Source organism: Pseudotabrizicola formosa (assembly GCF_002900965.1).
In the GTDB taxonomy this organism is placed as follows: domain Bacteria; phylum Pseudomonadota; class Alphaproteobacteria; order Rhodobacterales; family Rhodobacteraceae; genus Pseudotabrizicola; species Pseudotabrizicola formosa.
The window spans coordinates 230,465-342,057 of record NZ_PJOM01000003.1 but is presented as its reverse complement, the minus strand read 5'-3'; the positions used below and the strand labels follow the sequence as shown (position 1 = coordinate 342,057).

108 protein-coding genes, 2 tRNA genes and 1 riboswitch are annotated in these 111,593 nt (G+C 64.3%); of the genes, 55 read left to right on the top strand and 55 right to left on the bottom strand.

Going from position 1 to position 111,593, the window contains the following annotated elements:
• Positions 1-135: 135 nt before the first annotated feature.
• Positions 136-1,797, bottom strand: coding sequence for a SulP family inorganic anion transporter (locus CXR43_RS12860; protein ID WP_246831383.1), 1,662 nt, complete (start codon positions 1,795-1,797; stop codon positions 136-138).
• A 74-nt stretch (positions 1,798-1,871) separates the two neighbouring features.
• On the opposite strand from CXR43_RS12860, the gene CXR43_RS12855 reads away from it, so the two are divergent.
• A complete protein-coding gene (locus CXR43_RS12855) occupies positions 1,872-2,357 on the top strand; it encodes a HugZ family pyridoxamine 5'-phosphate oxidase (RefSeq protein ID WP_103334462.1) in 486 nt (161 codons plus the stop codon).
• Positions 2,358-2,393: 36 nt separating this feature from the next.
• On the opposite strand, the gene CXR43_RS12850 is transcribed toward CXR43_RS12855, so the two are convergent.
• The 4 genes from CXR43_RS12850 to CXR43_RS12835 form a co-directional block, all read right to left on the bottom strand.
• Positions 2,394-4,682, bottom strand: coding sequence for a glycosyl hydrolase family 28-related protein (locus CXR43_RS12850; RefSeq protein WP_103334699.1), 2,289 nt, complete (start codon positions 4,680-4,682; stop codon positions 2,394-2,396).
• A gap of 86 nt (positions 4,683-4,768) precedes the next feature.
• Entirely contained in the window at positions 4,769-5,920 is a 1,152-nt protein-coding gene (locus CXR43_RS12845; RefSeq protein WP_146036523.1) for a glycosyltransferase, read from the bottom strand.
• 135 nt (positions 5,921-6,055) lie between these two features.
• Positions 6,056-7,702, bottom strand: a complete 1,647-nt coding sequence (gene groL / locus CXR43_RS12840) for a chaperonin GroEL (protein WP_103334460.1) — start codon at positions 7,700-7,702, stop codon at positions 6,056-6,058.
• A 40-nt stretch (positions 7,703-7,742) separates the two neighbouring features.
• On the bottom strand, positions 7,743-8,030 hold the full coding sequence (locus CXR43_RS12835; RefSeq protein WP_103334459.1) for a co-chaperone GroES: 288 nt from the start codon (positions 8,028-8,030) through the stop codon (positions 7,743-7,745).
• Between the two features lie 186 nt (positions 8,031-8,216).
• On the opposite strand from CXR43_RS12835, the gene CXR43_RS12830 reads away from it, so the two are divergent.
• The gene (locus CXR43_RS12830) at positions 8,217-9,209 is read left to right on the top strand and encodes a TraB/GumN family protein (RefSeq protein ID WP_103334458.1); all 993 of its coding nucleotides are present in this window, start codon (positions 8,217-8,219) and stop codon (positions 9,207-9,209) included.
• A gap of 119 nt (positions 9,210-9,328) precedes the next feature.
• Here the strand turns inward: CXR43_RS12830 and CXR43_RS17760 are convergent, their stop codons facing one another.
• Positions 9,329-9,571: a hypothetical protein gene (locus CXR43_RS17760; protein ID WP_146036522.1), complete on the bottom strand. Its 243-nt coding sequence runs from the start codon at positions 9,569-9,571 to the stop codon at positions 9,329-9,331.
• Positions 9,572-9,732: 161 nt separating this feature from the next.
• Here CXR43_RS17760 and CXR43_RS12820 point away from each other — a divergent pair, with 161 nt between their 5' ends.
• The 6 genes from CXR43_RS12820 (at position 9,733) to CXR43_RS12795 (ending at position 14,642) form a co-directional block, all read left to right on the top strand.
• Complete coding sequence (locus tag CXR43_RS12820) at positions 9,733-10,653, top strand: manganese-dependent inorganic pyrophosphatase (protein ID WP_103334456.1); 921 nt, start codon at positions 9,733-9,735, stop codon at positions 10,651-10,653.
• Positions 10,654-10,762: 109 nt separating this feature from the next.
• Positions 10,763-11,638 (top strand): TIGR01459 family HAD-type hydrolase, encoded by an 876-nt coding sequence (locus CXR43_RS12815; protein WP_103334455.1) that lies wholly within the window; start codon positions 10,763-10,765, stop codon positions 11,636-11,638.
• Between the two features lie 126 nt (positions 11,639-11,764).
• The gene (locus tag CXR43_RS12810; RefSeq protein WP_103334454.1) at positions 11,765-12,208 is read left to right on the top strand and encodes a MaoC family dehydratase; all 444 of its coding nucleotides are present in this window, start codon (positions 11,765-11,767) and stop codon (positions 12,206-12,208) included.
• Between the two features lie 28 nt (positions 12,209-12,236).
• Positions 12,237-13,160 carry a bifunctional riboflavin kinase/FAD synthetase gene (locus CXR43_RS12805; protein WP_103334453.1) on the top strand — a complete coding sequence of 308 codons (924 nt, stop codon included), beginning with the start codon at positions 12,237-12,239 and terminating at the stop codon, positions 13,158-13,160.
• 22 nt (positions 13,161-13,182) lie between these two features.
• Positions 13,183-13,626, top strand: a complete 444-nt coding sequence (locus CXR43_RS12800; RefSeq protein WP_103334452.1) for a YcgN family cysteine cluster protein — start codon at positions 13,183-13,185, stop codon at positions 13,624-13,626.
• Entirely contained in the window at positions 13,626-14,642 is a 1,017-nt protein-coding gene (locus CXR43_RS12795; protein ID WP_103334451.1) for a threonine aldolase family protein, read from the top strand. Before CXR43_RS12800 ends, CXR43_RS12795 begins: the two co-directional genes overlap by 1 nt.
• Positions 14,643-14,646: 4 nt before the next feature.
• Here the strand turns inward: CXR43_RS12795 and CXR43_RS12790 are convergent, their stop codons facing one another.
• A complete protein-coding gene (locus tag CXR43_RS12790; protein ID WP_103334450.1) occupies positions 14,647-15,240 on the bottom strand; it encodes a 2-hydroxychromene-2-carboxylate isomerase in 594 nt (197 codons plus the stop codon).
• A 92-nt stretch (positions 15,241-15,332) separates the two neighbouring features.
• Between CXR43_RS12790 and CXR43_RS12785 the strand changes: the two genes are divergently transcribed.
• Both CXR43_RS12785 and CXR43_RS12780 read left to right on the top strand, forming a co-directional pair.
• Positions 15,333-16,352 (top strand): ribose-phosphate pyrophosphokinase, encoded by a 1,020-nt coding sequence (locus tag CXR43_RS12785; RefSeq protein ID WP_103334449.1) that lies wholly within the window; start codon positions 15,333-15,335, stop codon positions 16,350-16,352.
• A 139-nt stretch (positions 16,353-16,491) separates the two neighbouring features.
• The gene (locus CXR43_RS12780) at positions 16,492-17,850 is read left to right on the top strand and encodes a methyl-accepting chemotaxis protein (protein ID WP_210402092.1); all 1,359 of its coding nucleotides are present in this window, start codon (positions 16,492-16,494) and stop codon (positions 17,848-17,850) included.
• 9 nt (positions 17,851-17,859) lie between these two features.
• On the opposite strand, the gene CXR43_RS12775 is transcribed toward CXR43_RS12780, so the two are convergent.
• The 7 genes from CXR43_RS12775 to CXR43_RS12745 all read right to left on the bottom strand — a co-directional run bounded on the left by CXR43_RS12775 (position 17,860) and on the right by CXR43_RS12745 (position 24,266).
• Positions 17,860-18,210: an H-type lectin domain-containing protein gene (locus tag CXR43_RS12775; RefSeq protein WP_103334698.1), complete on the bottom strand. Its 351-nt coding sequence runs from the start codon at positions 18,208-18,210 to the stop codon at positions 17,860-17,862.
• Between the two features lie 108 nt (positions 18,211-18,318).
• The gene (locus tag CXR43_RS12770) at positions 18,319-18,705 is read right to left on the bottom strand and encodes a F0F1 ATP synthase subunit epsilon (protein ID WP_103334447.1); all 387 of its coding nucleotides are present in this window, start codon (positions 18,703-18,705) and stop codon (positions 18,319-18,321) included.
• A 10-nt stretch (positions 18,706-18,715) separates the two neighbouring features.
• Positions 18,716-20,158, bottom strand: coding sequence for a F0F1 ATP synthase subunit beta (gene atpD, locus CXR43_RS12765; RefSeq protein ID WP_103334446.1), 1,443 nt, complete (start codon positions 20,156-20,158; stop codon positions 18,716-18,718).
• 17 nt (positions 20,159-20,175) lie between these two features.
• Positions 20,176-21,042 carry a F0F1 ATP synthase subunit gamma gene (locus tag CXR43_RS12760; RefSeq protein ID WP_103334445.1) on the bottom strand — a complete coding sequence of 289 codons (867 nt, stop codon included), beginning with the start codon at positions 21,040-21,042 and terminating at the stop codon, positions 20,176-20,178.
• A gap of 20 nt (positions 21,043-21,062) precedes the next feature.
• Positions 21,063-22,601: a F0F1 ATP synthase subunit alpha gene (gene atpA, locus CXR43_RS12755; protein ID WP_103334444.1), complete on the bottom strand. Its 1,539-nt coding sequence runs from the start codon at positions 22,599-22,601 to the stop codon at positions 21,063-21,065.
• Positions 22,601-23,161: a F0F1 ATP synthase subunit delta gene (locus tag CXR43_RS12750; RefSeq protein ID WP_103334443.1), complete on the bottom strand. Its 561-nt coding sequence runs from the start codon at positions 23,159-23,161 to the stop codon at positions 22,601-22,603. The genes atpA and CXR43_RS12750 overlap by 1 nt, the downstream gene beginning before the upstream one ends.
• Positions 23,162-23,495: 334 nt before the next feature.
• Positions 23,496-24,266, bottom strand: coding sequence for a class I SAM-dependent methyltransferase (locus tag CXR43_RS12745; protein ID WP_103334697.1), 771 nt, complete (start codon positions 24,264-24,266; stop codon positions 23,496-23,498).
• Between the two features lie 64 nt (positions 24,267-24,330).
• Here CXR43_RS12745 and gloB point away from each other — a divergent pair, with 64 nt between their 5' ends.
• Both gloB and clpA read left to right on the top strand, forming a co-directional pair.
• Positions 24,331-25,098: a hydroxyacylglutathione hydrolase gene (gene gloB / locus CXR43_RS12740; RefSeq protein WP_103334442.1), complete on the top strand. Its 768-nt coding sequence runs from the start codon at positions 24,331-24,333 to the stop codon at positions 25,096-25,098.
• 187 nt (positions 25,099-25,285) lie between these two features.
• The gene (gene clpA, locus CXR43_RS12735; RefSeq protein WP_103334441.1) at positions 25,286-27,604 is read left to right on the top strand and encodes an ATP-dependent Clp protease ATP-binding subunit ClpA; all 2,319 of its coding nucleotides are present in this window, start codon (positions 25,286-25,288) and stop codon (positions 27,602-27,604) included.
• Positions 27,605-27,730: 126 nt separating this feature from the next.
• On the opposite strand, the gene gltX is transcribed toward clpA, so the two are convergent.
• A complete protein-coding gene (gene gltX / locus CXR43_RS12730; RefSeq protein ID WP_103334440.1) occupies positions 27,731-29,062 on the bottom strand; it encodes a glutamate--tRNA ligase in 1,332 nt (443 codons plus the stop codon).
• Positions 29,063-29,173: 111 nt separating this feature from the next.
• On the opposite strand from gltX, the gene CXR43_RS12725 reads away from it, so the two are divergent.
• Entirely contained in the window at positions 29,174-29,584 is a 411-nt protein-coding gene (locus CXR43_RS12725; protein ID WP_103334439.1) for a metallopeptidase family protein, read from the top strand.
• Positions 29,585-29,707: 123 nt separating this feature from the next.
• Positions 29,708-30,640: an MBL fold metallo-hydrolase gene (locus tag CXR43_RS12720; RefSeq protein WP_103334438.1), complete on the top strand. Its 933-nt coding sequence runs from the start codon at positions 29,708-29,710 to the stop codon at positions 30,638-30,640.
• A 71-nt stretch (positions 30,641-30,711) separates the two neighbouring features.
• Here CXR43_RS12720 and wrbA read toward each other — a convergent pair whose 3' ends face one another.
• Both wrbA and CXR43_RS12710 read right to left on the bottom strand, forming a co-directional pair.
• On the bottom strand, positions 30,712-31,305 hold the full coding sequence (wrbA, locus tag CXR43_RS12715) for an NAD(P)H:quinone oxidoreductase type IV (protein ID WP_103334437.1): 594 nt from the start codon (positions 31,303-31,305) through the stop codon (positions 30,712-30,714).
• A 139-nt stretch (positions 31,306-31,444) separates the two neighbouring features.
• Positions 31,445-33,109 (bottom strand): NAD+ synthase, encoded by a 1,665-nt coding sequence (locus tag CXR43_RS12710; RefSeq protein ID WP_103334696.1) that lies wholly within the window; start codon positions 33,107-33,109, stop codon positions 31,445-31,447.
• A gap of 161 nt (positions 33,110-33,270) precedes the next feature.
• Here CXR43_RS12710 and CXR43_RS12705 point away from each other — a divergent pair, with 161 nt between their 5' ends.
• Complete coding sequence (locus tag CXR43_RS12705) at positions 33,271-34,716, top strand: MORN repeat-containing protein (protein WP_103334436.1); 1,446 nt, start codon at positions 33,271-33,273, stop codon at positions 34,714-34,716.
• Positions 34,717-34,747: 31 nt separating this feature from the next.
• Here CXR43_RS12705 and CXR43_RS12700 read toward each other — a convergent pair whose 3' ends face one another.
• Positions 34,748-36,274 (bottom strand): cryptochrome/photolyase family protein, encoded by a 1,527-nt coding sequence (locus CXR43_RS12700; RefSeq protein WP_103334695.1) that lies wholly within the window; start codon positions 36,272-36,274, stop codon positions 34,748-34,750.
• Entirely contained in the window at positions 36,271-36,924 is a 654-nt protein-coding gene (locus CXR43_RS12695; RefSeq protein ID WP_103334435.1) for an SDR family NAD(P)-dependent oxidoreductase, read from the bottom strand. The genes CXR43_RS12700 and CXR43_RS12695 overlap by 4 nt, the downstream gene beginning before the upstream one ends.
• A 148-nt stretch (positions 36,925-37,072) precedes the next feature.
• Positions 37,073-37,184, top strand: a riboswitch (TPP riboswitch).
• Between CXR43_RS12695 and CXR43_RS12690 the strand changes: the two genes are divergently transcribed.
• The 14 genes from CXR43_RS12690 (at position 37,175) to CXR43_RS12625 (ending at position 52,615) form a co-directional block, all read left to right on the top strand.
• Entirely contained in the window at positions 37,175-37,783 is a 609-nt protein-coding gene (locus CXR43_RS12690; protein WP_103334694.1) for a YkoF family thiamine/hydroxymethylpyrimidine-binding protein, read from the top strand. Its footprint overlaps the riboswitch before it by 10 nt.
• Before the next feature lie 50 nt (positions 37,784-37,833).
• The gene (locus tag CXR43_RS12685) at positions 37,834-38,418 is read left to right on the top strand and encodes an ECF transporter S component (RefSeq protein WP_103334434.1); all 585 of its coding nucleotides are present in this window, start codon (positions 37,834-37,836) and stop codon (positions 38,416-38,418) included.
• Positions 38,411-39,988 (top strand): ABC transporter ATP-binding protein, encoded by a 1,578-nt coding sequence (locus CXR43_RS12680; protein ID WP_146036521.1) that lies wholly within the window; start codon positions 38,411-38,413, stop codon positions 39,986-39,988. The genes CXR43_RS12685 and CXR43_RS12680 overlap by 8 nt, the downstream gene beginning before the upstream one ends.
• Positions 39,982-40,710 (top strand): energy-coupling factor transporter transmembrane component T family protein, encoded by a 729-nt coding sequence (locus CXR43_RS12675; RefSeq protein ID WP_103334432.1) that lies wholly within the window; start codon positions 39,982-39,984, stop codon positions 40,708-40,710. The genes CXR43_RS12680 and CXR43_RS12675 overlap by 7 nt, the downstream gene beginning before the upstream one ends.
• Before the next feature lie 467 nt (positions 40,711-41,177).
• Positions 41,178-42,755, top strand: coding sequence for a 2-isopropylmalate synthase (locus tag CXR43_RS12670; protein ID WP_103334431.1), 1,578 nt, complete (start codon positions 41,178-41,180; stop codon positions 42,753-42,755).
• A gap of 131 nt (positions 42,756-42,886) precedes the next feature.
• Positions 42,887-43,612, top strand: a complete 726-nt coding sequence (locus CXR43_RS12665; protein WP_103334430.1) for an SGNH/GDSL hydrolase family protein — start codon at positions 42,887-42,889, stop codon at positions 43,610-43,612.
• 284 nt (positions 43,613-43,896) lie between these two features.
• Positions 43,897-44,934 (top strand): rod shape-determining protein, encoded by a 1,038-nt coding sequence (locus tag CXR43_RS12660; protein ID WP_103334429.1) that lies wholly within the window; start codon positions 43,897-43,899, stop codon positions 44,932-44,934.
• Between the two features lie 77 nt (positions 44,935-45,011).
• Positions 45,012-45,995: a rod shape-determining protein MreC gene (mreC, locus tag CXR43_RS12655; protein ID WP_103334428.1), complete on the top strand. Its 984-nt coding sequence runs from the start codon at positions 45,012-45,014 to the stop codon at positions 45,993-45,995.
• Positions 45,988-46,527, top strand: coding sequence for a rod shape-determining protein MreD (locus CXR43_RS12650; protein ID WP_103334693.1), 540 nt, complete (start codon positions 45,988-45,990; stop codon positions 46,525-46,527). Before mreC ends, CXR43_RS12650 begins: the two co-directional genes overlap by 8 nt.
• Positions 46,528-46,537: 10 nt before the next feature.
• Complete coding sequence (mrdA, locus tag CXR43_RS12645; protein WP_103334427.1) at positions 46,538-48,481, top strand: penicillin-binding protein 2; 1,944 nt, start codon at positions 46,538-46,540, stop codon at positions 48,479-48,481.
• 10 nt (positions 48,482-48,491) lie between these two features.
• The gene (gene rodA, locus CXR43_RS12640; RefSeq protein WP_103334692.1) at positions 48,492-49,631 is read left to right on the top strand and encodes a rod shape-determining protein RodA; all 1,140 of its coding nucleotides are present in this window, start codon (positions 48,492-48,494) and stop codon (positions 49,629-49,631) included.
• Positions 49,632-50,561, top strand: coding sequence for a 2-hydroxyacid dehydrogenase (locus tag CXR43_RS12635; RefSeq protein WP_435530802.1), 930 nt, complete (start codon positions 49,632-49,634; stop codon positions 50,559-50,561).
• A gap of 95 nt (positions 50,562-50,656) precedes the next feature.
• A complete protein-coding gene (locus tag CXR43_RS12630; protein WP_103334426.1) occupies positions 50,657-51,544 on the top strand; it encodes a DMT family transporter in 888 nt (295 codons plus the stop codon).
• 66 nt (positions 51,545-51,610) lie between these two features.
• Positions 51,611-52,615 (top strand): NAD-dependent epimerase/dehydratase family protein, encoded by a 1,005-nt coding sequence (locus tag CXR43_RS12625; RefSeq protein ID WP_103334425.1) that lies wholly within the window; start codon positions 51,611-51,613, stop codon positions 52,613-52,615.
• A gap of 25 nt (positions 52,616-52,640) precedes the next feature.
• Here the strand turns inward: CXR43_RS12625 and CXR43_RS12620 are convergent, their stop codons facing one another.
• Positions 52,641-53,627, bottom strand: coding sequence for a 2-hydroxyacid dehydrogenase (locus CXR43_RS12620; protein ID WP_103334424.1), 987 nt, complete (start codon positions 53,625-53,627; stop codon positions 52,641-52,643).
• 186 nt (positions 53,628-53,813) lie between these two features.
• Here CXR43_RS12620 and CXR43_RS12615 point away from each other — a divergent pair, with 186 nt between their 5' ends.
• From CXR43_RS12615 to CXR43_RS12585, 8 genes are all read left to right on the top strand, one after another.
• Positions 53,814-54,485, top strand: coding sequence for an SH3 domain-containing protein (locus CXR43_RS12615; RefSeq protein ID WP_103334690.1), 672 nt, complete (start codon positions 53,814-53,816; stop codon positions 54,483-54,485).
• Between the two features lie 164 nt (positions 54,486-54,649).
• Positions 54,650-55,564 (top strand): cation diffusion facilitator family transporter, encoded by a 915-nt coding sequence (locus tag CXR43_RS12610; RefSeq protein ID WP_103334689.1) that lies wholly within the window; start codon positions 54,650-54,652, stop codon positions 55,562-55,564.
• Positions 55,565-55,637: 73 nt separating this feature from the next.
• Positions 55,638-56,036: a TetR family transcriptional regulator C-terminal domain-containing protein gene (locus tag CXR43_RS12605; RefSeq protein WP_103334423.1), complete on the top strand. Its 399-nt coding sequence runs from the start codon at positions 55,638-55,640 to the stop codon at positions 56,034-56,036.
• On the top strand, positions 56,033-57,208 hold the full coding sequence (locus CXR43_RS12600; RefSeq protein WP_103334422.1) for a pyridoxal phosphate-dependent aminotransferase: 1,176 nt from the start codon (positions 56,033-56,035) through the stop codon (positions 57,206-57,208). The genes CXR43_RS12605 and CXR43_RS12600 overlap by 4 nt, the downstream gene beginning before the upstream one ends.
• Positions 57,209-57,427: 219 nt before the next feature.
• Positions 57,428-57,610, top strand: coding sequence for a thiamine pyrophosphate-dependent enzyme (locus CXR43_RS17755; RefSeq protein WP_146036520.1), 183 nt, complete (start codon positions 57,428-57,430; stop codon positions 57,608-57,610).
• 140 nt (positions 57,611-57,750) lie between these two features.
• The gene (locus tag CXR43_RS12595; RefSeq protein ID WP_103334421.1) at positions 57,751-58,332 is read left to right on the top strand and encodes a peptidoglycan-binding domain-containing protein; all 582 of its coding nucleotides are present in this window, start codon (positions 57,751-57,753) and stop codon (positions 58,330-58,332) included.
• A gap of 371 nt (positions 58,333-58,703) precedes the next feature.
• Positions 58,704-59,243 carry an RNA polymerase sigma factor gene (locus tag CXR43_RS12590; protein WP_103334688.1) on the top strand — a complete coding sequence of 180 codons (540 nt, stop codon included), beginning with the start codon at positions 58,704-58,706 and terminating at the stop codon, positions 59,241-59,243.
• Complete coding sequence (locus CXR43_RS12585; RefSeq protein WP_103334420.1) at positions 59,240-61,204, top strand: YfbK domain-containing protein; 1,965 nt, start codon at positions 59,240-59,242, stop codon at positions 61,202-61,204. Before CXR43_RS12590 ends, CXR43_RS12585 begins: the two co-directional genes overlap by 4 nt.
• A 57-nt stretch (positions 61,205-61,261) precedes the next feature.
• On the opposite strand, the gene CXR43_RS12580 is transcribed toward CXR43_RS12585, so the two are convergent.
• Positions 61,262-61,726 carry an Hsp20 family protein gene (locus tag CXR43_RS12580; RefSeq protein WP_103334419.1) on the bottom strand — a complete coding sequence of 155 codons (465 nt, stop codon included), beginning with the start codon at positions 61,724-61,726 and terminating at the stop codon, positions 61,262-61,264.
• Between the two features lie 159 nt (positions 61,727-61,885).
• The gene (locus tag CXR43_RS12575) at positions 61,886-62,746 is read right to left on the bottom strand and encodes a trypsin-like serine peptidase (protein ID WP_103334418.1); all 861 of its coding nucleotides are present in this window, start codon (positions 62,744-62,746) and stop codon (positions 61,886-61,888) included.
• Positions 62,747-62,946: 200 nt separating this feature from the next.
• Here CXR43_RS12575 and CXR43_RS12570 point away from each other — a divergent pair, with 200 nt between their 5' ends.
• Entirely contained in the window at positions 62,947-63,336 is a 390-nt protein-coding gene (locus CXR43_RS12570) for a hypothetical protein (protein ID WP_146036519.1), read from the top strand.
• Positions 63,337-63,364: 28 nt separating this feature from the next.
• Here CXR43_RS12570 and glcF read toward each other — a convergent pair whose 3' ends face one another.
• The 3 genes from glcF to CXR43_RS12555 form a co-directional block, all read right to left on the bottom strand.
• On the bottom strand, positions 63,365-64,663 hold the full coding sequence (glcF, locus tag CXR43_RS12565; protein WP_103334416.1) for a glycolate oxidase subunit GlcF: 1,299 nt from the start codon (positions 64,661-64,663) through the stop codon (positions 63,365-63,367).
• Between the two features lies 1 nt (position 64,664).
• The gene (locus CXR43_RS12560; RefSeq protein ID WP_103334687.1) at positions 64,665-65,750 is read right to left on the bottom strand and encodes an FAD-binding protein; all 1,086 of its coding nucleotides are present in this window, start codon (positions 65,748-65,750) and stop codon (positions 64,665-64,667) included.
• 106 nt (positions 65,751-65,856) lie between these two features.
• The gene (locus tag CXR43_RS12555) at positions 65,857-67,290 is read right to left on the bottom strand and encodes an FAD-linked oxidase C-terminal domain-containing protein (RefSeq protein WP_103334415.1); all 1,434 of its coding nucleotides are present in this window, start codon (positions 67,288-67,290) and stop codon (positions 65,857-65,859) included.
• A 110-nt stretch (positions 67,291-67,400) separates the two neighbouring features.
• On the opposite strand from CXR43_RS12555, the gene CXR43_RS12550 reads away from it, so the two are divergent.
• A complete protein-coding gene (locus CXR43_RS12550) occupies positions 67,401-68,090 on the top strand; it encodes a DUF599 domain-containing protein (RefSeq protein ID WP_103334414.1) in 690 nt (229 codons plus the stop codon).
• Here CXR43_RS12550 and CXR43_RS12545 read toward each other — a convergent pair whose 3' ends face one another.
• From CXR43_RS12545 to CXR43_RS12530, 4 genes are read right to left on the bottom strand one after another with little or no spacing between them, the layout of a single operon-like run.
• Positions 68,091-70,163 carry a hypothetical protein gene (locus CXR43_RS12545; protein ID WP_210402098.1) on the bottom strand — a complete coding sequence of 691 codons (2,073 nt, stop codon included), beginning with the start codon at positions 70,161-70,163 and terminating at the stop codon, positions 68,091-68,093.
• Entirely contained in the window at positions 70,163-72,922 is a 2,760-nt protein-coding gene (locus tag CXR43_RS12540; RefSeq protein ID WP_103334412.1) for a DUF4159 domain-containing protein, read from the bottom strand. The genes CXR43_RS12545 and CXR43_RS12540 overlap by 1 nt, the downstream gene beginning before the upstream one ends.
• Positions 72,922-73,734, bottom strand: a complete 813-nt coding sequence (locus CXR43_RS12535; protein ID WP_103334686.1) for a DUF58 domain-containing protein — start codon at positions 73,732-73,734, stop codon at positions 72,922-72,924. The genes CXR43_RS12540 and CXR43_RS12535 overlap by 1 nt, the downstream gene beginning before the upstream one ends.
• Positions 73,735-73,787: 53 nt before the next feature.
• On the bottom strand, positions 73,788-74,801 hold the full coding sequence (locus tag CXR43_RS12530) for an AAA family ATPase (protein ID WP_103334411.1): 1,014 nt from the start codon (positions 74,799-74,801) through the stop codon (positions 73,788-73,790).
• A gap of 598 nt (positions 74,802-75,399) precedes the next feature.
• Between CXR43_RS12530 and CXR43_RS12525 the strand changes: the two genes are divergently transcribed.
• Entirely contained in the window at positions 75,400-76,398 is a 999-nt protein-coding gene (locus CXR43_RS12525; RefSeq protein WP_103334410.1) for a LysR substrate-binding domain-containing protein, read from the top strand.
• Between the two features lie 52 nt (positions 76,399-76,450).
• On the opposite strand, the gene CXR43_RS12520 is transcribed toward CXR43_RS12525, so the two are convergent.
• The 9 genes from CXR43_RS12520 to CXR43_RS12480 form a co-directional block, all read right to left on the bottom strand.
• Complete coding sequence (locus CXR43_RS12520; protein WP_103334409.1) at positions 76,451-77,707, bottom strand: TRAP transporter large permease; 1,257 nt, start codon at positions 77,705-77,707, stop codon at positions 76,451-76,453.
• A gap of 13 nt (positions 77,708-77,720) precedes the next feature.
• Positions 77,721-78,227, bottom strand: a complete 507-nt coding sequence (locus tag CXR43_RS12515) for a TRAP transporter small permease (RefSeq protein ID WP_246831380.1) — start codon at positions 78,225-78,227, stop codon at positions 77,721-77,723.
• Positions 78,228-78,286: 59 nt separating this feature from the next.
• Positions 78,287-79,255: a TRAP transporter substrate-binding protein gene (locus CXR43_RS12510; protein WP_103334685.1), complete on the bottom strand. Its 969-nt coding sequence runs from the start codon at positions 79,253-79,255 to the stop codon at positions 78,287-78,289.
• Positions 79,256-79,313: 58 nt separating this feature from the next.
• The gene (locus CXR43_RS12505) at positions 79,314-80,066 is read right to left on the bottom strand and encodes an SDR family NAD(P)-dependent oxidoreductase (protein ID WP_103334407.1); all 753 of its coding nucleotides are present in this window, start codon (positions 80,064-80,066) and stop codon (positions 79,314-79,316) included.
• A gap of 42 nt (positions 80,067-80,108) precedes the next feature.
• Positions 80,109-81,143 carry a transketolase family protein gene (locus tag CXR43_RS12500; RefSeq protein ID WP_103334406.1) on the bottom strand — a complete coding sequence of 345 codons (1,035 nt, stop codon included), beginning with the start codon at positions 81,141-81,143 and terminating at the stop codon, positions 80,109-80,111.
• Positions 81,140-81,994 (bottom strand): transketolase, encoded by an 855-nt coding sequence (locus CXR43_RS12495; protein ID WP_103334405.1) that lies wholly within the window; start codon positions 81,992-81,994, stop codon positions 81,140-81,142. Before CXR43_RS12495 ends, CXR43_RS12500 begins: the two co-directional genes overlap by 4 nt.
• 462 nt (positions 81,995-82,456) lie before the next feature.
• Positions 82,457-82,531, bottom strand: a tRNA-Glu gene (locus CXR43_RS12490).
• A gap of 77 nt (positions 82,532-82,608) precedes the next feature.
• Positions 82,609-83,409 (bottom strand): lytic murein transglycosylase, encoded by an 801-nt coding sequence (locus tag CXR43_RS12485; protein ID WP_103334404.1) that lies wholly within the window; start codon positions 83,407-83,409, stop codon positions 82,609-82,611.
• A gap of 145 nt (positions 83,410-83,554) precedes the next feature.
• Positions 83,555-83,824, bottom strand: a complete 270-nt coding sequence (locus CXR43_RS12480; protein WP_103334684.1) for an accessory factor UbiK family protein — start codon at positions 83,822-83,824, stop codon at positions 83,555-83,557.
• Between the two features lie 201 nt (positions 83,825-84,025).
• Here CXR43_RS12480 and lgt point away from each other — a divergent pair, with 201 nt between their 5' ends.
• The 4 genes from lgt (at position 84,026) to CXR43_RS17925 (ending at position 87,129) form a co-directional block, all read left to right on the top strand.
• Positions 84,026-84,901 carry a prolipoprotein diacylglyceryl transferase gene (gene lgt, locus CXR43_RS12475; protein WP_103334403.1) on the top strand — a complete coding sequence of 292 codons (876 nt, stop codon included), beginning with the start codon at positions 84,026-84,028 and terminating at the stop codon, positions 84,899-84,901.
• Positions 84,898-85,968 carry a class I SAM-dependent methyltransferase gene (locus tag CXR43_RS12470; protein WP_103334402.1) on the top strand — a complete coding sequence of 357 codons (1,071 nt, stop codon included), beginning with the start codon at positions 84,898-84,900 and terminating at the stop codon, positions 85,966-85,968. The genes lgt and CXR43_RS12470 overlap by 4 nt, the downstream gene beginning before the upstream one ends.
• 4 nt (positions 85,969-85,972) lie before the next feature.
• A complete protein-coding gene (pgeF, locus tag CXR43_RS12465; RefSeq protein ID WP_103334401.1) occupies positions 85,973-86,725 on the top strand; it encodes a peptidoglycan editing factor PgeF in 753 nt (250 codons plus the stop codon).
• A gap of 257 nt (positions 86,726-86,982) precedes the next feature.
• On the top strand, positions 86,983-87,129 hold the full coding sequence (locus CXR43_RS17925) for a hypothetical protein (RefSeq protein WP_168219826.1): 147 nt from the start codon (positions 86,983-86,985) through the stop codon (positions 87,127-87,129).
• A 12-nt stretch (positions 87,130-87,141) separates the two neighbouring features.
• Here the strand turns inward: CXR43_RS17925 and CXR43_RS12460 are convergent, their stop codons facing one another.
• Entirely contained in the window at positions 87,142-87,390 is a 249-nt protein-coding gene (locus tag CXR43_RS12460) for a hypothetical protein (protein ID WP_146036518.1), read from the bottom strand.
• A 176-nt stretch (positions 87,391-87,566) separates the two neighbouring features.
• A complete protein-coding gene (locus CXR43_RS12455) occupies positions 87,567-88,067 on the bottom strand; it encodes an Lrp/AsnC family transcriptional regulator (protein ID WP_103334399.1) in 501 nt (166 codons plus the stop codon).
• A gap of 193 nt (positions 88,068-88,260) precedes the next feature.
• Between CXR43_RS12455 and trxB the strand changes: the two genes are divergently transcribed.
• The gene (gene trxB / locus CXR43_RS12450) at positions 88,261-89,223 is read left to right on the top strand and encodes a thioredoxin-disulfide reductase (RefSeq protein ID WP_103334683.1); all 963 of its coding nucleotides are present in this window, start codon (positions 88,261-88,263) and stop codon (positions 89,221-89,223) included.
• A gap of 8 nt (positions 89,224-89,231) precedes the next feature.
• Here the strand turns inward: trxB and CXR43_RS12445 are convergent, their stop codons facing one another.
• A complete protein-coding gene (locus tag CXR43_RS12445; protein WP_103334398.1) occupies positions 89,232-89,798 on the bottom strand; it encodes a hypothetical protein in 567 nt (188 codons plus the stop codon).
• Positions 89,799-90,088: 290 nt separating this feature from the next.
• Between CXR43_RS12445 and CXR43_RS12440 the strand changes: the two genes are divergently transcribed.
• Positions 90,089-91,795, top strand: coding sequence for a bifunctional sulfate adenylyltransferase/adenylylsulfate kinase (locus tag CXR43_RS12440; protein WP_103334397.1), 1,707 nt, complete (start codon positions 90,089-90,091; stop codon positions 91,793-91,795).
• 114 nt (positions 91,796-91,909) lie between these two features.
• On the top strand, positions 91,910-92,602 hold the full coding sequence (locus CXR43_RS12435) for a Hint domain-containing protein (RefSeq protein ID WP_168219825.1): 693 nt from the start codon (positions 91,910-91,912) through the stop codon (positions 92,600-92,602).
• Here the strand turns inward: CXR43_RS12435 and CXR43_RS12430 are convergent.
• Positions 92,599-92,826 carry a DUF1150 family protein gene (locus tag CXR43_RS12430; protein WP_103334682.1) on the bottom strand — a complete coding sequence of 76 codons (228 nt, stop codon included), beginning with the start codon at positions 92,824-92,826 and terminating at the stop codon, positions 92,599-92,601. The genes CXR43_RS12435 and CXR43_RS12430 overlap by 4 nt on opposite strands.
• A gap of 11 nt (positions 92,827-92,837) precedes the next feature.
• On the bottom strand, positions 92,838-93,251 hold the full coding sequence (locus CXR43_RS12425) for an Hsp20 family protein (RefSeq protein ID WP_103334395.1): 414 nt from the start codon (positions 93,249-93,251) through the stop codon (positions 92,838-92,840).
• Between the two features lie 271 nt (positions 93,252-93,522).
• On the opposite strand from CXR43_RS12425, the gene CXR43_RS12420 reads away from it, so the two are divergent.
• The 3 genes from CXR43_RS12420 (at position 93,523) to CXR43_RS12410 (ending at position 95,383) form a co-directional block, all read left to right on the top strand.
• Positions 93,523-93,741, top strand: coding sequence for a YdcH family protein (locus CXR43_RS12420; protein WP_103334394.1), 219 nt, complete (start codon positions 93,523-93,525; stop codon positions 93,739-93,741).
• A gap of 87 nt (positions 93,742-93,828) precedes the next feature.
• Positions 93,829-94,314 (top strand): 5-(carboxyamino)imidazole ribonucleotide mutase, encoded by a 486-nt coding sequence (gene purE / locus CXR43_RS12415; RefSeq protein ID WP_103334393.1) that lies wholly within the window; start codon positions 93,829-93,831, stop codon positions 94,312-94,314.
• Positions 94,307-95,383, top strand: coding sequence for a 5-(carboxyamino)imidazole ribonucleotide synthase (locus CXR43_RS12410; RefSeq protein ID WP_103334392.1), 1,077 nt, complete (start codon positions 94,307-94,309; stop codon positions 95,381-95,383). The genes purE and CXR43_RS12410 overlap by 8 nt, the downstream gene beginning before the upstream one ends.
• 175 nt (positions 95,384-95,558) lie before the next feature.
• Here the strand turns inward: CXR43_RS12410 and CXR43_RS12405 are convergent, their stop codons facing one another.
• Both CXR43_RS12405 and CXR43_RS12400 read right to left on the bottom strand, forming a co-directional pair.
• Complete coding sequence (locus CXR43_RS12405; protein WP_103334391.1) at positions 95,559-95,963, bottom strand: DUF4864 domain-containing protein; 405 nt, start codon at positions 95,961-95,963, stop codon at positions 95,559-95,561.
• Between the two features lie 106 nt (positions 95,964-96,069).
• Positions 96,070-97,653, bottom strand: coding sequence for a lysine--tRNA ligase (locus CXR43_RS12400; protein ID WP_103334390.1), 1,584 nt, complete (start codon positions 97,651-97,653; stop codon positions 96,070-96,072).
• Between the two features lie 111 nt (positions 97,654-97,764).
• Here CXR43_RS12400 and CXR43_RS12395 point away from each other — a divergent pair, with 111 nt between their 5' ends.
• Positions 97,765-98,187: a tellurite resistance TerB family protein gene (locus CXR43_RS12395; protein WP_103334389.1), complete on the top strand. Its 423-nt coding sequence runs from the start codon at positions 97,765-97,767 to the stop codon at positions 98,185-98,187.
• Between the two features lie 120 nt (positions 98,188-98,307).
• Here the strand turns inward: CXR43_RS12395 and dacB are convergent, their stop codons facing one another.
• Positions 98,308-99,792: a D-alanyl-D-alanine carboxypeptidase/D-alanyl-D-alanine endopeptidase gene (gene dacB, locus CXR43_RS12390; protein ID WP_103334681.1), complete on the bottom strand. Its 1,485-nt coding sequence runs from the start codon at positions 99,790-99,792 to the stop codon at positions 98,308-98,310.
• 64 nt (positions 99,793-99,856) lie between these two features.
• Positions 99,857-100,465 carry a nicotinate-nucleotide adenylyltransferase gene (locus tag CXR43_RS12385; RefSeq protein ID WP_103334388.1) on the bottom strand — a complete coding sequence of 203 codons (609 nt, stop codon included), beginning with the start codon at positions 100,463-100,465 and terminating at the stop codon, positions 99,857-99,859.
• A 127-nt stretch (positions 100,466-100,592) separates the two neighbouring features.
• On the opposite strand from CXR43_RS12385, the gene ettA reads away from it, so the two are divergent.
• Entirely contained in the window at positions 100,593-102,248 is a 1,656-nt protein-coding gene (gene ettA / locus CXR43_RS12380; protein WP_103334387.1) for an energy-dependent translational throttle protein EttA, read from the top strand.
• 229 nt (positions 102,249-102,477) lie between these two features.
• On the opposite strand, the gene CXR43_RS12375 is transcribed toward ettA, so the two are convergent.
• The 5 genes from CXR43_RS12375 to CXR43_RS12355 form a co-directional block, all read right to left on the bottom strand.
• Positions 102,478-103,038 (bottom strand): REP-associated tyrosine transposase, encoded by a 561-nt coding sequence (locus CXR43_RS12375; protein ID WP_103334386.1) that lies wholly within the window; start codon positions 103,036-103,038, stop codon positions 102,478-102,480.
• Positions 103,039-103,518: 480 nt separating this feature from the next.
• Positions 103,519-103,595, bottom strand: a tRNA-Arg gene (locus CXR43_RS12370).
• Between the two features lie 50 nt (positions 103,596-103,645).
• Positions 103,646-104,995, bottom strand: a complete 1,350-nt coding sequence (locus CXR43_RS12365; RefSeq protein WP_103334680.1) for a sensor histidine kinase — start codon at positions 104,993-104,995, stop codon at positions 103,646-103,648.
• A 98-nt stretch (positions 104,996-105,093) separates the two neighbouring features.
• Positions 105,094-106,512 (bottom strand): dihydrolipoyl dehydrogenase family protein, encoded by a 1,419-nt coding sequence (locus CXR43_RS12360; protein ID WP_103334385.1) that lies wholly within the window; start codon positions 106,510-106,512, stop codon positions 105,094-105,096.
• Position 106,513: 1 nt separating this feature from the next.
• Positions 106,514-107,239, bottom strand: a complete 726-nt coding sequence (locus tag CXR43_RS12355; RefSeq protein WP_103334384.1) for a TVP38/TMEM64 family protein — start codon at positions 107,237-107,239, stop codon at positions 106,514-106,516.
• A 281-nt stretch (positions 107,240-107,520) separates the two neighbouring features.
• On the opposite strand from CXR43_RS12355, the gene rpmH reads away from it, so the two are divergent.
• The 3 genes from rpmH to yidD are packed head-to-tail and all read left to right on the top strand — an operon-like array spanning position 107,521 to position 108,377.
• Positions 107,521-107,655, top strand: coding sequence for a 50S ribosomal protein L34 (gene rpmH / locus CXR43_RS12350; protein ID WP_100195973.1), 135 nt, complete (start codon positions 107,521-107,523; stop codon positions 107,653-107,655).
• Positions 107,656-107,697: 42 nt separating this feature from the next.
• Complete coding sequence (gene rnpA / locus CXR43_RS12345; RefSeq protein ID WP_103334679.1) at positions 107,698-108,111, top strand: ribonuclease P protein component; 414 nt, start codon at positions 107,698-107,700, stop codon at positions 108,109-108,111.
• The gene (gene yidD, locus CXR43_RS12340) at positions 108,108-108,377 is read left to right on the top strand and encodes a membrane protein insertion efficiency factor YidD (protein ID WP_103334383.1); all 270 of its coding nucleotides are present in this window, start codon (positions 108,108-108,110) and stop codon (positions 108,375-108,377) included. Before rnpA ends, yidD begins: the two co-directional genes overlap by 4 nt.
• On the opposite strand, the gene yihA is transcribed toward yidD, so the two are convergent.
• From yihA to yidC, 3 genes are read right to left on the bottom strand one after another with little or no spacing between them, the layout of a single operon-like run.
• Positions 108,348-109,001 (bottom strand): ribosome biogenesis GTP-binding protein YihA/YsxC, encoded by a 654-nt coding sequence (gene yihA, locus CXR43_RS12335; RefSeq protein WP_103334382.1) that lies wholly within the window; start codon positions 108,999-109,001, stop codon positions 108,348-108,350. The genes yidD and yihA overlap by 30 nt on opposite strands.
• Positions 108,998-109,741: an MOSC domain-containing protein gene (locus CXR43_RS12330; RefSeq protein ID WP_354001014.1), complete on the bottom strand. Its 744-nt coding sequence runs from the start codon at positions 109,739-109,741 to the stop codon at positions 108,998-109,000. The genes yihA and CXR43_RS12330 overlap by 4 nt, the downstream gene beginning before the upstream one ends.
• Complete coding sequence (gene yidC, locus CXR43_RS12325) at positions 109,741-111,591, bottom strand: membrane protein insertase YidC (protein ID WP_103334678.1); 1,851 nt, start codon at positions 111,589-111,591, stop codon at positions 109,741-109,743. The genes CXR43_RS12330 and yidC overlap by 1 nt, the downstream gene beginning before the upstream one ends.
• Positions 111,592-111,593: the final 2 nt, after the last annotated feature.

The following is a 111,593-nucleotide window of genomic DNA, read 5'->3' as shown; positions in this document are numbered from 1 at the left end:
AACCGCATGCCCGTTCACGGACCGGTGATCACAGCAGGCCGGATGACCCAAGGGAAAGCGGGGGCCGTCAACCCGGCTCCAAGGCAGATGTCACAGGGCCAGACTCACAGGAACCCGCCGCGAATCATGCTTGCGCTAACGTGCAGCCTCGGCCGCATCGACACCGTCCAGATCCGCGGCAAACCGCACCAAAGGGTCACGCGCCCCCTGTGCAAGCAGCGCCAGGCGCACCTCGGGCCGGGCACCGGTCAGGTACAGCTGCCCCCCCTTGCGCGCAATCTTGTGGGCCAGAAGCTCGAACGACCGGGCCCCGCTGGAATCGATGAAGGGCACATCGCTGAAATCAACCACAAAGGCGCGCGGGTGATCGGCGATCCGGTCCAGCACCGCCCCAAGCCGCGCCGCTGCCCCAAAGAAATAAGGCCCGTGCAGACGGTAGACCACCCTGTCCCGATCTGCGCCGCCACGCTCTGGCCGGTCGGGCACAACCGCCGCTTCCACCTGCGCCGCCTCCGACATCCGCCGGATGAACACCAGCCCACCCAGGGCAAAGCCGACCACGATGCCCTCGGTCAGGTCACGGAACACCACCAGCAGGAAGGTGACGATCACCACCATCGCATCGCCCTTGGACGATTTCACCAGCGCCCAGAATTCTTCCTTCTCGGCCATGTTCCAGGCCACCACCGCCAGCAAGCCGGCAAGGGCTGCCAGCGGGATGAACGCCGCCAGCGGGGCCGCCACCAGCATGAATCCCAGCACGAACAGCGCATGCAGCATGCCCGACACCGGGCCGCGGCTGCCGGCGCGCACATTGGTCGCCGTGCGCGCGATGGTGCCGGTCACACAGAACCCGCCAAACAGCGCCGACCCGAGATTGGCCACGCCTTGCGCCACCAGTTCAATATTGCTGCGGTGCTGCCGCCCGCTCATCCCGTCGGCCACCACCGCCGACAGCAGCGATTCAATCGCCCCCAGCAGCGTGAAACTGACCGCATAGGGCAAGGCCGCCAGCACGGCCTCGGCGCTCATCTGCGGCAAGGCCGGAAGGGGCGGCAAGCGCGGCAGATCGCCAAAGCGCGACCCGATGGTTTCCACCGGCAGGCCCAGCATGGCCACACCCGCTGCCGCTGCCACAATGGCAATCAACAGGTTGGGCCATCCTGGCCTCAGCCGCTTTATCCCCAGGATCATCCCGATGGTGGCCAGTGCCACCACCAGAGCCATCGGCGTCACCGTGCCGCGCGCCTCCCACAGTGCCCCCACCTTGTGCACAATCTCGGCAGGCTCTGGCCCGGCAAGCTGCAATCCGAACAGATCCTTCATCTGGCTGGCAAAGATGATCACCGCAATCCCGGCCGTGAACCCCACTGTCACCGGATAGGGGATGAACTTGATATAGGTGCCAAGGCGCAGCGCCCCCGCAACCATCAGCAAAAGGCCCGACAGGAAGGTGGCCAGAATCAGCCCCTCAATCCCGATCTGCATCACACAGGCCGAAACCAGCACAATGAAGGCCCCCGCCGGCCCGCCGATCTGAAACCGGCTGCCCCCCAGCGCCGAGACCAGAAAGCCGCCGATGATGGTGGTGTAAAGCCCACGCTCCGGCCCCACCCCGCTGGCAATGGCAATCGCCATCGACAAGGGCAAGGCCACGATCGCCACCGTCAGACCTGCCAGCACATCGGCGCGGAAATCGCGGCCCGTATAGCCTTCGCGCAGCACCGTCATCAGTTTTGGCATGAATTCGGCGGAAGTCCCCCCCGCCATCGCAGTCTCAGTCGCCTTGTCAGTCATTTTCTGGTCCGGTCCCTTGCGTGCCGCATGCAAGCGCCTCACAACCCACCCTGTCAATCGCGTTGGAGCTGAAAATGGCCACAAGACCCGATCCCGTCCTGCCAGCAGATGATGCGGCCCGCGCGCTGTCGCGCGATCTTCTGGCCGCCACCCATGCCGCCCTGTCCTATCTGGAGCCAGAGACGGCGCTGCCCGCCATCAGCCGCATCGCCTTTGGCCTAGACCCGGCTGGCGTGCCGATGACGCTGATCTCGGCCCTGGCCCCGCACAGCGCCGCCTTGCGCGCAAACCCCGCCTGCGCGCTCTTGCTGGGCGAACCGGGGCCGAAGGGTGACCCGCTGACCCACCCGCGCCTGATGCTTCAGGCCCGCGCGCAATTCATCGCGCCAGACGACCCGAACCGCCCCACACTGCGCGATCACTGGCTGGCGCATCACCCGAAATCAAAGCTCTACATCGACTTTGCCGATTTCTCCCTTGTCCGCCTGCATCCGGTCTCGGCCCTGCTGAACGGCGGCTTCGGCCGGGCCTTCCGGCTCTCCCCCGCCGATCTGACGTAACAGGGGCGGCCCGGCGGGCCACCCCCTTGAAACGACTCAGGTCGGCACATCACAGCGCAGCGTGGCCAGCACCTTGCCCTTCACCGCCACCGGCCAGCGCACATGCACCAGATTGCGGTCTGTCCCCTGCTCATTCTGCACAAAGGGCATCACATACTGCACCACGCCCGAGGCATTGGTGATCGCGCCGTCCGCCACCAGGCTTTGCGTGTTGCGCACCCTGGCCCCGAACGGCATGAACGGCCCGCCATCCACCACCCAGGTCGCAGCTTCGGTGTTCTGCGTGTGCAGAATCGGCAAAGGATTCATCGCAATCTGACTGACGCCATTGAAGGCATTCGACCCGAAATTCACATTGCGGAACCGGCTGTAATCTAGCGTGCCATGGGTTGTGTCCACCACGTCAACCCGGTCTATAGCCCCGTTGATCGCCCGGAACGTATTGTCCGATACGGTCAGCCCCTGCACGAAATGCCCCGATCCCTTGGGCGCAATCACGATCCAGCGGAACCAGGGCGCCACGCCGCTGGCATAGAAATGATTGGCCGCGATCGACAGATTGCCATAGCCCAGCCCGGTGGTGAAATTCGGGTCCGCATCATGTTCGTTCGACCATTCGATAAAGCAGTTGTCGACGTAATTCCCGGTGAATGTCAGCCGCGGATTGGTCTGGGTGATGATCAGCCCCGCGCGCCGGATGCCCGAAGGCGCGTTGTCGCCCTGAAAGAAATGGTTGCCGCTGATCAGATGGCCCCCGCCATTCGCCACCATGAAATGCGCAAAGCGCACCACCCGGTTCGACCGGATCTTGCAGTCATTGGCGTTCACATTCAGCGCAATCGTGGTCCGGTCCTGCGCCAGCAGGGCCTGCTCGTTCGACCAGAACTGGCAGCCCTCCACGATCAGCCCCTGACACCCGGTGCCAGTCGAGGTGATGCCGCGATCCTTGGGCCGGTTGAACACACAATCCCCGATCCGCAGGGTCAGCCCGACGCGGGGCAGCATCACCGCTGAACACAGCCCGTTGCAGTTCAGATCCAGCCGGTCCAGCTCGAACCGCGACAGATCCTCAAAGCCGGAAAAATCCAGCAGATACTTGTAGCGGGTAAAGGTCAGCACCCGCGTGCCCGCCCCGCCCCACAGCGGCTGGCTGAGCGTCAGCGTCCCGGTGCCGATGTTCCGCTCGGTCACATAGACCTCACGCCCGACGCCCGGGCCGCTCACGCGTGACCCCACCGGAATGGCGGCCACATTGGCCACCGCCGTCAGCGCATTCGGATTGGCCGGGCTGTAGGTCGCCCCAGATGTCACCTCCACCGTGTCCCATCCCGGCCCGGCCACCGCGTTCAGCTGCCCGTTGGTCAGGAACCGGCGCTGCGCAAAGGTGGTCAGCCCGGATATGGCCGCCACATCCAGCGGCTCCACCAGATCAATCCGGCGATCCGACAGATCCAGCGCCACATGATCGGTAAAATAGAACAGCGCCTGCAACGCCTTGCGAAAGCCCAGCAATTCATTGCCAAAGGCACTGGTATAGGTGTCCAGATCATAATTCCGTGTCAGTGCCAGCCGCACCGTATCGGGCTGGCTCAGCGTGCCCTGAAACCGGATCGGATTGTTGATCGTCAGGTTGCCGGCAATCCGGTACACCCCGGCAGGCACCGTGATCGTGCGGCCCTGCGCCGCCGCATCGGCGGCCGCAAAGGCTGCCGTGTCATCGGTTGCGGCATCCCCGCGCGCGCCATAATCGCGCACATCCACCGCGTCAAAGATGTCGCGCAGATAGAACCCGGTGACATCCTCGATCTCGATATCGTCAATCCGCACCACACCGCCATTCGGCCCGGTCAGATCCACCCCGATATGGCTATAGGCCGCGCTCGCGCCCCAGGCCATGGTCACCCCGCTGCGCCAGCCGGTGCCGACAATCGCGGCGATTTCCACCACCTGCCCGTATTGCGTCAGCGTCTGCGACGGGCCCGACTGCACCACGCCCGGCACATTGGTGCCGTTCGACCGCCCGGCCCAGGCCGCGATCCGCACCGAGGGAAAGGCCCCCGAAATGCACTTCACCCGCACCCGCACCAGCAGATACAGCCCCGGCTGCATCGGGATCTGCTGAAAGCACCGCAGCTTCTGGGTTGCCTGGGTCTTTTGCAATTCCAGCGCCCCGCCGAAATCCTGATCCGCCGGAACGAAGGCCGCATTGGATTGCCCCGCATAAGACCCCTGCCCCGGCAGCCCATCCTCGCGCGACCACAGGTTCAGCCCCGCAGAGAACGGCGGCGGCATCAGCGCCAGCCCGTCGGTAATCGCCTTGTTCATGTCATCACCCTCGCTTGGTCCCAGCGGCCAGCGGTTGCCCCCGGCCATGCGAGGGACAGGGCTATCAACATCAGGTTAATGCCATCTCAGACCACCGTACGCTGGGGCGGCAGGCAGGCGGCGAAATGCGCCATGCGGCGCGCGAATTCCGCTTCGAAACCATGGGCTTGCGCAAAACGCAGCCCGGCTTTGGCGGCAGCGGTCACCGCCGTCCGTTCGCCCGCCAGCCGCATGATCCCCTCTGCCAACGCGCGCCGGTCGCCCAAAGGCACCGCCCAGCCGCCGCCGCTTTGCGCCGCCAGCCGCCCCCACATCGCATTGGCATAGCCCAGCACCGGCACCCCGCAGCCCAGGCTTTCCAGATAGGTGCAGGACGGGTCCGCTTGCCGGTGACAGCTCAGGAACACATCCGCCTTGGCCCGCATCCAGGGCACCAGACCGGTTTCAAACTCCACCGGCGCATGCAGGCGCAGCCGCCCGCCCAAAGCCGGAACCCCCGCGCGCAGCTCGGCCTCCAGCCCGCCGGTGCCAAAGACATCCAGCGTGAACGCCACCCCCGTGTCCAGCAGCGCGCGCGCCACCGGCACCAGATCCTGCGCGCCCTTCATCGGCTCCAGCCGCCCCGAATGCACCAAGCGCAGCGGCCCGGCATACGCCGCCTTGGCCGCCATCTCCTCCGGCGTGGCCATCATCGCCCGGCGCATCCGCCCGTCCAGATACAGCAAGGGCCGTGCGTTCAGCCCCGCATAGGCGTCAAAGGCCGGATAGCCATTGCACTGCAGTCCCGCCGCCCGCCGGAACGCGGCCCGGCGCCGGGCCTCCATCCGCAGATTCCACAGCGCAGACCAGCCCTTGCGCATCAGCCCCCGGTCGCGGTCCAGCGCCACGATGCGCAGCCGCGTGCCAATCGTGTACTCCACCACAAACACCACCGGCACCGGCCCGCCTGCCAACGCCAGCGCCTCGGCCATATCGGCCGGCGCGGCAATCAAGTCGGCCGGCACGGCAGGCAGCGCCGCACCCGCCGGCAGCACGGTCAGCGCAAACCCCAGATCGCCCGGCGCATACGCCGCGCCAAAGGGCACCGCCCCCGCCCCCTCCCACAGCACGGCAGACAGCGCCCCGTCCCACAGCGCAGCATGCGCCCGCATGCCCTCGACATATTTCACATCCAGCCGCAGCCGCCCATCAGGCAAGCGGATCACGGGCGCAGGCGCAAGCATCAGCAAATGGGGCATAAGACCTCCGGCATCATCGCCGTCATCCCGTGCCTTTCCGGCCAGATCAAGGCCGGACAAAGGAAAAGGGGCGGCCCTTGCGGACCGCCCCCAATTTCCTTGCGGAAACGACTGTTCAGATGTGCAAGCCGCAGCTTACATCATGCCGTCCATGCCGCCCATGCCGCCCATGCCGCCGCCGGCGCCGCCAGCCGATTCCTTGACCGGCTTGTCAGCGATCATGGCTTCGGTGGTGATCAGCAGCGACGCAACCGAGGCTGCATCTTCCAGAGCGGTCCGCGTCACCTTGGCCGGGTCGATCACACCAAAGGCGAACATGTCGCCATATTCTTCGGTCTGAGCGTTGAAGCCAAAGGTCACGTCATTGGACTCGCGCACCTTGCCGGCCACGACAGCGCCATCGACGCCAGCGTTTTCAGCAATCTGGCGCAGCGGCGCTTCCAGGGCGCGGCGCACGATGGCGATCCCCGCGTTCTGGTCAGAGTTCGCACCGGTCAGGCCTTCAAGCACCTTGCCAGCCTGAACCAGAGCCACACCACCGCCGACGACGATGCCTTCCTGCACGGCAGCGCGGGTTGCGTTCAGCGCGTCATCAACGCGGTCCTTACGCTCCTTCACTTCCACTTCGGTCATGCCGCCAACCTTGATCACGGCAACACCGCCAGCCAGTTTGGCCACGCGCTCTTGCAGCTTCTCACGGTCGTAATCGGACGTGGTTTCTTCGATCTGGGCGCGGATCTGGGCCACGCGGGCTTCGATCTCGGCCTTGTCGCCAGCGCCATCAACGATGGTGGTGTTGTCCTTGTTGATCGTGACCTTCTTGGCACGGCCCAGCATGTCGATGCCGACATTCTCCAGCTTCATGCCCAGATCATCGCTGATCACCTGACCACCGGTCAGGATGGCGATGTCCTGCAGCATCGCCTTGCGACGATCGCCAAAGCCCGGAGCCTTGACAGCAGCGATTTTCAGACCACCGCGCAGCTTGTTCACGACCAGCGTGGCCAGAGCCTCGCCTTCCACATCTTCCGCAATGATGATCAGCGGGCGCTGCGACTGGATCACGGCCTCCAGCAGCGGCACCATCGGCTGCAGCGACGACAGTTTCTTCTCGTGCAGCAGGATGTAGGCGTCTTCCAGATCGGCGATCATCTTGTCAGCATTGGTGACAAAATAGGGCGACAGGTAGCCACGGTCGAACTGCATGCCTTCGACAACGGTGGTTTCCGTTTCCAGACCCTTGTTCTCTTCGACGGTGATCACACCCTCGTTGCCGACTTTCTGCATCGCATCCGCGATCTGGCGGCCGATTTCCGCTTCGCCGTTGGCCGAGATGGTCCCGACCTGGGCCACTTCTGCGCTGTCCTTGACGGGACGCGAAGCTGCCTTGATCGCCGCCACAACCTTGACCACGGCCAGGTCGATGCCGCGCTTCAGATCCATCGGGTTCATGCCAGCAGCAACAGCTTTCAGGCCGTCCTTGATGATGGCCTGCGCCAGCACGGTCGCGGTGGTGGTGCCGTCGCCTGCTTCGTCATTGGTGCGGGAAGCGACTTCCTTCACCATCTGTGCGCCCATGTTCTCGAACTTGTCTGCCAGTTCGATTTCCTTGGCAACCGTCACACCGTCCTTGGTGATGCGGGGCGAGCCGAAGGATTTGTCGATCACCACGTTGCGGCCTTTCGGGCCCAGCGTGACTTTCACAGCGTCAGCAAGGATGTTCACGCCGCGCAGCATGCGGTCGCGGGCATCGGTATCAAAACGTACGTCTTTAGCAGCCATTGGGAAGCTCCTTCAAATCTGGGTTACGAAAACGTCAAGCTCAGGCGATGATGCCGAGGATGTCGCTTTCTTTCATGATCAGCAGTTCTTCGCCGTTCAGCGTCACTTCGGTGCCCGACCATTTGCCGAACAGGATGCGGTCGCCGGCCTTGACGGCAGGTGCGATCAGCTCGCCCGAATCCTTGCGCGCGCCTTCACCGACCGAGACGATTTCGCCCTCGGCTGGTTTTTCCTTGGCGGTGTCCGGGATGATCAGGCCGCCCTTGGTCTTGTCTTCGCCTTGGATGCGACGGACGAGCACGCGGTCATGCAGCGGTTTGAAAGCCATCTGGTAACACTCCCTTTAGGTTCCAGGTTAAGTCTTTTAGCACTCACCCAAGGCGAGTGCTAACGACGCTTATCTAGGAGGAACCGCCCGCGCTGTCAACCACGCCACCCCCCGCAGATGCCCGGATTTTTACTTGGCATCCCCGCCCCTGCCTGCCACCCTCCGGGCATATCCGAAGGAAAGATCATGCGTATCCTGCTGACCTCGTTGTGCCTTCTGGCCGCCCCCTTGGCCTCGGCCGCCCATGCCGCCTGCAACGGCACCAATCTGTTTGCGCAAATGGCCGCCGAAGACCGCAGCCGTCTGGAACAGGCCGCTGCTGAACAACCCTTCCATCAGGGCAATCTGTTCCGCGCCACCAAGGGCGACCAGCAGATCACCCTCGTCGGCACCTATCACCTGGGCGACCCGCGCCATGACCAGATGCTTGCCGCCGTCACCCCGCACCTTGACAGCGCCACCACCCTTCTGGTCGAGGCCGGACCCGAGGAAGAGGCCGCCCTGATGGCCGCGGTGGCGCAGGACCCCAACCTCTTCATCATGCCCGACACCACCCTGCCCGAACTGATGGAACCCGCCGAATGGCAGACCCTCTCCACCGCCATGACCGCCCGCGGCATGCCCGGCTTCATGGCCGCCAAGTTTCAGCCCTGGTACATCAGCGTCCTTCTGGCCGTGCCCCCCTGCATGATGGCCGAGGTCCAGGCCCAGGCCAGCCAAGGCCTCGACCACAGGATCATCGACGCCGCTCAAGACCGGGACATTCCGGTGCAGGCGCTGGAGCCCTATGACACGGTGTTTACCCTGTTCGACAGCTTTTCACGCGCCGACCAGATCGCGATGCTGCGCGCCTCGCTCGCCATCGAAGATCAGGCCGAAGATTACATCACCACCCTCGCCGACAGTTATTTCGCGGGCGACTCGCAGCTGATCTGGGAGCTGATGCGCGACATCTCGTTGCAGATGCCGGGCTATACCCCCGAACAGGTCGAGCAAGATCTGGAAAAGATGGAACAGGCGCTGCTGGTGACCCGCAACCGGGCCTGGATTCCGGTGATCGAGGCCGCTGCGGCCAAGGGCCCCGTCGTGGCGGCCTTCGGCGCGCTGCACCTGCCGGGCGACCATGGCATCCCGTACCTGCTGGACCAACAGGGCTGGACCGTCACGCCCCTCGAATAAGCGTAGGGCGGGGGTTCACCCCGCCATTCCGGCGGCACACAAGGCGGGGTAAACCCCGCCCTACCCATTGCATCGAAACGTGGATCACCCGGCCTGACGCGGCCAGGCCGAAACCGGCCTCAGACGCGAACGTCGAACCGGGCCGGGTCAATCCCCAGCACGCGCAGGTCTTCGGCGGCCGGCTTGCGACGGTTCTCAAACGCATTCGCAACCAAAGCAGCGGCGAAGAACACCTTGAACCCAGAGGCAATCGACGCAAACAGCCCCTGCAGCGGCATGGAACCGGACTTCAGGACTTTGGCGGACATCATGGCTTTTTTTCCTTGTGTTTCTATGCCTGCAATATAGGCGCGCCCGGCCATGCCGCAACGCAGCAATCCCGCAACCCCGCCATGTGTCCGCTGCATGGCAAGCCCTGCAGACCCCGCCCCGGTTTTGTCAAAGGCAGCCTGTCCCGGCGGGTGACAAAGCCCGGCCGCACGCCTATAAGCCGCGTCAAACCCCCTGCCCATAGGTGCCCTCCATGACCACCCTCGTCTTCGGCCACAAATCCCCCGACACCGATTCCACCGGCTCGCCCATCATCTGGGCCTGGTATCTGTCCAACGTCCTCAACACTCCGGCCAAAGCCGTGCTGCTGGGCGAACCCAATACCGAAGCCGCCTTCATGCTGACGCATTGGAACCTGCCCAAGCCCGAGATCATCGCGGATGTCACGGCCTCGGACAAAGTGGTGATCGTCGACACCAACAACCCCGCCGAACTGCCCCCCTCGATCAATGACGCGCAGATCACCGCCATCATCGACCACCACATGCTGGTCGGCGGGCTCAAGACCAAAGGCCCCATCGACATCACCATCCGCCCGCTGGCCTGCACCGCCACGATCATGCACGATCTGATGGGCGACGCGGCGGCCTCCGCCCCGCGCGAGATCAAGGGCGCCATGCTGTCCTGCATCCTGTCCGACACGCTGGAATTCCGCTCGCCCACCACCACCGCCCATGACCGCGCCGTGGCCGAGGCGCTGGCCGCCGATCTGGTCGTGTCGATTCCCGAGCTTGCCACCGCCATGTTCGAGGCGAAATCCGATGTCTCCGCCTTCACCGATGCCCAGCTGCTGCGGATGGATTCGAAAGAATACACCGTTGCGGGCAAAGAGCTGCGCGTCTCGGTGCTGGAAACCACCGCGCCCAAAATCGTGCTCGACCGCAAGGCCAGCCTGATGGCCTCGATGGACGCCGTGGCCAAAGAAGACGGCGCCGATCAGGTGCTGCTGTTCGTGGTCGACATCCTGCGCGAAGAGGCAACACTCCTCGTGCCCAATGATCTGGTCCGCCAGATGGCCGAAGCCTCCTTCGGCTGCACCGTCCATGGCGACACCGTGGTTCTGCCCGGCGTGATGAGCCGCAAAAAGCAGATCATCCCGGCGCTGAAACTCTGAAAAACGGCAGGCAAACGTTGCGCACACAGGGCCCGACGTTTGCCATACGCAAGCCATACGTAAACCAGACGCAGACCAGACCTGAAATTCCGCCGGAAAGGCCCGCCGAATGACCCAAATCATCCGCTCGCTCAACGATCTGTCGGGCCGCTACGACGCCCTGTTCTGCGACCTCTGGGGCTGCCTGCACAACGGCGTGGCCCCGTTTCCAGCGGCGGTGGCAGCCTTGCAAACCTTCCGCGCGAAGGGGGGCAAGGTCATCCTTGTCACCAACGCCCCCCGCCCGAAATCCAGCATTGTCAGACAGTTGGATGCCATGGGCCTGCCCCGCGACACCTGGGATGACATCGCCTCGTCCGGCGATGCCACCCAGGCGGCCATGCTCTCGGGCGCTGCGGGCACCAAAGTCCACCACATCGGCGCGCCCAAGGATGAACCCTTCTTTACCGATTTCGAAGATGATCTGGCCGACATGGCAGCCAACATCACCATCACCCGCGTCCCCCTTGATCAAGCCACCGGCGTGATCTGCACCGGCCTCGCCGACGACCTGACCGAAACGCCCGAGGATTACCGGGCCAAGCTGTTGATGGCAAAGACAAAAGGTCTGAAAATGCTCTGCGCCAACCCTGATATCATCGTCGATATGGGCGACAAGCGGCTCTACTGCGCCGGGGCCTTGGCCAAGGCTTACGAAGACATGGGCGGCGAAGCGCTGTATTACGGCAAACCCCACCCGCCGATCTACGATCTGGCCCGCCGCCGTCTGGGGATGGATGACGCCCGCATCCTCTGTGTTGGCGACGGGGTCCATACCGATGTGCAGGGTGGCATCGGCGAAGGGCTGGACACGCTGTTCATCACCGGCGGCATCGCCGCGCAAGAGTTTGGTCCAGATTTTCACAATCCAGACAATGACTTGCTGCTGAAATGGCTGGACGGGCACCAGCTTTCGGCCACCTATGCCATCGGCTATCTGCGCTAAGGGGCAAGTGACAGGGTAACAAAATTGCGTCTATTGTCACAAAATCGCAAATAACTTGCGCAACCGAATTGCGCTGCACTGCGGCATTTGCTAAGCTTGCACCAGCACAAGCACGGGAATCGCAAGATGTTGGACAATATGCCCCGCGGCACCATCTGCATCGAAGACCTTGAAATCGGCATGACCCGCGGCCTGTCAAAACAGGTCACCGACCGTGACATCGAGCTGTTTGCCGAGGTGTCAACCGACCGCAACCCGGTACATCTTGACGAATCCTATGCACAAGACACCATATTTGCGGGTCGCATCGCCCATGGCATGCTGACCGCCGGGCTGATCTCTGCCGTCATCGGCGAACAGCTTCCCGGTCATGGCACGGTGTATCTGGGCCAGTCGCTGCGCTTTCTGGCCCCGGTCCGCCCCGGCGATGTGGTCAATGCCGTGGTCACGGTCACGGCAATCGACCATGCAAAACGCCGGGTGACCCTTGAAACCCAGTGCTCTGTGGGTAAAACACTGGTGCTGAAGGGCGAGGCGCTGGTACTGGCACCAAGCCGCAAGTTCGACTGACGGGGCAGCTGCCCCAGACCGGGGTAGAATGCAGATCCACCATTCCTGGCAGGGGCTTCCCCCATCCGCCCGTGGCGCATCTTGTGCCATGGGCAATTTCGATGGCGTACATCTGGGGCATCAGGCGGTGATCAACCTTGCCCGTGGCTCTGCGCCCCTTGGCATCGTCACGTTTGAGCCGCACCCGCGCGAACACTTCGCCCCCGACGCCCCCCCCTTCCGCCTGATGAATGCCGAGGCCCGGCTGAACCGGCTGGCCAAGCTGGGCGTGCAGCATCTGTACGAACTGCCCTTTGATCAAACCCTGGCCGCGCTTACCCCCGAAGCGTTCGCGCGCGACGTGCTGGCGAACGGCCTTGGCATCCGCCATGTGGTCGTCGGCGCGGATTTCTGCTTTGGCCGGGGCCGTGCCGGCAAGGCGGCTGACCTGCAACGCCTTGGCAACGCTCATGGTTTCCAGACCACCATCGCCGATCTGATCACCAGCGCCGATCAGCCGATCTCCTCCTCCGCCATCCGCACCGCCCTGTCTGACGGTCGCCCGCGCGATGCTGCGGCGATGCTGGGCCACTGGCACCGGATCGAGGGCGAGGTGATCCATGGCGAAAAGCGCGGGCGCGAGCTGGGCTATCCCACCGCCAACATGTCTGTGGCAGGGCTGCACTTGCCCAAGCACGGGGTCTATGCCGTCAAGGCCGATGTGCTGGAAGGCCCGCACAAAGGCAGCTACAATGGCGCTGCCAGCCTTGGCATCCGCCCGATGTTCGGGGTGAACCAGCCCAATCTTGAAACCTTTCTGTTTGATTTCAAAGGCGATCTTTACGGCACGCACCTGTCGATCGCCTTTGTCGATTACCTGCGCCCCGAGCTGAAATTTGACGGTCTGCCTGCCCTGATCACCCAGATGGCCGCCGATTGCGACCGCGCCCGCACCATCCTTGCTGCCCTGTAACCCTTTGCCATCAGGCCTCTTCATGCGTCCGAAGTTCTGGGAAACCATCCCGCTGACAAAACTGACGCCCCAGGAATGGGAGGCGCTGTGCGACGGCTGCGGCAAGTGCTGTCTGAACAAGATCGAGTATGAAGACACGGGTGAGGTCGAATACACCCGCGTCGCCTGCCGCCTGCTGGACGGGGAAACCTGCCGCTGCAAGCATTACCCGACCCGCAAGCAATATGTGCCCGATTGCGTTCAGCTTTCCCCCAAGACCCTGCCGAAAATTGCCTATTGGATGCCCCGCACCTGCGCCTATCGCCTTCTGTATGAAGGGAAAAATCTGCCGGACTGGCACCCGCTGATCACTGGCGACGCTGAGAGCACCCACACCGCGGGGGCCTCGGTCCGGGGCTGGACGATCCCGGAGTTCGAGGTGTCGGAAGACGATTGGGAAGATTATACCATCGAGGAAACGCCCTGATGTTCTTTGCCTCAGACAACGGCGCGCCCGTTCACCCGTCGGTCTTTGCCGCGATGGAGCGGGCAAATGCGGGCTCTGCGCTGTCTTACGGCAATGACGCCGCCACCCATGCCTTGCGCGACCGGATTCGCGGGGTGTTTGAAGCCCCCGAAGCCGAGGTGCTGCTGCTGACCACAGGCACAGCCGCCAATGCTCTGGCCCTGTCGCTGCTGACCCCGCCCTGGGGCACCACCTTCTGCCATCGCCACGCCCATATTGCCGAAGACGAATGCGGCGCGCCCGAGTTCTTTTCCGGCGGGGCCAAGCTGACCCTGATCGACGGAACGAATGGCAAGATCAGCCCGGACATGCTGGAACAAGCCATTGCGCAGACCGGGGGCTCGGTCCATGTGGCGCAACGCGGCGCGCTCAGCCTGACCAATGTGACAGAGGCCGGCACCGTCTACAGCGCGACCGAACTCGCGGCACTGTGCAAGATTGCAAAGGCGCATGGCCTGCCCGTCCATCTGGATGGCGCGCGCTTTGCCAATGCCCTGGCCACCACGGGGGCCAGCCCGGCAGAGCTGTCCTGGCGGGCTGGCGTTGATGTTCTCAGCCTTGGCGGCACCAAGAACGGGCTGCTGGCAGCCGAAGCGGTGGTGCTGTTCCAGCCAACCCACGCCTGGGAGGCCGAGCTGCGCCGCAAACGCGCGGGCCATCTGAATTCAAAGCTGCGCTTTGTTGCGGCCCAGTTCGACGCATGGTTTGAAAATGACCTGTGGCTGGAAATGGCACAGCATGCCAACACACTGTCTGCCCGGCTGGCCACCGGTCTGGCGCAGATCCCCGGGGCAGAGATCCTGCACCCGACCCCCGCCAACATGATCTTCGCCCGCCTGCCCGCAGCCGCCCATGCCCGCGCCAAGGCGGCAGGGGCGGTCTACAGCCAAAGCGACGAAAGCCTGTGCCGCCTTGTCTGCGGGTGGTCCACGACGGCAGAGGATGTTGATGCCCTGCTCGCCGCGTTCCGGGGCTGAGGCGTCAGAGCTTGCCGGCCAGATACAGATCCAGATCGGCCAACCGGTCCTGCCCCCAGAACGCCTCTTCCCCCACCAGATAGAACGGCACGCCGAAGACCCCGCGGGCGACCGCCTCTTCCAGATTGGCGGCATAGGTTTCGGCACCCACCAGCAAGCCGCTATCGGCCAGTTTGGGGTCAAACCCGTTGGCAGCCAGGATATCCTTGACCACGTCATCATCGCCGATGTCGCGGTCTTCGGCCCAGACCGCCCGGCAAAACGCATGCACCAGTGCCCCCACTTCCGCGCCGGTGGCGGCAGCGGCAATGATGGCATAAGATGACGGCGCGGCATTGGTCGGAAAATACGCGGGCTTCAGGTTGAGCGGCATGCCCAACTTCAACGGCAGCCGCCGCAGCTCCTGCAGGCGATAAGCCCGGCGGCTTTCATGCCGGTCGGCCAGCACCTGACCGCCCGTCCGCGGCATCAGGGCCATCGGGTTGAGGGGCTTGTAGGTGATCGTTGCGCCATGACGCGCGGCAATCTCTTCCAGACGGGTGCCCGCAAGATAGCAATACGGCGACATGGTCGCAAAAAAGTAATCGATTTGTGTCATTTGACGAAGTCTTCCCCTGCATCGGTTTGCAAGACCCTAGTCGGGTGATAAGCGGTGTCAACGATCCGATTCCGTGGCCCCGGAGACCAGACATGCCCGCCATCACCGAACCGAAACTGATTTCCGGCAATGCAAACATGCCGCTTGCCAAATCCATAGCCCGCCGCATGTCGGTGCATCGCGGCATGTCCGTCGGGCTGGTCGACGCCCGGATCGAACGTTTCAACGATCAGGAAATCTTTGTCGAGGTGTTCGAGAATGTGCGCGGCGAGGATATGTACGTCATCCAGCCGACCTCGAACCCTGCCAATGACAACCTGATGGAACTTCTGATCATGGTTGATGCGCTGCGCCGGTCTTCGGCCAGCCGGATCACCGCCGTGATCCCCTATTTCGGCTATGCGCGGCAAGACCGCCGCGCCAAGGCCCGCACCCCGATTTCCGCCAAGCTGGTGGCCAACCTGATCGAAAGCGCCGGTGTGGACCGGGTGCTGACGCTTGATCTGCATGCCGCCCAGATTCAGGGCTTCTTCGACATTCCGGTCGACAACCTCTACGCCAGCCCGGTTTTTGCACTGGACATCGAGCACCATTTCAAGGGCCAGCTTGATCAGCTGATGGTCGTCTCTCCCGACGTGGGCGGCGTGGCCCGCGCCCGCGAACTGGCCAAGCGGATCGGTGCCCCGCTGGCCATTGTCGACAAGCGTCGCGAAAAGGCCGGTGAAATCGCCGAGATGACCGTGATCGGCGATGTAAGCGGCAAGAAATGCATCATCGTCGATGACATCTGCGACACCGCCGGCACCCTGTGCAAAGCCGCCGAAGTCCTGATGGAAAACGGCGCGACCGAAGTGCACAGCTACATCACCCACGGCGTATTGTCGGGCCCCGCAGTCGACCGGATCAGGAATTCGGTCATGAAATCACTGGTCATCACCGATTCGATCGAACAAAGCGCCGCTGCGACAGCCGCCTCCAACATCCGCATCGTTCCGACCGCACCCATGTTTGCGCAGGCGATCCTGAACATCTGGAACGGCACCAGCGTGTCCAGTCTGTTCGAAACCGAAACCCTTGTCCCGATCTATGAGGGAATGTACCAGCGCGGTTAACTTCGTCGAAACCGGCCTCAGGCCAGAGTGGCATCTGCCCCCTGGCCGCGAGGACACGATGGAAACTGCCGCGCTTATCAAGGACCGTCCTCTGCAGCCGCCCCCCGGCCCACCGGCGCGGAGCAGTTCTGACAAGATCATGGAGGAAATGGTTGCCGCCTCCATGCAGCTTGGGCACGACATTGTCGATGTGGTGGGGTTTTTCGATGGTGTCGATGATGCCGCAGCCCATCAGGTCACCCGGCTGACAGAGGTGCGCGACAGCGCCCGCAGCGTATCGCAGGCATCCGCTTCCATGGTCGGCACCACCGAACGCCTGTCCACGGTCATGGGCGGCCTGATTGAGGTGCTTGCGGCCTCCACCGCGCAACTGCACCATGCGATCGGGGCCAGCCAGCAGATCATGGGCTGGGTCAGCGGCGTGGGCGGCCAGCTCGCCCGGATTGATGAAGCCATGCGCGCCGTGCAGGCGTCAAACTCCCGCATTCTCGACATCGCGCGCGAAGTGAACATGCTCGCAATGAACGCCAAAATCGAAGCCGCCCGCGCGGGCGACCGGGGGCGCGGCTTTGCCGTGGTGGCGGATGCGGTCAATGCGCTGTCGGCCCAAACGACAAGTGCGGCGCGGGTGATCTCGGAAACCGTGGGATCTCTGGCCAATGAGATTGGCACCTTGCGCACCGAAGCGGACGGCGTCGTCGGCCAGACCGAGACGGGTCTGCGTGACCTGGCCTCGGCCGGATCAGCCTTGCAACACCTGGGGACACAGGCAACAGCAGCGGGATCGGAACTGGCCGCAATGGGCCATGATGCGCAACAGATGCGCAGCGTCATGCAAGGCTTTGGCCCAACCTTCCTGTCCCTTTACAAAGGGGTCATCGACCAGACCCAGATGATAAACGATGCGCGCCACCGCGTGTCCGATCTGATCACGCTCAGCGAGCGCATGGTCCAGCACATGTTCGAGCTTGGCGGCGCATCAGAAGACCGACCGCTGATCGATGCCGTGATGACGGCTGCCGCCCAACTGGGCGAGATCCTCGAACAGGCAATCGATGGCGGCCAGATCAGCCAGCACCTGCTGTTTTCGTCCGACTATCGCCCCATTCCCGGCAGCACACCGCCCCAGGTTATGGCCCCCTTCACCACCCTGACCGACCGGCTGTTTCCCCCCGTGCAAGAGCAGATGCTGGCGCTTGACCCAAGGGTCGTCTTTTGCGCCGCCGTGACCCGTGATGGCTATCTGCCCACGCATAACCGCAAGTTTTCGGCACCACAGGGCAATGATCCGGTCTGGAATGCCGCGAACTGCCGCAACCGTCGCATCTTTGATGATCGCGTCGGGCTGGGGGCGGGCAAATCCACAGCCCCTTTCCTGATGCAAATCTACCGGCGCGACATGGGCGGCGGGAATTTCGTGATGATGAAGGATGTTTCTGCCCCGATCAGGGTCAAGGGCAGACATTGGGGCGGGCTGCGGCTGGCCTATCGGTTCTAGGCCCATCTGTCAGTCAACTTCCCAGTCATCCTCATCCGGCACCTGACCAATCGCCATCCAATCTGCCCTGATCCGCGCCACCCGCGTGTTTCCCCAGGTTTTGAACACCAGATCAAAGCCTGCGGGGCTGATGTTTTCGGCGGTCAGATCGGCACGGGAGTTGGTCTGATGATCAATGTCCCACATTGAAATGCTGACGTGAACGGCGGGCGGCAGACGAAACCCTTGCGCAAATGCAACCGCGTGACGGCTTTCCCGATCTCCCTCACCCGTCCACATCACGCCACCATCGGCAAAATCCGAGAAAAGCATGCAAGACCCTTGCGCGATGCCAAGACTGCCGGAGGGAATCCGCTTCATGCACATGGCCTTTCTGACACTTCGCACTCTTGACGACAGGCGCGCTAAAACGAAACAGGCCCCAGCTTACGCCCGGGCCTGTTCACAATTCAACGAGGATCGATGCGCCTATTGCCCGATCGCGCTGCGCGCCGCCATCATATCAGCGACCGCCTTATCAACGGCGTCCTTGTCCTCAGAGGCACCAGCGGCCACGCGGACTTCGGCAAGCAGGCTTTCCATCAGGGCGGGCGTTGCCTCTTCCACCGGAACAGCGCGTTCGGCCAGAACCGAAACGCCTGTCGCGGTGATTTCGGCGAAGCCACCGGTCACCACAAAAGCCTTGGTTCCATCAGCGGCGACCGCTTTCAGGATACCGGGGCGCAGGGTGGTGATGGTGGGGGCATGCCCCTCCATCGCCGTCAGGTCGCCTTCGGCACCCGGAATCTGCACCTCGGTGGCCGAAGCCGACGCAAGGCGCCGCTCCGGGCTGACGAGGTCGAACTGAAATGCCATGATCCCCTCCTTATGCCGCAGCGGCGGCAAGTTTGGCGGCTTTGGCTTTCACGTCTTCGATGTCGCCGACCATATAGAAGGCCGCTTCCGGCAGGTGGTCATACTCACCGGCAACCACGGCCTTGAAGGACGCGATGGTCTTTTCCAGCGGAACCTGCACACCGTCAGACCCGGTGAACACCTTTGCCACGTCGAACGGCTGCGACAGGAAACGCTCCAGCTTGCGGGCGCGCGCGACGGCCAGCTTGTCGTCTTCCGACAATTCGTCCATGCCAAGGATGGCGATGATGTCCTGCAGCGACTTGTAGCGCTGCAGCACCTTCTGCACATCGGTCGCCACCGTGTAATGCTCGTCCCCGATGATCAGCGGGTCCAGCAGGCGCGAGGTGGAGCCCAGCGGGTCCACAGCCGGATAGATGCCTTTTTCCGAGATCGACCGGTCAAGCACGGTCGTCGCGTCCAGGTGGGCGAACGAGGTTGCTGGTGCCGGGTCGGTCAAGTCATCGGCCGGCACATACACGGCCTGCACGGATGTGATCGAGCCGTTCTTGGTCGAGGTGATGCGTTCCTGCATCGCGCCCATGTCGGTCGCCAGCGTTGGCTGATAGCCCACGGCAGACGGGATGCGGCCCAGCAGCGCCGACACTTCCGAACCGGCCTGGGTAAAGCGGAAGATGTTGTCGACGAAGAACAGCACGTCAGCGCCGGTTTCGTCGCGGAACTGTTCGGCCATGGTCAGACCCGACAGGGCAATCCGCATCCGTGCGCCCGGAGGCTCGTTCATCTGGCCGTAGACCAGTGCGATTTTCGACTTGGTCAGGTCTTCCAGATCGATAACGCCCGACTCGATCATCTCGTGATACAGGTCGTTGCCTTCACGGGTCCGCTCACCCACGCCGGCGAACACGGACACACCCGAGTGCACCTTGGCGATGTTGTTGATCAGCTCCATGATCAGAACGGTCTTGCCCACACCGGCACCCCCGAACAGACCGATCTTGCCACCCTTGGTATAGGGGGCCAGCAGGTCGATCACCTTGATCCCGGTCACCAGGATCTGGCTTTCGGTCGCCTGTTCCGCAAAGGTTGGCGCAGGCTGGTGGATCGACCGGGTCTCGGCCGCGTTGACCGGGCCACGTTCGTCGACCGGCTCGCCGATCACGTTCATGATGCGGCCCAGCGTGGCCGGACCAACCGGAACCTGAATCGGCTTGCCAGTGTCAGACACTGCCGCACCGCGCACCAGACCTTCGGTTGCATCCATGGCGACGGCGCGAACCGTGCTTTCGCCAAGGTGCTGTGCCACTTCAAGAACCAGGGTCTTGCCGTTGTTGTCGGTGATCAGCGCGTTCAGAATTGCGGGAAGTTCGCCTTCGAACTGCACGTCCACGACGGCGCCGATAACTTGCGTCACCTTGCCCGCCGCGGCAGCTGCTTCCGGTGCTTTTGCCATGTCGTTTCTCCAGTTCCTCAGAGCGCTTCAGCGCCCGAAATGATTTCGATAAGCTCTTTGGTGATCGCAGCCTGACGCGAGCGGTTGTAGATCGTCGTGTACTTCTTGATCATATCGCCAGCGTTGCGCGTTGCGTTGTCCATCGCGCTCATGCGTGCCCCCTGTTCCGAAGCACCGTTTTCCAGCAGAGCGGTAAAGATCTGCGTCGCAACGCCGCGGGGCAACAGGTCGGCCAGAATGGCTTCTTCGCTCGGCTCATAATCGTAAAGGGCGCTGGTGGTGGCCCCCTCGAACTTGGCCGGAATGATCTGCTGGGCCGTCGGCACCTGGCTGATCACCGACTGGAACCGGTTGTAGAAGATCGTGGCCACGTCGAATTCACCCGCATCGAACCGCGCCAGAACGTCGCGTGCGATGCTTTGGGCGTTGGCATAGCCGACGCGCTTCACCTCGGTCAGGTCGATGTGGCCGACCATGTTGGCTTCGAAGTCGCGACGCAGCTGCTCGCGGCCCTTTTTGCCAACGGTCAGGATCTTGACCGTCTTGCCCTGTGCCAGCAGCTCCGTTGCCCGCAGACGGGCCAGCCGCGCGATGGTCGAGTTGAAACCGCCGCAAAGGCCGCGTTCTGCCGTCATCACGACAAGCAGATGCACCTGATCCTTGCCCGTCCCGGCCAACAGCCGGGGCGCGCTTTCCGATGTGCCCACCGATGCGGACAGGCCTGCCATGACAGCATTCATCCGCTCGGCATAGGGCCGTGCCGCTTCGGCAGCATCCTGGGCCCGGCGCAGCTTTGCCGCCGAGACCATCTGCATGGCCTTGGTGATCTTGCGCGTGTTCTTTACGCTCGCGATCTTGTTCTTTAAGTCCTTAAGGCTGGGCATATCCCTGTCCTTTCAGACGCTTAAGCGAAGGTTTTGGCGAATTCAGCGATAGCGTCTTTCAGCTTTTGCTCATCTGCGCCTTTGATTTTCGGGTCTGCGGTGGTGATCCAGTCCAGAATATCCTTGCGCTGGTTGCGCAGGAAGGACAGCAGGCTGGCTTCAAACCGGCCCACATCCTTCACCGCAACCTTGTCAAGGAAGCCTGCGGTGCCTGCATAGATCACGCAGACGATTTCCGCATTGGTCAGTGGCGAATACTGGTTCTGCTTCATCAGCTCGGTCAGGCGCGCACCCCGGGCCAGCAGCTGCTGGGTCGAGGCGTCCAGGTCAGAGCCGAACTGCGCGAAGGCCGCCATTTCGCGGTACTGGGCCAGCGACAGTTTCACCGGGCCAGCCACGGTTTTCATCGAGTTGGTCTGCGCGGACGAGCCAACGCGCGACACCGACAGACCGGTGTTCACCGCCGGACGGATGCCCTGATAGAACAATTCGGTTTCCAGGAAGATCTGGCCATCGGTGATCGAAATCACGTTTGTCGGAATGAAGGCCGACACGTCGCCACCTTGCGTTTCGATGATCGGCAGCGCCGTCAGCGAACCCGAACCGAAATCGGCGTTCAGCTTCGACGAGCGTTCCAGCAGACGCGAGTGCAGGTAGAACACGTCGCCCGGATAGGCTTCGCGGCCTGGCGGACGGCGCAGCAAGAGCGACATCTGACGGTAGGCAACGGCCTGCTTGGACAGATCATCATAGATGATCAGAGCATGGCGGCCGTTGTCGCGGAAGAATTCTGCCATTGCGGTAGCCGCATAGGGGGCAAGGAATTGCATCGGGGCCGGGTCGGATGCGGTTGCTGCCACCACGATGGTGTAGTCAATCGCGCCGGTTTCTTCCAGCTTCTTCACCAGCTGCGCCACGGTCGAACGCTTCTGCCCGATGGCGACATAGATGCAGTACAGCTTCTTCGACTCGTCGTCGCCAGCCGCCTCGTTATAGGACTTCTGGTTCAGAATGGTGTCCAGTGCCACAGCGGTCTTGCCGGTCTGACGGTCACCAATGATCAGCTCGCGCTGACCCCGACCCACCGGGATCATGGCGTCAACGGCCTTCAGGCCGGTTGCCATCGGCTCATGCACCGACTGGCGCGGAATGATGCCGGGGGCTTTCACATCGGCGATCCGGCGTTCGGTCGCGGCGATCGGGCCCTTGCCGTCAATCGGGTTGCCCAGACCATCCACAACGCGGCCCAGCAGGGCGTTGCCCGCAGGCACGTCCACGATGGACTTGGTGCGCTTGACGGTATCGCCTTCCTTGATGTCCTGGTCGGACCCGAAGATCACAACGCCGACGTTGTCGATTTCGAGGTTCAGCGCCATCCCGCGGATACCGCCGGGGAATTCCACCATTTCGCCAGCCTGGACATTGTCCAGCCCGTGCACACGGGCGATCCCGTCACCCACCGAAAGAACCCGGCCCACTTCGGCCACTTCAGCATCCATGCCGAAGTTCTTGATCTGCTCTTTCAGGATCGCAGAGATCTCAGCAGCCTGAATTCCCATCACCCAACCTCTTTCATTGCATTCTGGAGAGCTGCGAGCTTTGCCTTGACCGAGGTGTCGATCATGGTGGAGCCGAGCTTGACGACAAGACCGCCGATGAGGCTTTCATCGACGGCGGTTTTCAATTTCACATCCTTGCCCACGCGCGCTTTGAGCGTCGCGGCAAGAGTTTGCGCCTGGTCTGCGGACAGGGCGGTGGCCGAAGTGACCTCTGCCGTCACTTCACCCTTTTCTTCCGCGATCATGGCCGCCAGCCGCGTCAGCACATGCGGCAAGACGAACAGCCGGCGCTTGGTCGCCATCAGCTGCAGCGTATTGGCGGTCAGACCCGACAGGCCCATCTTGGCCGCAATCGCAGCGATCGACCGGGCCTGCTCGTCACGGGTAATGACGGGCGAGGAAATCAACGTCCCGAAATCGGCGCTGCTGGACAGTGCGGCAGTCAGCGCGTCTGCGTCAGATTCAAGGGCCGACATGGCCCCCGTTTCCTTTGCCAGCTCAAACAGAGCGGTGGCGTAGCGCGCGGCGATGCCGGAGGAGATCGAAGCTGGTTCGGACACGTCATCCCTTCCGTTGTCTTGGCCCACCCTGCACGAAGGCAGGTCAGAGGCCGCCAATGGCGCACACTAGGCGTGTGCGTCTTGATTTTGCGCGTCTCTAGCAGAGCCTTTGTCACCCCGCAACCGTGTTGGTCGCCAGTTTGTGATCCATCGGCGCAGGTTTCCAATATGTTTACGCTGCACCTGCACAGCTGCGACTCTTTGGCACCCCGGACCGGGCGTTCGCCGGGTGATATCGCGCCCTTTCGGATGTCCGGATGACGCGATCAGCCGCGGGTCGGGAACGGCCCCCGAATCTCCTTTGCCTGCGTGCTGCGCCGCGGCACATGTCGGTTTACTGGCCTGCGCGGTCGGGCTCGGCGCCGCAGGGTGTGGGCACCGGCTGCCCCACCCCCTCCAGCACCCGAAGCGGGCGGCGTACCGCCGCTGCCAAGCCACCCCGCGTCGGCGCATAGACCTGCTTGGTCGCCTCCACCATCAGTACCCCGCCCACCAGCCAGGGCGCGCGCTTGCCGATCCGCTCCCAGAACTCGGCGGTGCGCAGCCAGAACCGTCCGGTCGACGGTGGCGCGAACAGGGCCGCCACCGCACGGTCTGGCGTAAAGCCATGGCGTTTGAGCTGCGCCTCCAGCTGGCTGACGCTATAGGGTCGCCCGAAGCCGAATGGCGTCCCATCGCGCCGCGCCCAAAGGCCCGACCGGTTTGGCACAATGAACAGCGCCCGCCCCCCCGGCCCCAGCACCCGGTGCGCCTCTTCCAGCACCGCGGTCGGATGTTCAGAGGTTTCCAGCCCATGCATCAGCACCAGCCGGTCCACCAGGCCGGTGGACAGCGGCCAGGCGGTTTCCTCGCACAGAACCGATACGTTCAGCATCCCGGCAGGCCAGGGCATCACCCCCTGTGGCCCCGGCATCAGCCCGATCACCCGGCGCGATTTTGCCAGATAGGGCCGCAACAGGGGCACCGCAAAGCCGAAGCCCGCCACCGTTTGCCCCGCCGCGGGGGGCCAGAATTGTACCACCTGATCCCGGATGGCCCGCTGCGCCACGCGCCCAAGCTGGGTGCGATAATAAAAGTTGCGCAGATCGAGCACATCAAGATGCATTGCGGACCATCCTTGTTCCGGGCCATGCTGGCCATCCTCGACGCAGTCATCCGACAGGACAACCATGCCCCTTGATCTTGTGACGATCCCTTGCCTGAAAGACAACTATGCCTTTCTGATCCACGATCCGGTCACCGGTGCCACCGGGGTGATCGACGTCCCCGAGGCGGCACCCATCATCGCCGCGCTGGAAAGCCGCGGCTGGCAGCTGTCCGACATCCTGATCACCCATCACCATGATGACCATATCGCGGGCGTTCCTGCGCTGCGCGAGGCGACGGGGGCCCGGGTCTGGGGGGCACACGCCGATGCGCACCGCCTGCCCCCTCTGGACCACGCTTTGGCCGAAGGCGACAGCGTCACCATCGGGCAGGAAACCGGGAGGGTCATGGACGTCTCCGGCCATACCATGGGCCATATCGCGTTTCACTTTCCGCAATCGGCGCTGGTGTTCACCGCCGACAGCCTGATGGCCGCCGGCTGTGGGCGCCTGTTCGAGGGCAGCCCTCAAACCATGTGGGCCAGCCTGTCGAAACTCGCCGCCCTGCCCTCAGAAACCCTGGTCTGTTCCGGCCATGAATACACCACATCGAACATCCGTTTCGCCCTGTCCCTTGAACCCGACAATCCTGCGCTTATCTCTCGTGCATCGCAGGTTGCTCTGGCGCGCGAGGATGTTCGCCCCACAGTGCCTTCGACCCTGTCCGAAGAACTGGCCACAAACCCCTTCCTGCGTGCAGCCTTGCCCGAGGTTAAGGCCGCAATCGGGATGGCCGGATCATCCGACGCGGATGCTTTCGCAGAAATCCGCAAGCGCAAGGACAGGTTCTGACACCGAAACGCGACTGAAACGCGCACGGGCCGATCACATTTGATGTGACAACTGTCACCAAGGCCCAAAGCGTAAATATTCTTCTTGAAGTATGGGAAATAAAACCGAACTTTAAGAGCATGAGGCAACGGTTGGTAAGGGCGATGCGTCACCCGAACCCACCCCGAGGAACAGGAGCACGCAGCAAGTGCCTTCGTTTTCAACCACTCTCGAGCAAGCCATCCACGGTGCCTTGGCCCTGGCCAACGCCCGTCGCCACGAACTCGCAACGCTGGAGCATCTGCTTCTGGCCCTTCTCGATGAACCCGACGCCGCCCGCGTGATGCAGGCCTGTTCGGTCAATCTGGTTGACCTGCGCAAAACCCTGATGGAATTCGTCGACGATGACCTGTCCACCCTGGTCACCGATGTCGAAGGGTCCGAAGCCGTGCCTACGGCGGCCTTCCAGCGCGTGATCCAGCGCGCGGCTATCCATGTGCAGTCTTCCGGCCGGAATGAGGTGACGGGGGCCAATGTTCTGGTCGCCATCTTTGCAGAACGCGAAAGCAACGCCGCCTATTTCCTGCAGGAACAGGACATGACCCGCTATGACGCGGTGAATTTCATCGCGCATGGCGTGGCGAAAGACCCGTCCTTTGGCGAAAGCCGCCCGGTGCAGGGTGCCGAAGAACACCATGAAACCCCCAAGGCCGAGGCGGGTGAGGCCAAGGAGTCGGCGCTGTCCAAATATTGCGTCGATCTGAACGTCAAGGCGCGCAAGGGCGATGTTGACCCGCTGATCGGCCGCGACGCCGAGGTGGAACGCTGCATCCAGGTGCTCTGCCGCCGCCGCAAGAACAACCCGCTGCTGGTGGGCGATCCGGGCGTCGGCAAAACCGCCATCGCTGAAGGTCTGGCGTGGAAGATCATCAACAAGGAAGTGCCCGATGTTCTGGGCGGGGCGACCATCTATTCGCTCGACATGGGCGCATTGCTCGCCGGCACCCGCTATCGTGGGGACTTTGAGGAACGGCTGAAAGCGGTTGTGAAAGAGATGGAGGATCATCCTGACGCGATCCTGTTCATCGACGAGATCCACACCGTGATCGGGGCCGGGGCCACATCGGGCGGCGCCATGGATGCGTCCAACCTGCTCAAACCCGCGTTGCAGGGCGGCAAGCTGCGCTGCATGGGCTCTACCACCTACAAGGAATTCCGTCAGCACTTTGAAAAAGACCGCGCCCTGTCGCGCCGGTTCCAGAAGATTGACGTGAACGAACCCTCGATCCCGGATGCGATCAAGATCCTGATGGGTCTGAAGCCGCATTTTGAATCGCACCACGACCTGCGCTACACGGCCGACGCCATCAAATCGGCTGTGGAACTGGCAAGCCGCTATATCAACGACCGCAAATTGCCCGACTCGGCGATTGACGTGATCGATGAAGCGGGGGCGGCGCAGCATCTGCTGTCCGATTCCAAGCGGCGCAAGGTGATCGGCACCAAGGAGATCGAGGCTGTGGTGGCCAAGATCGCCCGCATCCCGCCTAAGAATGTTTCCAAGGATGATGCAGAAACCCTGCGCGATCTGGAAAAGACGCTCAAGCGCGTGGTGTTTGGTCAGGACAAGGCGGTTGAGGCGCTGTGCTCGGCCATCAAACTGGCGCGCGCCGGCCTGCGCGAACCCGAAAAGCCCATCGGCAACTACCTGTTTGCCGGGCCAACCGGTGTGGGCAAGACCGAGGTGGCCAAGCAACTGGCCTCCAGCCTCGGGGTGGAACTGCTGCGCTTCGACATGTCAGAGTACATGGAGAAACACGCCGTCTCGCGTCTGATCGGGGCCCCTCCGGGCTATGTCGGCTTTGATCAGGGCGGCATGCTGACCGATGGCATCGACCAGCACCCGCATTGTGTGCTGCTGCTCGATGAGATGGAAAAGGCGCATCCGGATGTCTACAACATCCTGCTGCAGGTGATGGACCACGGCAAGCTGACCGACCACAATGGCCGCTCGGTAGACTTCCGCAACGTGATCCTGATCATGACCTCGAACGCCGGGGCCGCCGACATGCAGAAAGAAGCCATCGGCTTTGGCCGCGAAAAGCGCACCGGCGAAGACACCGCCGCCATCGAGCGCACTTTCACGCCCGAATTCCGCAACCGTCTGGATGCGGTGATCTCCTTCTCGGCCCTTGGCAAAGAGGTGATTTTCCAGGTGGTCGAGAAATTCGTGATGCAGCTCGAAGCACAGCTGATGGACCGTGGCGTTCACATTGAACTCACGCCAGAGGCGACAACCTGGCTGGGCGACAAGGGCTATGATGACAAGATGGGCGCGCGCCCCTTGGGCCGCGTGATCCAGGAACACATCAAGAAGCCGCTGGCCGAAGAGCTGTTGTTCGGCAAACTGGTCAAAGGTGGTGTGGTTCGTGTGACGGTGAAGGACGATGCGATCGTGCTGGAAATTGACGAACCGCAAAAGCCAAGGATCACCGGCTCCAAGCCACCGCTGCTGACGGCGGAATGATCCGGCCCTCGTGATGTGAAAAGGCCCCTGCGAAAGCAGGGGCCTTTTTTGTCGGCGGGCCTTCAAAAAACAGAAGGACCGTCACATGGACCCGCCCTCGGTCTCGCCTGTCAAAGCCTCAACAGATCAAAGGCTGGGCCGTTTGGCCAGCAATGGCATGACATCTGCCATTTCCGGCCCATGTTCCTGCCCGGTCAGCGCCTTGCGCAGCGGCATGAACAGGCCCTTGCCCTTACGCCCCGTCGCCTCTTTCACCGATGCAGTCCACTGACCCCAGGTGTCGCGGGTCCAGGGCTGGGGCGGCAACAGGTCAAACGCCTGCGCGATGAACTCCCGGTCCTCGTCGGCCACCAGCGGCACGGCCCCATCGCGGAACAGCGTCCACCACCCCTCCAGATCGGCCAGAACGGTGATATTGCCACGCGCAACCGACCAGAAACCCTCGGCCTTGTCTGCCGGCACGCCCAGATCCGCGATCCGCTGCTGCACCGCATCAAAGGGCAGGCCCTGTACATAGTGCCGAGTCAGCGGGAACAGGTCTTCGGCGTCGAATTTGGTGGGGGCAGAGCCGAAACTGCCGACCTCAAACCCATCAATCAACTCGTCCATCGAGCCGACCAGTTCCACCGGCTTGGACGACCCCAGCCGCGCCATCAGGCTCAGCAGCGCCAGGGGTTCCACCCCCCGCGCGCGCAGATCACGCAACGAAAGCGTGCCGAGGCGTTTGGACAATTCCTCCCCCTTCGCACCGGTCAGCAGCGAGTGGTGAGCAAAATCGGGCGGGGTGCCGCCCATGGCCTCCATGATCTGGATCTGCGTCGCGGTATTGGTCACATGGTCTGCGCCGCGCACGATGAAGGTCACGCCCATGTCAATATCATCGACCGAAGAGGCAAAGGTATACAGCACCTGCCCATCGGCACGGATCAGCACCGGGTCACTGACCGAGGCCGCATCGATCGACACCGGGCCAAGAATGCCATCGGTCCATTCGATCCGGTTCTGGTTCAGCAAGAACCGCCAGTAGCCATCCCGCCCCTCGGCGCGCAGCTTCGCCTTGTCGTCGTCCGACAAATTCAGCCCCGCGCGGTCATAAACCGGCGGCTTACCCATGTTCAGCTGCTTCTTGCGCTTCAGATCCAGTTCAACCGGCGATTCAAACACCTCATAGAACCGGCCCTTGGCCTTCAGGTCTTCCGCCGCCTCACGGTAGCGGTCCATGCGCAAGGACTGCTTTTCCACCCGGTCCCAATGCAGGCCCAGCCATTCCAGGTCTGCCATGATCGCATCGGCATATTCCTGCTTTGACCGCTCCTGATCGGTGTCATCCAGCCGCAGAATGAACTGGCCACCCGTTTTGCGGGCAATCATGTAGTTCATCAGCGCCGTGCGCAGATTGCCGACATGGATATAGCCGGTGGGCGACGGGGCAAAACGGGTAATGGTGGGGCGGGTCATCGGGCATCTCCTGCAACCGCTTCTCCCTGTCACAGCGCCCGCGGATTGTCCAGTTTGCGCAACTGTGGGCCGCATCTTCCCCCGCCATACCCGCGCGCCTATATCAGCGACATGACCCAGACCCCGCCAGGCGCAACCGCCCCCGACCTTGCCCAGATCGAACAACTGGCGCAGGACGCCATCGCCGCCCTGCCCGCACCGTTTCGGGCAGCGGCCATGGCAATCCGCCTGCGGATCGAGGATTTCGCGCCGGACGAGATATTGGACTCGATGCAGATTGAAGATCCGTTTGATCTGACAGGCCTGTATGAAGGCATCCCCCTGACCGAAAAATCGATCAGCGACCCGCCCCTGCAGCCTGATGTGATCTGGCTGTTCCGCCGGCCCATCCTGGATGAATGGCTGGATCGTGGGAATGTGTCGCTGCAGGATCTGGTCAGCCATGTGCTGGTGCACGAACTGGCGCATCATTTCGGGTGGAGTGACGCCGAGATCGCCCGAATTGATCAATGGTGGGAATAGGGCGTTTCGCGCGCCTGCGCACTGGTCTTTGCGCGCCAGTGCACGGCACATGACAGGTCCGTGAATGGCAGGCGTCGAGATCAGGGCTACCTACCGGCCAGAGTGCAACACCGGAGGATTCCCATGACGACGCCCAGACTGACCCGCCGCTCGGCCCTGTTTGCCGCCGCCGCCGCGCCCTTCGCCCCGGCCCTGTTGACCCGCCCCGCCCATGCGGCCGCCGAGATGATGGGGGCAACCATGCCAAGCTTCAACCGCTTCAAGCTGGGCGGCTTCGAGGTGACCACCCTGCTGGTGGGCAGCCGTCCCCTGGAAAACCCGCAGGAGACCTTCGGACTCAATGCCTCACCCGAAGAGTTCGCCGCCCTGTCCGAGGCGAATTTCATTCCGGCCGACATGAGCCAGAATTTCTTCACCCCGACCATTGTGAACACCGGCTCCGAACTGGTGCTGTTTGACACCGGGCTTGCCCCCGAGGCGATCACCGGGGTGCTGGCGGCAGCGGGCTACACGCCCGATCAGATTGATGTGGTGGTCCTGACCCATATGCACGGCGACCACATCGGCGGCATCGCGGGCGACGCCGGCGTAACCTTCCCCAACGCCCGCTATGTGACCGGATCTGTCGAGCACAACCACTGGGCGGGTGCCGGGAATGAAGGGTTTGATGCCAAGGTTGCCCCGTTGTCCGATCAGATGACCATGCTCGATGATGGCGGATCGGTCGTGTCGGGCGTGACCGCGATGGCCGCCTTTGGCCATAGCCCCGGCCATATGGCCTATATGCTGGAAAGCGAGGGGCAACAGCTGGTGCTCGCGGCCGATACCGCGAACCATTACGTCTGGTCGCTGCAAAAGCCGGATTGGGAAGTGCGCTTTGACATGGACAAAGCCACCGCAGCTGCCACACGCCGCGCGGTCTTTGGCATGCTGGCCGCTGACCGGGTGCCCTTTGTCGGCTATCACATGCCGTTCCCCGGCGTAGGCTATGTCGAGGCGATGGGCGACGGCTTCCGCTTTGTGCCGGTCAGCTATCAGATGATGCTGAACGGCTGATCTGCAAAGGGGCGGGTTTCCCCGCCCCGCAAGACCCACAGAAGGGGCGGTTCAACCGCCCCTTTTTGCTGTCAGGCTGTCAGCTTGGCCGCGATTTCCACCGTGCGCCGCGCCTGATGGCCGATCGATGCTTTCGCCTTGTCGTCAAACTCCGCCCCTTGGGTGTGGCTGTAGCCATAGGGGTTGCCGCCGGTTTCGAACAAGGCCTTGTCGGTATAGCCGGGGGCAACGATGACCGACCCCCAGTGCATGAAGGTGGTGTAAAGCCCCAGAATGGTGGCCTCTTGCCCACCATGCGGGTTCTGCGCAGAGGTCATGGCGCTGACCGCCTTGTTGGCCAGCTTGCCGCTGCCCCATTGCCCGCCCAGCGTGTCGATGAAGGCGCGCAACTGGCTGGGGGCCGCCCCGAAGCGGGTTGGCGCAGAAAACAGGTAGGCATCAGCCCATTCCATGTCTTGCGGGGTTGCAACCGGAATATCGGCCACCTTTTCGACCTGCGCCTTCCAGGCATCCTGACCGTTCACCACAGACTCCGGCGCGGTTTCGGCGATGCGCAGCAGTTTGACCTCTGCCCCGGCAGCGCGGGCGGCCTCGGCAGCGATTTCAGCCATCTGGTGATTGGTGCCATAGGTGGAATAGAACAGGATGGCGAGTTTGACAGACATGTAGGGTCCTCCGGGCTGATGGTGATCTGATATCTTCAAGCGCAGCCTAAACCTGTGCCTCCCCTGCGCGAATTACAATATTTCGCGCATAACCAGTGCAGATCCGCACATCCTGACACGGCAGGTCTGACGAAAACCCTCACCCGGCGCTTTGATCGCGGAAACGGTTGGCAATCGGATAGCGACGGTCGAGCCAGAACGCCTTTTGTGTCAACCTCGTGCCCGGGGCAGATTGGAAGCGTTTGTATTCCGCGATGTAGAGCAAATGTTCGATCTTCTTGACCGTCACGCGGTCAAACCCCTCGGCCACCAATTCTGCCACCGAAGCCTCCCGCTCCACCAACCCTTCAAGGATGGCATCCAGCACCTCATAGGGGGGCAGGCTGTCCTGATCTGTCTGGTTGGCGCGCAGTTCGGCTGAGGGTGGCTTGGTGATGATCCGTTCGGGGATCACCTCACCGCCCGGCCCCATCATCCAGTCCCGGTGGTTTTCATTGCGCCAGCGGGCGGTCAGGAACATGCGGGTCTTGTACATGTCCTTGACCGGGTTGTAGCCGCCGTTCATGTCGCCATAAATCGTGCAATACCCCACCGCCATTTCCGACTTGTTGCCGGTGGTCAGCAGCATCTCGCCATATTTGTTGGAAATCGCCATCAGCATCACGCCGCGCAACCGGCTTTGGATGTTCTCTTCGGTGATGCCTTCCTCCGTTCCCGCGAACAGGGGGGCCAGCGTTTCCCCCACCGCCCTTTGCGCGGCGGTGATCGGCACCGTGTCCAGACGGCAGCCCAAGGCCCGGGCGCATTTCTCGGCATCCTCCAGCGAATGCGCGCTGGTAAACTCCGACGGCAGCATCACACAGCGCACGTTTTCCGGCCCCAGCGCATCGGCGGCGATGGCCGCCACAATGGCCGAATCAATCCCGCCCGACAGGCCCAGGACGGCCTTTTTAAACCCGGTCTTGGCGAAATAATCCGCCACCGACAGCACGCAGGCGCGGTAATCCGCCTCACCGATCGGGGGGATTGCGGCAATCTCACCCGGATCGGCCCGCCAGCCCTCAGGGGTGCGGCGAAACAGGATCTGCGTCACATGCTCATCAAACTGCGGCAATTGCGCTGCCAGCTGACCACCGGGGTTCAGCACCATGCTCGATCCGTCAAACACCTGATCATCCTGGCCGCCCACCATGTTCAGATATACCAGCGGCAACCCCGTTTCCACCACGCGGCTGATCATCAGGTTCAGCCGCAGGTTCGGCTTGCCCCGGTGATAGGGGCTGCCATTGGGCACCAGCAGGATTTCGGCCCCGGTTTCGGCCAGCGTTTCCGCCACATCGGGGTGCCAGGCATCCTCACAGATCGGCGAGCCGATGCGGACCCCATTGATGATGAAAGGCCCATGCACATCGGCAGAGGTGAACAGGCGCTTTTCATCAAACAAAGAGTCATTGGGCAGATGGTGTTTGAGCACCAATGCGCTGACCCGTCCGCCATGCAGAATGTAATAGGCGTTGAACAACCGCCCCTCTTGCAGCGCCGGCCCGCCGATGGCCAGTGCGGGGCCATCGGCACAATCCACCGCAAGCTGATGGATGGCCGCAATGGCCGCCTGCTGGAACGCCGGTTTCAGGATCAGATCCTGGGTCTGATAGCCGGTGATGAACATTTCGGTCAGCGCCACCAGGTCCGCCCCATGGGCCCGCCCCTGTTCCCACGCGTCCCGGGCTTTGGCGGCATTGCCGCTCAGATCGCCGACGGCCGGGTTCAGCTGGGCAAGGGTCAGGCGGAACACATCGGCCATGGTGGCACCTTCTTTCATTGCGGATACGGCTGTTCTAGCAGGTTGTCCGGCAAGGGAAAGTGAATGCGACAGCCGGACCGCACTGCTTGTCAGAGCCACCCGGCCCCGCTAGGCTTTGCGGCAAAGATCGGCAGGGGGACGGAATGCGCCACAGGCTATGGATGAAGACGGGAACCCTCCTTCTGGGCCTTGCCCTGCCCTGGGGCGCGGCGGCACAGGAGGGTGAGGTCGTCACCAAGCAATATGATGACGGATCGTTCTATGAGGGCACATTCCTGAACGGCCGCCAGCATGGCACCGGCACCTACACGCTTCCCAATGGCTACAGCTATACCGGCGAATGGGCCGCCGGCGAGATCCTGGGGCAAGGCGTTGCGCGTTATCCCAACGGCTCGGTCTATGAGGGCCAGTTTGCGGCAGGCAAACCCGAAGGGCGCGGCAAGATTTCTTATGCCAACGGCGGCAGCTATGAGGGCGACTGGTCCGGCGGCAAGATGACCGGCGAAGGTGTGGCGACCTATCCCGACGGCTCGGTCTACACGGGTGCCTTTGTCGATGGCAAACACCACGGAGAGGGCATCCAGGAGGGTCCGGGCGGCTATCGCTATGAGGGTGGCTGGGCCGAGGGCCTGAAGCAAGGCAGCGGCAGAATCACCTATCCTGACGGTGCCGTCTATGACGGCATGCTTGTCGCGGGCGAACGGCAGGGCACCGGCACCCTGACCATGCCAGACGGGCTGACCTATGTCGGCGATTGGGTGGCCGGCCAGATCAACGGCACCGGCACGCTGACCCAACCCAATGGCGATCTCTATGAGGGCGGCTTTGCCGATGGGCAGCGGCAGGGGCAAGGCAAGGCCACCTATGCCAGCGGTGACGTGTTCGAGGGGCAGTTTCAGGCCGACCGGCGCAGCGGCAAGGGCATCTTCCGCGCCACTGACGGCACCGTGCTGGACGGTGACTGGGTCGATGGCCGGCTGAGTGGAACCGGGCGCATCACCTTTCCCGATGGCGCGGTCTATGTCGGCGAGGTGCAGAACGATCAGGCCGAAGGCACCGGCAAGATCACCTATGCCGACGGGTCCACCTATGACGGCACCTGGGTGAATGGCGTGATCGAAGGCACAGGCACGGCGACCTATGCCAATGGCGCGACCTATACCGGAGGTTTCAAGGCCGCCCGCCCCGATGGCGAGGGCCGATTGACCCTGGCGGATGGCTACAGCTTCGAGGGCACCTTTGTTGATGGCCAGCGGCAGGGCAAGGGCGTGGCCACCTATCCTGACGGGTCGGTCTATGCCGGCGATTTCGTCGCAGGCCTGCGTCAGGGCCAAGGCAACATCACCGGCCCTGACGGCTTTCGCTACACCGGCGCCTGGAACGCGGGCGAGATTGAGGGCACTGGCATCGCCACCTACCCCAACGGCGATGTCTATGAAGGCAGCTTCGTCAAGGGCCGTCGCGCCGGACAGGGGAAGCTGACCTATGCCAGCGGGCAGGTCGCCGAAGGGCTGTGGGAAAACGGCATCCTGATGGCCCCCACGCCGGCCGAGCCGGACGGCGCAGAACCCGACGCCCCCGCCGCCGAGGCAGCACCTGCCCCCTGACCACCCCCATCTCGCGCCCCCGCGCGGACCGTCAGACGCGTTTGCCCATGTCCAGCCGGTGCAGGAAAGCCTCCGCCTCGGACAGGGTGGTGCGCCGGCGGGCCTCATCCATCTTGTCCCAGGTCCGGTACATCTGGGCCATGCGCGGGTTTGACTGAAACCGGTCGCGGTGGCGCAGCAGGAAATGCCAGTACAGCAGGTTGAACGGGCAGGCATCCGGCCCGGTCTTGTCCTTCACCTTGTACCGGCACCCGCCACAATAATCCGACATCCGGTCAATATAGGCCCCCGAGGCCGCATAGGGCTTTGACCCCAGCACGCCGCCATCGGCAAACTGGCTCATCCCGATGGTATTGGGGGCCTCGACCCATTCGAAGGCATCGATATAGACCGCCAGATACCACGCGTGCAAAGCCTGCGGGCTGATCCCCGCAATCAAACCGAACAGGCCGGTGACCATCAACCGCTGGATGTGATGCGCATAGGCCAGATCCCGGGTCTGGGCCACCGCATGGGACAGGCAGGCCATATCGGTCTTTGCCCCCCAATACAGGTCGGGCAGTGCACGGTCGGCGCCAAGCGCGTTCTGATCCGCATAGCCCGGACCGTGCAGCATATAGATGCCCCGCACATATTCGCGCCAGCCAATGATCTGACGGATAAAGCCTTCGACGGCATTCAACGGTGCCTTGCCCGCAGCATAAGCCGCCTCTGCCGCCTGACAGACCTCCATCGGCGACAAGAGGCCAATATTCAGATAGGGCGACAGCAGCGAATGGCTCAGGGTGGGGTCATCCGCCAGCATGGCATCCTGCTCGTCGCCAAACCTCGGCAAGGCGTGCGCGGCAAACCAGTCAAGCGCGGCAAGCGCATCGGCGCGGGTCACCCCCCAGCCAAAGGGGCGCAGGCGGCCGAAATGCTGTGGATACTGCGCCTCGACCAGATCGAGCACCTCTGCCGTCGTGGCATCCGGCGCAAAGCGCGGCGGGCGCGGCCGGAACAGATCCGGTTGTGCCGGCTTGCGGTTGTCATGGTCAAAGTTCCATTGCCCGCCCACCGGCTGGTCGCCGTCCATCAGCAACCCGGTCTTGCGGCGCATCTCGCGGTAGAACCATTCCATGCGCAACTGCTTGCGGCCCTCGGCCCAGTCGGCGAATTCGGCATCGGAACACAGGAACCGGTCATCCGCAGCTTGGGTCACCGGCAGCGGCATCTCGTCCAGCGCGGTGATCAGCCGCCATTCGCCAGGGCGGGTGGCAAGGACTTCGGTCGCCCCAAACTCTGCCGCGCGGCGCAACAGCTCGCCGGGCATGGAATGGGTGTTGTCCGGGTCATCCAGCCGGGAATAGGCCACGGTCCAGCCCGCACGGCGCAGATCCTCGGCGAAATGGCGCATGGCGGACAGGATCAGCGCAATCTTTTGCGGATGGTGCGGCACATAGGTGCCCTCGGCCCGCACCTCGGCCATGACCACCACATCCTGCGCGGGGTTGGCTGCGCGCAACGCGGCCACATCGGGGGTCAGCTGATCGCCAAGGATCAGGACAAGGCGCCTCACCATGGCACTGGCTTGCCTTGCCAGTCAAAGAAGCCGCCGCTGTCGGCGGGGGTCAGCCCGTCCAGCACCCGCAGCAGGTTCTGTGCCGCCGCTGGCGGGGCGACGGTGGCATGGCTGCCCACGTATTTCAGGGTAAGCGGGGTCGCCACGGTGCCGGGGTGCAGGCAGACCACCACCGCCTGCGGATGACTTCGGGCCACCTCGATCGCGGCGGTATGGATCAACTGGTTCAGCGCCGCCTTGGCCGCCCGGTAGCTGTACCATCCGCCCAGACGATTGTCGCCGATGCTGCCCACCCGCGCCGACAGGGCCGCGAACCGGCTGGGGCGATCCTTAGGCATCAGGCGCAGCGCATGGCGCAGAACAAGGGCCGGACCGATGGCGTTCAGCGCGAACTGGGCTGCCATGGCCGCCGGGTCCAGACTGCGCAGCGCCCGCTCGGGGGCGGCCCCGTTCAATTCGAGCGCGCCGGAGGCAACAACAATGCGGTCAAAGCTGCCGTCAAGCGCGGCCAGCCCGCGGGCGATGCTGGCCTCGTCGGTCAGGTCAAACCCGTGGTCCCGACGCGACAGGCCCACGGCCTCCGGTCCGCAGGCCGCAAGCAAGGCCGACCCGATGCCACCCGAACTGCCAATGATCAATGTCCGCATGTTCTGCTCCGCTATCAGGACGGTGCAGATAGGCGAAAGTCGCAGCCCGGCAACCACCCTTTGCCAGACAGGGCCTGAAGGAAAGCGCTCAAAAAACACCGCGCCTGAAAACACGGTCTTGCCGCCGCAGATTCTTCTGCTAATCTTTGCCCATGAACAGGGGCGCTCCGTATGGCCGGGGCTGAGATGTCGGGTGCAATCCCGCGAACCCTTTAGCTGATCTGGGTAATGCCAGCGGAGCGAGGTGAAAATGTTTTCCGGCGCACAGATATCCCTGTATCCCATGTCCGATGATTTCATCGGCATCATCCTTGGTGCCCTGTCGGCACTGGACCCGTGGCGCGACCAGCTGCGGATTGAAACCGATGATCTGTCCACCCTGCTGGTCGGCCCGCCGGAAATCCTGTTCCCCGCCATGCGCGATCTGTTTGTCGCCGCCGCCCGTGGCGGTGTGCATTGCACCCTGCACGCCACCGTCTCGCGCGGCTGTCCCGGGGAACCGGATGATCCGATCTGCACGCCCTCGGGCGGCTTGCCACCCGGCACGCCCCTGCCCGACCGCATTGCCGCGGCGCAGGCCGGTGTGGCATCGGCGGCGCTGACCGGCCAGCCGGTTGCCGCGCAATTCTCGCTCTATCCGCTGGGCCTTGGCCACCATATGGACGAGATCTACGGCTGCATCGACTTTCTGAAATCCTCCGGCACGTTCGAGCGGAGCAAGAACTTCTGCACCAAGCTGCGCGGCGATGCCGGGCCGGTGTTTGAAACCCTGTCACAGGCCTTCACCGGCTTTGGCGCACAGGCGGGCCATGTGGCCCTTGACGTGACCTTGTCGGCCAACAGCCCCAGCAAGGTCTGACCTCCCGGCTTTTGCCGCTTTTCCTCAACCTACAAGAACTGGAGCTTTCCATGCCGCATACGGCTGTCTGGACCTTGCGTGAAACCCTGATCGTGGCCGTGCTGGGCGCGGTGTTCGGGGTGCTTTATCTGGGATGGGTGCAGGTCTGGCTGATCCTGCAAGCCATTTTTGGCGCGGTGACAATGGATGTGGTGATGGGCTTTTGGTTCATCGTCTCGATCATCGCCGCGGCCATCATCCGCAAACCCGGCGTGGCGCTGGTGTCAGAGGTGATGGCGGCCGCCGTGCAGATCCTGCTGGGCAGTCCGGCGGGCCTGCTGCTGCTGCTGACGGGCCTCGTGCAGGGCGCAGGTGCCGAAGCCGTGTTTGCCGCCACCCGCTGGCGGCGCTGGTCCCTGCCGGTGCTGATGGCGGCAGGTGTCGGCGCGGCGGTGGCGTCCTTTGCCTATACCTGGGTGCGGTTTGACTATGGCAGCCTTGCCCCCGGCCTGCTGATGCTGATGTTCGTGCTGCGCTGCGCCTCGGGCGCGCTTCTGGGCGGGCTGCTCGGGCATCTGATCGTCAAGGCGCTGTACAAGACCGGCGTTCTGTCGGGCCTTGCGATCGAGCGTGACCTGCGCGGCGCGCATGTCTGACGTGCTGGCCTGCGACGGGGTGGCCGTGCGCTACCCCTTCGCAGCTGCCGATGCGGTCGGCCCCCTCACCCTGCGCCTTGCACGGGGCGATCGGGTGCTGCTGCTCGGCCCCTCGGGCTGCGGCAAGTCCACCCTGCTGCAGGCCCTGACCGGGCTGATCCCCGCCGCCCTTCCCGGGGCGCGGCGGGGGCAGCTGCATCTGTTCGGGCAACCCGTGGAAAGCCGCTCTCCGGCAGATTGGGCCGCACAGGTGGCCTTCCTGTTTCAGGATGCAGACCAGACATTGGCCGGGTTCACGCTGGCAGATGAACTTGCCTTCGCCCTGGAAAACCGTGCCCTGCCGCCAGATGACATCGCCGCCCGCGTGGCGCAGGCGATGGCACAGGCCGGGTTGCACCCCGACTGGATGGGGCGGCGGATCGCCACGTTGTCAGGCGGCCAAAAGCAGATGGTGGCCCTCACCGCCGTGCTGGCGCAAGGGGCGGATCTGGTGGTCGCCGATGAGCCGACGGCCAGCCTGGCCCCCGGCGCGGCAAAGATGATGGCCGATCTGCTGCTGGCACCGGGAAAGACCGTGCTGATCGTCGATCACCGGTTGGGGCCGGTGCTGGACCGCATCGACCGGGTGGTGGTTCTGGGCCGCGACGGGCAAACCCTGGCTGAGGGTCCGCCCGACAAGGTCTTTGCCAGCCACGGTGCCGATCTGGCAGCGCAAGGAATCTGGACCCCACTGGCCACCCGGCTGCGGCTGGCACTGGCCGCACAGGGTGTCAGCGTGCCTGCCGTGGTGCAGGTGGCCGACCTCGTGGCGCATCTGCCCCCCCATGCCGATCTGGCCCCGCTCTTGCTGCCCGCAGCCTGTCAGAGCGGAACCGAAACCCTGCGGCTCAACCGGGTGGACTGCGCCCCGCCCTTCGGCCCGGTTGTGCTGCGCAATATCTCGCTGGGCCTGCGCGCGGGCGAGGTGTTGGGCATCCTTGGCCCCAATGGTGCGGGCAAATCGACGCTGGCGGCCTGCCTTGCCGGGCTGATCCCGCCCCGCGCGGGGCAAAGGACCGGGCCGCCCGGGGCCATGGCCTTTCAAAACGCAGACTCGCATTTCGCGGCGGAAACCACCCGGGCCGAGTGTCTGGCAATGGGCGTCCCCGCCGCCGATTGCGCCGCGCTGCTGGCCGGATGGGGGCTGGACCATGTGGCAACCCAGCACCCGTTTAGCCTGTCGGCAGGGCAAAAGCGGCGTCTGGCCTTGGCGCTGCTGACCGCAACCGACCGCTGGCCGGTGCTGGTGCTGGATGAGCCGACCGCAGGGCTGGACCATGCCGGCACCACCCGCATCGCCGGCCACATCCGGCGGCTGGCGGGCATGGGCAAGACGCTTGCGGTCATCACCCATGACGCCGATTTCGCGCTTTCTGTCTGTGACAGGGTGATCGTGCTGGCCGAAGGCCGGGTACAGGCCGACGGCCCCGCGCGCACTGTGCTGCGTGACACTGCCCTGTTGCAGCGTTGCGGGCTGGCCCCACCCGAGGCCGCCCCCCTGCTGCACTGGATGGACCGCACCCCATGCTAGGCAACCTTCACCCCCTGCCGAAACTGGCCCTGTGCCTGATCTGGATCGGGGCCTCGGTTCTGGTCTTTGACCTGCGGTTTCAGCTTGTAACCCTCACGCTGGCCTTTGGGCTGCTGTGGGGGCTGCAGCGCGTGGCGCTGTGGAAGCTTCTGGCACTGATGGTGCCCTTTGCGCTGTTCGGCTTCGGGTTCCTCACCACCTCGGTGCTGTTCAACGCCGAGTCGGGCTTTGCCCTGCAGATGGCGAACGAACAGGCGCTGGCCGCCCCCGACATCTCGCCCGGGCTGGTGCTGTTCACCCGGGCCTTGGCCTGCGGGATGGTGTCGGCCCTCTTCGCGCTGACCACCGATCCGGGGGGGCTGGTGCGGGCGCTGATGGTGCATCTGCGCCTGCCTGCGCCAGTGGGGTTTGCGCTGATGCAGGCCATGCATCTGGTGCCCGACCTCGCGCGCGAGATGCAGGTGCTGCGCATGGCCCGGGCGATGCGGCTGGGGCGCCCCATGCGCCGCCTGCCCGGCCCGGGTGAGGTGATGGCGCTGACCATCCCGCTCCTGGCCTTTGCCATCCGCCGCGCCACCCGCGCCGCCCTTGCGATGGAGGCCCGCGGCCTGCGCCCCAATGCCCCCCGCACCCAGCGCGAGATCCTGCCCTTTCAGACGAGGGACGGGCTGGCCTTCGGGATGGGGGTCGGGGTGCTGGCGGCTGTCCTTTGGCTGGTCTAGGTCGCGCCCGGTATCGAAGGCCAGCAATGTCCCCAGTCCCGGCCCTGGCACCTCTGCCAAATCTCCGGTGCCGCACCTGCACACATGTCATGACGTGAACCATACGTCCGCCATACGCAGACCATACGCCGATCATACCCGGAATGTCGTGCCGTTTCAGCCCCTTGCCACCGCATTCCGCCTCAGCACGCCGCGAAGGCCGACCACAGGACCAACACCCGCATCCCCGCCATGGCCAGCGGCACAGGACACCGCAAATTCCCCCCTTTACATTCCGGGCGCTGTGGCTATCGTCGCGATCATGACACGGGACACACATATTGCATGCTGGAACGGGGCCGCTGCCCTGTCTGCTGCCCGTGGTCTGCTTCTCCTTAGCCGCCTCTGAGCGTGCCCTTGGGTGCGACCGCTCGGAGGTGACAAGCACCCGCCAAGGACAAGCCTCAGATATTTCAAGGAAAAGACCCATGACCACTGCAGCCGGATCGCAGGACCGCGTTTTCATTTTTGACACCACCTTGCGCGACGGGGAACAAAGCCCGGGCGCGACCATGACGCATGACGAAAAGCTGGAGATTGCCGGCCTCCTGGACGAGATGGGCGTCGATATCATCGAAGCCGGATTTCCCATTGCCAGCGAAGGCGATTTTGCCGCCGTCAGCGAGATTGCCAAACGCGCGACCAACAGCACGATCTGCGGGCTGGCCCGGGCGAATTTCAAGGATATCGACCGTTGCTGGGAGGCGGTGAAACACGCAAAATCGCCGCGCATTCATACGTTTATCGGCACCTCGCCGCTGCACCGCGCCATTCCCAATCTGGACATGGACCAGATGGCCGAACGCATCCATGACACCGTGACCCATGCGCGCAACCTGTGCGACAATGTGCAATGGTCGCCCATGGATGCGACACGCACGGAACATGACTACCTGTGCCGCGTGGTGGAAATCGCCATCAAGGCCGGGGCCACGACGATCAACATCCCCGACACCGTCGGCTATACCGCGCCGCGCGAAAGTGCCGACCTGATCCGCATGCTGCTGGAACGGGTGCCGGGGGCCGATACGATCATCTTCGCCACCCATTGCCACAATGATCTGGGCATGGCGACGGCGAATTCTCTGGCCGCGGTCGAGGCCGGTGCGCGCCAAATCGAATGCACAATCAACGGCTTGGGCGAACGCGCCGGGAATACCGCCTTGGAAGAGGTGGTGATGGCGATGAAGGTCAGAAATGACATCATGCCCTACCGCACCGGGATCGACACCACCAAGATCATGAACCTGTCGCGCCGGGTGGCCTCTGTCTCCGGCTTTCAGGTCCAGTTCAACAAGGCGATCGTCGGCAAGAACGCCTTCCTGCACGAGTCGGGCATCCATCAGGACGGCGTGCTGAAGAATGTCGAAACCTTCGAGATCATGCGGCCCGAGGATATTGGCCTCGTGCAGAAGAACATCGCCATGGGCAAGCATTCCGGCCGGGCAGCGCTGCGGGCCAAGCTCAAGGAGCTGGGGGTGGAACTGGCCGACAACCAGCTGAACGATGTGTTCGTGCGGTTCAAGGCCTTGGCCGACCGCAAGAAAGAGGTCTATGACGAAGATCTGGTGGCGCTGGTCGCCGATGAACAGACCAATGACGCGCATGAATTCCTGCAGTTGAAAAAGCTGCGGGTGATCTGCGGCACCGATGGCCCGCAGGAGGCGGATATGGTGCTGTCGATTGATGGTGAAGATCACCACATCGACGCCACCGGCGATGGCCCGGTCGATGCGGCATTCAACTGCGTGAAAATGCTGTTCCCCCACTCGGCCCGGCTGGAAGTCTATCAGGTGCATGCGGTGACCGAAGGCACCGATGCGCAGGCGACGGTTTCGGTGCGCTTGCAAGAGGACGGGCGGATCGTGACCGGCGCCTCCGCCGACACCGACACGATTGTGGCCAGCACCCGCGCCTATATCAATGCGCTGAACAAGCTGATCGTGCGGCGTCAGAAAACCGCACCGGGCACCGATACCAAGACGGTAAGCTATCACGGCAAATGAGCCGTGGCCCGCCTCCTGTTTCGGGAGGCGGGCCCCCTTTGCAGCCTGTCTCGCCGCTGGCGCAAGCGTGCCACCTTGTTGCCAAGGTTGCATGGCCATGAGGGAGCGGAGCGCAGAAGAGCAGGCATTTCATGATTCGGATTATCGGGGCGCTGCTGGCGCTGGCGTGGCTGGCGGCCTGTGGCGAGCCTGTGTCGCAGGCAGAGGGCGCACGGATACTGGTGGTGGGAGATTCAATGCTGGCCACCAACCGCGCCACCAAGACCTCGGTGGCGGATGTGCTGGAGACAGAATTGGGCCTGCCCGTGCTGGACCGGTCGGTTTATGCGGCACGCTATTTTCACCCGCTGCCGATCACGGGCGCGGCGGGTTTGCGGCTCACCGCGCAATACCGCGAAGGGGACTGGGACTGGGTGGTGATGAACGGCGGCGGCAATGACCTGCTGTTCGGCTGTGGCTGCGGCTTTTGTGACGGGGTCCTGAACCGGCTGGTGACCCGCGACGGGCGCGGCGGTGCAATTCCTGCCTATGTGGCGCGCATCCGGCAAAGCGGGGCGCGGGTGGTTTATTCCGGTTATCTGCGCAATCCCGGCATGGGAACGCCGATCAAGCACTGCGGCCCGGCAGGCAACGAGCTGGACCGTCGGCTGACGCTGATGGCCGGCTTCGATTCCGGCGTGTTCTTTGTGCCGATGGCCGATCTGGTGCCCCATCGTGACGCCAGTTTCCATGGCCTTGACCGCATCCACCCATCGGTCAAGGGCAGCCAAGAGATCGCAAGACGCCTGGCCAGCGTCATCAAATCGGCAGCGGACCCAAAGCTGTCTGCCTCCGCGCGCCGTGCAACACCAAGGTGATTCGGGCACAGACCGGTACTGCAACACTGCGGGCAGGCGGACTGCCACAGCATCACGAATGCGAGCCTTTCGGCCCGTCATCGCGAAGGTGCAAGTCTGATTGCCACTGGTCGCCAGATCGGCGGTCAAAAGTTGCAATCTGACAAGTCTTGCCCTGTCACAGCGGATTGACGCCACGGCGATCCTTTGCTCTTTCGCCTGTGTACCCTGAGCCTTATATGAACCCGCCCCTATCGGAATTCCGAGTCGAGGGGAGTAGGGCGTATGAAAAGGACACCAACAGCATGTCGATCCTCTCGAACCTGTTTTCCTCGGATATGGCGATCGACCTCGGCACGGCGAATACGCTTGTCTACATCCGGGGCAAGGGGATCGTGCTGAACGAACCATCTGTGGTGGCCTATCACAGCAAGGACGGCAAAAAGCAGGTTCTGGCTGTGGGAGAGGATGCCAAGCTGATGCTGGGCCGGACGCCGGGCAGCATCGAGGCGATCCGCCCGATGCGGGACGGGGTGATTGCAGACTTCGAGGCGGCGGAAGAGATGATCAAGCATTTCATCCGTAAGGTGCACAAGCGCACCACGTTCAGCAAACCCAAGATCATCGTCTGCGTGCCGCATGGCGCGACCCCGGTGGAAAAACGTGCGATCCGGCAGTCTGTTCTGTCGGCGGGGGCGCGTCGGGCCGGGCTGATTGCGGAGCCGATTGCTGCGGCGATTGGTGCGGGCATGCCGATCACCGATCCCACCGGCAACATGGTGGTTGATATAGGGGGTGGCACCACGGAAGTGGCGGTGCTGTCCTTGGGCGATATCGTCTATGCCCGGTCCGTGCGCGTGGGCGGCGACCGGATGGATGAGGCGATCATCAATTATCTGCGCCGCCACCAGAACCTGCTGATCGGCGAATCCACTGCCGAGCGGATCAAGACCAGCATCGGCACCGCGCGGATGCCCGATGATGGCCGGGGGGCCAGCATGACCATTCGCGGGCGTGACCTGCTGAACGGGGTGCCGAAGGAAACCGAAATCAATCAGGCGCAGGTGGCCGAAGCGCTGGCCGAACCGGTGCAGCAGATCTGCGACGCGGTGATGCAGGCGCTGGAAGCGACGCCGCCCGACCTCGCTGCCGATATCGTCGACCGGGGCGTGATGCTGACCGGGGGCGGTGCGCTGCTGGGCGATCTGGACCTGTCCTTGCGTGAACAGACCGGCCTGTCGATTTCGGTGGCCAATGAGTCACTCAATTGTGTCGCCCTTGGCACCGGCAAGGCGCTGGAATACGAAAAGCAGCTGCGGCATGTGATTGATTACGACAGTTGATCCGGGCCTAATGGCCGGGACTTCAGGGAGAACGGCCCATGCGGGCCGGGCGTGGGAATTGGACATAGCAGACCGGCATGGCAAAGACGCGGACAGACCCGGAAGAGTTCTCCCGCCCGCTGCGGCGGGTGCTGGTGGGGCTGCTGGTTCTGGCGCTGCTAGGACTGTTCCTGCTCTGGCGGATTGACAGCCCCCGGGTGGAACGCTTCCGCGCCGCGCTGATCGACCGGGTGGTGCCATCTTTCGACTGGGTGATGACGCCGATCACCACGACTGCCGATATGATCGAACAGTTCCAGAGCTATGCCAGCCTGCACGCCCAGAATCAGGATCTGCGGCGCGAGTTGCAGCAGATGAAGGCCTGGCGCGAGGCGGCGCTGCAGCTGGAACAGCAGAACGCCCGTCTGCTGGATCTCAATCAGGTGCGGCTGGACCCAAAGCTGACCCATGTGACCGGCCAGGTTCTGGCCGACAGCGGCAGCCCGTTCCGGCAATCGGTGCTGATCAATGTCGGTGCGCGCGACGGCATTCTGGATGGCTGGGCCACGATGGATGGCATTGGCGTGGTCGGGCGCATCTCGGGTGTGGGAGAGCGGACCAGCCGGGTGATCCTGCTGACCGACACCAACAGCCGGGTGCCGGTGACGGTGCAACCCTCGGGACAGAAGGCGTTGTTGTCGGGGGATAACACCGCCCTGCCCCCGCTGGAGTTTCTGGAACAGTCCGACGTGGTACGCCCGGGGGACCGGGTGATCAGTTCGGGCGATGGCGGGATGTTTCCGGCAGGTTTGCTGGTGGGACAGGTGGTGCTGGGCAATGACCGCAGATTGCGCGTCAGTCTGAGCGCCGATTATCAGCGGCTGGAATTTCTGCGCGTGCTGCGCAGCCACCAGTTGCCACCGATCACAGATGCCGGAGCGTTGATCGCCCCGCCGGTGCAGCCTGCGGGCCCCGATACCAGCGGGGCGCTGAACACCGACGCCCAGCCCGGCCGCGGCATTCAGCCCGACGCCATGCCGGCGGCAGATGCCAGTACCGAGACGGATGGCAGCGGTGAGTGATGCGTGGCGCTCCAGCGTCTGGCTTTACCGTGGGCTGTTTGTCGGGGTTGCGCTGCTGCTGCTGTATGTGCGGCTGCTGCCCCTGGGATCGGTGGCCGGTGACTGGCCCGGGCCGGACCTTTTGCTGTGCCTGATCTTTGCCTGGGCGACGCGGCGGCCCGATTATCTGCCGGTCTGGCTGCTGGCAGGGGTGCTTTTGGTGGAAGACATGGTATTGCTGCGCCCGCCGGGACTATGGACAGCGCTCGTGGTGATCGCTGTGGAATTTGTGCGCAACCGGGTGGCTCTGACGCGCGAACTGACCCTTGTGGCGGAATGGGCGATGGTGGCTGCTTTGATGATCGGGTGCCTGCTGGCCTACCGGCTGGTGTTCACGCTATCGTTTTTGCCTCAACCCGCTTTCGGCTTTGCCTTGATGCAGGTTTTGTGGTCGATCCTGTGTTATCCTGTCGTTGTGGGGGCCAGTCGTGTGGCCTTTGACCTGCGCAAGCCCGCGACAGGTGAAGTTGACAGTTACGGACGCCGTTTATGAGGGGCAGGACGTGAGACGCAGCCCGAAAGAAACCGAAGAAAGCGCCCGGCTCACGCATCGCCGTGCGCTTTTGATGGGTGGCGCGATGACAGCGATGTTCGCGGTGCTTGGCGCGCGGATGCACTATCTGTCGGTCGATCAGGCCGATCAGTTCAAATTGCTGGCCGAGGAAAACCGGATCTCTATCCGGCTGATCCCGCCGGCGCGCGGGCTGATCCATGACCGCAACGGCAAGGTTCTGGCAGGCAATGAACAGAATTACCGCGTGGTGATCACCCGCGAGGATGCGGGTGATGTCGATGCGGTGCTGGCCAAGCTGGCACATATCATCCCGCTGACCGCCGATGATCTGGACCGCACCGCCAAGGAAATGAACCGCACCAGCCCCTTTGCGCCGATCACCGTGGCCGACCGGCTGAGCTGGGAAGACCTGTCGAAAGTGGCGCTGAATGCGCCGTCGCTGCCCGGCGTCTCGCCCGAGGTGGGGTTGAGCCGCCTCTACCCCCGCGACACAGATTTCGCCCATGTCTTGGGCTATGTCGGGCCGGTGTCGGACAATGATCTGGAGGCGCTGGACACACCAGACCCCCTGCTGACCATTCCGAAGTTTCAGATCGGCAAGATCGGGGTCGAACGCTGGCTGGAAGATCAGCTGCGCGGCAAGGCCGGCACGCGACGGATCGAGGTGAACGCCGTGGGCCGCGTCATGCGCGAGCTGGAGCGCGAAGAAGGTGATCCGGGGTCAGACGTGCGGCTGACGATCGACGCCGATGTGCAGAACTTCGTGCAGGCACGGCTTGGGGATGAATCGGCGGCGGCGGTGGTGATGGACGTGACCAATGGTGATCTGATTTCCATAGTGTCCTCGCCGTCCTTTGACCCGAACCTGTTCGTGCGCGGAATAAGCCATACCGATTACAACGGGCTGATGGAAAATGACCATCGTCCGCTGGCCAACAAGACCGTGCAGGGGGTGTATCCGCCCGGATCGACCTTCAAGATGATCACCGCCCTGGCCGCGCTTGAGGCCGGGGTGATCACCGTCAATACAAGTGTGCGCTGCCCAGGGTATCTGGAATTTGGCGGGCGGCGGTTCCACTGCTGGAAGCGCGCCGGGCATGGTGCGGTGGATCTGGAAAAGTCGCTGTCTGAAAGCTGCGATGTCTATTACTACGACATCGCCCAGCGGGTCGGCATCGAAAAGATCGCCGAAATGGGCAAGCGCTTTGGCCTTGGCATCCGCCACGAGCTGCCGATGTCGGCGATTGCCGAAGGCATCATGCCGAACCGCGCATGGAAGCGCGAACGGCACAACGAGGATTGGCGGATCGGCGACACGATCAACGCCAGCATCGGTCAGGGCTATGTGCTGACCTCGCCCCTGCAGCTGGCGGTGATGACAGCGCGGATTGCGACGGGCCGCGCGGTGGTGCCCCGGCTGGTGCGGTCAGTCGATGGCAAGGAGGTGCCGGTGGCAGAGGCCCCCAGCATCGGCATTTCCGAAGACGTCCTGCGCAAGATCCGCTCGGGCATGTACGCGGTGATGAATGCCGAGCGTGGGACGGCGAAATCGTCGCGCATTGCGGACGAGGCGCTCTTGATGGCGGGCAAGACCGGCACCAGCCAGGTGCGCAACATCACCGCCGCCGAGCGGGCGCGCGGGGTGATTTCCAACGAACAGCTGCCCTGGAACCGGCGAGATCATGCGCTGTTCGTGGGTTATGCCCCCTATGCAAATCCGCGCTATGCCGTGTCAGTGGTGGTTGAACATGGCGGCGGTGGGTCCACCGCTGCGGCCCCCATCGCGCGTGACGCCATTCTGCGGGCGTTGAGCGATGGCCTGCCGCCGCTGTCGGCCTATCCATCCAGTCAGCGCAACCGGATTGATTCGATGTTGAAGAAGCTGCCCTTGCGCGACGCAGATGGCCGCGCCCCTGACTCCAGCCGCGCATGAAGGGCAGGCCATGAGCTTTCTGGAATACCGCGTCAAGTTCGTGCCCACCGGCCTGCGCAAGGTGCTGCACCTGAACTGGCCCCTGATCGTTCTGGTCACCGCCGTGTCGGCAGTGGGCTGGTTGGCGCTGTATTCGATTGCCGGTGGCCGGATGGATGTCTGGGCCGGGCGGCAGATGCAGGTCTTTGCGCTGGGGGCGGTCTTGATGTTCATCATCGCCTTCGTGCCGATCTGGTTCTGGCGCAACATGTCGCTGATTGCCTATGTCGTCTCGATCCTGCTGCTGTTGGTGGTCGAGTTTTTCGGGGCCACCGGCATGGGCGCGCAGCGCTGGATCGACATTGGCGGGTTTCGGTTGCAGCCGTCGGAAATGGCCAAGGTCACACTGGTGATGATGCTGGCGGCCTATTACGACTGGCTGGATGTGAAAAAGACCTCGCGTATCTTTTGGGTGCTGATCCCGGTGATCCTGACGTCAGTCCCGACTGTGCTGGTGCTGATGCAGCCCAACCTTGGCACGGCACTGATCCTGCTGATGATCGGAGGCACAGTGATGCTGCTTGCAGGGGTCAGCTGGTGGTATTTCGCCGGTGTCATCACTGCGGTGGGGGGAACGATCTGGGCCGTGATGGCAAGCCGGGGAACGGACTGGCAATTGCTGCATGATTATCAGTTCCGGCGGATCGACACCTTTCTGGACCCGACCTCTGACCCCTTGGGTGCCGGGTACAACATCATTCAGGCACAGATTGCCCTGGGTTCGGGCGGCTGGGGTGGCAAGGGCTTCATGCAGGGCACGCAAAGCCGGCTGAATTTTCTGCCCGAAAAGCATACCGATTTCATCTTTACCACGCTGGGCGAGGAATTCGGCTTTGTCGGCGTGCTCAGCCTGCTGGTGCTGTACGGGCTGATCCTGTTGTTCTGCTATGTCTCGGCCATGCAGAACAAGGACCGGTTTTCGCTGCTGCTGATCCTGGGCATCGCGGCCAACTTCTTCTTTTATCTGGCAATCAATCTGGCCATGGTGATGGGGCTGGCCCCGGTGGTCGGCATTCCGCTGCCGTTCCTGTCCTATGGCGGATCGGCGATGCTGGTGCTTCTGGTAGCCTTCGGCCTGATCCAGAGCGCCCATGTCCACAGACCGAGGTAGATGATGATCACAGTCCTGTTCGCCGTCCCGGATCTTTGGGCGGATTATGCCGATGTGCTGCCCTCGGCGCTGGACGCCGCAGGGATCAGGGCACAGGTCGTGCAAGAGGCAGAGCCGGAGGTGGTGGATTACATCATCTATGCCCCAAGTGCGCCGCTGCAGGATTTCACACCGTTCACGCGCGCCAGGGCGGTGCTGTCGCTCTGGGCCGGGGTTGAACGGATCGTGGGTAACGCGACGCTGACGCAGCCCTTGTGCCGGATGGTGGACCCGTCGCTGACCGAAAGCATGGTCGAATGGGTTGTGGGCCATGCCCTGCGGCATCATCTGGGAATGGATGCGCAGATCGTGAACCCCGATCACCTGTGGAATCCGGTGGTGCCTCCGCTTGCCCGCAACCGGCCGGTGACGGTGTTGGGTCTGGGGGCATTGGGCACCGCTTGTGCAAAGGCGCTGGCGGGGCTGAACTTTCCGGTGACCGGGTGGAGCCGGACACAGAAAACGGTGCCGGGGGTGCGCTGTCTTTCGGGTGAAGACGGATTGCGTCAGGCGCTGACCGGGGCGCAGATCGTGGTGACACTGCTGCCGCGCACGGCAGACACCGAAAACACGCTCAACGCCGAAACGCTGGCGCTGCCGGCGCGCGGTGCCGTGATCCTGAACCCCGGGCGCGGACCGCTGATCGACGATGCGGCACTGCTGGCGGCGCTGGACGGGGGCCAGATTGGCCATGCCACGCTGGATGTGTTCCGGGTGGAACCCCTGCCGCAGGACCATGCCTTCTGGGCGCATCCGCGCGTAACCGTGACCCCGCATATCGCTGCCGACACCCGCCCCGAAAGTGCCTCCGGCGTGATCGCCGAGAACATCCGGCGCAGCGAGGCGGGCGAGCCCCTGCTGCACCAGGTGGACCGCGCCTTGGGCTACTGAAGCCGCGCGCTGCCGGCGACGCCTTTCGCGTCGCGGACAGAACAGACGCCCCACCCTGCCCCGCCTTTGATTGCGGCAGGTGACAGGGGGCGCGCATGCCATATTCAACCGGGGTAAAGCTGGTGCTGCTGGCAGCGCTCTTGTGGTCGCTTAACGGGCTCTTGATCCGCCAGATTGATCAGGCGGGCACCTGGGCGGTGCTGTTCTGGCGATCGGCCGGCATGATCCCGGTGCTGCTGGCGGTGATCTGGTGGCGGTCTGGCAAGCTGCTGGCCCCGCTGCGCCGCGTAGGGTGGTCGGGCGTGGTGGGTGGCCTTGGGCTGGTGCTGGCCTTTGGCGGTGCGATCTTTGCCTTTCAGGCGACGACTGTGGCCAATGCCGTGTTCCTGTTTTCCGCCTCGCCCTTTCTGGCGGCACTGATGGGCTGGCTGATCCTGCGTGAAATCGTGCGCCCGGCGACATGGGCGGCCATTGCATTGGCTGGTGTGGGCATGTTCGTGATGGTGCGCGAAGGGCTGGCAGCAGGGGCATTGGCGGGAAATGTGGCGGCCCTGCTGTCGGCGCTTGGCTTTGCCAGCTTCACCATCGCGCTGCGCTGGGGCAAGCTGTCGGACATGCTGCCCGCCGTGGTGATCGGCGGGGGGCTGTCGATGCTGGCAGCCGCGTTGGTTCTTGGCGTGCAGGGCCAAAGCCTCTGGGTTCCGGCCCGCGACATTGCGATCTCCCTTGCCATGGGCGCAGCGGTGCTGGCCACCGGGATGGCGCTTTATACCGCAGGCAGCCGGGTGATCCCGGCGGCCGAGCTCACATTGCTGTCGATGGTCGAGGTCTTGCTGGCCCCGGTCTGGGTGTTTCTGGTGTTGGGGGAAACCGCATCGACGGGCACGTTCACCGGAGGGGCGGTGCTGATGGCGGCCGTGGCCTTCAATGGCCTTTCGGGGGCAAGACTGCGGCGCGCGCCGACTCTGGGGATCGGGCGCTGATGCACGCCCCCTTTACCCCGCGCCCCCCAAGCCGTTAAGCAAAGGCGTCGGGGAGCGGGGACGGGAATGACAGGCAAGGTTCTGATCACGGGGGCGGCCGGTTTCATCGGCTTTCATCTGGCGCGCCGCCTGCTGGCAGAAGGCTGGCAGGTGACCGGATTTGACGGGCTGACTGATTACTACGACCCGGCGCTGAAACGGGCCCGGCTGGAAATCCTCACGTCCCGACCTGCCTTCGCCTTTGAACAGGGGATGCTGGAAGATCCGGGCCGCCTGACCGCCCTGGTGGCCGGCCTGCGCCCGGATGTGATCCTCCATCTGGCGGCACAGGCCGGGGTGCGCCAGTCAATTGACGCGCCGCGCTCTTATGTGCAGTCCAACCTGATCGGCACACATGAGCTGCTGGAGGCCGCCCGCGCCCACCCGCCCAGGCATCTGCTGATCGCCTCGACCTCTTCGGCTTATGGTGCAAACACCAAAATGCCCTATGCCGAAATCGACAGGGCCACGCATCCGATGAGCTTTTACGCTGCCACCAAGATCGCGACCGAGGCGATGGCGCACAGCTATGCCCATCTGTTCGGCCTGCCCACCACGATGTTCCGGTTCTTCACCGTTTACGGCCCCTGGGGCCGCCCGGATATGGCGCTGTTCAAATTCACCCGCGCCATCCTGAATGACGAGCCGATTGATCTTTACAATCACGGCGACATGCAGCGCGACTTTACCTATATCGACGATCTGATCGAAGGGATCATTCGGCTGATCACCGCCATCCCCGGCACGCGGCCGGTGGGGCCGCAAGACAGCCTGTCACCGGTCGCACCCTTCCGTGTGGTGAATATCGGCAACGGCGCGCCAGAGCATCTGACCGATTTCATCACGGCAATCGAAACCGCCACCGGTCGCACCGCGCGGCGCAACCTGCTGCCAATGCAACCGGGCGACGTGCCTGCCACCTGGGCCGATGCCACGCTGCTTCATGCGCTGACAGGCCCGCTGCCCCGCACCGACCTGCACGAGGGTGTGGCGCGATTTGTCGATTGGTATCGCGGCTGGAACGCAAGATAGGCAAGGCCGCTCTGGAGGTGCCGCGCTACAGCTGGCCCGGCACCACCTGATCCGGCGGGCGGTGGCCGTCAGCAAAGGTCTTGATATTGATGATGACCTTTTCCCCCATTTCGATCCGGCCTTCCAGCGTGGCGCTGCCCATATGCGGCAGCAGCACCACATTGGGCAATTCGCGCAGGCGGGGGTTCACCTCATGCCCGTGCTCGAACACATCAAGCCCCGCCCCGCCCAACTCACCCGCGCGCAGGCCCCGGGTCAGGGCATTCTCGTCAATCACCTCGCCGCGCGAGGTGTTCACGATCACCGCCGTCGGCTTCATCAGCTTCAGCCGCCGCGCATTCATCAGGTGATAGGTCGAGGGCGTATGCGGGCAGTTGACCGACAGGATATCCATCCGGCTGACCATCTGGTCCAGGCTTTCCCACCAGGTCGCGTCCAGGTCCGCCTCTACCTCCGGGCGCAGGCGCTTGCGATTGTTGTAATGCACCTGCATGCCAAAGGCGCGGGCGCGCCGTGCCACCGCCTGCCCGATGCGGCCCATGCCCAGAATGCCCAAACGCTTGCCCCCCAGCCGACCGCCCATATAGGCGGTGGGGGCCCAGCCCTGCCATTCCCCGGCCTGCATCACCGCAAGGCCTTCAGGAATGCGGCGGGTGACCGCCATGATCAGCGCCAGCGTCATGTCGGCCGTGTCCTCCGTCACCACCCCGGGGGTGTTGGACACCAGAATGCCACGCTGGCGGGCGGTGGCCACGTCGATATGGTCCACCCCGGCCCCGTAATTGGCGATCAGCTTGAGCTTGTCACCGGCCTGCCCGATCAGTGCGGCATCGATCTGATCGGTCACGCAAGGCACGATGACATCGGCGCGGCGCATCGCGGCCGCAAGGTCCTCACGGCTCATCTTGGTGTCCGGGTCGCGCAGTTCGACATCGAACAATTCCTTCATCCGGGTCTCGACCGGTTCGGGCAACCGTCGCGTGACTACAACACTCAACCGCTGTGCGGGCATCTTAAGCCTCCCTGGACTTGATCTTGGCGCGCGCCTGAGGGCAAAGTGACGGCAACCGGGACGGGGCACAAGACCCTATGCGATCAGCCCCGGAGTGTTGAGGAATGGCGGCCCCTTGCCGGGGCCGGTGGCAGACAGAACCAACAGACCGGGAACACGCCCGGCAACAGGCGGATGATGAACAACATGCTCAAGGCAGTGGTGACGGGTTTTGTCCTGTTGGCGGGGGCGTCAGCCGCGCTGTCGGACGTGGTCCGCCCCAAGCCGAACCCGGCGCTGTTGCGCCAAGCCGCTGCGGCCGCGGCAGCGCCGCTGTCGACGACCTCGGCAAGCCCGTCAGAACCGGCGACCACCGCACCGCCCGCGATGCGCCCCCTGGGCCCGCCGGCACCATCGGCAGTGCCAGCCGTCGCCGTGCCCCGCGATCCGAACAAAGGTGCCGTGACCAATCTGCCATTGCCCCGCTATGTTTCGCTCAAGTCGAACGAAGGCAATGCACGGCGCGGGCCGGGATTGTCGCACCGGATCGACTGGGTGTTCACCCGGGTCGGCATGCCGCTGAAGGTGACCGCCGAGCATGGTCACTGGCGCCGGGTCGAGGACGCCGAAGGCGTGGGCGGCTGGGTGCATTATGCTCTGGTCTCGGGCGTGCGGACCGTGATGGTGGATGAGGATATGGCCACATTCTTCAGCCGCCCCGACACCACGTCGCTTGCCGCCTTTCAGGCCGAGCGGGGTGTGGTGGCACGGCTCATCTCCTGTGCTGACGGCTGGTGCCGCGTCACGATCGACGGGCAAAGGGGCTGGGCCCCGGTCAGCAGCCTGTGGGGCGTGACGGCCGACGAAGTGATCGACTAGGCCAAGGCCACCGGCGGCACAGCGGCGCCGGATCGGGCCTCTGATCCGGCCTCGGCATCGGGCAAACGCCAGCAAGGACTCGCTCCTGCCTGTCATCCAGCTTGCGCTTGACCGCAACCCTGCGGTAGCGCATGCCGCTTCTGAAGCGCGGCTTGGGGGCAAAGATGGCATCCGAACAGACACGGCTGAACTTGTCGGCGGGCATTGCCTCGGTCTCGGTCGCGGGGGTTCTGGTGATCCTCAAGCTCTGGGCGCTGGGGCAGACCGGCTCTCTTTCGGTGGCGGCATCGCTGGCCGACAGTGCAATGGATCTGATGGTCAGCCTGATGGCGATGGCGGCAATCCTCTATGCGGCCAAGCCTGCCGATGAAGATCATGCCTTTGGCCATACATCGGCCGAAGACCTGGCCTCGTTGGGGCAGGCCCTGTTCATCCTGGTCTCGGCCGGGGTGATCGGGGTGGCTGCCGTGCAGCGACTGCTGGCATCCGAGCCGGAAACCCTGTCACGCGAAGGCGTGGGGATGGGGGTGATGGCCGTGTCAATCGCGCTCACGCTGGCGCTGGTGCTGTGGCAGGGGCGTGTCGCGCGGCGGACCGGCAACAAGGTGGTCGCGGCGGACCGCCTGCACTATCTGGGTGACCTGCTGCCCAATATCGGGGCCATTGCCTCGCTGTGGGCGTCAAGCGCCTTCGGGCTGACCTCGGTCGATTCGGTGGTGGCGCTCGCGGCGGCGGGCATGCTGGCGCTGGGGGCGTTGCGGATCGGGCGCGACGCGTTCCACGCGCTGATGGACCGACGCGCCGACCCGATGGTGATTGCCGGGATCGAAGGAATCGCCCGCGACTGGCCAGGGGTGCAGGGCTATCATGACATCAAGACCCGCACCGCCGGAAGCCGGATTTTCGTGCAGATCCATATCGAGCTGGACGGCGCGCAAACCCTGAACGAGGCGCATGCCATTGGCGCGGGCCTGCGCCGTGCCATCCTGCAGGCCTATCCGCAGGCCGATGTGATCGTGCACAAGGATGTATCACAGGACACCGCGCCGAAGGCCGCGCCCCCGCCCGGAAAAGGCTGATGCCCGCCGCCCTTGCGGCTTGGCATGCCCGCGCAGCGGATGTAGCTATACAAACGTATAACAAGGACGGAACATGGCCGAGGTCCATGCCAGCGATGATCCGGCGGCGCGGCTGGTGGCCTTTGTCACCGCCACCCTGCGCCCCCCGGTGATGGAAGGGGACCGCGTGCGGCTCTGGGCCGGGTTCCTGCACCATGTCCGGCGTGACCCCAGGATGCGGGCGGTCCATGAGGCCAGCTATCTGGACTACCGCGACCGGTTGCAGGCCCTGCCCGGCAAGGCCGATCCCGGACAGGCCCGAGTCTTGGCGATTGCCTGCAATGCGGTGATCGACGGGCTGTGGCTGGAGGGCGGCACGCTGCCCGACAGCTTTGCCCCCGGAGAACTGGAGCAGATCGGTCTGTCGGCGATTTCAGCCATTTTGCAAATCCCGCTGCCCCAACCCTCCCCCAGCCGCAACGAGGTTCCATGAAATACGCGCAAGTCCTTGAGGATCTGGCCGGTCTTGGCGGGGCGAAATGGGGGGTGCACAGCCGCGCGCGCGCGATGGCAGCCGCAGGGCGGCCCGTGCTGGAGCTGACCATCGGCGAGCCGGACACACCGCCCCCCGCCCCTTTGCTGGCGGCGGCAACAGCGGCACTGAGTTCGGGACGCACCGGCTATTCCAACGGGCGCGGTGAGGCGGGGCTGCTGCAAGCCCTGGCCGACCGCTACACCCAAAGCCGCGGGCGACGCTTTGAAAGCAATCAGTTCCTGTGTCTGCCGGGCACTCAGACCGTACTTTACCTGGTGCTGCGCGCCTTGGCGGCTGCCGGGGATGAGGTGCTGGTGGGAGACCCGATGTATGCCACTTATGAGGGCGTGATCCGAGCCAGCGGTGCCAGGATGGTGCCGGTACCGCTGCGGGCCGACCATGGCTTTCGCATGCAGGCGGCGGATGTCGCGGCGCGGATCACGCCACGCTGCCGGGTCTTGGTTCTGAACACGCCGCACAATCCCACCGGTGCCGTGTTGCGCCACGCCGACATTGCTGCCTTGGGTGAAGTGGCGCGCGCCCATGACCTGTGGATCCTGTCGGATGAGGTGTATGAAGAACTGGTGTTTGACGGCACGGAATTTGCCTCGCCTTTGTCGCATCCCGGGCTGGCGGACCGGGTGATTGCGGCCTCGTCCATCTCCAAATCCCATGCAGCGCCCGGGTTCCGGTCTGGCTGGTGTGTGGGCCCGGCAGACTTCATCAGCCGCGCGCTGCCGCTGGCCGAAACCATGCTGTTCGGCAACCAGCCCTTTCTGGCCGACGCAACGGCGCAAGCCATATCGTCCCCGTCACCCGTGGCCCGGGGCATGGCGGCGCGCTATGCGGCGCGGGCGCTGATGCTGGCGCAAGCTTTGCAAGGGGTAGCGGGGTTGCGGGTGCATTGCCCCGATGCCGGGATGTTCGCGCTGCTGGACATCCGTGCCAGCGGCATGACCGGAGAGGCCTTTGCCCTTGCCCTGCTGGAGGCCGAGGCTGTGGCCTGCATGCCGGGGGAAAGCTTTGGGGACGGGTTGGCAGGATGGCTGCGGATCAGCCTGACCCAGCCCGACACCGTGATTCAGCAAGCAGCGGACCGGATCGCCCGCTTTGCAACGCGGTGCGGCTGAGCGATGGCAACAGTGGGATGCGTCTGGTCGAAGGACTGGCGGTGCGCGGCGTTACAGTCGTTTTCGGCATTCCCGGAGTGCACACAGTAGAACTCGACCGGAGGCTGGCCGGGTTTCCCTTGCGCCATGTGTCCGCGCGGCATACCGGGGTGGCCTTTGTGATCACGGGGCCGTGGCTTCGTCAGGACTAAGGCGGGCTGCCGCAAGAGTGCCGAGGCAATGGCAGCCGCGGGCACGCAGGTCATCGGATGCGCCCCATCACCGCTCGATCTTGGCCCCTTTGCGCAGGCCTGCGGCCTGCCCTTTGTCAGCCTGTTGCCCGACCCGGATGATCTGCACCAGGCGTTGCAGCAACCGCACCACGGCCCCCGGCTGATCGAATACGCGTGTCGTGAAGGCTGAAAGCCCCACAAGTCACTGATTCTAAACGTGCTATCACATAGCACGGCGGCGTTTTTGCCTAGCGCGGACCATCGGCGCATATCGTTTCCCATCACAGCGGCGCTCTGCTCAGCCCCGCGATCTCTGGGAAAGGAAACCCGATGTTTACAAACGTGAAGACCGCCGCCATCGCTGCTGTCACCGCCTTGTCGATCGCCGTCACCGCCGCTGCCCCGGCGCAGGCGCTTGGGAAGAACGAGCGCAACTTTCTGAAGGGCGTCGCCGCCACCGTGATCATCGGGGCGCTGATCAATGATGCGCAGGCCCGTGCACCACAGGCCCAACCGCAGCCGGTCTATCGCCCGCAGCCACATCGGCAGCCACAACCGAAGTATCGTCACCGCGATGACCACAAACAGCACTACCGTCCGCGCCAAGAGTACAGCCACCAGTATCGTCCGCACAACGACCACTACCAAAGCACCAGCGGCCGGGTGATCGGGTCAAACAGTTCCGTGCATGCGACGGTCGCGGCGCAGACCTTCAACACCTATTCGGCCGCGCAACGCCGCGCGATCCAAAGCCGTCTGCGGGCCTTTGGCTATTACACCGGCGGCATTGACGCCTCGTTTGGTCCCGGCACCTATCGCGCCGTGGTGGCCTATGCCCGCGACAGCGGCGGCGAGCGGCAGTTGCAGACCCGCGCCGGCAGCTACGGCGTCTATGACAGCCTGATCTACTGATCAGCCCCCGGTTTTCCGCGTCTTGCCTGCGTGTCCCCAAGGGCAAGGCGCACCCGGCACCCCGGCCTTCCCCGGGTCGGGGTGTCTATTTCGCTTAAAGTCATTGAATCCGTCTGGTCCTGGTCCGGGGCAAGACGGCACCTGCGCCCCGATCACTCTCGGGTCGGGGCGCAGGATTTTTCCCTTGTTTGCGCGATGCCGTTTCATGATCTTGCCAAACCGCCTTGCTGTTGTCCCCCAAAGCAAGGCGCGTCCGGTGCCCCGGCCTTCCCCGGGTCGGGGCACCCATTTAGACCGCAGTTTATCTTCCATCTGCCAAAGCGACAGCCAAGGATTGCCCCCCGGCGCGCGTCTGACCTAATGTGATGTTGATGGACACCTCGGATGAAACCCTCGCCCTCGCGGCAGCCAGCGGCGACCACGCTGCCTTTGCGGCACTGGTGACCCGGCATTATGACCGGATCTTCGGGCTTGGCTGGCGGTTGACCGGCAGCCGGGCAGAAGCCGAAGATCTGGCACAGGACATCTGCGCCGCCCTGCCCCACCGCCTGCGCGGCTGGCGGGCCGAGGCGCGCTTTACCACATGGCTCTACCGCGTGGTGGTCAATGCCGCCCATGACGCACGCCGCCGTGCCGCGGTCCGCAACCGGGCAGCAACCGGCTGGGGTGATTGGGAAATCTCCCGGCAAGAGGCCATAGCCGAAGACCGCGCGGCGCAGGACTGGCTGGCGGAGTCCATGGCCCGGCTGCCGGTGGAACTGCGCGACACCGTGGCGCTGGTGCTGGGCGAAGACATGACCCAGGCCGAGGCCGGCGCGGTGCTGGGCCTGTCGGAAGGCACGATTGCCTGGCGGATGTCCGAAGTGAAAAAACGGCTGCGCGCCCTGGCCACCGAGGAGGCAAAGGCATGACCCGCGACCCGGATTTCGAAAGACTGCGCGCCGCATTGCAAGCGCCCCCTGCAAGCGACGCCGCTGCCAAGGCCAGGGCCATGAATCGTGCGATGGCAGCCTATGAGGACTCTGCCCTGTCACGCCAGGGATTGACGCCGCCGCTGCGCCCCCTTGCCGACCGCGCGCCGACCGTGCGGGGTGCAAGCGCGGTGCGCAGGGTGCTGAAAAGCCTGTCCGTGAAACCCTTGCTGGCCGCGACCACCTCTGCCGCGGCACTGACAGTCGGGCTGGTGGTGCTGTTGCCGCAGTCCGAGGTGCAAACGCCCGGGGGCGGACCTTCGGAACTGGCGCAGCGCAGCCAGGATATGGCGGTCCCCTCCCCCGCAGAGCCGCCAGAGGCCGCGCCCATGATGACCCGCAGGACCGCACCTGCCGAGGCGCAACCCGAGCGCGCAGCCGAATCCACGGCCGCCGAACAGGGCGATGCGGCAACCCCACCATCGCTGGCCGCGCCGGACAGCGCGCCGATGGCGGAGGGGCCAGAGGCCAAGGGTTTTGCCAATGCAGGGGTCAACCCGCTGCGCGTTACGGCAGAGGCTCCGGTCTCTGCCTTTCCGGCCAAGATCGGCACCGCGTCCTACGCCCTTGTGCGCAGCAGCCTGATGGCTGGTGCCTTGCCTAGGCCCGATGCCGTGCGGGTCGAGGAAATGGTGAACCACTTCCCCTATGCCTATCCGGCACCCGAAGCCGGAGAGCCCCCCTTCCGCGCCAACGTGACGGTGATGCCGACCCCATGGAATCCCGACACCCGGCTGGTGCAGATCGGCCTGCAAGGCCGCCTGCCCGAGGTGGCCGCCCGTCCGCCACTGAACCTTGTGCTGCTCATCGACACTTCGGAGTCGATGGATACGCCGGACAGACTGCCGCTCTTGAAGCAAGCGCTGCGCCTGATGCTGGCCGAAATGCGGCAAGAGGATCAGGTGGCCATTGTCGCCTATGCCGGAACGCCGGGCGAAGTGCTGGCACCGACCCCGGCCAACCAGAGTGCCACCATTCTGGCAGCGTTGGACCAGCTGGAGACGCGCAATCCACTGGCGGAAACGGCGGGCCTGACGCTGGCCTATAGCCTAGCCGAAGGCATGACGGCGGCAGGCGAGGTCAGCCGCATCCTGCTGGCCACCGATGGCGACTTCAACCTGGGCGTCGATGATCCCGAAGGGATGGAGGGCTTTGTGGCCCGCAAAGGCAAGACCGGGGTCAACCTGTCGGTTCTGGCCTTTGGCCGCGACGCGCTTGATGAGGCCGTGATGCAGTCGCTGGCGCAGAACGGCAACGGCAGTGCCGCCTCGGTCGCCACGCTGAACGAGGCACGCAAGGTGCTGATGGACCAGCTGACCGGGCCATTGTTCCCGATCGCCGATGAGGTGACGATCGACGTTGAATGGAACCCGGGCCAGGTGGCAGAATACCGGCTGATCGGCCATGAAACCCAGGCCCTGCAACCCGGGCAATCCACCACCGACGCGGCCGGCATGGGGGCGATTACTGCGGGCCATCAGGTGACAGCGCTCTATGAGGTGACAGCCCCCGGCAGCCCCGCCCTGCGAAACGACCCGCTGCGCTATGGCACGGCGGTGTCCGACGCAATGGCCGATGCGGCCGCCACCGGCGAGATGGCCCAAGACGCGCCAGAGCTTGGCTTTGTGCGCCTGCGCTACAAGGCCCCGGGCGAGTCAGTCAATGCCGTGATCGAGATGCCGATTGTCGCGGACACCGGCACCGGGCCCGACGCCCGCTTTGCCGCAGCCATCGCCGGCTTTGGCCAGCTGTTGCGCGCATCGGCCGATCTGGAAGATTGGGGCTGGGATCAGGCGATCACCCTGGCAGAGGCGAACCGGGGCGAAGATCCATTCGGCTACCGGGACGAGGCGGTAACGCTGATGCGACTGGCCCAGTCTCTGGCGCAAGACGCGAAATGACCGAAAAAGGCCCGCCGGAACCTGTCCGGCGGGCCTGTGTTCAGGGTGAAACCGTCATCAGACCGCAGTGCTTTCCAAAGCCTTCGCCTGCACGTCAGAGCCGCGGCCAATCTCGATCCGGCGGGGTTTCAACGCCTCGGGCGTTTCGCGGATCAGGTCGATATGCAGCATGCCATGGGCGTGCTCGGCGCCGGTCACGCGAACATGATCGGCCAAAGCGAAGCGACGCTCGAAGGCGCGCGTGGCAATGCCACGGTGCAGATAGGTTTTTCCCTCAGCCTCGGGGGCCCTGCGCGCGGTGACATGCAACGCGCCTTCCTTCACCTCGACCGACAGTTCATCCGGAGAGAACCCGGCCACAGCGACCGAAATACGATAGGCGTCGTCATCGGTCTTTTCGATATTATAGGGGGGATAGGTTGGCTGGGCCACATCGGCGGTCAGCGCGCGGTCCACAAGATCGGCAATACGGTCAAAGCCGACAGTGGCGCGATACAGCGGGGCAAGATCAAAATTACGCATGGGTCATCCTTTTCAAAGCGATGCGAGCAGAAAGGCCCCCGGTCAAGGGCGGCCAGTCAAGGTTCCGGGCCCGTTGTGGCACCCGATGACTGAAAGGTAGGAAGCGCAAAACCCGGTTTCAAGACCAGTCGCGCCGCGCGCCGCATCCAAACCACGCCCTCAGGGCTGAATGAATTTTCCGCCCGATCCGCCCGACAGAACCCGCACATTGGCCGGGCGCAGCCGCGATCCGCCCTCGGCAAGCTTGCCTTGCAAAAAGGCAATGTGGTCGGCCAAGGGCGTGCCAAGCGATACCTTGCGGCCATCCACCTCGGCCTTGGCAGAGATCACCGATACAATGCGCAAGGTGCCGTCCCTGAGCGAAAACACCGGCGCGCCCGAAGAGCCGAAATCGACATCACAGGACAGAACCAGCGTATCCAGCCCGTCGCCGATGGGCTTCAGCACCACCCCGGCCCGCAACATGGATTGCCGGCCCAGCACATGACAAACCTGCTGCAACGACGGGGCTTCGGCCCGGTCCTGCGCATAAGACACCACGCCGACCTCGTCGCCGGTGGCGGGCCGCGTGTCCGTCGAATAGGGCTGGATTGACGGCAGGCGGATCGGCTGATCCAGCTGCAACAGCGCCACGTCAAACGGCACGCGTTGCATGGCATCGCCGCCGCCATAGACATATTCCGGATGCGCCAGGGCGCGGCGCACGCCGCGATAGGCCGCCGCCCGCCCGTTGCGCCAGCCTGCCAGAAACTGGATGGTTGACGCGTCAATGCTGACACCGGTTTCCTTGTCGAACAGACAATGCGCCGCCGTCAGCACCAGATCCTCGGCAATCAGCGCCCCAGTGCAAAACCCCCGGTCGCCAAGATCAAGCCGCCCCACGGCCTCCCAGCCGCGTGAATCGTCACCGGTCTGCAGCGACCGCAACCCCTTTCCTTGCGCCAGTGCCGGGGCGCTCAGGACTAGGGCCGGCAGGATCAGGGCCAGAGCTGCGGCACCTATGGCTTGACTGAACCGCATGGATCCTCCGTTCCTACCCTGTCCGGCCTGCGCTTGCCCGGTGCATTCCTGCCCTTTGCCTGCGGAGTCTGGCAGATTTATGACCGTGTTTGGCGCGTTTGACCACAGGCCCTGCGGCACCAGCGAAGGCTTGCCCGAACCAAGCCTTCGCGCTAGCCTGTCGCGTATAGAAACCCAATCTCTCTCATTCAGGTGCCCTGATGCGATACAGATATTTGACAGCCCTTCCGGTGATTTTGGCCCTCGCCACCCCCGCTGCGGCGGACCCGACCCTCGGCCTTGGCCTGACCTTCACCTGGGGCGGCGGCTCTCGCGGCGATACCGGCATCGGCCTGCGGGTGTTTTCGGATGACGAGCGCAAGGAATTCGTCGGCTCGCTCGGCGTCGATTACATGGTGGGCTCACAATCGATCCGTCCGAATGTCGGCATCGCTTACCTGGCCCGCAACAGCTATGTCGGCATGGACATCGGCTATGACTTCGGCAGCAGTGGTGTCAGCGTCGGCGTTGGTCTGGGCGCCGCGGACACCGAAGAAGCGGCGGCCCCGGCACCCGCTCCGGTTGTCATCATCGGCCCGCCTCCCACCTGATCGGGCGGCAGGCCGCGCCCCTTGCCACTCACTCCGGCCCTACCGCGCCAAGCGCGCGGGGCCGGGGGCCACCCGTTGCCCAATCCAGCAGCTCGACCGTATGCACGACCGGCACGCCGGTCGCCGACCCGATCTGCATCATGCAGCCGATATTGCCTGCCGCGATGATGTCGGGCGCTTTCGCCTCCAGCGTCTGAACCTTGCGCGCCTTCAGTTGCTGGCTGATCTCGGGCTGCAAAAGGTTGTAGGTCCCGGCTGATCCGCAGCACAGATGGCTGTCCGCCGGTTCCACCACCGTGAACCCTGCCCGTTTCAGCAGATCCTTGGGCAGCGTCTTGATCTGCTGGCCGTGTTGCAGACTGCAGGCAGCGTGATAGGCCACCTTGATCCGCTTGGGCGCAGCTTCGGGCAGGGTCAGCTTTGAAAGCACCTCCGACACATCCATTGCCAGCCCGGCAATCGTGGCCGCGTCCTGTGCCAGGGGATCATTGCGGAACATGTGGCCATAGTCCTTGATCGTGGTGCCACATCCGCTGGTGTTGATCACAATGGCATCCAAACCGCCGCCCGTCTTCTCGGCCATCCAGGCCCGGATGTTGGCCGCGGCCGATGTGTGGGACAGCTCGGACTTGCCCATGTGATGGGTCAGCGCGCCGCAACAGCCCGCGCCCTTTGCCACCACCACCTCGGCTCCCAGCCGGCGCAGGAGGCGGATGGTGGCATCATTGATATCGGTGTTCAAAGCCTTCTGCGCACAGCCGGTCATCAACGCCACCCGCATGCGTTTGGGCGCAAGCGGGGCAAAGACCTGCGGGTCATCATTGCGGCTCACCGGAGGGATCGGCACCGCCGCCATATCCAGCATCGCCCGCAGCCTTGCATCGGGCACCAGTCTCCGGAACGGCCGCGCCAGCTTGGCCCCGAACATCGCCACCCGGAACCGCATCGGATGCGGGATGATCCGGGCCAGCACCGCGCGCAACATGCGGTCCATGAACGGGCGCTTGTAGGTCGCCTCGATATACTCCCGCGCGTGATCCACCAGATGCATGTAATGCACGCCCGAGGGGCAGGTCGTCATGCAGGCCAGGCAAGACAGGCAGCGGTCAATATGCTTGACCGTCTGCGCATCCGCCGGGCGGCCCTGTTCCAGCATGTCCTTGATCAGGTAGATCCGCCCGCGCGGGCTGTCCAGCTCATCGCCCAGCACCTGATAGGTCGGGCAGGTCGCGGTGCAGAATCCGCAATGCACGCAGGACCGCAGCACCTCATTGGCGCGAGCAATGCCAGGGTCTTTCAGCTGATCAGGGGTAAAGGTGGTCTGCATGTCATGCCCCCATCAGGCCAGAGTTCAGGATGCCGCGCGGGTCGAACTTTGCCCGCAAGCCCCGCGTCAGCGCCGCCACGCCGGGTGATTCCGGCTGAAACGCGCCCGGTCCCGCGCCACGCACCCGCGTCGCATGGCCCTCAAAGGCCCCCAATGCCGCCCGCAGATCGGTTCCCGGTTCCGCCAAAGCCCAGATCAGCCCGCCACCCCAGTCATAAAGCACCGCATCCGCCCGCATCCGCGCCACCAGCCCCGGCGCATCCGATGGCTTGACCGAGATCCGCCAGACATCGCCGTTGCGCCCATGAAACGGGGTGACATCGCGGATACCGGCCCAACGCGCCGTGCCCTCTTCGATCTCCAGCGCGCCGAAGGCCGCCAGATGCCGCCGCAACTGCGCGGCACGATAGGCCACAGACGCCGCGAACCCCTCGATCCGCAGGAAGGTTCCCTCGCCCGGCCAATGCGCGGCGCCGTTCACCTCGAAGGGCGACCCCAGCGCCGAGGCCATGGCCTGCACCGCCTGTGCATCAGACAAGCCGCGCAAGATCAGCGTCGCCCCCGTCTCCGGCACTGGCAACAGCTTGAAGCTCACCTCGCTCAGAACCCCCAAGGTGCCCCAGGACCCCGCCATCAGCTTGACCAGATCATAGCCGGTGACATTCTTCATCACCCGCCCGCCGTTCTTGATCACCGTGCCCGCGCCATCGACAAAGCGCACCCCGATCAGACTGTCGCGGCAGGCCCCCGCCTGCACCCGGCGCGGGCCGCTGGCATTGGCCGCCACCACCCCGCCCAAGGTGCTTTCCCCCGAACACCCCAGCAAACCGCGCATGTCCGGCACCTCAAAGGGCAATCGCTGCCCCTCGGCCGCAAGCTGCGCCTCGACCTGCGCCAAAGGCGTTCCCGCCCCGGCCACCAGCGTCAACGCGCCGGGTTCGTAAAGCACGACACCCGACAGCCCGCCGGTTTCCAGCACGGCACCCTCACAGGCACCGACAGACCGCGTGCCGCCGCCCCGCACCACGAACGGCCCATTGGCCACTCGAATGATCTCGGCCAGTTCGGCCTCCGTCTCAGGACGCATTCCCTGTCCCATTTCCTGTTCAAAAATATCCTCGGGAAAACTCAGCGGTTTCGCCATTGGTTCGGAAAAACCGCTGAGCCTGGGGGGCACACAGACCCCCGGCAGTTCAGGCCGCGCGACGGCTGGCCGTCACGGCCAGCGGAAACACCTTGGCCGGGTTCAGCAACCAGCGCGGATCAAACACATCCTTGACCCACAACTGCGCCTCCAGATCATCGGGCGCGAATTGCACGCCCATCAGGTCGCGCTTTTCGATCCCCACGCCATGTTCGCCGGTCAGGCAACCGCCCACCTCGACACAAAGCCGCAGGATATCGGCTCCCAAAGCCTCACATCGTTCCAGATCGCCGGGTTTGTTGGCATCGAACAGGATCAACGGGTGCATGTTGCCGTCGCCCGCGTGAAACACGTTCGCCACATCCAGCCCGATTTCCTTAGACATCTCGGCAATCCGGCGCAGCACGTAAGGCAGCGATGACACCGGAATCGTGCCATCCAGACACATGTAATCATTGATCTGCCCCATCGCGCCAAAGGCCGATTTGCGGCCCAGCCAGATGCGTTTGGCCTGATCCTCATCCGCCGCCTCGCGGAATTCCACCGGGTTGTGGCGCAGCGCGATGGTCTTGATCAGCGCCAGCTGTTCGTCAATCTCGGCGGCGCTGCCCTCGACCTCGATGATCAGCAGCGCCTCGCAATCAGGGTAGCCCGCCTTGGCAAAGGCCTCGGTCGCCTCGATGCAAGGGCGATCCATGAATTCGATCGCCACCGGCAGCACGCCGGCCTTGATGATGTCAGACACACATTCGCCCGCCACCTCGTTGCTGTCGAACCCCACCAGCACCGGCCGCGCGCCTTCTGGCTTGGGCAGGATGCGCAGGGTGGCTTCTGTCACCACACCCAGCTGCCCCTCACTGCCGCAGATCACGCCCAGCAGGTCCAGCCCGCCGGCATCCATATGCGCGCCGCCGATCTCCAGCACCGTGCCATCCATTTGCACCAGCGTGACGCCCAGCAGATTGTTGGTCGTCACCCCGTATTTCAGGCAATGCGCCCCGCCCGAATTCATCGCAATATTTCCCGCGATGGCGCAGGCCAGCTGGCTGGACGGGTCTGGCGCATAGAAAAAGCCATCAGACTCCACAGCACCCGTCACGCTCAGGTTGGTGCGGCCCGATTGCACCCGGATGAACCGATTGTCATAATCGGTCTCCAGCACTGCGGTCATCCGCGCCACCCCAAGGATCACGCAATCCGCCGTCGGCAGCGCGCCCCCCGCCAGCGACGTGCCCGACCCGCGCGGCACCACCGGCACCCCCTCTTCATGGCAGATCCGCAGCACCGCCGACACCTCATCGGTCGTGCGCGGCAAGACCACCGCCAGCGGCGGACAGCGGTAGGCGGTCAAGGCATCGCATTCATAGGCCCGGGTTTCCGCCGCATCTTCGATCACCGCATCAGGCGGCAGAACCTTTCGCAGCCGCGCCACGATCTGCGGCTTGGCGGACAGAACCAGACTGTTCGGCGCGGGCATTTCCATCGGCGGATCCTCTGACTGACGGTCACCTTGGAGCGTAGCGCAGAGATTGGTAAAATGAAATAACCAATTTTACCGTGGGAAAGCGCATGGGCTTTGGCTACTGTCGTCGCATGACATCCTTGTTCGCCACCTTCTCGCTCGACACATTGGACGGGATCGCCCTTGCGGTGCTGATCGTTATGTGGGCCGCCACCGGTTGGCTGGCCGAACATCCGCCAGCCTCGCGCCCTTCGGTTTCCGCACTTATGGCCACCTACCGGCGTGATTGGATGCGCCAGTTCGTCACCCGCTCGCCGCGCATCTTTGACGCCAATATCATCGATTCGCTGCGCCAGAGCACGGCGTTTTTTGCCTCGACCTCGATGATCGCCATCGGCGGCGGTGTCGCGCTGATCGGCAATATCACCACATTGGAGGGGCTGGCACAGGATCTGACGCTGGAACCGGCAGGGGTCCGGGTCGAGCTGAAGATCATCCTTGTGTTGCTGTTTCTGGCCAATGCCCTGCTGAAATTCGTCTGGGCCCACCGTTTGTTCGGCTATTGCGCGATCCTGATGGCTGCGGTGCCGAATGATGCGGCGGACCCGCTGGCCTATCCGCGCGCCGATCAGGCGGCAGAGATCAACATCACCGCCGCCAAGAGCTTCAACCGTGGGCTGCAGTCGATTTATTTCGCCCTTGCCGCGATCACCTGGCTGTTGGGGCCATGGTCCCTCATCGGCGCGACTGTCGTCACCTGTTTCGTGCTCTTGCGCCGCGAATTCGCCTCGCTCTCGCGCAAGGTGATGCTGGCACGCTGACTACCCAGCCCGCCGCGCCCCCTTGCGGCCTTCGATCAGCCAGGCGGTGATGGCAAAGCCCGCCACCAGCAAAAGCCAGGCCCAGCCCGGCAACAGGGCGGCCACCCGCACATCCTGTGTCACATAGGCCCCCCGCGGAGTGACCCCGATCCAGCCGCGCCCCGAGGCTGGCCGCCCGTCGCGCACCGTGCGCAGGTCCGGCATGCCGTCAGACAGACGCAAAATGCCGCCATTCGTGGCCGCCACGGGGTCGGCAAGCGGCTCATCCGAGGCAATCGTTTCCACAAATTCGCGTGGCGACGATGGGCCGACGGCGACCACCCGGCTCAATGCGCCCTGTTCCAGCCGATAGAGGCCCACACTCGGCGCTTCAAACACGCCTTCATGCCGTCCCGGAGAGATTTCCACCAGCGGCAGCGCGGTTTCCGCGCCGTCTGGCCCGGTGATGGTCACATCCCCCGGCGGAGTTTCCTCGATGCTGCGGCGGATCACGGTCAGGGTCTGGCCCGACACCGTGCCGGTCAGGGTCTCCTCTTCCAGCTCCGGCTCTTTCAGCATCCAATGCGCCAGCCGGCGCAGCAGTTCCAGCTGTGGCCCGCCGCCTTCATACCCCCGGCCCCAAAGCCAGGCATGGTCGGAGGCAAGGATCGCCACCCGCCCTTCCTCCACCCGGTTAAGGATGAGAAGCGGCCGGTTGTCCGGCCCTTCCATCACCACCTGCCCCGCACGCGGGATCACATCGACCATACGGAACCAGCGGCCCCAGCCACCTTCAGGCGCCAGATCCTCCAGTCCCTCGGTCACCGGATGGCGGCGGCCCAGATCGGTGAGTTGGGGCTGAAACCCGCCCTCGATCACCCGTGCCGTGGGGTCGGCGGGCAGGATCTCGGCCAGGGGCGAGCGCCACAGACTGTCAACCGCGCCATATTCCGGCCCGGCGGCCACCAGCACCGTGCCGCCCCCGCGCACGTAATTCACGATGTTTTCCATGTAAGACATCGGCAGGATGCCCCGCATCGAATAGCGGTCAAATACGATCAGATCGAATTCCTCGATCTTTTCCACGAACAGCTCCCGCGTGGGAAAGGCGATCAGCGACAGTTCCGAAACCGGGATACCGTCCTGCTTTTCGGGCGGGCGCAGGATGGTGAAATGCACCAGATCCACGCTCGCATCCGACTTCAGCAGATTGCGCCAGACCCGTTCGCCCGCATGCGGCTCACCCGACACCAACAGCACCCGCAAACGGTCGCGCACGCCATTGATCTGCACCACGGCAGCATTGTTGCGGTCGGTCAGCTCCCCCTCGGCACCGGCCACCGTGAATTGCAACACGTTCATCCCGCCATGCGGCAGGGTCACGGGCAGTTCCAGATCCTCACCCACTGGCACGGTATAGGTTTGTGGCGCATCGGCATCCACCGCGATGGTCAACTCCGCCATCGGGCCTATGCTCGCAGGCACCGCACCCTGATCCTCGATCCGCAGGGTCAGCATCACCTCTTCACCCAGGATGGCAAAGGCAGGGGCGTTTTTCACGATCAACCGACGGTCCCAATCCTCCGGCGCGCCGGTCAGCAGCACATGCAGCGGCGCGGGCAGGTTGGGAACAAGATCAAGGTCATGCACCTGCCCGTCGCTGATGATCACCGCCCCCGCCACCCGCGCGCGCGGCTCTTCCGCCAGCGCCTCGGCCAAGGCCGTCATTGCCAGCGTGCCAGCATCCTCGGGCCCGTCGCCCACGCGGGTCACGCGCAATTCGGTGTTGTCCAGCGCCGCGACCTCGGCCTGCAAGGCCGCCAACGCCCGCTCGGTCTGGGCGGGGCGGTCGGACAGGTGCTGGCTGGCACTGTCATCCACCACCGCGATCACGATGTCGGATTGCGGGCTGCGGTCTTCCTCTTGCAAGGCCGGGTTGGCCAGCGCCAGCAGCACCAGACCCGCCGCCACCGCCCGCAAGCCCCAGCCCGACAGCCCACGCACCACCGCCAACGCCAGCAGGACCAGGGCAAAGGCCAGTGCCCCCCAGATCAGAGGCCATGGAATCAGCGGCGCGAACACAAGGCTTTGCATCATTGGCCAAGCCTTTCCAGCAGGGCAGGCACATGGACCTGATCGGATTTATAGTTGCCTGTCAGAACATGCATGATCAGGTTGACGCCAAAGCGATAGGCCAGTTCACGCTGCCGCTCGCCGGCAAAGCCGCGTCCCACCGGCAGCAGCGGTGCGCCATTGGCCCCCACGGCCCAGGCCGAGGCCCAGTCGTTGCCGCCGATCACCACCGGCGTCACCCCGTCATTCAGATTGCGGAACGGCATGCCGTCCACCTGTTCGGCATCCGGCGGGGCGGCCTCCACCCACAGCGAGCTGCGCTGGTGACGACCGGGGAAATCCTGCAACAGATAGAAGGTGCGCGTCAGCACATGATCTGCCGGGATCTGCTCCAACGGCGGAATGTTCAGCCCGGCAGCAAGCCGTTGCAGGTGCTGCCCCTCGGGCGAAGTGCCGCCCGCAAGATCGGCGTCGCGGGTATCAAACAGGATCATCCCCCCGGTGCGCAGGTAATCGTTCAGCTTGGAATAAGCGGTGGCCGAGGGCAGCGGCTGCGCCGTGGACACCGGCCAGTACAGGAAGGGAAAGAACGCCAACTCGTCGGTTTCGATGTTCACCCCCACCGGCTGATCCGGCTCGATCGAGGTGCGTTGCCACAGGATCTCGCCCAGACCCAGCAGACCTGCCGCCGCCGTCTCGTCCAGCTGTGCATCGCCGGTCACCACATGCGCCAGCACCAGCCCCGTCGTCGCCTCCAGCGCCTTGGCATCATCGGGCATACCTTGGGCCTGCGCATCCGGGGCCAGCAACACCAGCGCCGCCAGCATCGCCGCCTTGCGGGCGAACCCGCCCAGACGGCCCGACACCCAAAGGGCCGCCAGAATATCCAGCATCAACAGCACCAAACCCCCGGACAGGAACGCACCCTTCAGCGCCTGTTCCGGCGGCGCGTCTAGGCCTTCGATCACCGTCCCCTGCGGCCATGTCGCGGCGGCCAGCGTGGTATCCGCAGCAATCACGTTCAGCGCCACCCGCCGGTCAGACCCGGCATAGAGCCCCGGTGGCTGGTCAGGCCCGGGGCCTGCCACCATCGCTTGCGCCAGCACCTCGCCGGGTTGCCCCGGCAGCTCGCCCGCCTCCTGCGGTTGGCCGTAGGCGTCCAGCACCACCTCGGGCACCCAGATCTGGCCAGCCAGATCGGCGGCCTCGGGCGCGACGGGGCGGGTGGACACCGCCAGCCGCTCCAGCATCGACATGAACAGCCCCGACAACGGCAGGGTGGACCATTCGGCATTCGCCGTCACATGCACCAGCACCACCTGCCCCTGCCCCACCACCTTGCGGGTGACCAGAGGCGTGCCATCAGCCAGTGCCGCAATCGTGCGCTCGGCCAGTTCGGGGTCAGGCTGTGCCAGCACCTGCGAGGTGATGGTCACATCCTCGGGCAAGGGCAGCCCGTGGAACGGCGAGTCTTCGGGGAAGGGTGCCAGTGTCTTCGGCTCCCCCCAGCTCATCGCGCCCCCGACCGACCGACCGCCTTCGCGCAGGCGCACCGGCAGCAGCGGGTCTTCCACCGTGCGGCTGATATCGGACGCCGCCATCTGCGGCCCGGCAAAGCGCAAGAGCAGCCCGCCCGTATCCAGCCAATCCAGCAGCGCATCGGTATCGGCCTGCGACAGCCGCGCCACATCGGCCATGATCACCACATCCGGAGAGGCCAGCAAAAGGTCGGTCAATGACCCTTCCATCAGGTCCGCCACCGGTTCCAGCGCCTGCCGCAGATAGTGCAGCGGCGACAGCAGTTGCAGACCCTCGCGGTCCGCCCCGCCGCCGATCAGCGCCACCTTGCGCCGCTTCAGGCTGTCATCGGTCAGGCTGACTGCCCCCGCCGACCGCAGGCCCGCAATCTCGAAGCGGGTGATCCGGTTGCGCAATTCGGGCGGCAACGACAGTGCCGCCTCGGCCCGTTCGGCCCCAAGGCCAAAGTCCAGCGAGATTCGCGCCAACTCGCGCTCCACCCCCGACGGATCAGGCCCGCGCGCCGACACCTCGACCGACACCGGGTCCGCCGCAGGCAGGCGGGTGGCGGCCAGCTGGATCGCCCCCTCGTCATAGAGCGCCGGATGCAGCGCAAACACCGGGCGCGGGCTTTCGAACACGGTCACCGCGCCCTTGGCCTCCAGCGCGCCCATCAGGACCGCGCGCCCCGGATGATCCAGCCCATCCGACAGCCAGAACGTATCAAACCCGCCCTCGGGCAGCGCGCCTGCCCATCCGGACAGATCGCGCGGAGCCCAGGCCTGCGGCGTCACCCCCGCCAGCCGGGTCGCCACCGCATCCGCTGCCTGAAACGCCACCTCGCCCGGCGTATCACTCAGCCGGATCAGCGCCACCGGGCGGCCGTCGCGCGCCGCCTCGTCCAGCAAGGCCGAAGTCCGGTCCAGCCGGCGCGGCCAGTCGCGCGCATCGGCCCATGTGGCATCCATCACGATCAGAAGCGGCCCGGTCCCCGCCTGCCGCGCCACCGGATTCAACACCGGCCCGGCAAAGGCGATGATGGCGGCGGCAATCGCCGCCATCCGCAACAGGAGCAGCCACCACGGCGTCTTGTCGGCCTCGGCCTCCTCGTCACGCAGACCCAGCAACAATGCCACGCCCGGGAACCGCCGCCGGATCGGCGCGGGCGGCACGGCCCGCAACAAGAGCCACAGGATGGGCAGCGCGATCAGCCCCAGCAAAAGCATGGGCGTTGCAAACCCGATGGGCCCCAGCATGAACATCAGCGGCCCCCCTGCAAGGCGGTATAGATCCACAACAGGCCCGCCTGCGCCGGTTGCCCGGTGTGATGCGTGGTCACATGCCAGCCCACCGCACGGGCCAGATCTGCCAGCCGGTCCTTGCGCTCGGCCAACCGCGCAAGGTAGCGCGCCCGCAGATCACCCGCCTGCTGCGTTTCATGCCGCACCCCGCCGCCCATCGATTCAAACACTGTCCGGCCCGAAAACGGAAACTCCTCCTCCGCCGGGTCCAGCACCTGCACCAGCGCGCCGCGCACGCCCCGGTCGGCAGCTTCGGTCAGCGCCTTTTCCAGCACGGTCAGATCGCCAAAGAAATCCGACAGGAACAGCGCCCGGCCATGGCTGACCATGCCGGTGGCCGTCGGTGCGCCGTATTCGCCCCCCTCTGCCACCCCGGACAAGACCGCCGCCAGCTTAACGATCTGCGACCGTCCCGGACGCGGTGGGGCGGCATCACCCGCCAGCCCGACCCGTTCCCCCGCCCGCAGCAGCAAGACGGCGGTGGCCAGAGCCAGCACCTTTGCGCGGTCCGCCTTCGGCGCGCGCGCCTTGTCGCCGGAAAACGCCATCGACTTGCCCGGATCAACCCAAAGCGTCACCGATTGCGCCGATTGCCATTCGCGCTCGCGCACGAAATGCGCATCGCCCCGTGCCGAGCGGCGCCAATCGATCAGCCGTGCGGAATCGCCCGCATTCACCGGGCGGTATTGCCAGAATTCATCGCCCTGCCCCGCCCGCCTGCGCCCGTGTTCGCCCATCATCACCGTGGCAGCCAGCAATTCGGCCTCGGCCATCAGCGGCGGCAGCGACTGGCCAAGCGCCTCGGCGCGGGACTGAAGGTCAAGGCTCACGCAGCCGCCTCAAGCCGCAAGGTGCGGCTGGTCACACGGTCGATGATCCCCGCCAGCGTCTCGCCCCGCGCGCGCGCGGCAAAAGACAGCGCCATCCGATGCGTCAGCACCGCCCGGCTCATCGCCGCCACATCCGCCACCGACGGGGCCAGCCGCCCATCCAGCAGCGCCCGCGCCCGCACCGTCAGCATCAGGGCCTGCGCCGCGCGCGGCCCCGGCCCCCAGCTCAGACTGCCCTCCAGATCGCGGCCCTCGGCCTCGCCCGGACGGCAGGCGCGCACCAGATCAAGGATCGCCTCCACCACAGCCTCCCCGACCGGCATCCGCCGCAGCACGGATTGCGCCGCCAGCAACTCGTCAGCGGTAAACACTTGCGTCGATTGCGCCTCTTCGGCCCCGGTGGTGGCAATCAGAATGTCCCGCTCGGTGGCGCGGGTCGGATATTCGACATCGACCTGCACCAGAAACCGGTCCAGCTGCGCTTCGGGCAGTGGATAGGTGCCTTCCTGCTCAATCGGGTTCTGGGTGGCCAGCACATGGAACGGACGGCCCAGCTTGCGGTGCTGCCCGGCGATGGTGACTTCCTTTTCCTGCATCGCCTGCAGCAGCGCCGATTGCGTGCGGGGGCTGGCGCGGTTGATCTCGTCCGCCATCAGCAACTGGCAAAAGATCGGCCCTTCGATGAACCGGAACGCCCGCGCCCCGCCATCCGCCGTTTCCAGCACCTCCGATCCCAGAATATCGGCAGGCATCAGATCCGGCGTGAACTGGATGCGGTTGGCAGACAGGCCCATCACCGTGCCCAGCGTATCGACCAGCCGCGTCTTGCCCAGTCCCGGCAGGCCCACCAGCAAGGCATGACCACCGCAGAGCATCGAGGCCAGCACCAGATCGACCACCTTTTCCTGCCCGATGAACCGCCGGTTGACCGAGGCCTTGGCCTGCCCCAGCCGGTCCCCCAGCCGCTCAATCGCCTCCACCAGATCGGTCTCGGGGGGGGAAATGGCCATGTCGACGCCTCCATTGGGGTTGCTTCGGTCCCATTAGACCCAACTATGCCGCAAGGCACAAATGGCAAAAGCAGCCAAGGGACAAATGATCGTGAGATGCGGAAGGGCACAGACGCACCGACCTGTGACCCTGCCCGAATTCTGACCAGAGCGCGCAACGGGCCCAAGCCCGCAGCCGAAGCAATATCAAGGGAGGTGGCAACCCGTGACGGAGTGCGACAGTCTGACTTTTTCAATGGTTTAGGTTGACCAACCTCTGCACTTCTCTTCGTTGAAATCGTTGGGCATATTCCAGATTTGACTAACCTTTTCTGGTCGATTGCCGTGGCCCGGCGCCCAAACGGCAGAGGTGAAAAGTCTCAACGGGCGGAGAGTGCACTTTGCGACATGGAATCGCCCTGAAGGGGGGGCAGAGGTCTGACGTGCTTACGGCCGCATTGCATCTGCGAGAGCAGCCACTCGCCACGGCGATCTCGACCAGCTGAGGTGCGAGGTGATCCTGACGGTAGATATCATATTTCTTTGCGAAAAGCGATGGCAGCAAGATTGCGTCAATCAAATCAATTGCCTCACGAAGCCTGCATTACTACTTTGCACCATGGCACGCGATCTGAACCTCAACTCCATGGCGCATTTCGAAGCCGTCGCCCGTTTGGGAGGCGTGGCGCGCGCATCAGAGGAATTGCAGGTGTCTGCCTCTGCTGTCAGCCAGCAGATCCGCTTTCTGGAACAGCAATTGGGAGTACGGCTGTTTCATCGCGAAAAGCGCCATCTGCGCCTGACGATTGATGGCGAGAGGTTGTTTCAGACCACCAGTCAGGCGTTTCAATCCATCCGCGAGGTGCGCAGCGCCATCGTCCGTCAACGCGAAAGCCACAATCTGTCGATCCGGGTCAGCCCTTCTTTTGGCGTGCGCTGGCTGGCACCGCGGCTGATCGAGTTTGTGCGCGAACACCCGACCTGGGACTTGCGGGTGGATGCAACGCCCAACTTTTCCGAGTTCGAGACCGAGGTGGTCGACTTGGACCTGCGCTATGGTGAAGGTGGCTGGGCGGGTCTTTATTCGAACTGCATCGCGCATGATCTGGTGCTGCCGATGTGCGCACCGTCGTATCTGGCGGAACTTCAGGCATTGTCGCCCGATCCGCGCGAGCAATTGGCGAAAGCGCGGCTGATCGACAGCGTGAAAGCCTATTTTCGCTGGGATTACTGGTTGCCCCGCAATGGTGTGCAGGGCGCACAGATGAGCTATTCCTATCGCTTCGACCGGTCGTCAATGTCGGTTCAACTGGCGCGGGACGGCGGCGGCGTCATTCTGGAAAGCACCACCCTGGCTTTCGAGGAACTGCGGCGCGGTCAGCTTGTGCCTTTGTCATCCCAATTCGAGGCGATCGAATTTCCCGCTTACTGGCTCGTCTGCCCCGCGCGGCATATGGCGCGGCGCTCGGTCAAATCCTTCGCGAAATGGGTCGAAACGGTGGGCGCGCGCGACACTCAGATCGCACGGCTCTGGCTGTTGGAGCGCGGACACAGCACCCGGTTCGAACGGCGTGCGGGCTTCAACGATGCCGAGACGGATGCGCTGGACGGCCTCTGAAACGCATACGGGCGGCCCGCGACCGGCCGCCCGCTGCTCTTGGCCGACCCCGTCAGTAGATCGTCAGGGCCGGGATGAAGGAAAACGCCAGCAGCACCAAAATCGCCACCAGATAGAACGGCATCAGCGCGCGGGTCGTCTCGCCGATGCCGGACCGCGCAATGGCCGACGAGATGAACAGCGTCGTGCCCACCGGCGGCGTGTAAAGCCCGATCGACAGGTTTATGACCATCATCAGCCCCAGTTGCACTGGATCGAGCCCGATGGAATTGCCCACCGTCACGAACAAAGGACCAAGGAGCAGCACGGCGGCGGGCAGGTCAAGGAACATGCCTACGATCAGCATGACGAGGTTCAGGGCAAGGATCACCATCCACGGTTCGCGCAGTGTGGCCGTGACCCAGGACGCCAGTGCCTGTGGCACCTGTTCGGACGTCATCACCCACTGGATCGTGCCCGAGGCCATGATGATGAGCATCACCGCCCCCGTCATCATCCCTGTGCTGACCAACGCGTCCCAAACCAACCGGGGTGTCATGTCGCGATAGACGAACAGCCCGATCAGCAGCGCATAGGCCACCGCCAGCACCGAGACCTCGGTGGGTGTGGCGATACCAAAGCGCAGGGTGCCGATCACGAAAACAGGCATCATCAAGGCCGGAAACGCAAACAGGATCTGGCTGCGGAACGCCCGAAATCCGCCCGGAAGCGGGGCCGCCGGAAGGCCTCGCCGCCGGGCAACCCACCAGACCGCCACCATCATCCCCACGCCCATCACCAGCCCCGGCAGGATGCCCGCCACGAACAGGTCGATGATCGAGACATTTGCCACTAACCCGAACAGGATCAGCGGAATCGACGGCGGGATCAGCACCGAGATGGTGGAGGACGAGGCATTCACGGCCGCGGCAAAGGCTGGGGGATAGCCCTCTTTGACCTGCACCGGGATCAGCGCGTTGCCCATGGCGGACGCATCCGCCACCGCAGACCCTGACACGCCCCCGAACATCACCGACCCAAGGATCGAAACCTGCCCAAGGCCACCCTTGAACCGCCCCACCAGAAGGCGGGCGATGTTCACCAGATATTCGCCGAACTTGCCGTGCATCATCAGCGTGCCCGCCAGAATGAAGAACGGCACGGCCAGCATCGGAAAGCTTTGCGTCGGGGCATAAAGGCGCTGCGCGATCACGGCCAGAGGCTTGCCCTCGATCAGCAGGGCGGCGGCGGTCCCGCCCAGCATCGCATGGGCCACAGGCACCGACAGCGCCAACAGCACGAAGAACACAAGGATCAGTATCTGTGTCATGTCAGTTCCCCCCTCAACTCAGCGACGATGCGGCGATGCCCCGCCCCGGAGTGCGGCCCATCATCAGCGTGATCAGATCGCAGGCGCAGATCACCGCCACTCCGACAAAGCCATAAACAAGGCTGGCATAGCCCCAAAGTTGGCTGACGCCCCCCAGACTGGCAATCCGCTGGAACCGCGCCGCGCGCATGATCGGAAAAGACGACCAGACCACAAAGGCCGAGATCACCAGGGTCAGCGCCAGCACAAGGAACAAAAGCGCTCGCCCCGCCACCGGCCCCAGCAAGTCGGGCAGGATCGTGACGGCTATGTTGCGGTTGTAGATGGTGGCAAGGATCAATCCCCCCGCCACCATCCAGGGCAACAAGATCGCGTGCATCTCATAGGCCCATTGCAGCCCCGCGCCAGAAGTATAGCGCAGGATCACATTGGCCAGCAGGCCTGCGAACAGGACGGTCAGTGTCAGCGCACAGATCAGCCGCGCGCTGAGGTCGAGGCCGAAAACGATTCCGCCTAGCACGCGGGGCGGGTGTGTGTCCGGCCCCCTGCCGTTGTGTGTGTGCGAGGGGCCGGAGGTCGTCATTTCGCCGCTTCCTCGCGCAGGCGTGCAACCAGATCGGGGAACCGCGCGCCCCATGCCTCATAGACCGATGCCGTGGCGTCGATGAAGGCCTGTCGGTCGGCCACCTCGGTCAGCGTCACGCCCTCGGCCTTCAACGGCTCGATCAGCGTGGTTGCCGCCTCCAGCGCCAAGCCGCGCTGATACCATTTGGCGGCCGTTGCGGCCTCTTGCACGCAAGCCTGATTTTCCGCCGAAAGACCCGACCACCAGGACAGCGAGGCCATCAGCGGCGCACTTTCGTATTTGTGACCCGTAAGGCTGATGAACTTGGTGATCTCGTGGATCTTGGACGAATAGATGTTCGTCAGCGGGTTTTCCTGCCCCTCGAACACGCCCGACTGCAGCGCGGTCGGCAGTTCCGCAAAGGCCAGCGGGGCCGGGTTTGCGCCCACAGCGTTAAAGATGGCAAGTGTCATCTCATCGGGTGGCGTGCGGATCTTCATCCCCTTCAGGTCATCCGGCGTGGTGATGGATTTCGACATGTGGCTGACATGGCGGATGCCGTTGTCCCAGTAAGCCAGCACCTTGAGGCCCGCATCCTGCGCTTTGGCGTCGATCATCGCGCCGACCTCGCCATCCAGCACGCGCCAGGCAGTCTGGCTGTCGGAAAACAGGAACGGCAGGCCGATCAGGTTGATCTCGGGCACGATCTGGCCGGTGGCGCCTTGGCTGTTGGCGGTAAGCTGCACGATACCGGCCGATGTCGAGGTGAGCAGTTCCACATCATCGCCCATCGTGCCGCTGTCGGCGATGTTCACGGTGACGGCGCCTTTGGTGCAGCTTTCGACCTGCGTGGCAAAGAGTTTCGCCGCCAGATGGCGCGGGTTGGTGGGGGCCGCACCATGGCCCAGCACGATGGTTTCGGCGTGTGCTGCCGCGGGCAGCAGGGCGCAGGTCAGCAAAAGCGACTTCAGGATAGATTTCATGGTTTCTCCTCCCATGGGTTATGATGTGTTGCAGATCCCGGCCCCACCGGGCAAGGCGTCAGTGGATCAGCGAGCCTCCGTTCACGTCCACTTCGGTTCCGGTGCAGTAGGCCGACAGGCTGGAGGCCAGGAACAAAGCGCAGCCTGCGACATCGCTTGCTTCGCCCGCGCGGCCCATCGGAATGCCCGACAGGATCGTCTCCATCATCTCGGGCGTCAGTTTTCCCGCGGTGATGTCTGTAGCGATGAAGCCGGGGCAGATTGCGTTGATGCGGATGCCGGCGGGGGCCATCTCGCGGGCCATTGCCTTGGTCAGGCCCAGCACGCCGGCCTTGGCCGCCGAATAATGCGGCCCGCCAAAAATGCCGCCGCCGCGCTGCGCCGAGACCGACGACATGTTGATGATGCTGCCCGATCCCTGCGCCTGCATCTGCGGAACAACGGCCTGGCTCATGTAAAGCGTACCGCGCAGGTTGACGTCAAGCACCGCGTCATACTGGGCGGGGCCGATGTCCATGACCTTCAGCGGTTGGGTGATCCCTGCGTTGTTCACCAGCACATCGATCCGGCCCATCCGTTCGATCACCGCCGCTGCCGCCGCGTCGCAGGCGGCCTTGTCGGTTACGTTGCAGGCCAGCCCGATGTGGCCCGCCCCAAGGTCCGCCGCCGCCGCCTCGGCCTGCGCCGGGTTCAGGTCCAGAATGGCGATCCTCGCGCCGTGCTCGGCAAACAGTCTTGCCGTCGCCTTGCCCAGTCCGCGTGGCGAGGCCGCCCCGGTGATAATTGCGACATATCCGTCCAACAGGCCCATGGCCCTCTCCTCCTCAGACTATCAGTGCGTTTGCGGGCAGCATTACAACCAGCCCTTGATCTGCTGGGCCACCTTGGCGGCCGTCAGCCCATACATCTCGTGCAGCGTGGGCAAGGCACCCGCCTCAAGGAATTCATCCGGCAGGGCGATCATGCGGAACGTGGGCGTCACACCAGCACGCAGCAGCGTGCCCGCCACCGCCTCGCCCAGCCCCCCCACAACCGTGTGGTTTTCCGCCGTTACCACCAGACGGCCCGGTTTTCCGGCCTCGGCCAGAATTGTCGCGGTATCCAGCGGCTTGATCACGGGCACATGCAGCACCGCAACATCCACACCGTCACGGGCCAGCAATTCGGCGGCATCCAGCGCCCGCATCGTCATGATACCCGATGCAATCACCAGCACGTCGCCCCCTTCGCGGATCATCTGCGCGCGGCCCAGTTCGAACTGATAGTCGGGTTTGTAGCGGGTCAGCACCGAGGGCACCTTGCCCCGCAGCAAGCGGCTGTAGACCGGCCCATCATGCGCCGCGATCACTGGCACCATCTGGGCGATGTCGGTGGCATCGCAGGGGTCGATCAACGTCATGTTCGGCAACCCGCGAAAGATCGCCAGATCCTCGGTCGCCTGATGGCTGGGCCCGTAACCCGTGGTGAGACCCGGCAGTGCGCAGACGATCTTGACCGGCAGGTTTTCCTCTGCCACGGCCATGGCGATGAAGTCATAGGCGCGGCGGCTGGCGAAGACGGCATAGGTGGTGGCAAAGGGAATGAACCCCTCGCGCGCCAGCCCGGCAGCCGCCGAAATCAGCACCTGTTCGGCCATGCCCATCTGGTAGAACCGCTCGGGCATCTCGGTGGCAAGAACATGCAGGTCGGTGTACTTTGCAAGATCAGCCGACAGGCCGACAACGCGTTCATCGGTCTTTGCCAGATCGACAAGCGCGTGGCCAAAGGGGGCCGACACGGTGTCATAGCCTTCGGCGGCCAGACTGGCGATCATGGCGGATGTCGCCACCTTTTCGCCCTGCGGCACGCGGCGGGCTTCGTATTTGCGGGCCATGGATGCGAGTGTCATGATGGTTTTCCCTCTTCCAGAACAGCCAGGGCCTTGGACCATTCGTCTGCCTCAACCCGCACGAAATGGGTGATCTCGCGCGCTTCCAGAAAAGGCACGCCCTTGCACATGGTGGTATCGAAGATGATGACGCGCGGCTTGGCCTCCGTGACCGCGCGGGCGGCGTCAAAGGCCGCGACCACAGCGTCAAGGTCATTGCCGTTCACCCGCTGTGCATGCCAGCCGAACGCCTCCCATTTTCCGCGCTCGTCGCCTTGGGCCAAGGCTGCGGTGGACTTGCCATCCGCCTGCTGGTCGTTGAAATCCACAAGGCAGATCAGGTTGCCAAGGCGATGCTGAACCGCCGACATCACCGCTTCCCAGGTCGATCCTTCGCCCAGTTCGCCATCAGACATCAGGTTGTAGACAAAGGCCGGGTTGCCCTTGCGCTGCAGCCCCATGGCCATGCCGACCGCGATGCCAAGGCCATGGCCCAGCGATCCGCCGGTGATCTCCATGCCGGGGGTATAGGAAGCCATGCCCGACATCGGCATCCGGCTGTCATCCATGCCATAGGTTTCCAACTCGTCCTCTGGCAGGATGCCCGCCTCCATCAGCACCGCGTAAAGGGCGATGGCATAATGGCCGATGGACAGCAGGAACCGGTCGCGCCCTTCCCATTCGGGGTGCTTTGGATCATGGGTCAGCGCGTGAAAATACGCCGCCGCAAGCACATCGGCGACACCAAGCGCCTGCCCGATGTAGCCCTGCCCCTGCACTTCGCCCATCAAAAGCGCCTTTCGACGGATATTCCAGGCCCGCAAAGGCAACGAAACGTTGGACGCCAAAGGCGCGCGGCTGAGTTCTGTCATGGTCTCCCCCCCATCGGCTGAACGCCATGGGAAAGTGCTACATACAACTGGTGATTCGAGATTTAATGTTCTGTTAACTATCTGTGAAGTTAAGCTACACAAATCCGGAGGCGTATAAGACATCCATAATCTTCACCGATTTCCAGACGCGAACGCCCAACGAACCGGAAAATCCCCAGATTACGTTGTTCTATGAATTCTTAAGTGTTTGGCGCGCCATGTGTGCTGCGCCGGGATAGAATGGCCAGTTTGTAGCCAGAGCACCGCTGCACACGCGAAAAGTTCAATGTCAGCTATTGGCCAAGATCGACGACCACCAGATAGCCGTGTGCATTACCGCGACTTGGCTAGGCAAATCTGTCTTTATCAACCACCGGAACTCATTGAAACCGAGCCCGTGCGACTCCCTTAAATGACCAACGTAGCCAAAAGCTATTGTTATAAAACGGAATTCAGGGAAAGTGGCAGCCCGTAGGGGAGTCGAACCCCTCTTCCCAGGTTGAAAACCTGGTGTCCTAACCGATAGACGAACGGGCCACTGGCGGGCTGAATAGGGCAGCGGGCGGCAGCGCGCAAGGGGGAAAATGACGGTGCCGCCACCGATCCCTGCGGGCCTAGCCGTCGATGCGCTTGGCCATGATGGCGATGGCCTGCTGATAGACGGTGGCCGCATTCCACTGCTCGATCACGGCAAAGTTCGGCTCGCCCTGCTGATATCCGGCCCCCGGGCGCCAACCCTTCTGGCGCAGGAAATTCGCGGTCGAGGCCATCGCATCGGTCAGGTTGTTCAGATCAACCTTGCCATCACCATTGCCGTCCACGCCATAGATCAGCGCATTGCCGGGCAGAAACTGCGTGTGGCCCCATTCGCCATGCTTGGCCCCGACCGAGGCCGAGGTGATCGCCCCCTCATCCACCAGCTTGAGCGCACCAATCAGATGCGGGCGGAAAAATGCACTGCGGCGGCAGTCATAGGTCAGTGTGGCAATGGCCGACACAATGTTGGTGTCCCCCATAAAGCCGCCAAACCCGGTTTCCATGCCGTGAATCGCCACCAGCACCCCGGCAGGCACGCCATAGCGCTGCTCGATCGCGGCAAACAGATTGGCGTTCTTTGCCTTGCGCGACCGGCCTTGGCTTACAATCGCATCCGCCCCGCGCACTTGCATGAATTTTTCCAGCGTATAGCGAAAGCTGCGCTGGTTGCGGTCGGCCGCGATGGTAGCGCCGGAATAGCTTGACCCCATCAGCGCCGCCAACCCGCGCTGGCCCACGCCTTCGGCCCGCGCCTCTGCCGCCATTTCGGTCTTCCAGGCCTCGTAGCGCCCCCCGGTATCGGAACAGGACGCGGCAGAAGCGGCCGAGGCGGCAAGGGCAAACCCGACCGCAAGGCAAAGGGATTTCAAGACAGGCATCAATACACTCCGACAGATGAATTTTCGCGCAGTGTAGTGACGCCCGGACACGGTTCAAGCGAATGCTGGCCGCAGAGGCCGGGTTCGCCGTCAAGTTTGCGTCAGAAGAGCGAGGTCACGTCAGCAAAACCAGGGAGGCTGCAGATCAGACCGCAGGTGTCTCGGTCTTGCCGCTGCCGCCCGCTTCCAGCGCGGCAATCCGCGCCTCCAGCGCCGCATTCTCTTCGCGCGCCTTGACCGCCATCGCCCGCACCGCGTCAAATTCCTCGCGCGTCACGAAATCGCGGTCCGCCAGCCAGCGGTCGATCAGACCCTTCATCGCGGTTTCCGCCTCGGTCTTGGCCCCTTGTGCGACCCCCATGGCATTGGTCATCAGATGGCTCAGGTCGTCAAAGATCTTGTTGCGGCTTTGCATCGGGCTGGTCCTTGTGCTGTCTTCTTCCTTATATGGCCCCGCACCGCCGCGCCGCAAGACGGCGCGGCAGATTGACGACCCGGGGCGCGCCGCAAGACGGCGCGGCAGATTGACAGCCCGGGCCGCGCCGCAAGACGGCGCGGCACATTGACAACCGCGCCCCACCTGCCGACAACGCGGGGGTCCGGCAACCGAGGTGTCATGTCCTATATCCCCTTCCCGCAGATCTCGCCCGAGATCTTTGCCATTGACCTGTTCGGCATGACCTTTGCCCTGCGCTGGTACGCGGTGGCCTATATTGCCGGCCTCATTGGTGGCTGGCGACTGGTGCTCGACACGCAACAGCGCCCTCAGCTGTGGAACGGCCCCCCCCCGATGAGCGCCGATCAGGTTGAACGCCTGCTGACCTGGGTGATCCTCGGGGTGATCCTTGGCGGGCGGCTGGGCTTTGTGCTGTTCTATCAGCCGGGGTTCTACCTGCAGAACCCTGCCGCCATCCTGCGGGTGTGGGAAGGCGGCATGTCCTTCCACGGCGGCTTCCTGGGCGTGGTGGTCGCAGGCATCCTGTTCTGCCGCCGCGAAGGCATCCCGATGCTGAAAGCCGCCGATGTGATGGCCTTGGCGGCCCCCTTGGGCCTGTTCCTTGGCCGGGTTGCCAATTTCATCAACGCCGAACTATGGGGGCGGCCCACCACCCTGCCCTGGGGCGTCGCCTTTCCGGGTGATGCGGCACAGACCTGCCCCGGCGTCGTCGGCATCTGCGCCCGCCACCCCAGCCAGCTGTACGAGGCGGTGCTGGAAGGCCTGCTGCTGGGCGCGGTGCTGCTGTGGCTCGCCTACCGGCGCGGCTGGCTGAAATGGCCGGGCGCGTTGACCGGGCTATTTGTGGCAGGCTATGGCGCGGCGCGCTTTGTGGTGGAATTCTTCCGCCAGCCCGATGCGCAGTTCATCACCCAAGGCAACCCCTTGGGCCTTGCGCTGCACATCGGCGGCTACGGCCTGACCATGGGCCAGATCCTGTCGTTGCCGATGATCGCCGTGGGGCTCTGGCTGGTCTTGCGCGCCCGTCCCGCATGACCAAAGCCGCCGGAACAGAGCTGGGCCGGATCATCGCCGCGCGGATCACCGCCACCGGGCCGATCACGCTGGCCGAGTTCATGGCCGAATGCCTGTTGCACCCCGAGCATGGCTATTACACCACCCGCACCCCGTTTGGTGCGGCGGGCGATTTCACCACCGCGCCCGAGATCAGCCAGATGTTCGGTGAACTTCTGGGCCTGTGCCTTGCGCAAAGCTGGCTCGATCAGGGCGCACCCGCCCCCTTCACGCTGGCCGAACTCGGCCCCGGTCGCGGCACGCTGATGGCTGATGTGCTGCGGGCGACCCGCAGCGTGCCGGGCTTTCACGCCGCAGCCCAGGTGCTGCTGGTCGAGGCATCGCCCGCCCTGCGCCGCGACCAACTGGCCCGGCTGGCCCCGCATCCCATCACCCATGCAGGCAGCATCGACTCGCTGCCCGATCAGCCGCTCTTCCTGCTGGCCAATGAATTCTTCGATGCCCTCCCGATGCGCCAGTTCCACTTTGACGGCAGCCATTGGCGCGAACGGCTGGTCGGGCTACAGGATGGGCAACTGGCCTTCGGCCTATCAGATCCGCTCACCCTGCCCTTCACCGCCCCGGCTTTTCAGACCCCCCCCCCCGGCCGCGTGGTCGAGGTCTGCCCGGCGGCGCAGCCCATCGCCCAGATCATCGGTCAGCGCCTCGCGGCGCATGGCGGGGCGGCGCTCATCGTCGATTACGGCGGCTGGCGCTCGGCGGGCGACACCTTTCAGGCGATGCGCGCCCATGCCTTTGCCGATCCGCTGGCCACCCCCGGAGAGGCCGACCTGACCGCGCATGTGGATTTCGAGGCCCTGGCCGCGCAGGCCCGCATGCCGCATGTCTTTGCCAGCCAGGGCGAGTTCCTGACGCGGCTGGGTATCGAGACCCGCGCCGCCCGGCTGGCCCAATCGCTTGCCGGAGAGGCCTTGCAATCGCATCTTGCCGCGCATCGGCGCTTGACCCACCCGCAGGAAATGGGTTCGGTGTTCAAAGTGCTGGGGCTTTACCCCCCCGGCAGCCCCCCACCACCCGGATTCGCCTGACCCCATGACCCTGGCCCCCATCACCTCCGACGCGCTGACCGTCCGGCACGGCTTCTTCACCCGCAAGGGCGGGGCCTCTTCGGGCATCTTCGCCGGGCTGAACTGCGGCGCAGGGTCCAGTGATCTGTCGGATGCGGTGGCCATCAACCGCGCCAGGGTGGCGGCAAGCCTGGATGTGCCGCTCGATCACCTCGTCGGCGTGCATCAGGTGCATTCGGCCGATGTCGTCACCGTGACCGGCCCCTTGCCGGTGCGCCCGCATGCCGATGCGCTGGTGACCGCCACCCCCGGCGTGGCCCTGTCCGTGCTGGCCGCCGATTGCCAGCCGGTGCTGTTTGCAGATTCGCGCGCGCAGGTGATCGGCGCGGCCCATGCCGGCTGGCGCGGGGCCATGGGCGGGGTGCTGGAGGCAACCCTTGACGCGATGGAGGCTTTGGGTGCCACGCGCGCCAACATCTCCGCCGTGATCGGCCCCTGCATCAGCCAGCGCGCCTATGAGGTCGGGCCAGAGTTCTTTGACAGTTTCATCGCCGAGGATCCCGACAACAGCCGCTTCTTTGCGAATGGCAGCGGCGACCGGATGGTGTTTGACCTGCCCGGATACGGGCTGCACCGCCTGCGCCAGGCCGGTGTGGGCCATGCCGAATGGACCCGGCACTGCACCTATCACGATGCCGAGCGATTCTTTTCCTTCCGACGCACCACCCATGCCGGCGAGGCCGACTATGGCCGGCTGATATCGGCGATCCGGCTGTAGCCCCCGCTGGCGCAGGGTCCGGGGCCGGAATATGGCATCAATGGGGGCAAGATCCGGAAACACGGATCTGCCACTCCGCCGAATTGCCGCTAAATTCTGCCATATCAATCAGATAACACGTCAGACCCCGCAGCAGGACCGCCCAGCCCCTGCATCCGCCTGACCACAATCTTACACAGATCACGCCGCGTCCCCGCCCCAAACCCGGGCCAGACTATGCCCCAGAGACAGTGCTTCAAGGACCAAGGGACCCTGCCATGAAAAAAGACCGCCGTTGGCTGAAATCCGCAATCGCCGCCAGCCTTGATCCGCAGATCGCTCTGCCCTGGGCGCGCGGGGTGCGCCGCAAACCGCAGGCGCTGAAGACACTCCCCACCCCTACCCGGGCGCAAGCCGCACGCTGACCGAATCGAGTTTCAAACACACGGGCCGCGCAATGCGCGGCCCGTTTGCATTTGTGCGCCGGGCAGGATTGCACGGAACAGCCAAAGGTCTTTTTCCCACCACAATTGACCGGTTTTTGTTGCCCGAAGCTCAACAATCCGGGGCATTGCCGCCGACTGATGAAAAATAACGGCCAATGACAGAAAAACTTTGACGAAGCGCCGGATTTTCGCCATGTTCCGACCATAGCGATTTACCATCGAAATGGTGGACTGGCGCACGATGTAAGACCCGCGCAACTTGCGGGGGCAGCGAAGCCAGAACGGTCGTTGCTTTGGCAAAAGCGGTCCCGGTGCTCCTCTGGCACACTAACGGGGCCGCTTTTTGCGTTCAGGGCCTCTGTCGCTCGGCAGGTGTCGCTCGGCAGGTGTCGCTCGGCAGGCCCTGTCATCGGCGCTCAGGCCGTTCTGGCCAGCCGCTCTTCCAGCACATCGAACGGCACACCGGGGTCATCCTTGGCGCAGCGGATCACCAGACTGGTTTTCACATTGGCCACGTTCTCGGCCTTCAGCAGATCGCCGGTCAGAAAGCTCTGGAACGATGACAGATCCGATGCCACGCATTTCAGGATAAAGTCGATCTCGCCATTCAGCATGTGGCACTCGCGCACCAGCGGCCAGGCGCGGCAGCGCGCCTCGAACGTCGCCAGATCCGCCTCGGCCTGGCTTTGCAGCCGCACCATGGCAAAGACCTGCACCTCAAACCCCAACTCGCGGGCGTCGATATCGGCATGATAGCCCTTGATATAGCCCGCCTCTTCCAGCGTGCGCACCCGGCGCAGGCAGGGCGGCGCCGAAATGCCCACCCGCTTGGCCAGTTCCACATTGGTCATCCGCCCGTCAGCCTGCAATTCCGCCAGAATCTGACGGTCGATCGGATCAAGCTTTGACACAGCCATGGGGCGCTCCTTTTTGCGCCTATCTAGGGCCGCCCTGTCTTCCGCGCAACAATGTTTCAACATCGCGCAGGAATATTTCGCCAACCCACCCTCTGCCAGCACAATTCTGCAGATCCGCCGCCGCATCGCAGGGGGTTTCCGCCCCGCCCGCAACCGCCTATATCAATCGCGCATGAAACCGGATGAGGGCACCATGGGCAATACACGGCATACACGCGTTCTGATCATCGGCTCAGGCCCGGCAGGTTATACGGCGGCGGTGTATTCGGCCCGTGCCATGCTCAACCCCATTCTGGTGCAGGGCCTGCAACCGGGCGGCCAGCTGACCATCACCACCGAGGTGGAAAACTGGCCCGGTGACACCCATGTGCAGGGCCCCGATCTGATGGTGCGGATGCAGGATCATGCGCAGGCCATGGGGGCAGAGATCATCAGCGATTACATCACCTCGCTCGACCTCAGCCGCCGCCCCTTCGTGGCAAGCGCCGATTCCGGCACCACCTATACCGCCGATGCCGTGATCCTCGCCACCGGCGCGCAGGCCAAATGGCTGGGCCTGCCATCCGAGGAAAAATTCAAGGGCTTTGGCGTGTCGGCCTGCGCCACCTGTGACGGGTTCTTCTATCGCGGCAAAGAGGTGGTGGTGATCGGCGGCGGTAATACCGCCGTGGAAGAGGCGCTGTTTCTCACCAATTTTGCCACCAAGGTCACGCTGATCCACCGCCGCGACTCATTGCGCGCCGAAAAGATCATGCAGGACCGCCTGTTCAAGCACCCCAAGATCGAAATGCTGTGGAATTCCGAGGTGACCGAGATCCTGGGCGATGATGCGCCCCTGTCCGTCACCGCCGTGCGCACCCGCAATCTGCTGACGGGGGAGGAAAAAGACGTGCCGTGCCACGGCTTCTTTGTCGCCATCGGCCACGCCCCGGCCTCCGAACTGGTCAAAGATCAGCTCGCGCTGCATTCGGGTGGCTATGTCACCGTGGAACCCGGCAGCACCCGCACCAGCATTCCGGGCGTCTTCGCGGCGGGCGACCTGACCGACCATATCTATCGTCAGGCGGTCACCAGCGCCGGCATGGGCTGCATGGCAGCTCTGGACGCCGAAAAATTCCTCGCCGCCCAGGACTCGGTGTTGAAAGCCGCCGAGTAGGCGCGCGCCTAGTACCGGGTGCGCGACCGCTCACGCGAGGGCAGCTCGCCACCATGGTCCAGCGCGCCAGACGGTGCAATGTTGCGCGCCTTGTCTGCCATCGCCCCCTTGCCGGGATCGGCCTCGGGGTCTTCGGGGTGCAGCGGACCTCCGTCTTCCAGCATGGCGTTGGTCTGCGCCCCCGACTGCTTCAGGTCCATCGCTTTTTCAGCCAGATCCGCTTGGCTCTCGCCAGCCTCTGCCTCGGCAGCGCCTCCGGCCCGGCGCTGGCGTTCTTGCGTCACAAGCTCCAGCGCAAGACCCAAGACCCGTGCCTTGCCTTCGCTACCCGCGTTCTGGGTGGCCGGGGCCACCCCCGCCGGGTCCGCCTTGCCCCGCGCTTCGCGGCGCTGACGGTTGGCAATCTCGCGCGCCCGGTCGCGCCGGTCGCGCAGGCGCTGCAACGTGTCGTTCAACTCTGACTGGCCGATCTGCTGCAGATCGCTGCGCCGCGCGGTTTCAACCAGCTTCGCCTCATCCTGATCCAGAAGACGCAAATCATCGGCATGAAAGGTGTGCTTGTCTTGTGCGGTCATTCTGAATCTCCTTTTGAACATATCTCCTGACAAAAACGCCCCACCGCCGCGTGGGTTCCCTATGCGCCGGGGGGGTGCGCCGCGGCGGCCCCCCCGCGTGAACGAAATCACCGGGACGCACGCGCAATGCGGAAAGGCTTCCGCTTTGCGGCGCGGATGCAGCATTTCCGCCCTCGTTTGCGGCAAACCCCCTGTTTCGCTTGAATTCAGCCGCATTCGCACGCTACAGCCCCGCGCGAATGACGAGGCTATGCCCTCGCCCGGCTGTGCATGTGAAAGGCCCGTATCCGATGTCGCTTCCCAACCTTGCCCCGATTCCAGAGCTTTATGTCTCCTACGACTCCGCCCAGAAACTGAAGGCCGAGGCGGGCAACCTGCCATCCTGGGATATGACCGCGCGTCAGATCTGCGATCTGGAACTCCTGATGAACGGCGGCTTCAACCCGCTCAAGGGCTTCATGTCGGAAGCCGATTACGACAGCGTGGTGGAAACCATGCGCACCGCCAGCGGGGCGCTGTTCCCGATCCCGATCACGCTGGATGTAAACGAAAAATTCGCCGAAACCATCGAACCGGGGCAGGACATCGCGCTGCGCGACCAGGAAGGCGTGATCCTTGCCATCCTGTCGGTCACCGACAAATGGCTGCCCAACAAGGCGCTGGAGGCGGAAAAGGTCTTTGGTGCCGACGATCTGGCCCATCCGGCGGTGAACTACCTGCACAATCAGGCGGGCCGCGTCTATCTGGGCGGCCCGATCACCGGCATCCAGCAGCCGGTGCATTACGATTTCAAAGGCCGCCGCGACACGCCCAATGAGTTGCGCGCCTTCTTCCGCAAGATGGGCTGGCGCAAGGTCGTGGCCTTCCAGACCCGCAACCCGCTGCACCGCGCGCATCAGGAACTCACCTTCCGCGCCGCGCGCGAGGCCCAGGCCAACCTGCTGATCCACCCCGTCGTCGGCATGACCAAGCCGGGCGATGTGGACCATTTCACCCGCGTGCGGTGCTACGAGGCGGTGCTGGACAAATACCCGCAATCCACCACCACCATGAGCCTTCTCAACCTCGCCATGCGCATGGCCGGCCCGCGTGAGGCCGTGTGGCATGGCATTATCCGCAAAAACCACGGCTGCACCCATTTCATCGTCGGGCGCGATCATGCCGGGCCGGGCAAGAACTCTGCCGGGCAGGATTTCTACGGCCCCTATGACGCGCAGACCCTGTTCGCCCAGCATGCGAGCGAGATCGGCATCGAGATGGTCGATTTCAAACACATGGTCTATGTGCAGGAAAAGGCGCAATACTACCCCGCCAACGAAGTGCCGGAAAACACCACCGTTCTGGATATCTCGGGCACCGAACTGCGCCGCCGCCTGCGCGAAGGCATCGACATCCCCGAATGGTTCAGCTTCCCCGAAGTGGTGCGCGAACTCCGCCGCACCTCGCCGCCCCGCGCGCAACAGGGCTTCACCGTCTTCTTCACCGGCCTGTCGGGCTCAGGCAAATCCACCATCGCCAATGCGCTGATGGTCAAGCTGATGGAAATGGGCGGCCGTCCGGTCACGCTCTTGGATGGCGATGTGGTGCGCAAACACCTGTCCTCGGAACTGGGGTTCAGCAAGGAACACCGCGACATCAACATCAAGCGCATCGGCTATGTGGCGTCGGAAATCACCAAGAACGGCGGCATCGCGATCTGCGCCCCGATCGCGCCCTATACCGCCACCCGCCGCGCCGTGCGCGAGATGATCGAGGCCTTCGGCGCCTTCATCGAGGTGCATGTCGCAACCTCCATCGAAGAATGCGAACGCCGCGACCGCAAGGGGCTCTACAAACTGGCGCGCGAAGGCAAGATCAAGGAATTCACCGGCATTTCAGATCCTTATGAGGCCCCCACCAAGGCCGAACTGGTGGTCGACACCGAAGGCACCGATGTCGATCACTGCGCCCATCAGGTGATCCTGAAACTGGAATCGCTGGGCCTGATCCGCGCCTGATCCACAGCTGCGCCGCCTCCGGCAAGGTCAGAGGCGGCGCAGCTTAACCTGTTCGAAAGCTGCCGCTGCGATGCTGGTGCCATGATTTCCTCGGCAACGGCAGGAACCATGGCGATGACAGACAGCGGCCCAATCCCTGCCGGTGCCAGCGGCGCAGAGCTTTCCCCTGTGCTTTCCCCTGTGCTCCGCCCGCGCGGCTTTGCGCCGGCCTTGCCCCCCGCCTACCGCAGCCTTGTCGCCGGCACGCAGATCCGCACCCCGGATGGCCCCATATGGATTGATGATCTGACCCCCGGCAGCCTGGTGCTGACCGCCGATCACGGCCCGCGCGTCCTGCGCCGCCTGCTGCGCCGTCGCATCGGCGGGCGCGGGGCCGCAGCGCCGGTCCTGATCATGGCAGGCACTTTCGGCACCTGCCGCGATCTGCACCTGTCACAGGATCAGCGCATCGTGCTGTCAGACCCGCGCACCACTGCCCTGCCCGGCACGCCGCAGGTCATGGTCGAGGCGCGCCATTTGCTCAACGGCACCACGGTCCGGCTCTCCCCCTGCGCGGGGGTCGACTATATCCATCTGGTGTTTGACCGGGCCGAACTGATCTTTGCCGAAGACATGTTGACCGAAACCGGCAGCGCCGACCCCCAGCCAAAAGGCGCGGCTCCGCGCCCCATCCTCAGCCCCGTCGATCTTGCAGGCCTCCTGCCAGCGCTGATCGGCCCGGCTCTGCCGCCAGATCTTCTCAAGGCGGGCCGCCCGATGGCCGCCCAACGGACCAGATCTGCGACGGCCAAGCCGCAGATCCCCTAATGTGCGCTGACCGGGGCCAGATCGTTCTGCCGCGCCAGCGAAAACGCCAGGTTGCGGTCGCGCACCAGCGCCAGACGCTCGCCATTCGGGCGGTGCACAGAATACACCGTCTCGACATCACCAATCTGCTCGCGCAGGTCATCGGGCAAATCGGCCACCATGACCGGGCGCACGTAGACGATCGGGCTTTGTGCCTCGGCAACCCCTTTGAAAGGACTGTTCATCTGCATTCTCCTTATCCGCGGCCAATACGGATGGTCTGGACCACCGCATCCGGAACCGATCGTTTCAGATCAATGTGCAACAGGCCATGGTCCATGCTGGCCCCTGCCACCTCGACACCATCTGCCAGTACAAAGCTGCGCTGAAAGGCGCGCGCGGCAATGCCCCGATGCAGGAACACACGGTCTTGTGTGTCTTCGGGCTGCCGTCCGCGCACCACAAGCTGCCGGTCCTCGACCGTTATGGCCAGATCCTCCTCGCGGAACCCGGCCACCGCCAGCGTGATCCGATAGGCATTGTCCGCCGTGGCTTCGATGTTGAATGGCGGATAGCCCTCGCCCGCGGTTTTTGCCGTCCGCTCCACCAGCCGCTCCAGCTGTTCAAACCCCAGCAGGAACGGATGCGCGCCAAAACTCAATTTCGTCATCTGTCTGATGCCCTTTGCAAAAGCGACATTATGCGGTGCAGGCCCGTCACTGGCACCTGCATCTGATCAAATATGGGGAAGGCCGCGGCAGGGTGCAAGGGTGCAGCGCCCCGGCCCGGCCCTGCGGCCCGGGCCCAGCCCGGGGCCGCCCTAAAATCCATTCCAATCCTGCCATTGTCTTTGCCGTAACGCCAAAGACACCTTATATTCTATCCACAGAATGTGACGCGACTCAGCTCCCCTCCGGCAAGCAACCCAGCAAGCGAGACCCATGAACGCGCCCAGCGAACTCAACTTCGAAGACATGCTCCGCATCCGGCTGGAAGTGCTTCGGCGTGAACATCGGGATCTGGACGAAGCGATCCACGCGCTGGAAGCGACCGGCCGCCCCGATCAGCTGACCCTGCGCCGGTTGAAAAAGCAAAAGCTGTCGCTGAAAGACCAGATGGTGAAGATCGAAGATCAGCTGATCCCCGATATCATCGCCTGATCCGTCCGGCACCGGCCCCCCGACACTTGCCCCCGGCGGCATCCTGTCGTAATCGCGCCAAGGCAGGGATCAATCGGGGGAACGCGCATGGCCGTTGACGTCGGACTCATCATGGGGTCGCAAAGCGACTGGCCCACGATGAAAGAAGCAGCCCTGATCCTTGACGAGCTGGGCATCCGCTATGAAGCCCGGATCGTCAGTGCCCACCGCACGCCCGACCGGCTGTGGTCCTATGGGCGCGAGGCGGCGGGCCGCGGGCTCAAGGTGATCATCGCAGGCGCGGGCGGGGCCGCCCATCTGCCCGGCATGATGGCCAGCAAGACACGGGTGCCGGTGATCGGCGTACCGGTGCAGACCAAGGCCCTGTCGGGGGTGGATAGCCTGTATTCCATCCTGCAGATGCCCAAGGGCTATCCGGTCGCCACCATGGCCATCGGCGCGGCCGGTGCGGCCAATGCCGGGCTGATGGCGGCGGGCATCCTGGCCCTTTCGGATGCCGCTCTGGCAGAGCGGCTGGACGCCTGGCGCGCCGCCCTGTCGGCCAGCATCCCCGAGGAGCCAAAGGATGACTGAACCGCTGCACCCCGGCGCGACCATCGGCATTCTGGGCGGCGGCCAACTGGGCCGCATGCTGTCGGTCGCCGCCAGCCGCCTCGGCTTTCACTGCCACATCTATGAACCCGGGGCCGCCCCGCCCGCAGGCCATGTCGCCGCCCGCGTCACCACCGCGCCCTATGACGACCTCGCCGCCCTGCGCGCCTTCGCGCAAAGCGTGGATGTCATCACCTATGAATTTGAAAACGTGCCCACCGCCTCGCTCGACGCGCTCGAGGCGATCCGCCCGATCCGCCCCAACCGCCGCGCTTTGGCCGTGTCGCAAGAGCGTATCGCGGAAAAGGATTTCCTCACCGGCCTTGGCCTTGCCACCGCCCCCTATGCCCGGGTGACCGACGGGGAGACGCTGCAGGAGGCCATCGCCCGGATCGGCACCCCGGCCATCCTGAAAACCACCCGCCTGGGCTATGATGGCAAAGGCCAGGCGCGGATCATGGCACCGGAAGACGCCGCCGCCGCATGGGCCGCGATGAACGGGGCAGAGTCGGTGCTGGAAGGCTTCATCGACTTCAGCCATGAGGTTTCGGTCATCGCAGCCCGCGGCCTCGACGGTTCGGTCGCCTGCTATGACCCGGGCGAGAATGTGCACCGCAATGGTATCCTGCACAGCACTACCCTGCCCGCCCGCCTGTCGCCCAGCCAGCGCAGCGACGCGGTGCTGATCGCCGCCCGCATCCTGAACGCGCTCGATTACGTCGGCGTGCTGGGGGTCGAGCTCTTCGTGACCCCGCGCGGCCTGATCGTCAACGAGATCGCCCCCCGCGTGCACAACTCCGGCCACTGGACCCAGGCCGGCTGCGCGGTCGACCAGTTCGAACAGCACATCCGCGCCATCACCGGCTGGCCCCTCGGCGATGGCACCCGCTATGCCGATGTGGTGATGGAAAACCTCATCGGTGCCGATGTGGACAAGATCCCCGCCCTCGCCCGCGACCGGAACACGCAGATCCACCTCTACGGCAAGGCCGAGGTCAAGCCCGGCCGCAAGATGGGCCACATCAACCGCGTGATCCGCGGCCTGACCTGAGCCCAGGGGCCGCCCAAGGGGGCATCGAGCCCCCCTGGGCGGCATTGCCATGGGATCGTTCTGATATCCCTGAGCTGCGGAGAGGTTGGAGCCTCCGGCGGGGATATTTAAGAACAGGTAAGGAGCCTTTTCAATCTTTGACTATTCCGGGGGTCCGGGGGCAGAGCGACCGGCGCTATGCCCCCACGCCCAGTTGCGGCAGCAATTGCACGCCGTTGATCTGCCAGCCCTCCGCCGTCTCGACCATCTGGTAGTCGAGCAAATGGGTGCGGCCTTGCTGGTCGGTGATCATCACCCTTTGCCACAGGTTGCCCGCCACCTCGCGCAGCTCCAGCATCCTGACCTCACCGGACCGGTGCACCATCGGATAGCCCTGGCGCACCATCATGCCGAAATTATCCGCTGTGCCGAACAGGCTCTTGATGGTCGGGCTGGCGAAGCTGAAGGCGGTGGCGAAATCATCCTGCCCCAGCGCGGTGAGCTGGTTGCGGATGGTGGTCTGGATCGGCTCTTCCTGCGCAGCGGCGGGCAGGGTGGCCGCAAGAACGGCAGTCACGAAAGCGGCGGTCAGCAGGCGCATGGCTGTGATCCTTGTCCGAAACATCCCCGCACAAAAGGATAGACCGGGCGCAGGCCCGGTCAATGCCATGGGGTGAGCTTTGTCTCAGGCCCTCGTCAGGCCCTTGTCAGGCCGTCACAAATGCGCCTGCCAGCCCCCGGTCGATCAGCGCGATGCTTTCCGGCACACCATAAAGCGCGATGAAGCCCCCAAACCGCGGGCCATCCGACGCGCCCAGCAGCACCTCGTAGAGCGCCTTGAACCAGTCGCGCAGCGGCTCGAACCCATGGTCCTTGCCGACAGCGAAGACCATGCTCTGCAAGGCATCGGCATCCGCCCCACCGTCCCAGGCGGCCAGCCGGTCGCGCAGATCCTTCATTGCCGCCCGCTCGCGGTCATCGGGCAGGCGGAACACCCGGTTGGGGGCGATCTTGTCGGCAAAGTAGCGCACGGCATAGCCTGCGGCGGCATCCAGATCGGGGTGGGTCTCGGGCGAGGCGTCTGGCGCATAGGCGCGGATATAGCCCCACAACCCCTTGGCATCCTTGGCCCCAGCCACGGAAGCCAGGTTCAGCAGCATCGAGAACGGCACCACCATCCGCGACCCGGGCGGCTGGCCGCCATGGATGTGCCAGACCGGGTTGTTCACGCGGCTCTCCACATCCTGATCGCCATAAGCCCGCAGCTGTTGATGATACTCATCCACCGCGCGCGGGATCACGTCGAAATGCATCCGCTTGGCGGTTTTCGGCTTTTGATACATGAAATAAGACAGCGATTCCGTCGCCGCATAGGTCAGCCATTCATCGATCGTCAGGCCATTGCCCTTGGATTTGCTGATCTTCTGCCCCTGATCGTCAAGGAACAGCTCATAGGTCATGTGGTTGGGTTTGCGGCCGCCCAGAACCTCGCAGATGCCGTCATAGATCGGGGTATTGGTGGAATGGTCCTTGCCATACATCTCGAAATCCACCCCCAGCGCCGCCCAGCGCGCGCCGAAATCGGGTTTCCACTGCAGCTTGACGTGGCCCCCCGTCACCGGCAGGGTCCATTCCCGCCCGTCCTCATCGTCAAAGGTGATCTCGCCCCGCACGGCATCGACATGCTTCATCGGCACATAGAGCACGCGGCCGGTTTCCGGATGGATCGGCAGGAAGGCGGAATAGGTCTGCTGCCGCTCTTCGCGCAAGCTTTTCAGCATGATCGCCATGATCGCCTCATAGCGTTCCGCGCACAACCGCAGCGTGTCATCAAACCGGCCCGATTTGTAGAACTCGGTCGCGCTGATGAACTCATACTCGAAGCCGAACGTATCCAGAAACCGGCGCAGCATGGCATTGTTATGATGCCCGAAACTTTCATATTCGCCGTAAGGGTCGGGGACGCTGGTGAGCGGCTTTTGCATGTGCTGGCGCAGCATGTCCTGCTGCGGCACGTTTTCCGGCACCTTGCGCATGCCGTCCACATCGTCGGAAAAGCAGATCAGCCGCGTCGGAATGTCGCTGATCACCTCAAACGCGCGGCGGATCATCGTGGTCCGCGCCACCTCGCCAAAGGTGCCGATATGGGGCAGGCCCGATGGGCCATAGCCGGTCTCGAACAGCACATACCCCTTCTCGGGGGCCTGTTTTTCATAGCGTTTCAGGATGGCGCGCGCCTCTTCAAAGGGCCAGGCCTTCGATTTCATCGCCGCATCACGCAAAGCAGACATTGCTTACATCCTTGAACCGCCCCCACGCCCCATGCGCGGGGAAGCCCCTTCCTCTATTGCCCCAACCCCGGCGCGTCAATATTGTGCGCCCGATTGCAAAAGGATTGCGCCATGCCCGATACCCCCCCATCCCTGTCTGCGCCCGATGCGCTTGTCGCCGTGATGGTGGCCGTGTCGGCGGCGGATGAACAAATGCGCACCTCGGAACTGGTCGCCATCCAGCGCATGGTCAATCACATGCCGGTGTTTGCCGGCTATGACAGTGACCGCATCCGCACGGTCAGCCAGACGGTCTATGACCTGTTTGAAGAGGAAGACGGGCTGGATGCGCTGTTCGGCCTGATCCGCGATGCCTTGCCCGAACGCCTGCGCGAAACCGCCTATGCCCTGGCCTGCGATGTGGTGGCGGCAGACGGCCGCCTGCCCGATATGGAGCTGCGGATGCTCGAAGAGGTGCGCGAAGAACTGGCGATTGACCGCCTGCACGCCGCCGCCATCGAATGGGGCGCCCGGGTGCGGCACATGAAGGCCTGAGCGACGCCGCGCAGGCCGACACGCTTTGCGCGCCGCATCCACCATCCGTAGGGCGGGGTTCACCCCGCCTTGCCCCTCAAAAAAGGCGGGGTGAACCCCGCCCTACCGCTCGCACCGCTCTCAGCTGTAAGTCTGCGACCAGCGCGCCAGCAACTGCCATTGCAGGCTGCGCGCCCGCGCCAGCCAGGCCGCGCCCCCTGCCGGGGCCTCGCGTTCTGCCTCGGGCAGGGCATCGCGGCGGGCAGTGTCGCCCAGGAAGATCGCAAAGACCAGCTCTTTGCCCTGCGGGTCGAGGATATGCCCCGACAGGGCCGAGACGAAATTCAGCGTCCCGCTTTTCGCCGTCACCCGCACCGGGGAATTGGCGATCTCGCGCCCCTTCGCATCGCGCAGCCCCAGATCGCGCAGCAAGGGCTGCACCCCCGCACCCGCCTGCCCCGCCGCTCGCATGATCCGCGCCATATCCAACGCGGTCACGCGCGAGGCCGACCCCAGCCCTGAATGATCGACAAAGCGGCAGCCGACCCCATAGGTCGCCGCCGCCCAGTCCGACATCGCCGCAGCCGAGGCCGCAAGATCCGCCGCGCCCGAGGCCCGCAGGCCCAGCGCCTCGGCGGTGATATTGGTGGAAAACCGCAGCATGTCGCGCAAGATCGTGGTCAGCGGCGCGCTGTCCACCGACGCAAGCTCCTGCCCGTCCGGCGCGCCCTGCAGCGCTTGCGGCTCCGGCAGGGTCACCCCTTGTGCCCGGGCCAGCGTGTGGAACACCTCGCCGACATAGACCGCAGGCCGCCGCACCGGCAGCCAGCGACTGCCGCCCTTGCCCAGCGCGCCTGCGGCCACGGTCCATTGCTCTGCCGCGCCCGCCGCCTCATAGGTGAACACCGGGGCCTCGCGCGCCACCACCTGCATCCGCGCCATCTTCACCGCGGGCACAAAGCGGTTGCCCCGCGCATCCATCGCCGTGGCCCAGCCGTCACTGGCCCGCTTCCATTCGAAATGCACCCGGTTGAAATTCAGGTTCAACCCGCTGATCGAGGGGTTATAGCCCACCTGCACCGGCTGTTCGGCGCTGATCTGCGCCACCGGCGGCAAGGCCCGGTCCCAGGTCAGGAAGCGCCCGGTCACCGCCGTCACGCCCCGCGCCGCCAGCGCCGCCGCCAGATCGCCCAGCTGATCGGTCTGCAAGGTCGGATCACCCGCCCCCGCCAGCACCAGATCGCCCTGCACCACGCCCTCTACCACCGGCCCCGTCGCCAGCACCCTTGTGCGGAAGCGGAACTCCGGCCCCAGCCGGTCCAGCGCATAAAGCGCCGTGACCGACTTGGCCACGCTCGCGGGCGGCATCGGGGCCTCTGGCTCGCGCTGTTCCAGCACGGTGCCGGTCGCGGCCTCCATCACCACATAGCTGGCCACCGCCGCATCCCCCAGCCGCGCATCGGCGATCAGCACCTCGGCCGAGGTGGCAGGCAGGCTGGCGACCGGCACGCCGCGCGGCATCGGCCGCACCGACCGGGCCGGCGCATCGGCCAGCACCGGCCAGGCCACCCCCGCCGCCAGGCCGCCCAGCGCCCCGCCCAAGATCTGCCGCCGTGAAATCATCATCGCCCCATCCGCTGCCCCGCTCACCCTAGGCGATGCGCCCGCCCGCAATCAACCGCCCGCCCGTTCACGTTCCCGCGCCGCGCCACGCGCCCCGCGCCCGGATCTCGCTGCTGCTGGCATCCATCATCGGCAGGTTGATGAAGGCCCAGACCGGGGGCTGCCGTCGCCCGCCAAGCCATTCCCCCCGGTCCAGCTGCTCGGCCCGGAACGCCTGCGCCGCACGGCTCAACCGCGCCTTCACCCCTGCCCCGGGCCGCGCCAGCACCGCCACTGGCACCACGCGCAGAATATCGCGCCACCGGTCCCAGCGGTGAAACTGCACCAGATTATCCGCCCCCATCAGCCAGACAAAGCGCACCCCCGGATAGATCGCCTGCAACCGCACCACAGTCTCATAGGTGTAGCGCGTGCCCAGCCGCGCCTCCAGATCGGTGATCTTCACCCGCGGATGCCGCATCACCGCCCGCCCGCGCGCGATCCGCTCCGCCATCGGCGCCGGCTGCCGCGCCTTCAGCGGATTGCCGGGTGTGACCAGCCACCACACCTGATCCAACCCCAGCCGCTTCATCGCCTCCCGCGTGATATGGGCATGCCCCTCATGCGCCGGGTCAAACGACCCGCCCAAGAGCCCCACCACCATCCCGCGCGCCGCCATCGGAAACCCGACCCGCATCCATAGCCCCCCATTTGGCGGGCCAAACTGCCCCTGCCGCGTTGCCCTTGTCCAGCAATATCGCTACATCAGGGGCAACCCAAGAACACAAGCGCGCACCCGCCGCCCCGCAGACCGGAGAGTACACATGGCCAGCTATCAATATGTCTATCACATGGAAGGCGTTTCCAAAACCTACCCCGGTGGCAAGAAATGCTTTGAAAACATTCACCTGAACTTCCTGCCCGGCGTCAAGATCGGCGTTGTCGGCGTCAACGGCGCAGGCAAATCCACGCTGCTGAAGATCATGGCCGGCATGGACAAGGATTTCAAAGGCGAGGCCTGGGCCGCCAAGGGGGCCAAGGTCGGCTACCTTGCGCAGGAACCCTATCTCGACCCCGCGCTGACCGTGAAGCAAAACGTCATGCTCGGCGTCGCCAAGCAGACCGCCATTCTGGAGCGCTACAACGAACTGGCGATGAACTACTCGGACGAAACCGCGGATGAGATGGCCGCCCTGCAAGACCAGATCGACGCCGGCAACCTGTGGGAGTTGGAAGCCACCGTCGGCGTGGCCATGGACGCGCTGCGCTGCCCGCCCGATGACGCCAATGTCGAAGACCTGTCCGGGGGGGAGCGTCGCCGCGTGGCGCTCTGCAAGCTGCTACTGGAAGCGCCCGACATGCTGCTCTTGGACGAACCGACCAACCACCTTGACGCCGAATCGATCGCCTGGCTGCAAAAGCACCTGATCGCCTACAAGGGCACCATCCTGATCGTCACCCACGACCGCTACTTCCTCGACGACATCACCTCCTGGATTCTCGAACTCGATCGCGGCCGCGGCATCCCGTATGAGGGCAACTATTCCGCCTGGCTCGATCAGAAGGCCAAGCGGATGCAGCAGGAAGCGCGCGAGGATAAATCCAAGCAAAAGGCGCTGGAAAAGGAACTGGAGTGGATCCGCTCCGGGGCCAAGGCCCGTCAGGCCAAGGGCAAGGCCCGCCTGTCGCGCTACAACGAAATGGCCAGCCAGACCGTCACCGAACGCGCCTCCACCGCGCAGATCATCATTCCCAACGGCGAACGCCTGGGCAACAAGGTGATCGAGGTTGTGGGCCTGAAAAAGGCCATGGGCGACAAGCTGCTGATCGAGGATCTGACCTTCACCATCCCGCCAGGCGCCATCGTCGGCGTCATCGGCCCCAACGGGGCCGGCAAATCCACCCTGTTCCGCATGCTGACCGGGCAGGAACAGCCCGATGAAGGCACCGTCACGCTGGGCGACACGGTGAAACTCTCCTACGTCGATCAGTCGCGCGACGCGCTCGACCCCAACAAGAACGTCTGGGAGGAAATCTCGGGCGGGTCGGAAATCATCCAGCTCGGCGACATGCAGATGAACAGCCGCGTCTACACCGGGGCCTTCAACTTCAAGGGCACCGACCAGCAGAAGAAAGTCGGCCTGTTGTCGGGCGGCGAACGCAACCGCGTCCACATGGCCAAGCTGCTCCGTTCCGGCGGCAACGTGCTGCTGCTCGACGAGCCGACCAACGATCTGGATGTGGAAACCCTGCAGGCGCTTGAATCGGCCATCGAAGACTTCGCCGGCTGCGCCGTGATCATCAGCCACGACCGCTTCTTCCTCGACCGCCTCTGCACCCATATGCTGGCCTTTGAAGGCGACGCGCATGTGGAATGGTTCGAAGGCAACTTCCAGGCCTATGAAGAAGACAAGATCCGCCGCCTTGGCCCGGATGCGCTGGAGCCGAAGCGGGTGAAGTACAAGCGGTTCAGCCGGTGAACGTGTAGGGCGGGGTTCACCCCGCCTTTCTTTCGACCACCCGGTGGTGGCGGGGTGAACCCCGCCCTACACCAAACTCAACCGGATATTCCGGTGGCGCGTCGAATGCGCCGAATCGACGGGCTGCTGTACCAATCCGCGCTTCAAGGCTTTTCCGTAGGGCGGGGTTCACCCCGCCACTCCGGCACCAACCGCCACACGCACCTCCATCGGCGGGGTGAACCCCGCCCTACTCCCCGAACTCCCCCACCTCGCACGATCCGCCCCAATCCGGCGCCACCAACCCCACCCGGATATCCCTGTGGATCGACGAGTGCGGCCAGTCGACGGGCCGCGCAACCAAACCATGCTTTACCGGATCGCCCCAACAATACCGGACATGGGCAGCGTAATCCGCCTCATCGCGGATATGGTGTTCCCAAAACCTCGGTTGCCAGAGCCCAACCTCTCCCTTGCGCCGTAGGGCGGGGTTCACCCCGCCATTCCTGCGACCCACCGGGGGCGGCGGGGTGAACCCCGCCCTACGCATCCCCATCGAGAAACGCGCCTTGATCGCCCCCCACCTCACCCCAAAATCCCCGTCCCCCACAGGCAGCTGCCACACGCAATGCAGATGGTCCGGCAGCACCACCCAGGCCTCGATCCCGAAGGGTCGTTCCGCCCGGGTCTGCGCCACTGCCTGGCGCAACCTGCCCACTTCGCGCAGCAGCAGGTCACTGCCACGCACAGCAAGGCACAGGGTGAAAAACACCCGCGCACCGGTCACTCTGGGGCGCTGATACTGCGGCATGCCATCAGTCTGACAGGACGTGCTTAACGACGCGTTACCGCCCCGGCGTTGCGCACAGCTGTCATGACCAAAGCCATACGCCGGCCATACGCCCGCCAGACGCGTCGCATACCTGAAAAACGCCACACTTTCAGACTCTTGTCACGCCCAGATCCCAGCGCGGAACCATGCCGCGGCTTTGCGCGTTGCTCCCCCAGACCCAAGGAAAGGACCCTCCATGAAAGGCGCATTGGCCTGGCTGATCGGCATTCCGATCCCGATCATCATCATCTTGTACCTGATCGACGTGTTCTGATCGGGCCGCAACCGGCCCGAAGGCGGCACCGCCGCCGGACGCCCCCCGCCTTGCCCGAGGCGGGGGGTTTTCGCATTTCCGGGCCCGCTCCGCCGTTAAAATCTGGTAAATTCCGCAAGGCCAAGCCTTTGAAAACAAAGGACACGCAAGCCTGTAACACAAGGGGAAGCCGATCAGGAGAGGAATGGTGAACCCGGAGCGATTCGAACGCCCGACCCTCAGATTCGTAGTCTGATGCTCTATCCAGCTGAGCTACGGGTCCACTATGAGGGCGGATTTAGCGACCCCCGCCGGGGTTTGCAAGGGCAAAAGTCACCGGAAGGGCAGACTGTTTTCCGAAACCTGCTTGGGCAGGTGAATCAGGAACTGCGTGCCCTCGGCATCGCTGCGCGCCAGCTCCAGCCGCCCGCCATGCCCCCGCACCAGCTCGGCCGAGATCGCCAGCCCAAGCCCCGCCCCGCCCTTGCGCGCGCCGCCCTGGAACGCCGCAAACAAATGCTCGCGGGCCTTGGCCGGCAGCCCCGGCCCGGTATCCCCGACCCGCAGCCGCCATTCACTCTCATCCTCGGCGGCAGAGACTTCCACCACCCCGCCTTGCCCCACAGCCTCCATCGCCTGCCGCGCGTTGCGCACCAGATTGGATAGCACCCGGTACAGCTGTTCACTGTCCGCGCGCAGGGTAAAGCCTGCCGGAATGTCAATCAGCGCGGTGACCTGGCTTTCGCCCAGCAGACCTTCGGCCTCGACCACTTCTTCGACCAGGGGGCGCAGCGGCAGCCGTTCCAGCCGCGGCGGCGGCTCTTCGGCCTTGCCAAAGGCCAGGGTCGACTCGCACAGGCTGACCGCACGACTGATGGACCCCACCAGCTTGGGGGCCGCACGGGCCACCATCGGGTCGGCGCTGCCCTCGATCCGGTCGGCGAAAAGTTGCGCAGTTGTCAGGATGTTGCGCAGATCATGGCTGATCTTGGCCACAGCACCCCCCAGTTGCGCCAGCCGCTCCTTCTGGCGCAACGCCCCTGTCAGCTGCTTTTGCATGCTTTCCAGCGCATCCTCGGCGGCGCGCAGCTCCACCACCGGCGATGTCGGCGCAATCACCCGGCGGGCGTCTTCGGGGGCCTCGGCATAGGCTTGCATATGGCGCACCACCCGCTGGATCGGGGTCACGATCATCCGCTGCACCGAGATGAACAGCAAAACCGCCGTCACCGCAGAGATTAGCACCGACAGCACCAGAATGCGCAACCCGTATTCCACCATGGCGGCCCGCAGGGGCCCGGTCTCCATCGTGACCTCGATCAGCAGGCCCGCCTGTTGCACCGGATTGCCGATCACCCGTATCACCCGGTTCACCGGATCGCGCATCACCACGAAAGCATCGCGGATCAGTTCCCAGGGGCCAGACATGCGCAGATCGTAGGTCCCTGATATCGCGGCCGGAATCGGCGATGACAGCGCCAGCTGCCGCACTTCGTCACGCCGCAACACCACGTTGAACACGCCCGCATTCACCAGCAGCTCTGCTTCCAGATCGGGGGCAATCACCTCATCGGTGGTCAACAGGGCCAGCGAGGCAATCTGCGCCTTTTCCAGCCGCAACAACAGATAATCGGCCCGGAACCGCGCGATGGACGGCACAAGGATCAGCACTTCGGCCAGCATGACAAAGGCAACCGTCAGCAGCAGGAACCGCCCCGAGAGCGTCTTGAAAAACCCGCCGCGCGCCGCCTTCACCCTGCTTCATCCTCCTGCCAGCCGGCTCAGGGCAAAATCTTCTGCACCAGCCGCACGAACCCCTTGAGCATAGGATTATCAAAGAGTTTGGGGGAAAAATAGGCTCCTGCCGCGCGTTTCGAGATTTCGCCCAAAGTCGGGTAAGGGGCCACCATTCCCGCGATGGCAGAAAGTTTCGCGCGCGAAGCAATGGCAAAGGCCCAAAGCCCGATCAGCTCGCCCGCCTGCAGCCCCACGATCGACGCCCCAACCGGGCGGCCCTTGACCACCATCACCTTCAGCAGGCCCTTGGGCTTGCCCTCGGCCTGGGCGCGGTCGTTATGGGCAAACGCCTGCCGCAGCACCGTCACCGCGCTGCCATGGGCCTTGCGCGCCTCGGCTTCGGTCAGGCCCACCTGCGCCAGTTCCGGGTCGGTATAGGTCACCCAGGGGATGTGGCGGGTGGTGGATTTCGCCGGCAGGCCCAGCACGATCTGCCGGACCACGACGCCGGCATGATAGCCCGCCACATGGGTGAATTGCAGCCCCCCCGCCGCATCCCCGACCGCATAGACCCGGCGGTTGGAGCTGCGCAGATCGGCCCCAACTGTCACCCCCTTGCGGTCATGTTTCACGCCCGCAGCCTCAAGGTTCAACCCTTCCAGATGCACCTTCCGCCCCACCGCCAGCAACAGATGCGTGCCCTGCACACTGCGCCCGTCCTTGAGTGCCAAGGTGATGTCCCCCGCCTGGCCGGACAGCCCGGTCACCTCTGCGCCTTCCAGAATCTCCACCCCCTCGGCCCGCAGGTTTTCCAAGACGATGGCCGCCATCTCGGGGTCGTCGCGGCCAAAGGCCCGGCCACCCTCGATGACCGTGACCTGGCACCCCAGACGGCGATGCGCCTGCGCCATTTCCATCCCGATCGGGCCACCGCCGATGATCAGCAGATGGCCCGGCCGGTCGCGCAGAGCAAAGATCGTTTCATTCGTCAGGGAGGGCACCGAGTCGAGGCCCGGAATCGGTGGCACCAGTGGCCGGCTGCCAGTGGCGATGACAAAGCGGCGCGCCTTGATCAGATATTCCCCCGCCGCCACCTCATCCGGCCCGGTAAAGCGGGCCCAGTCGCGGATGACGCGCACACCCAGCCCCTCGAACCGCTCTTGGCTGTCCACCGGGGCGATGGTTTCAATGACGCTCGCCACGTGGTCCTTGACCGCAGCGAAATCGACCTCCGGCTCTGTGGGCGTGATGCCAAAGCGCGCGCCGTCACGCATGGCCTGCGCCGCCTTGGCCGCCGCGATCAGCGCCTTTGAGGGGATGCAGCCCGCGTTCAGGCAATCGCCGCCCATCTCGCCGCCCTCGATCAACACCACGCGCGCGCCCATCTGCACCGCTCCGGCTGCGATGGACAAGCCGCCCGAGCCCGCGCCGATGATGCAGATGTCGGTTGTGATCCGGTTCATCTCAGACCCCCTTTTGAAAACGTTTCAGCACGATAGGCACCGCTGACAACGCCGCCAGCCCCAGAATCGGTCCAAGGATATGCGGTGCAAAAAGGATCGACAGATCGGGGGTCTCGCCGCGGGCAAATACCTCTCCCAGACCAGCACCCACGGAGGTGAATACGAACGTCCCCGGAATGATCCCCAGAAAGGTGGTCACCGTGAAGCGCAACAGCGATGTACCAACAAAGGCGGGCAGCAGATTGGCGATGAAGAACGGTACCGCAGGCACCAGTCGCATGATCAGCAGTGCCGACCATTCGTTGTCGCGCAACCCCTGTTGCAACCGCGCCGCTGCGCCGCCGCGTTCGGTGATCTTTGCCGCCACATCAGCCCCGAACCCGGCCCGCGCCGCCAGAAACACAGCCGCCGCGCCAAGGGTGGCCCCGCCAACATTATAAACCACGCCCGGAAACAGCCCGAACAGAAAGCCCCCCGTCAGCGTGGCAATCGTTGCCCCCGGCAGGCTGAAGGCCACGATGACGACATAGGCTGCGACAAAGCCAAGGCTGGCCAGGGCCAAATTGCTGTCCCGAAACGCCAGCAAAGAGTCGCGGTGCCGGGCCAGAGCCTCAAAGCTGATCTGATCGCGCAGCAAGACCGCCCCCAGCACCGCCACGCCAAGGATGACAAGAAAGGGCAGGCGTTTCAGCCATGGATTGGCGGCGTCTTTGGCAGGGGGGGGCATGGCATCCTCATTCTGGGTTACAGGGTCTGTTACGCGAACCGACCGGAACTTGTTTCCGCAAAGCCCAAATGCGTCAGCCCCATCACGCCGCCTTGATCAAGGGGTCAGGGTTTGACACAGGATCGGCCCTGCACCCCCCAGTGCAAGCAGATCTGCGATTGTTGTGCAAATTCCGGCGACGTTGCGTTGACTTGGGGCGCAAGCCTGCGTAAAGGACGGGCTTCAAGTTCCCTGCCCTCGAATCCTTGAGGTTCGGGCAAGCCGTCTGATGGAGAGCCGCGATGAAGCGCACATACCAACCGTCCAACCTGGTCCGCAAGCGCCGCCATGGTTTCCGCGCCCGCATGGCCACCAAAGGTGGTCGTCTGGTGCTGGCTGCCCGCCGCGCCAAGGGCCGTCACAAGCTGTCCGCATAAGGTTTCCGGCCCCGGTCAGGGCCGCTTATGAACAGGCAAGACATGACGCCGCCGGAGGAAATGGGCCAAGGCATAACTGCCGAAGCGCCCGTTGCGCCACCGGCGGTTTCCTTTTGCATCACCACCATGCGCCACCGCCCCGAATTTCTGCGCACCGCTTCGGCGCGCAGGCAGGGGGCCGGTGGCTTTCTGGTGCAGGCGCGGTTTCGGGGTGATGACAAGCCGGGCGTGCAGGTCGGCTTTACCGCTTCCAAGAAAATCGGCAATGCGGTGTTTCGTAACCGTGCCAAACGCCGGCTGCGCGAAGTGGCGCGTGCCGTGCTGCCGCATCTGGCGCAACCCGGATGGGATTATGTGCTGGTGGCGCGCCCCGGTGTCACGGTGGACCGCCCTTTTGCCCAGCTGGTGATCGATCTGGAAACCGCACTGCGCGCCATCCACGGCCCCCGTGCATGACCCCGCTGGCGCAGCTGTTGGCCCTGCCGGTGCGCGCCTATCGTCTGCTGCTGTCGCCTTGGGTCGGCCATGGCTGCCGCTTCCAGCCCACCTGTTCGGCCTATGCGTTGGACGCTTTGCAGCGCCATGGTGGCCTCAGGGGCGGTTGTCTGACAGTCAACCGCCTGTGCCGCTGCCACCCCTGGGGCGGCCATGGCTATGACCCGGTGCCAGGCGCGGACCCCGCCCATGACGCCTCACTCCAGCGTGGCGATGATCGCACGTAGGGTCTCGATCCCCTCACCCTTTTCCGAACTGGTCACCACGATTTCCGGGTAGGCCGCCGGGTGTTTGGTCAAAGACGCCTGCACCTGCGCAATCGTCTCTTCCCGTGTCGCAGCATTCACCTTGTCGGCCTTGGTCAAGACCACCTGAAACGTCACGGCAGACTTGTCCAGCAGCGACAGGATCTCCTGGTCCACCGCCTTGACCCCGTGCCGCATGTCCACCAGCACAAAGGCCCGGCGCAGCGTCTGGCGGCCCTGCAGGTAGGACCGCAGCAACGCCTGCCATTTCTCGACCACCGCCAGCGGGGCCTCGGCATAGCCATAGCCGGGAAGGTCGACCATGTAGCGCTGATCGCCAAGCGCGAAATAGTTGATCTCTTGCGTGCGCCCCGGCGTGTTCGACGCGCGCGCCAGCGTCTTGCGCCCGGTCAGCGCGTTGATCAGGCTGGATTTGCCGACGTTGGAGCGTCCGGCAAAACACACCTCGACCCTGTCGGCAGGCGGCAGGCCAGACATCGCGACCACGCCTTTGACAAAATCGACCGGCCCGGCAAACAGCAGGCGGCCCTTTTCGCGCGGTTCGATCTCCGGCAGGTCCGCAAGGGGAAAGCGTTCAGCGCTCATAGCACCTCCACTGGGTCACCAATCGCGATGGGACCGGATTTGATGACCAAAGCATAGGTGCCAAAGTCCTGATGGCCAAACGCCGCCCGCAATGCGCCAAGAGTGTCAGCATCTTCTGCCCCGGTGTCGGGATTGACGGTGGTGGCCTTGCAGCGGGTGATCCGCTCCTCGATACGAACCTGTGCCCCGCCGATGCGCAGGGTACGGCCCATCAGATCCCATTCGGCCCAAGGCTCCAACCCGTCCACCCAAAGATTGCCACGCCAGCGATGGATGGACAGATCCTGCCCCATCCGCGCGCCCAGATCGGCGTTGGAGGCAGCGTTGAGCACCGCCAGGAACGGTTGGGGCACGTCGGTCATCGCTTGCCCGGGCACATGATCCACACGCACCGGCGCGGGCTTGTCGGCGGGCCACAGCGGGCGCAGCCACTCCAGCAGCCGATCCCCGTCAGTGTCGGGCGCGACCGTGATCTCGCCGGCCACCGGATGGGTCAGTGTTACCCGGCGCGCGCCCTCATCCAGCACGGCGCGAATGGCCATCAGCTCCGGCCCCGCCACGCCGCGCAGAAAGTTCATCTTGTGAACCCATTCGCTCAGCGCGCCGACCTTGGCCGCGTCATGAAGCACCGCCCATTCCCGGTCAAACGGCAAAACGCGCCCCTCTGTCAGGGACGCGCTTGCCAGTTCCTCAAAGCCGATGGATTTGATCGGGTGGCGGCAGATCTGGGCCAGCCGCATCATTTCTTCTTCGGCTTCGCGCTCTTGTCAGCCACCGGAACAACCGCGGGCTTCTTCTTGAAACCCGATTTGATGTTGCCAAACAGATCCGGCTTGTGCCCGTGGCTGCGCATGATGGCGTATTGCTGAACGAAAGTGATCACGTTGTTGGTGATCCAGTACACCACCAACCCGCTGGCAAAGCCACCCAGCATGAACATGAAGACCCAAGGCATCCAGGCAAAGATCATCTGCTGGGTCGGATCGGTGGGGGCTGGATTCAGCTTTTGCTGCAACCACATCGAGATGCCCAAGAGGATCGGCAGGATGCCAATGAAGATCAGCGCCAGGATCGTCCCCGGCTCGGGCGCGGCCCAGGGAAGCAGACCGAAGAGGTTGAAGATCGACGAGGTATCCGGCGCCGACAGATCCTGCAGCCAGCCAAAGAACGGCGCATGACGCAGTTCGATGGTGACGAAGATCACCTTGTACAGCGCAAAGAAGATCGGAATCTGGATCAGGATCGGCAGGCAGCCCGCGGCCGGGTTCACCTTCTTGTCCTTGTACAGCTTCATCATCTCGCGCTGCATCATCTGCTTGTCGTCACCCGCACGCTCTTTGAGCGCCTCCATCTCGGGCTGCAGCTCTTTCATCCGCGCCATGCTGACATAGGATTTGTAGGCCAGCGGCAACACCAGCAGCTTGAGGATGAAGGTCAGCCCGATGATCGCCAGACCCATGTTGCCGATATTGGCGTTGAGCCAGTGCAGAACGGCAAAGATCGGCTTGGTCAGGAAAAAGAACCAGCCCCAGTCAATCGTGTCGATGAACCCCGGAATCGGCTGGCCCGCACCCTCTACCGCACCTTCGTTCTGATAGGCGCGCAGGGTTTCCCACCGCTTGGCACCGGCAAACAGGCGCTGCGTCGAGGTGACCGTCTCACCCGGCGCAACAGCAACCACCGGCTGGCGCGTTTCGGTCTGGTAAATATCGGCCTGGGGCACGTATTTGGTGACCGACGTAAAGGGCGTGCCCTGCTCCGGCACCAGAACCGTCATCCAGTATTTGTCGGTGAACCCGACATAACCATCGGTCTGCGCCTCGACCACCGTTGCCTGCGCACCTTCGCGCGCCACCAGCGGCAGGTCAGCCACATCGTCATAATCGGTCTCGGTCAGCTGGCCATCGGCACGGGCCACAACGCCTTCATGGCTGACAAAGAAGTTCTCAAGGTTGGTGGGTTTTCCGTGACGGGCGACGATGCCATAGGGAAACAGCCGCGCCTCTGCCGTGCCGGTGTTCTGCACGCTCTCGGTCACCGTGAACATGAAATGCTGATCCACCGCGATTTCACGGGTGAAGCTCAGGCCATTGCCATTGTCCCAGCGCAGGGTGACCGGCTGCCCGGGCGACAGCGTGCCACCGCCGGCAGGTGTCCATTCGGTATTGGCACCGGGAACATCCTCAAATCCCAGCGCTCCGGCAGGGCCCCAGCCGAACAGCGCATAATAGGCATTTGCCTGCCCCACCGGCGCAAGCAGGCGCACGATGCCAGAGTCGTCATCCAGCGTCTGCTGATAGGCCTTCAGCTCCAGATCGTCGATCCGTCCGCCCAGCAGCGAGATCGAGCCGGTCAGCTCGGGCGTGTCGATGGTCAGCCGCGGGGCTTCAGCGGCCGGGGCAGCGCCATCTGCGGTGGCCGTTGCCGCTGGCTGCGACGCTGCGGGGGGCGTGGTGCCATCCACCGCGGTCACTGCCGGCGCGTTCGGGTCAATCACCGGTTCGGGCGGTGGAAACAGCACGAACCAGACCATGATGACCACGAAGGACAGCACAGTTGCGAGGATGAGGTTCTTGTTTTGATCGTCCATCG

What these genes read in the sequence shown, in the direction of transcription:
- CXR43_RS17925 (WP_168219826.1), top strand. Translation starts at nt 86,983, where the DNA reads ATGAAAAAAGACCGCCGTTGGCTGAAATCCGCAATCGCCGCCAGCCTT.
- CXR43_RS12455 (WP_103334399.1), bottom strand. Translation starts at nt 88,067, where the DNA reads ATGGCTGTGTCAAAGCTTGATCCGATCGACCGTCAGATTCTGGCGGAA.
- groL (WP_103334460.1), bottom strand. Translation starts at nt 7,702, where the DNA reads ATGGCTGCTAAAGACGTACGTTTTGATACCGATGCCCGCGACCGCATG.
- CXR43_RS12625 (WP_103334425.1), top strand. Translation starts at nt 51,611, where the DNA reads ATGACAGGCAAGGTTCTGATCACGGGGGCGGCCGGTTTCATCGGCTTT.
- CXR43_RS12535 (WP_103334686.1), bottom strand. Translation starts at nt 73,734, where the DNA reads ATGGCCGAGGCCGAATTGCTGGCTGCCACGGTGATGATGGGCGAACAC.
- CXR43_RS12660 (WP_103334429.1), top strand. Translation starts at nt 43,897, where the DNA reads ATGTCGATCCTCTCGAACCTGTTTTCCTCGGATATGGCGATCGACCTC.
- CXR43_RS12605 (WP_103334423.1), top strand. Translation starts at nt 55,638, where the DNA reads ATGGCCGAGGTCCATGCCAGCGATGATCCGGCGGCGCGGCTGGTGGCC.
- CXR43_RS12400 (WP_103334390.1), bottom strand. Translation starts at nt 97,653, where the DNA reads ATGTCTGCTTTGCGTGATGCGGCGATGAAATCGAAGGCCTGGCCCTTT.
- CXR43_RS12670 (WP_103334431.1), top strand. Translation starts at nt 41,178, where the DNA reads ATGACCACTGCAGCCGGATCGCAGGACCGCGTTTTCATTTTTGACACC.
- CXR43_RS12410 (WP_103334392.1), top strand. Translation starts at nt 94,307, where the DNA reads ATGACTGAACCGCTGCACCCCGGCGCGACCATCGGCATTCTGGGCGGC.
- gloB (WP_103334442.1), top strand. Translation starts at nt 24,331, where the DNA reads ATGCCCCTTGATCTTGTGACGATCCCTTGCCTGAAAGACAACTATGCC.
- purE (WP_103334393.1), top strand. Translation starts at nt 93,829, where the DNA reads ATGGCCGTTGACGTCGGACTCATCATGGGGTCGCAAAGCGACTGGCCC.
- atpA (WP_103334444.1), bottom strand. Translation starts at nt 22,601, where the DNA reads ATGGGAATTCAGGCTGCTGAGATCTCTGCGATCCTGAAAGAGCAGATC.
- glcF (WP_103334416.1), bottom strand. Translation starts at nt 64,663, where the DNA reads ATGCAGACCACCTTTACCCCTGATCAGCTGAAAGACCCTGGCATTGCT.
- CXR43_RS17760 (WP_146036522.1), bottom strand. Translation starts at nt 9,571, where the DNA reads ATGGCCGGGCGCGCCTATATTGCAGGCATAGAAACACAAGGAAAAAAA.
- CXR43_RS12355 (WP_103334384.1), bottom strand. Translation starts at nt 107,239, where the DNA reads ATGCCCCCCCCTGCCAAAGACGCCGCCAATCCATGGCTGAAACGCCTG.
- rpmH (WP_100195973.1), top strand. Translation starts at nt 107,521, where the DNA reads ATGAAGCGCACATACCAACCGTCCAACCTGGTCCGCAAGCGCCGCCAT.
- yidC (WP_103334678.1), bottom strand. Translation starts at nt 111,591, where the DNA reads ATGGACGATCAAAACAAGAACCTCATCCTCGCAACTGTGCTGTCCTTC.
- CXR43_RS12510 (WP_103334685.1), bottom strand. Translation starts at nt 79,255, where the DNA reads ATGAAATCTATCCTGAAGTCGCTTTTGCTGACCTGCGCCCTGCTGCCC.
- CXR43_RS17755 (WP_146036520.1), top strand. Translation starts at nt 57,428, where the DNA reads ATGGCAGCCGCGGGCACGCAGGTCATCGGATGCGCCCCATCACCGCTC.
- atpD (WP_103334446.1), bottom strand. Translation starts at nt 20,158, where the DNA reads ATGGCAAAAGCACCGGAAGCAGCTGCCGCGGCGGGCAAGGTGACGCAA.
- rodA (WP_103334692.1), top strand. Translation starts at nt 48,492, where the DNA reads ATGAGCTTTCTGGAATACCGCGTCAAGTTCGTGCCCACCGGCCTGCGC.
- CXR43_RS12435 (WP_168219825.1), top strand. Translation starts at nt 91,910, where the DNA reads ATGACAGACAGCGGCCCAATCCCTGCCGGTGCCAGCGGCGCAGAGCTT.
- CXR43_RS12495 (WP_103334405.1), bottom strand. Translation starts at nt 81,994, where the DNA reads ATGACAGAACTCAGCCGCGCGCCTTTGGCGTCCAACGTTTCGTTGCCT.
- CXR43_RS12615 (WP_103334690.1), top strand. Translation starts at nt 53,814, where the DNA reads ATGCTCAAGGCAGTGGTGACGGGTTTTGTCCTGTTGGCGGGGGCGTCA.
- CXR43_RS12480 (WP_103334684.1), bottom strand. Translation starts at nt 83,824, where the DNA reads ATGCAAAGCCGCAACAAGATCTTTGACGACCTGAGCCATCTGATGACC.
- CXR43_RS12365 (WP_103334680.1), bottom strand. Translation starts at nt 104,995, where the DNA reads ATGCTGGCCGAAGTGCTGATCCTTGTGCCGTCCATCGCGCGGTTCCGG.
- CXR43_RS12800 (WP_103334452.1), top strand. Translation starts at nt 13,183, where the DNA reads ATGCGTCCGAAGTTCTGGGAAACCATCCCGCTGACAAAACTGACGCCC.
- CXR43_RS12595 (WP_103334421.1), top strand. Translation starts at nt 57,751, where the DNA reads ATGTTTACAAACGTGAAGACCGCCGCCATCGCTGCTGTCACCGCCTTG.
- CXR43_RS12725 (WP_103334439.1), top strand. Translation starts at nt 29,174, where the DNA reads ATGACCCAGACCCCGCCAGGCGCAACCGCCCCCGACCTTGCCCAGATC.
- CXR43_RS12830 (WP_103334458.1), top strand. Translation starts at nt 8,217, where the DNA reads ATGCGTATCCTGCTGACCTCGTTGTGCCTTCTGGCCGCCCCCTTGGCC.
- CXR43_RS12705 (WP_103334436.1), top strand. Translation starts at nt 33,271, where the DNA reads ATGAAGACGGGAACCCTCCTTCTGGGCCTTGCCCTGCCCTGGGGCGCG.
- CXR43_RS12685 (WP_103334434.1), top strand. Translation starts at nt 37,834, where the DNA reads ATGCCGCATACGGCTGTCTGGACCTTGCGTGAAACCCTGATCGTGGCC.
- CXR43_RS12485 (WP_103334404.1), bottom strand. Translation starts at nt 83,409, where the DNA reads ATGCCTGTCTTGAAATCCCTTTGCCTTGCGGTCGGGTTTGCCCTTGCC.
- CXR43_RS12580 (WP_103334419.1), bottom strand. Translation starts at nt 61,726, where the DNA reads ATGCGTAATTTTGATCTTGCCCCGCTGTATCGCGCCACTGTCGGCTTT.
- CXR43_RS12575 (WP_103334418.1), bottom strand. Translation starts at nt 62,746, where the DNA reads ATGCGGTTCAGTCAAGCCATAGGTGCCGCAGCTCTGGCCCTGATCCTG.
- CXR43_RS12690 (WP_103334694.1), top strand. Translation starts at nt 37,175, where the DNA reads ATGTTTTCCGGCGCACAGATATCCCTGTATCCCATGTCCGATGATTTC.
- CXR43_RS12590 (WP_103334688.1), top strand. Translation starts at nt 58,704, where the DNA reads ATGGACACCTCGGATGAAACCCTCGCCCTCGCGGCAGCCAGCGGCGAC.
- CXR43_RS12805 (WP_103334453.1), top strand. Translation starts at nt 12,237, where the DNA reads ATGCAGATCCACCATTCCTGGCAGGGGCTTCCCCCATCCGCCCGTGGC.
- CXR43_RS12550 (WP_103334414.1), top strand. Translation starts at nt 67,401, where the DNA reads ATGACATCCTTGTTCGCCACCTTCTCGCTCGACACATTGGACGGGATC.
- CXR43_RS12360 (WP_103334385.1), bottom strand. Translation starts at nt 106,512, where the DNA reads ATGAACCGGATCACAACCGACATCTGCATCATCGGCGCGGGCTCGGGC.
- CXR43_RS12795 (WP_103334451.1), top strand. Translation starts at nt 13,626, where the DNA reads ATGTTCTTTGCCTCAGACAACGGCGCGCCCGTTCACCCGTCGGTCTTT.
- CXR43_RS12850 (WP_103334699.1), bottom strand. Translation starts at nt 4,682, where the DNA reads ATGAACAAGGCGATTACCGACGGGCTGGCGCTGATGCCGCCGCCGTTC.
- CXR43_RS12430 (WP_103334682.1), bottom strand. Translation starts at nt 92,826, where the DNA reads ATGAACAGTCCTTTCAAAGGGGTTGCCGAGGCACAAAGCCCGATCGTC.
- yihA (WP_103334382.1), bottom strand. Translation starts at nt 109,001, where the DNA reads ATGAGCGCTGAACGCTTTCCCCTTGCGGACCTGCCGGAGATCGAACCG.
- CXR43_RS12330 (WP_354001014.1), bottom strand. Translation starts at nt 109,741, where the DNA reads ATGCGGCTGGCCCAGATCTGCCGCCACCCGATCAAATCCATCGGCTTT.
- CXR43_RS12810 (WP_103334454.1), top strand. Translation starts at nt 11,765, where the DNA reads ATGTTGGACAATATGCCCCGCGGCACCATCTGCATCGAAGACCTTGAA.
- CXR43_RS12585 (WP_103334420.1), top strand. Translation starts at nt 59,240, where the DNA reads ATGACCCGCGACCCGGATTTCGAAAGACTGCGCGCCGCATTGCAAGCG.
- rnpA (WP_103334679.1), top strand. Translation starts at nt 107,698, where the DNA reads ATGACGCCGCCGGAGGAAATGGGCCAAGGCATAACTGCCGAAGCGCCC.
- CXR43_RS12775 (WP_103334698.1), bottom strand. Translation starts at nt 18,210, where the DNA reads ATGAAGCGGATTCCCTCCGGCAGTCTTGGCATCGCGCAAGGGTCTTGC.
- CXR43_RS12425 (WP_103334395.1), bottom strand. Translation starts at nt 93,251, where the DNA reads ATGACGAAATTGAGTTTTGGCGCGCATCCGTTCCTGCTGGGGTTTGAA.
- CXR43_RS12785 (WP_103334449.1), top strand. Translation starts at nt 15,333, where the DNA reads ATGCCCGCCATCACCGAACCGAAACTGATTTCCGGCAATGCAAACATG.
- ettA (WP_103334387.1), top strand. Translation starts at nt 100,593, where the DNA reads ATGGCCAGCTATCAATATGTCTATCACATGGAAGGCGTTTCCAAAACC.
- yidD (WP_103334383.1), top strand. Translation starts at nt 108,108, where the DNA reads ATGACCCCGCTGGCGCAGCTGTTGGCCCTGCCGGTGCGCGCCTATCGT.
- mreC (WP_103334428.1), top strand. Translation starts at nt 45,012, where the DNA reads ATGGCAAAGACGCGGACAGACCCGGAAGAGTTCTCCCGCCCGCTGCGG.
- CXR43_RS12525 (WP_103334410.1), top strand. Translation starts at nt 75,400, where the DNA reads ATGGCACGCGATCTGAACCTCAACTCCATGGCGCATTTCGAAGCCGTC.
- CXR43_RS12545 (WP_210402098.1), bottom strand. Translation starts at nt 70,163, where the DNA reads ATGCAAAGCCTTGTGTTCGCGCCGCTGATTCCATGGCCTCTGATCTGG.
- CXR43_RS12680 (WP_146036521.1), top strand. Translation starts at nt 38,411, where the DNA reads ATGTCTGACGTGCTGGCCTGCGACGGGGTGGCCGTGCGCTACCCCTTC.
- CXR43_RS12665 (WP_103334430.1), top strand. Translation starts at nt 42,887, where the DNA reads ATGATTCGGATTATCGGGGCGCTGCTGGCGCTGGCGTGGCTGGCGGCC.
- CXR43_RS12530 (WP_103334411.1), bottom strand. Translation starts at nt 74,801, where the DNA reads ATGGCCATTTCCCCCCCCGAGACCGATCTGGTGGAGGCGATTGAGCGG.
- CXR43_RS12635 (WP_435530802.1), top strand. Translation starts at nt 49,632, where the DNA reads ATGATGATCACAGTCCTGTTCGCCGTCCCGGATCTTTGGGCGGATTAT.
- dacB (WP_103334681.1), bottom strand. Translation starts at nt 99,792, where the DNA reads ATGATGATTTCACGGCGGCAGATCTTGGGCGGGGCGCTGGGCGGCCTG.
- wrbA (WP_103334437.1), bottom strand. Translation starts at nt 31,305, where the DNA reads ATGTCTGTCAAACTCGCCATCCTGTTCTATTCCACCTATGGCACCAAT.
- CXR43_RS12815 (WP_103334455.1), top strand. Translation starts at nt 10,763, where the DNA reads ATGACCCAAATCATCCGCTCGCTCAACGATCTGTCGGGCCGCTACGAC.
- CXR43_RS12470 (WP_103334402.1), top strand. Translation starts at nt 84,898, where the DNA reads ATGACCAAAGCCGCCGGAACAGAGCTGGGCCGGATCATCGCCGCGCGG.
- CXR43_RS12610 (WP_103334689.1), top strand. Translation starts at nt 54,650, where the DNA reads ATGGCATCCGAACAGACACGGCTGAACTTGTCGGCGGGCATTGCCTCG.
- CXR43_RS12540 (WP_103334412.1), bottom strand. Translation starts at nt 72,922, where the DNA reads ATGTTCATGCTGGGGCCCATCGGGTTTGCAACGCCCATGCTTTTGCTG.
- CXR43_RS12420 (WP_103334394.1), top strand. Translation starts at nt 93,523, where the DNA reads ATGAACGCGCCCAGCGAACTCAACTTCGAAGACATGCTCCGCATCCGG.
- CXR43_RS12780 (WP_210402092.1), top strand. Translation starts at nt 16,492, where the DNA reads ATGGAGGAAATGGTTGCCGCCTCCATGCAGCTTGGGCACGACATTGTC.
- CXR43_RS12760 (WP_103334445.1), bottom strand. Translation starts at nt 21,042, where the DNA reads ATGCCCAGCCTTAAGGACTTAAAGAACAAGATCGCGAGCGTAAAGAAC.
- trxB (WP_103334683.1), top strand. Translation starts at nt 88,261, where the DNA reads ATGGGCAATACACGGCATACACGCGTTCTGATCATCGGCTCAGGCCCG.
- CXR43_RS12570 (WP_146036519.1), top strand. Translation starts at nt 62,947, where the DNA reads ATGCGATACAGATATTTGACAGCCCTTCCGGTGATTTTGGCCCTCGCC.
- CXR43_RS12675 (WP_103334432.1), top strand. Translation starts at nt 39,982, where the DNA reads ATGCTAGGCAACCTTCACCCCCTGCCGAAACTGGCCCTGTGCCTGATC.
- CXR43_RS12395 (WP_103334389.1), top strand. Translation starts at nt 97,765, where the DNA reads ATGCCCGATACCCCCCCATCCCTGTCTGCGCCCGATGCGCTTGTCGCC.
- CXR43_RS12835 (WP_103334459.1), bottom strand. Translation starts at nt 8,030, where the DNA reads ATGGCTTTCAAACCGCTGCATGACCGCGTGCTCGTCCGTCGCATCCAA.
- CXR43_RS12855 (WP_103334462.1), top strand. Translation starts at nt 1,872, where the DNA reads ATGGCCACAAGACCCGATCCCGTCCTGCCAGCAGATGATGCGGCCCGC.
- CXR43_RS12440 (WP_103334397.1), top strand. Translation starts at nt 90,089, where the DNA reads ATGTCGCTTCCCAACCTTGCCCCGATTCCAGAGCTTTATGTCTCCTAC.
- CXR43_RS12710 (WP_103334696.1), bottom strand. Translation starts at nt 33,109, where the DNA reads ATGGCCGATGTGTTCCGCCTGACCCTTGCCCAGCTGAACCCGGCCGTC.
- CXR43_RS12405 (WP_103334391.1), bottom strand. Translation starts at nt 95,963, where the DNA reads ATGCGCCTGCTGACCGCCGCTTTCGTGACTGCCGTTCTTGCGGCCACC.
- CXR43_RS12500 (WP_103334406.1), bottom strand. Translation starts at nt 81,143, where the DNA reads ATGACACTCGCATCCATGGCCCGCAAATACGAAGCCCGCCGCGTGCCG.
- CXR43_RS12770 (WP_103334447.1), bottom strand. Translation starts at nt 18,705, where the DNA reads ATGGCATTTCAGTTCGACCTCGTCAGCCCGGAGCGGCGCCTTGCGTCG.
- CXR43_RS12620 (WP_103334424.1), bottom strand. Translation starts at nt 53,627, where the DNA reads ATGCCCGCACAGCGGTTGAGTGTTGTAGTCACGCGACGGTTGCCCGAA.
- CXR43_RS12555 (WP_103334415.1), bottom strand. Translation starts at nt 67,290, where the DNA reads ATGGAAATGCCCGCGCCGAACAGTCTGGTTCTGTCCGCCAAGCCGCAG.
- CXR43_RS12600 (WP_103334422.1), top strand. Translation starts at nt 56,033, where the DNA reads ATGAAATACGCGCAAGTCCTTGAGGATCTGGCCGGTCTTGGCGGGGCG.
- CXR43_RS12385 (WP_103334388.1), bottom strand. Translation starts at nt 100,465, where the DNA reads ATGCGGGTCGGGTTTCCGATGGCGGCGCGCGGGATGGTGGTGGGGCTC.
- CXR43_RS12845 (WP_146036523.1), bottom strand. Translation starts at nt 5,920, where the DNA reads ATGCCCCATTTGCTGATGCTTGCGCCTGCGCCCGTGATCCGCTTGCCT.
- CXR43_RS12820 (WP_103334456.1), top strand. Translation starts at nt 9,733, where the DNA reads ATGACCACCCTCGTCTTCGGCCACAAATCCCCCGACACCGATTCCACC.
- gltX (WP_103334440.1), bottom strand. Translation starts at nt 29,062, where the DNA reads ATGACCCGCCCCACCATTACCCGTTTTGCCCCGTCGCCCACCGGCTAT.
- CXR43_RS12695 (WP_103334435.1), bottom strand. Translation starts at nt 36,924, where the DNA reads ATGCGGACATTGATCATTGGCAGTTCGGGTGGCATCGGGTCGGCCTTG.
- CXR43_RS12745 (WP_103334697.1), bottom strand. Translation starts at nt 24,266, where the DNA reads ATGCATCTTGATGTGCTCGATCTGCGCAACTTTTATTATCGCACCCAG.
- CXR43_RS12520 (WP_103334409.1), bottom strand. Translation starts at nt 77,707, where the DNA reads ATGACACAGATACTGATCCTTGTGTTCTTCGTGCTGTTGGCGCTGTCG.
- CXR43_RS12720 (WP_103334438.1), top strand. Translation starts at nt 29,708, where the DNA reads ATGACGACGCCCAGACTGACCCGCCGCTCGGCCCTGTTTGCCGCCGCC.
- CXR43_RS12445 (WP_103334398.1), bottom strand. Translation starts at nt 89,798, where the DNA reads ATGACCGCACAAGACAAGCACACCTTTCATGCCGATGATTTGCGTCTT.
- CXR43_RS12505 (WP_103334407.1), bottom strand. Translation starts at nt 80,066, where the DNA reads ATGGGCCTGTTGGACGGATATGTCGCAATTATCACCGGGGCGGCCTCG.
- CXR43_RS12375 (WP_103334386.1), bottom strand. Translation starts at nt 103,038, where the DNA reads ATGCCGCAGTATCAGCGCCCCAGAGTGACCGGTGCGCGGGTGTTTTTC.
- pgeF (WP_103334401.1), top strand. Translation starts at nt 85,973, where the DNA reads ATGACCCTGGCCCCCATCACCTCCGACGCGCTGACCGTCCGGCACGGC.
- CXR43_RS12630 (WP_103334426.1), top strand. Translation starts at nt 50,657, where the DNA reads ATGCCATATTCAACCGGGGTAAAGCTGGTGCTGCTGGCAGCGCTCTTG.
- lgt (WP_103334403.1), top strand. Translation starts at nt 84,026, where the DNA reads ATGTCCTATATCCCCTTCCCGCAGATCTCGCCCGAGATCTTTGCCATT.
- CXR43_RS12860 (WP_246831383.1), bottom strand. Translation starts at nt 1,797, where the DNA reads ATGACTGACAAGGCGACTGAGACTGCGATGGCGGGGGGGACTTCCGCC.
- CXR43_RS12790 (WP_103334450.1), bottom strand. Translation starts at nt 15,240, where the DNA reads ATGACACAAATCGATTACTTTTTTGCGACCATGTCGCCGTATTGCTAT.
- CXR43_RS12560 (WP_103334687.1), bottom strand. Translation starts at nt 65,750, where the DNA reads ATGCGTCCTGAGACGGAGGCCGAACTGGCCGAGATCATTCGAGTGGCC.